This window comes from Halopseudomonas xinjiangensis (assembly GCF_900104945.1).
Classification (GTDB): domain Bacteria; phylum Pseudomonadota; class Gammaproteobacteria; order Pseudomonadales; family Pseudomonadaceae; genus Halopseudomonas; species Halopseudomonas xinjiangensis.
Map to the genome: position 1 here is coordinate 2,924,900 of NZ_LT629736.1, position 110,917 is coordinate 3,035,816.

A 110,917-nucleotide genomic window follows, 5' to 3' on the forward strand; every position below is an offset into this window, starting at 1 on the left:
CCTGGGCGATCTGCATCGCCTGGCGCAGCTTGCGTAACTGACGTGCGATATCCGGGCCGGCAAAGCTGGCTTGCTGTTCGGCGCTGGCAGCCGCGCTATCCTGCTCGGCAATCTGCGGGCTGAACAGCGCATTCTCCGACAGGAGCTTTTCCCCCCGTGCCGAGCGCATGTCGTTCAACAGCGGCAGCAGCACCAGTGGCAGGTCTCGCCGGCCGGATTGCACCCGATCAAGGTAGGCCGGCATCTGCAGGACGGCCTGCATGAGCACTTCCAGCGCTTCGCCTTCGCGGCCAACCGTGCCGTGCATCAGCGCTTGAGCAAGCTTTTCCATTTCTTCGGCGAGCAACGCAGCGCCGTAGAACTCGACCATTTGCAGGGTACCGTGGACCTGATGGATATAGGTCAGACAGAACCGCAGTCGCGTCGAATCCTCGGGGTGTTCGACGAAGGCTTCCAGGGCCTGACGTGCCTGCCCGAGCGTTTCGGAAATCTCGCCTTTTACCCAATCGAGGGCGACATAATCATGCCGATCACCCATAGTCACTCCAGACTCTCGCTGCTGTCCCGGCGCACGTAGGCCTGCACCCGGTCATCGGGTACACGCTCGAGCAAAGGGTTGTTCCAGTCCACAATTTCACCTAGCCCGATGACCAGCATGCCGCCCGGCGCCAACCGCTTGGCAAGCAGACTGAGCAGATCACGACGGCGCCATCGGCGGAAATAGATGAGAAGGTTCTGGCAGAAGATGATATCCAGGTCCCGTAGCGGAGCCTGGGCCAGTTCAAGAATGTTCATTCGGCTGAAGCACACGCGCTCCCGCAGGCTGGGCAGCACTTCGTGATGCCCCTCCTCCAGGTCCGTCAGCCAGGTTTTACGCTCGGCCGGGGACAGACCACCGAGTCGACCTGTCGGGTATCGACCGGTACGACCCTGCTCCAGCGCTTTCAGGCTGATATCGGTTGCCCATATTCCATAGTCGCGCTTGTCGATGCGGAGCTCTCGCAGAGCCTGTTCGACGATGATTGCCAGGGAGTAGGCTTCTTCTCCGCTGGCGCAGCCGACGCTCCACAGTTGTAAAGGAGCGGCCTTGCCCGGACGACTGAGTACATCACGGATATGGCTGGAAACGCAGTCGAAGGACTGCCGGTGGCGCATGAAGCTGGTTTCGCGGACGGTCAGTCGCTCGATCAATGCCGACCACTCTATCGCACCCAGCGGGCCGCGGGTGACGTAGTCGTAGTAGGCTTGATAGTCGTCCATCTGCTGCTCGCGCATACGAGCATGCAGGCTGGTTTGGAGAAACGTCTTGCGCTGGTCGCTGACGCAGACGCCGGTACGCTCTTCAAGCAGGGCCTGCCACTGACGAAACTGGCTGATATCCATGTCCGGCAGCTGCTGCAATGACCAGTTCGGCGTTCTTTGCACAATGTGTCCCTTGCTCGAGCCGGCGATCGGGGTGCCTGGCGGTCACCCCTTTTCCTGAAATGCTCAGCTGTCCTGCTGTGGCAGCGTGAAGCCGTCGACCGACTGACGCATGGTTTCCGCCAGCGTCGCCAGCTCACCGATGCTGCGAGCAGTGGCGGTAGTACCGGTAGACGTCTGTGAGGTGATCTCCTGAATCACGTTCATGGTGTTGGAGATATGGCCCGCAGAGGAAGCCTGTTGCCGCGCTGCGTTGGAGATGTTCTGAATCAACGCCGCGAGGCTGGTCGATACCTTTTCGATCTCCTCCAGCGCCACACCCGCATCCTGCGCCAGGCGCGCACCGCGTACTACTTCCGAAGTGGTCTGCTCCATGGAGATAACCGCTTCGTTGGTATCGGTCTGAATGGTTTTTACCAGCGCCTCGATCTGCTTGGTAGCGCCCGAGGAGCGTTCCGCGAGTCGCTGTACTTCGTCCGCGACCACCGCGAAGCCTCGACCGGCGTCACCGGCCATGGACGCCTGGATCGCGGCGTTCAATGCAAGGATGTTGGTCTGGTCGGCGATGTCGTTGATCAGGCTCACGATGTCACCGATCTCCTGAGACGACTCACCCAGACGCTTGATCCGCTTGGAAGTATCCTGAATCTGTTCGCGAATGGTATCCATGCCAACGATGGTGTTCTGTACCACCTCGTTACCCTTGTTGGCGATGGCTACCGAGCGCTCCGCTACCGCTGACGATTCCGCGGCGTTGGCCGATACCTGGTCAATGGAGACGGCCATCTCGTTAACCGCAGCCGAGGCGCCGGCGATTTCCTGCGCCTGGTGTTCGGATGCTTCGGCCAGGTGCATGGCGGTGTTTTGCGTATCCTGGGCTGCCAGGGCCACCTGGGCGGCAGTATGGTTGATCGTTTCTACCAACTGACGCAGCTGGTCGATCGAGAAGTTGATCGAGTCGGCGATCGCACCGGTGAAGTCTTCGGTTACCGTCGCCTGAGCGGTCAGGTCGCCGTCGGCAAGGTCGGCAATCTCGTCGAGCAGACGAAGAATCGCTTCCTGGTTACGGTTGTTCTTCTCGGCGGTCTCGGCCAGACGGATACGCGTTTCGCGGGTCATCTGCATACCGATCAAGGCGATGCTGCCCAGAGCGATGACGGCAAGAAGTGCGCCGAGCAGGGTATTGATCCAGCGAGCGTCCGCACGCGCTTCGAAGCCCAGGGACAGTGCCGAGGCATTTTCCAGCAATGACTGCGAGTCGGTAAAGATCTCGTTCGCTGCGGAACGTACCTGATACAACTCAGGCGAGGTGAGCAGGATCTCGTCGACCGAGTCGGATACGAACTGGAACAGGTCGGCGATTTCTGTCAGACGCGATACCGCGTCGGGATCCGTCACCTGACTGATACCCATTCCTTCGTCGCCGTTGATCATGCCTTCCAGCACGCGACCGAACAGGCTGGCGTCGCGACCGAAACTGTCAGCTGCCATCACCGAATCAGCGTCACCAGCGAGCACCCGGTTAACCGAGCCAAGGATACGTTCGGCCAGCAGCGACTGACGCTGGGCGATAGCGATCTGTTGCGCCGGTGCGTTGTTGGCGATAAGCATATCCACCACGTCTTCGTACTCGACCTGCAACTGAGGCACGGTATCGGACAAGGTGGCGGCTACTTCATGCAGCGACAGTACGGTGTTCTGACTAGCGAGGATCGCGTCGGCGTTACTGCGCACCCGATCCCAGTCCGCCTGCACCGTGGCAACCTCTTCTTGCAACGACGCCGGCGCGGCTGGCAGGCCGGTCTCTTCGCGGCCGTCTACGATGTAGCCCCAGCGTGTCTGGAAATCATTACGTGCTTTGGCAAGCAGTGCGAAGGCTTCCGGCGTACCGGTCGCGGCTTCGGTCGCCGACTTGGAGATTTCCTGCGACAGAACCCGCAGCTCACCGGCGTGACCGATGTATTCGGTATCGTAGGCACTCTGAACGTTCAGATACAGAAAGTTGACGAAGAGCAGCAACAAGGAAACGATCCGCGCGGCGAACAAGCCGAGGAACTGTCGATTGCTGCGCATGGAGGAAAGCAATTGAGTGTCTAGCTTTTTCATCTGTTGGCCCCTACCTGGCCTACCGCCTATTCGTGTTGTCCCTGTTGCGACACCGGTCCCCGGCGCCGCTCCCGATCAAATCGCCACGTCCAGAAAAGCCTGGTCTCGCGCCAACGCCCGAAAATTGAAAACCAGCGAAACCGGATCCCGCCTATAGGCCCCAACCACATAGGGTCGGAACGCCGCAGGAACGTCGGGCGCGTCGCTGGTGAAGCTGCTAACGGGAAAATGCTGCATACCGAGCACTTCGTCTACCAGTAATCCGACGAACAGCTCGTCACGATCCAGTACAAGTACCCGACGTTGCTTGCGTGGCGCGGAAACACTGGCCCCGAAGAAACGGCTCAAATCGACGATCGGTAGCAGTCGGCCACGCACGTTGGCCACGCCCCGGACCCAGGATTTGACGCGAGGCAGGGCGGTATAGCGCGGCTCATGAAGAATTTCGCTGACTTCGCCCATGGCGGCGACCATCGGCTGGCCTGCCAGGCGGAAGCCGACACCACTCCAGGTTTCGCTGACGACTTCCTGCGCAGGCAGGCCGATAGCCTGCTGCCGGCATTGGTTAACCAGCAGCTGCAGAAGGTCGAATGGATGCGTAGCGTTTGACATGCCGTCCCTGTTCTCGTTGTTGCGGCATTGCCCAGTAGCGATCAGCTACCGAGCACCGACTTCAGTGTCTTGATCAGAGTGGCTTCCTCGACCGGCTTGGTCAGGTAGTCCTTTGCACCCTGACGCTTGCCCCAGACCTTGTCGGTTTCCTGGTCCTTGGTCGTAACGATGATTACCGGGATATGCGCTGTCTCGGCATCCTTGGTCAACTGACGAGTCGCCTGGAAGCCATTGAGACCGGGCATGACGATATCCATGAGAACTGCGTCGGGCTTTTCCTGGCGAGCCAGAGCCACACCATCGGCACCATTTTCGGCTTTCAACACTTCGAAGCCGTGTTTTTCCAGCATGCCCGTGAGCTTGTACAACTCCGTTGGCGAATCATCCACTACAAGAATTCTGGCCATATACTCCCCCGGTCAATTCAATGCGCGTCCGGTTCAGATCCCGGCAGCGCCTGCCATTTTTTTATCGGATTGCGGAACGTGCGCGCGAATCGCGCCCAGCAGCTCTTCCTTGCTGAAGGGTTTGGTCAGGTATTGGTCGGAACCGACGATACGACCCTTGGCCTTGTCGAACAGACCATCCTTGCTCGACAACATGATCACCGGCGTCGATCGGAACGCACTGTTGTTCTTGATCAGCGCGCACGTCTGATACCCGTCCAAACGCGGCATCATGATGTCGACGAAGATGATATCGGGGTGGTTGTCGGCAATCTTGGCCAGCGCATCAAAGCCATCGACGGCCGTGATGACAGTGCAACCGACCTTTTTCAGCAGCGTTTCCGCCGTGCGCCGAATGGTCTTGCTGTCATCAATGACCATGACCTTGAGGCTCTCGAAATTTTCTTCCATAAGACCAGCCCTTGTTATAGATGTGGGTCGTGTTCGCAGGCGGCATGGTGCCAACCCCGAGACCAGCCATTCCCTTTTCCGCGTACTTTTAGCATAGATTCCGAGGCCGTTCCATCGGCTTGCTCTGGTATGCTCCAAAGCATCATTTCAGTCAAACTTTTCAGTGCAGGAACCTGGCGTTACACTGCGGTGACTTTCCTCGTCAGGTCTTCCCTTATGCGCATCTGTATCGGCATCGTCATGGATCCCATTAGCCGGATCTCTTACAAAAAGGACAGCTCGCTGGCGATGCTGTTGGCCGCCCAGGCTCGCGGCTGGGATTTGCACTACATGGAGCCGGCCGACCTGTACATGGAGGACGGTCGTGCGATGGCTCGCATGTCTCCGCTTACCGTGCACGCCGACCCTTCGCACTGGTATGACCTGGGAGAAGCACGATCCGACGGGCTGGACTCGCTTGACGTGGTGCTGATGCGCAAGGATCCGCCCTTCGATAACGAATTCCTCTACGCCACACACATTCTCGAAGCCGCCGAACGCGCCGGGGTGCTGATCGTCAACCGGCCAGCCAGCCTCCGCGATTGCAACGAAAAGCTTTACGCCACGCAATTTCCGCAGTGTACGCCACCGAACGTGGTGTCTCGCCGAGCCGACATTTTGCGCGCTTTCGCACAGAAACACCGTGACGTCATTCTCAAACCGCTCGACGGCATGGGCGGGTCTATGATCTTCCGCATTCGCGAGAACGACCCGAACCTCAGTGTCATCATCGAAACGCTGACCCAGCACGGGGAGCAGCAGATCATGGCTCAGCGGTACCTGCCCGAGATAGCGGATGGCGACAAACGCATACTGATGATCGAAGGCGAGCCGGTGCCCTACTGTCTGGCGCGTATTCCGCAGCTGGGCGAAACGCGCGGCAATCTCGCTGCAGGCGGGCGTGGCGAGGCGCGACCACTCAGCGATCGCGATCGCTGGATCGCTGCCGAAGTGGGGCCCGCGCTACGTGAGCGCGGCTTGATGTTCGTGGGTCTGGACGTGATCGGCGACTATCTGACCGAGATAAACGTGACCAGCCCGACCTGTATTCGCGAGATCGACGCAGCGTACCAGACCGACATAGGCGGCCAACTGATGGACGCCATCGCCAGAAAGCTGGAAGCGAGACCTGGCGCATAGACTTTTGCCAACGGGAGCGGCAGACTGCGCAGCAATCGGCCGCTCGCTAAAGCCTACGGATAGCATGAACACAGCAGCAACAGTCACCGCAGCACCTGCCCCACCTACCGTGAAGCCCCGCGACCGCCTTGGATTCACCCTGTTCCTGGCGGCCGTACTGCATGCGCTGCTGATTCTCGGCGTGACCTTCGATCTGCCTACCCCCAGCGAACTGTCTCGCGCATTGGAAATCACTCTCGCCACGCAGCCTAGCGAGCAGATACCGGAGCAGGCGGACTACCTGGCCCAGGTGAATCAGGAAGGCAGCGGCACCCTGGACGAGAAAGCCGCCCCAAGCACTACCGAAGAAGCGGAGCTGCAGGACAGCGAAATCAACCAGGTAACGCCTGCCCAGCAAGCCAGCGCACCGCCACCCGAGCCGATTCAGCCCAAGCAGGTGGTCACCACCAGCGCCCCGGCACCGGACCGGGTGCGCCACGCTCCGGAAATCCCCGATCCAGTGCAGGCGCCTCGCCCGGCCCAGCGCTTCGACATGTCGCGATTGTCAGAAGAGATTGCCAGCCTTGAGGCCCAGCTGGCTGAGGAGCGCCAGCTCTATGCCAAGCGGCCGCGCGTGCATCGCCTCAACGCCGCCTCGACCATGCAGGACAAGGGCGCATACTATAAGGACGCCTGGCGCCGCAAAGTCGAACGCGTAGGCAACCAGAACTATCCAGCCGAAGCCCGTGACCAGAGAATCTACGGTAGCCTGCGCATGCTGGTAGCGATCAATCGCGACGGCACGCTGCGCGAGGTACGTATTCTGGAAAGCTCCGGCCACACTATCCTGGATAACGCCGCCCTGCGCATCGTGCGCCTGGCTGCGCCCTATGCTCCCTTTACCGGCGACCTGATCGACGTCGACGTGCTGGAGATCATCCGCACCTGGCGCTTCGAGCGAGGTGATCGGGTCTCGAGCTTCTGAGACACGCCGCTCAGCCACGTGGCCGGCTCTCATCCCGCTCTTGCCCTGCCCGCCCTTCGCCCCAATACTATGGGCATGAGCCAAAGCACACCGACCTATCTCACGCACCACTTTCTCATCGCCATGCCGCACATGGCCGATCCGCGTTTCATTCATAGCCTGGTTTACCTGTGCGAGCACAGCGAAGACGGAGCCATGGGCATCGTCGTCAACCAGATCAGCGGGCTCAACCTGTCCGACGTCATCGAGCAGACCGCACCGGATCTGGACGTACCGCCACCGGTTGGGCTGCGCCCCGTCTATAACGGCGGACCGATACAGGCCGAGCGCGGTTTCGTGTTGCACAGCGGTGATGCGGCCTGGGAAGCCAGCTTGGACCTCGGCCCCCTGCGCCTGACCACCTCGCGCGACATTCTCGTTGACATGGCTCGCGGCCTCGGACCCGAGCATTCACTGGTCGCCCTGGGTTACGCGGGATGGGACGCGGGACAGCTTGACCAGGAGTTGAGCGATAACTGCTGGCTGAGCGTACCGGCCGAGAACCATATCCTGTTTCAGGTACCCAGCGATCAACGCCTTGCCGCGGCGGCGCAAAGCCTGGGTATCGATCTCAATCTGCTCACCAGCCAGGCCGGACACGCCTGATGTCACGACCGCAGCGGCTGCTGGGCTTCGATTACGGCACTCGACAGATCGGCGTCGCGGTCGGCCAGACCCTGACCGGTAGCGCGCAGCCGCTCTGCGTCTTGCGCGCACGGGACGGCGTGCCGGACTGGCAGCAGATCGCCGCACTGGTCGGCGAGTGGAAGCCTGACGCCCTGGTGGTGGGATTGCCATTGAACATGGACGGCACGCCCAGCGCCATGAGTGCACGGGCCGAGAAATTTGCACGTCGCCTGGAAGGCCGATACCAGCTGAAAGTCCATTGTGTGGATGAACGGCTGTCGACCTTCGAGGCCAAGCAAAGCCTGCGCGACTCTCGACGCACGCCGAGCAGCTATCGTGACGATCCGGTCGATGCGCTGGCTGCAGCGCTACTGTTACAGACCTGGTTGGGCGAACAACCCATGGAGCAACCATGACCGAACTTCCCAACGTCGAGACTCTGCTCGATGACATGGCGCAGAAGCTGAGCGCACACTTGTCCCGGAACGGCCGCGACGACGCGGCTTTCGTCGGCATCCATACCGGCGGCGCGTGGATAGCCGAGCGGCTGCGCCAGCGCTGTCTGCCCGACGCGCCAATGGGCACACTGGACATCGCGTTCTACAGGGACGACTTCGAGCAACACGGACTGCCGCAGCGCGTGCGTCCGTCGGAACTGCCTTTCAGCGTCGAGGACCGTCATCTGGTCCTGGTCGATGATGTTCTGATGACCGGGCGCACCATCCGCGCGGCCCTCAACGAGCTGTTCGATTACGGCCGGCCGGCCTCGGTTACCCTGGTAACACTGCTCGACATCGAGGCACGCCAGTTACCGATTCGTGCCGACGTGCTTGGCGCCAGCCTGGCCCTCCCGTCCGGACAGCGGATAAAATTGACCGGCCCCGAGCCACTGAAGCTGACTCTGAACCCGACCCAATGAGATTCACATGATCGCCAAGCCCAGCCAGCTGCAACTCAATGCCCAGGGTCAACTCAGGCATTTCCTGTCTATCGAAGGGCTTTCGGGCGAGCTTCTCACCGAGCTCCTCGATACCGCTGACTCGTTTCTGGAGGTCGGCGAGCGGGCTGTAAAGAAGGTTCCGCTGCTACGCGGCAAGACCGTGTGCAACGTATTCTTCGAAAACTCCACCCGCACCCGTACCACCTTCGAACTGGCGGCCAAGCGATTGTCGGCAGACGTGCTCAACCTGAACATCTCGACCTCGTCGACCAGCAAGGGCGAGACGCTGTACGACACCTTGCGCAACCTCGAGGCAATGGCTGCCGACATGTTCATCGTGCGCCATGGCGATTCCGGTGCGGCACATTTTATCGCCGAACGGGTATGCCCTGACGTGGCGATCATCAACGCTGGCGACGGCAACCATGCCCATCCGACCCAGGCGATGCTCGACATGTTGACCATCCGCCGTCATCGCGGTGACTTTACCGGCCTGTCGGTGGCGATCGTCGGTGACATCCTGCATTCGCGGGTGGCTCGCTCGAACATGCTGGCACTGAAGGCCCTGGGTTGCCCGGACATTCGCGTCATCGCTCCGCGTACGCTGTTGCCGGTGGGGATCGAGCAATACGGCGTTACCGTTTACAACGACATGCGCGTGGGCCTTCGCGATGTCGACGTGGTGATCATGCTGCGGCTGCAGAAAGAACGGATGCAAAGCGGGCTGTTACCCAGCGAGGGCGAATTTTACCGCCTCTACGGCTTGACGTCGGAAAGCCTGGCGCTGGCTCGTCCAGATGCTCTGGTCATGCACCCCGGACCAATCAACCGCGGCGTGGAGATTGAGTCGGCCGTGGCAGATGGCCCCCAGTCGGTGATCCTCAACCAGGTAACCTACGGCATCGCGGTGCGCATGGCGGTAATGTCGATGGCGATGACCGGTCAGAACACCCAGCGCCAGCTCAACCAGGAAGCCCAGTAATGCGAGTGACGATCGAAGGCGCACGGGTCATCGACCCAGCCACCCAGCTGGACCAGATCACCGATATTCATATCGACAACGGCCTGGTACACGCCATCGGCCTCGCCCCTGAAGGCTTCGTGGCCCAGCAGGTATTCGACGCCCGTGGTCTGATCGCCGCCCCCGGCCTGGTGGATCTCAATGCCAGCCTCCGCGAGCCTGGCCAGTCGCACAAGGGAACCATCGCCAGTGAAACACGCGCAGCGGCATCCGGCGGGGTGACCACGCTCTGCTGCCCGCCCGATACCCGCCCGGTACTCGATACACCGGCCGTCGCCGAGCTGATCTTCGATAGAACCGAGCGCGCTGGCCAGGTACGTGTGTTCCCGATCGCCGCATTGACTCGGGGCCTGGATGGCGAACATCTGAGTGAACTGGTCGCCCTGCGCGATGCCGGTTGCGTGGCCTTCACCCAGGGGTTGGCGCCGATGAAGAGCAATCGCATCCTGCGCCGAGCGCTGGAGTACGCAGCGGGTTTCAACCTTCCGGTGATCTTTACGCCTCAGGATCCGGATCTGGCCGAAGGCGGCATGGCCCATGAAGGCCCCACCGCGTCGCGCATGGGCCTGGTGGGCATTCCTGAAGCAGCAGAAACAGTTGCTCTGGCCCGTGACCTGCTGCTTATCGAGCAGACCGGGGTGCGGGCCCACTTCAGCGGACTGACCAGTGCCCGCGCGATGGATATGCTCGCCGATGCCCGGGCGCGCGGGTTGCCGGTAACCGCGGATGTCGCCATGTATCAGTTGCTGCTGTGCGACGAGCAGCTCGAAGGCTTCTCCAGCCTGCTGCACGTCCAGCCTCCGCTGCGCAGCGCCAGCGATCGCAGCGCCTTGCGCGAAGCCGTCAAGTTAGGTCTGGTGCAGGCTATCGCCTCGCACCACCGTCCACATGAGCCAGAGGCCAAGCGCGTGCCGTTCGCCGCTTCGGCACCGGGTATCAGTAGCGTGGAGATTTTGCTGCCGCTGGCGATGAATCTCGTCGCCGATGGTGTGCTGGAACTCCCGGCAGTGCTTGCACGGCTCACCTGCGGTCCTGCAGCGGCCCTGGGGCTTCCTGCTGGCCGGCTGGCGCCTGGTGACATCGCCGACATCGTCCTCTTCGACCCGGTACAGACCAGCCTCATCGGCCACAATTGGCTGTCACGGGGCGCCAATTGCCCGTTCCTGCACGAAGGCGCCCCAGGCGTCGTAACCCACACGTTCAGTCAGGGGAAGCTGGTGTACCAGTCGCAACAGGTCGTCTAGAGCAAACGACCTCCGGATCAGGAGATGAGACAGTCCTTGCGGGCGTCCGCTGTTCCACATCGTCTACCATGCTGATATCACGAAGCGGCGGGGCAACCGCTTCGAGCAGCCCAGTTAGATCACAAGACGATCAACGCCGGCGGATGTCGTCGTCCTCTTCCAGCGCGAAACCGCTGTTGGCGTTACCCATCAGATGCTTGCCATCGGTTTCCGACCCCAGCTTGATCATCAGACGCAGGTCGTTCGCCGAATCGGCATGAGCCAATGCATCTTCGTAAGTCACTTCACCCTGGCTGTATAGCTTGTAGAGTGCCTGGTCGAAGGTTTGCATGCCCAGTTCGTTAGAGCGCGCCATCAGCGATTTCAGCTCGTGCACCTCACCCTTGCGGATCAGATCGGCTGCGAGCGGCGTGTTGAGCAACACTTCGATCGCTGCACGGCGCCCCTTGCCGTCCGGCGTCGGGATCAGCTGCTGGGCGACGATGGCTTTCAGGTTGAGCGATAGATCCATCCACACCTGCTGGTGCATCTCGGTGGGGAAGAAATGGATGATCCGGTCCAGCGCCTGGTTGGCGTTGTTGGCGTGCAGAGTGGCGAGACACAGGTGACCCGTTTCGGCGAACGCCACGGCATGGTCCATGGTCTCTCTGGTCCGCACCTCGCCGATGAGGATGACGTCCGGTGCCTGGCGCAGCGTGTTCTTCAGCGCCACCTCGAACGAGTCGGTATCGATCCCGACCTCACGCTGAGTGACAATGCAGTTCTGGTGTTGATGAATGAATTCGATCGGGTCTTCGATGGTGATGATGTGCCCGCTGGAGTTGCGATTGCGGTAGCCGATCATCGAGGCCAGCGAGGTGGATTTGCCGGTGCCGGTGGCGCCGACGAAGATCACCAGACCACGCTTGGTCATGGCCAGCTTCTTCAGCACTTCCGGAAGCCGTAGATCTTCCAGCGTCGGAATGTTGACCTCGATACGACGCAGTACCATGCCCACGAGGTTGCGCTGGTAAAACGCGCTGACACGGAAACGACCGATGCCACGTGCACTGATCGCAAAGTTGCACTCACGCTTGTCGGCAAACTCGCGGCGCTGTGCCTCGGTCATGACGCCGAGGACGGTTTCTCGGGTCTGTTCGGGAGAAAGCGGAGTCTTGGTCACGGGCAGAATCTTGCCGTTGACCTTCATGCTCGGCGCGACGCCAGCGGTGATGAACAGATCGGATGCACCCTTCTCGACCATCAGGCGCAACAGTTTCTCGAACTCCATGCTATCCCTCTGCTTCTGCGTCGGCACAGTCCCGTGCCGACTCAGCTGTGCTGTGTTGAATTACAGGCTATCCGCGCTTTTGGCTTTCTCGCGCGCGGCATCTTTGCTGACCAGCCCCTTGGCCACCAGGCTTTTCAGGCACATGTCGAGGGTCTGCATGCCGATGTTGCCACCGGTCTGGATCGCCGAGTACATCTGCGCGACCTTGTCTTCGCGGATCAGGTTACGGATCGCCGGGGTGCCAATCATGATTTCATGGGCAGCCACACGGCCGCCACCGATCTTCTTCAGCAGCGTCTGCGAGACGACGGCCTGCAATGATTCTGAAAGCATCGAACGAACCATCGACTTTTCGTCGCCAGGGAACACGTCGACAACACGGTCGATGGTCTTGGCGGCCGACGTGGTGTGCAGGGTGCCGAATACCAGGTGACCGGTTTCCGCTGCCGTCAGGGCCAGCCGAATGGTCTCAAGGTCACGCATCTCGCCCACCAGGATGATGTCCGGGTCTTCACGCAGGGCCGAGCGCAGCGCTTCGGCAAAACCAAGAGTATCCTTGTGCACTTCGCGCTGATTGACCAGACACTTCTTCGATTCGTGAACGAACTCGATGGGGTCTTCGATGGTCAGGATATGGTGGTATTTGGTGCTGTTGATATAGTCGAGCATGGCGGCTAGCGTTGTCGACTTGCCGGAGCCGGTGGGGCCCGTTACCAGTACCAGACCGCGCGGCACGTCGGAGATCTTCTTGAACACGTCGCCCATGCCGAGGTCTTCCATGGTCAGGACCTTGGACGGAATGGTACGAAACACGGCGCCAGCGCCACGGTTCTGATTGAACGCGTTGACACGGAAGCGAGCGACACCGGGCACTTCGAAGGAGAAGTCGGTTTCGAGGAACTCTTCGTAATCCTTGCGCTGCTTATCATTCATGATGTCGTAGATCAGCGCATGGACCTGCTTGTGCTCCATCGCCGGCACGTTGATCCGACGCACATCGCCATCCACACGAATCATGGGCGGCAATCCTGCCGAAAGATGCAAGTCCGACGCGCCCTGCTTGGCGCTGAAGGCCAACAACTCGGTAATATCCATTGGGTTCCCCATTGCGCCCTGCGAGCATGTAGAATGCGGGGCAGGTTACATTCGATTGGCAAGGTGTCTAACGACAGTAATGTCCACGATAGCAGAGAATATTGCAAACGTTCGTGAACGGATTCACCGTGCTGTTGTCGCGTCTGACCGGCCAGCTGATTCGGTGACTTTGATGGCCGTCAGCAAGACCCGTCCGGCCAGCGCGATACGCGACGCCTGGGCCTCTGGCGTGCGCGATTTCGGCGAGAATTATCTTCAGGAAGCGCTCGACAAGATAGCTCAGCTCGACGAGCTGCCGCTGACCTGGCATTTCATCGGTCCGATCCAGTCGAACAAGACCAAACCCATCGCCGAACACTTCGACTGGGTGCATAGCGTGGACCGTATAAAGGTGGCCCGGCGTCTTTCGGAGCAGCGCCCTTCGCACCTTCCTCCGCTGAACATATGCCTGCAGGTCAACATCAGCCGCGAGGCGAGCAAGTCAGGCGTGCTTCCCGAGGATGTCGCCGATCTCGCCGGCGAGGTTGCGGCACTACCCAACCTGGCGCTGCGCGGCCTGATGGCAATCCCTGCCCCGGCGCAGGACAGCGACAGCAGACGTGCACCGCTGGCCGTCTTGCGCGAGCTCATGGTCAGCATCGACCTGCCGCTCGACACGCTGTCGATGGGGATGAGCGACGACCTCACCGAAGCCGTACAGGAAGGCGCCACCATCGTGCGGATCGGCACCGCCCTGTTCGGCGAGCGCGACTACCCCACCACCACACACGAGCAAGGATAGTTTCATGAGCGCTCCGACCATCGGTTTCATCGGCGCTGGCAACATGGCCACCAGCCTGATCGGCGGCATGTTGCAGCAGAACTTCAAGGCCTCGCGGATCATGGCCAGCGACCACAGCGTCGAACAGCGCGACAAGCTCGCCCGGCAATTCGGCATTCGCACCAGCGCAGACAACACCGAACTTGCGCGCGAGTGTGATGTGCTGGTCCTCGCGGTCAAGCCGCAGGGCATGCAGGCGGTCTGCCGCGCTCTGCCGAGTGAGCGCAAGGACGGCCAACTGGTCATATCCATCGCCGCCGGCATTTCCTGCCAAAGTCTGGGGCAATGGCTCGGAGAAGGTACCGCGCTGGTCCGTTGCATGCCCAATACGCCATCGCTGCGCCGTCAGGGTGTCTCCGGCCTGTTCGCGACCGAACAGGTCAACGAGGGGCAGAAACAGCTGGCGGAAAGCATCCTTAACGCCGTGGGCATCAGCCTGTGGCTCAGCGAAGAAGCGCAGATCGACGCGGTGACCGCTGTCTCCGGCAGCGGTCCGGCTTATTTCTTCTACCTGATCGAAGCCATGACCGCCGCTGGCGAACAGCTCGGCTTGCCCCGCGAGACCGCGGAGCGGCTGACGCTATTCACCGCGCTCGGCGCAGCCGACATGGCGGTACACAGTGACGTCGATGCGGCAGAACTGCGGCGCCGGGTCAGTTCGCCCGGTGGCACCACCGAACAGGCTATCAACAGTTTTGCCCGGGACGGCTTCCCGGAGATCATCGCCAGGGGCATGCAGGCTGCTGCGTCCCGCGGCGCCGAATTGTCACGGGAACTCGCGTAAGGAGACAACATGAACAATCTGAGCATGGCCGGCGTTTACGTCGTGCAGACACTTGGTAGCCTCTACCTGCTGATCGTACTGCTGCGTTTCATTTTCCAGTTGGTGCGCGCGGACTTCTACAATCCGCTGTCGCAGTTCATCGTACGGGCGACTCAGCCGCTGGTAGTGCCGCTGCGCAAGGTGATTCCTGGCTTCCGCGGCGTCGATTTCGCCTCGCTGGTTCTGGCGATCATCGTGCAGATCGTGTTGATGGCGATCATCGTCAAGCTGATGGGCTATGCCCTGCCCGGCATGCTGCAATTGCTGGTGTGGTCGCTGATTGGCGTAACCGCGCTGTTCCTGAAGATCTTCTTTTTTGCGTTGATCATCAGCGTGATCCTGTCCTGGGTCGCGCCTGCCAGCCAAAACCCGGCAGCGCAGCTGGTGCATCAGCTCTGTGAACCGGTGCTGGCACCGATCCGCAAGATACTACCTTCCCTGGGAGGCCTGGATCTGTCGCCGATCTTCGCTTTCATCGCCCTGCGTCTGATCGACATGCTACTCATCGCCAACCTGGCCCAGGCCACCGGCATGCCGCGCGGCCTGACACTCGCTTTGTGACGGATGCGGCGCTCGCTCGAGCGCCATGTTCATCAGCAGAACTACTCTGATGTTTTATCGCTGGGAAGGCGACGAGCTCGTTCTCGAATGTCATTTGCAACCCGGTGCACGGCAGGAGGGATTCGCCGGCGTGCACGGGGAGCGCCTGAAGATTCGCATCGCCGCGCCGCCGGTGGATGGCAAGGCCAACGACCGCTTGCTGGCTTTTCTGGCGGGCGCATTCGATGTGCCGCGCACGCAGGTAAGACTGCTTCGCGGCGAGCGAAGCCGCCAGAAACGCGTAGCCGTTACCGCACCGGCCACTCTGCCCGTCGAACTGGGGATCAGCCGCCAGGAATATTGCGTCGCCCCGTCTCGCTCTTTAGACTGACGCCTCGATCGTTGGCCGCATTTTCCTGCCCTGATCCTGCCGGCCAACCCAATAAGGAACAGCTTCCCGATGTCCCGATTTCCCGCTGATTCAGTCGGCCTGGTGACGCCGCAGTACCAGACCTTCGCCGAGCCGTTGCGCCTGGCATGTGGCAGGATGCTTGCCGGGTACGATCTGGTCTATGAAACCTACGGCGAATTGAACGCAAGGCGCAGCAACGCTGTGCTGATTTGTCATGCACTGTCGGGTCACCACCATGCCGCAGGCTTTCACAGCGAAGACGAGCGCAAGCCCGGCTGGTGGGACGCCTGCATCGGACCCGGCAAGGCCATCGATACCAACCGGTTCTTCGTCGTCGCCTTGAATAACCTGGGCGGCTGCCACGGCTCCACCGGGCCCTGCAGCACCAACCCTGAAACCGGCAAGAGCTACGGCGCAAGCTTTCCGATACTGACCGTGGAAGACTGGGTGAACAGTCAGGCATGCCTGGCCGACGTGCTTGGAATCGATACATGGGCCGCCGTGGTCGGGGGCAGTCTGGGCGGCATGCAGGCGCTGCAATGGACGATCAGCTACCCGCACCGGGTCCGTCACTGCATCGCCATCGCCACCGCACCCAAGCTGTCCGCCCAGAACATCGCATTCAACGAAGTCGCAAGGCAAGCGATCATCACCGACCCCGACTTTCATAATGGCGATTACGCCGCCTTCGGCGTCATCCCCAAGCGCGGCCTGATGCTTGCGCGCATGGTCGGACATATTACCTACCTGTCGGATGATTCGATGGGAGAGAAATTCGGTCGTGAGCTGCGTACCGACCGGCTCAATTACGACTTCACCAGCGTCGAGTTCCAGGTGGAAAGCTATCTGCGCTATCAGGGCCAGGAGTTTTCGGCGCGTTTCGATGCCAACACCTATCTGTTGATGACCAAGGCGCTGGATTATTTCGACCCGGCCGAGGTCAACGGCGGCAATCTGGCGCAAACCCTGGAGCCGGTGCAGGCCCGCTTCCTGGTGGTGTCCTTCACGACCGACTGGCGCTTCTCGCCGGCGCGCTCGCGCGAGCTGGTCAACGGCTTGCTCGCGGCGCGCAAGGAAGTCAGCTACGTGGAGATAGAGGCGCCGCAGGGACATGACGCCTTTCTGCTGCCGATTCCGCGTTACGTCGCGGCGCTGAGTCGCTACATGAACCAGATCGAGGTGGACCGATGAGTTTGCGTGCCGATCTGCAGATCATCCAGCAGTGGATCCAGCCGGGCAGCCGGGTGCTCGACCTTGGCTGTGGTGAGGGCGAATTGCTGCGCTACCTGCGTGACGAGAAATCCGTGCAGGGCTACGGCCTGGAAATCGACCCTGACAAGATCAATCGCTGCATCGAAACCGGGCTAAGCGTGATCGAACAGAACCTCGATCACAGCCTCGACAACTTCGCGGACGGCAGCTTCGACACCGTGGTCATGACCCAGTCGCTGCAGGCGTTGCATTACCCCGATCGGGTGCTGGAAGAGATGCTGCGCATCGGCCACGAAGGTATCCTCACGTTCCCCAACTTTGCGCACTGGCGCTGTCGCTGGTATCTGGGAACCAAGGGGCGGATGCCGGTATCCGAGTTCATGCCTTATACCTGGTACAACACACCGAACATTCACTTCTGCACCTTTCAGGACTTCGAAGACCTGTGTCGCAGCCGGAACATTCAGATTCTTGATCGCCTGGTGGTCGACCAGACTCATCGCAGCAGCCGGATCACCACGCTGTGGCCGAACCTGCTCGGTGAAGTCGCGATCTACCGGGTCACTCGTTAGAGGGAAAGCGCCATGTTGCAAAAGATGATTTGCTCTCTGCTGTTGCTCGCATCCGCCGCCGCGGTCGGACAGGTGCAAACCCAACCGCAGCGCTTCGGCGATCTGCTGGTGCACTACAATCTGCTCAATAGCAGCTATCTCGATCCGGAGATCGCCGCCAATGCCGGCCTGGCTCGGGGCCCGACCCATGGTGTGCTGACCCTGCTCGTTCAACGGGACACCCCCGAAGGCAAAGTACCGGTCGACGCTCGCGTAAGCGGCACCGTGAGCAACCTGCTGCAGCAGAGCCAACCGATCGAATTCATCCGTATACAGGAAGACGAGGCGATCTACTTCGTTGCTAACTACACTGCCGCTCAGCGCGGCGTGCTGCGATTCGAAGTGAACGTCCAGGCCGAGGAAGGCGCCACCGTCCATACATTGCGCTTCCAGCAGGAGTTTCATCCCGATGAGTGATCCGGTTCTGCCCTTTGACAAGCTGGTTCTGGCGAGCGGCAACGCCGGCAAGCTGGCCGAATTGCAAGCGATGCTCGGCAGTTCGGTCGAGGTGCTTCCGCAAAGCCAGTTCATCAAGGAAGAAGCCGAAGAGACCGGATCGAGCTTTGTCGAGAACGCCCTGATCAAGGCGCGACACGCCGCCCGCGCTTCGGGCCTGCCGGCCCTGGCCGACGATTCCGGACTGGCAGTGGACGCCCTGGACGGCGCCCCGGGCATCCATTCCGCGCGCTACGCCTTTGGAGGCGATGCAGCCAACAACGTGAAGCTCATCGACGAGCTGCGCGGTGTCGAGGATGGCAAGCGCACCGCACGGTTCATCTGCGTGCTCGCGCTGCTTCGCCACGCCGACGACCCGACCCCGATCATCTGCGAGGGCGTCTGGGAAGGCCGCATCCTGCTCGAGCCCCGCGGAACCAATGGCTTTGGTTACGACCCGCTGTTCTGGGTACCGGAGGCCGGCAAAGCCAGCGCCGAACTGACCGCTGCAGAGAAGAACAGCATGAGCCATCGCGCTCGCGCCATGCAATTGCTGCGCGAGCGGCTAGGGCTTCGGTGAAGCGCTCTCCGCCGCCTCTCGCGGCGTATGTGCATATTCCCTGGTGCGTGAAGAAATGTCCCTACTGCGACTTCAATTCACATACCTCGGCCAACGGCCTGCCCGAGACCGAGTATGTCGATGCGCTGATTGCCGACCTTGATCAGGAGCTGGCCAGCGGTGCCGACCAGCCGCTGACCTCCATCTTCTTTGGCGGCGGCACGCCCAGCCTGTTTTCCGCAGCCAGCCTGGAACGCATTCTCCAGGCTATGGAGACGCGTCTGTCGTTTGCCACGGATATCGAGATCACCCTGGAGGCCAACCCGGGGACATTCGAGCAGGCGAAATTTGCCGGGTACCGTGCCGCCGGGATCAACCGGCTTTCAATCGGCATTCAAAGCTTCAACGCGGCGCATCTGAAGGCGCTCGGTCGTATCCATGACGATGCGGAAGCGCTGCGCGCAGTGGACATGGCCCGCCGCGCCGGCTTCGACAACCTCAACCTCGACCTCATGCACGGCCTGCCAGGCCAGACGCTGGAACAGGCACTAGCCGACATAGAACAGGCCATTGAGCTCAGCCCCGAGCACCTGTCGTGGTATCAGCTGACGCTCGAGCCCAACACCGTCTTTTACAGCAAACCGCCGGTACTGCCCGAAGACGATACCCTCTGGGATATCCAGGAAGCCGGGCAAGCGCGACTCGCCGAGGCCGGGTATCGGCAGTACGAGATATCTGCCTATGCGCGTGATGGCCTGCGCGCGCGGCACAATCTCAACTACTGGCAATACGGTGATTTTCTCGGCATAGGCGCTGGCGCGCACGGCAAGCGAACCCATACGGATGGGGTGGTAGAGCGATACTGGAAGACCCGGCTGCCGCGTGACTACCTCGATTCCGACAAGGCATTCCTCGCTGGCAACAAGCAGCTCGGCCCGGACGAACTGGGTTTCGACTTCCTGATGAACGCGCTACGCCTGGTCGACGGTGTGCCCAGTCATCTATACGCCGAGCGCACCGGCCAGCGGATCGATACCATCGCACCGACGCTCGACCACGCGGTGGAGCGAGGCCTGCTTGAACCCTGGCACGAGCGGCTGAAGCCCACCGAACGCGGCCGCCTGTTTCTCAACGACCTGTTGGAAATGTTTCTTTAACCCGTCCCTGCGTTGTGCTGTCAAAACCCGACGGGCGATGTCCAATCATCCATATTCCCGCTGCGAACTTGCAGGGCGCCGCTGGCGGCCCGTACAGTTACGCAAACTGTCTCGACCGAGGAGGTTCTCTTGAACCCGTTCAGCTTTGCTACCACTGCCCAGATCCTCTGCGAATCCGGCTCTGCCGCTCGGCTGGGTGAGCTCTGCCGCGAGCGCGGCGCCCGACGCGTACTGATCGTCACCGATCCCGGCATTACCAAACTGGGGCTACTCGAATCGGTGCTCCCGGGTTTCGCCGCGACAGAGGTCGCGTACGAAATCTTCGACCAGGTCGAGGCTGATCCGCCCGAGGCGGTAGTGATGACTGCGGTCGAGCAGGGCCGCCAGTTGCAGGCTGATCTAATTATCGGGTTCGGGGGCGGCAGCTCAATGGATGTAGCCAAGCTGGTGGCTTTTCTTGCCCACCCGCAGTGCACTCAGCAACTGAGCGACATATATGGCGTCGGCAACGCCAAGGGTCTGCGGCTGCCGCTGATTCAGGTGCCGACCACCGCCGGCACCGGCTCGGAAGTCACGCAGATCGCTATCATCACCACTGGCGAAACCACCAAGATGGGCGTGGTATCTCCGGTTCTGCTGCCTGATCTGGCCGTACTGGATGCCGAGCTCACCGTCGGCTTGCCGCCAGCAGTCACTGCGGCCACCGGAATCGATGCCATGGTGCATGCGATCGAGGCTTACACCAGTAAGGTAAAGAAGAATCCCCTCTCGGACATGCTCGCCCGCGAGGCGCTGCGTCTGCTCGCGGCCAATCTTGACGAGGCGGTGCACAACGGCAGCAACCGTGAGGCGCGCCAAGCCATGCTACTCGGGGCCTTGCTCGCTGGTCAGGCGTTCGCCAACGCGCCCGTCGCGGCAGTGCACGCGCTGGCCTACCCCCTGGGAGGCCATTTCCACATCCCCCATGGCCTGTCCAATTCGCTGGTGCTGCCAGCGGTCATCGAATTCAACGCGTCTCATGCAGCGCCACTCTATGCAGAGCTGGCGCCGCTGGTGGTGCCGGACCTCAAGCCCGGTGACGATCAGAGCCTCACCGCGCAATTGGTGGAAGCGCTATGCCAGTTGAGCCCACGTTCGGGCCTGCCGAACCGTCTGCGCGACGCCGGCGTGCCGGAAGATGCCCTGCCCATGCTAGCGCGCGACGCGATGCTGCAGCAGCGCCTGCTGATCAACAATCCGCGCGAGCTGACCGAAGCCGATGCGCTGGCGATCTACCAGAAAGCCTACTGATACCCTTCCGCGCCGGGCCCTGCGGCCCGGCAGCCTGTTTACCGTACGGAACCGATATGACCGAGACGCAAAAGCCCCGCCGCGAGGACTTCAACTACTTGCATCAAATTCTCACCCGCTGGCACGACAACGACGTGTATGGCCACGTCAACAACGTGACCTACTACGCCTACTTCGACAGCGCGGTGAACGCCTGGTTGATCGAACAGGGCGGGCTGGATATCCATCAGGGCGAGCAGGTGGCGTTCGTCGTCAGCTCGGCCTGCGATTATTTCCAGCCGATTGCCTTCCCGGAGAAGGTCGAAGTTGGCGTGCGCGTTGCGAAGCTGGGTAATAGTTCGGTGCAGTATGAGTTAGGCGTGTTCAAGCAAGGCAGTGACGAGCCCTGCGCCGCCGGACGTTTCGTGCACGTTTTTGTCGAGCGCAAGAGCAATCGACCATGTCCCATTCCGCCGGGCCCCAGGGCCGCTCTGGAACGGCTGGTCCGCGGATAGGATCCGGGAAGTCGAGGAGCCTACAGCACCTGTTTTCGCGCGCATGCCTGGACGGCCCTCTGGCGGAGCGGGCCTGTAACCGCGAAGAAAACAGCTCGGGCTTCGCTTTCGCGCCCAGGTGCGCTCCTACACAAATCAGTGCTCGGGTGCGTCAGCCGAGCACTTCAGGCAAGCGACCCGGCGTGAACAGTTCGATCCAGTAACCATCCGGGTCTCGGATGAAGGCGATGTGTTTCATCTTGCCATCCTGGGGACGCTTGACGAAGGAGACGCCGAGCTTCTCGAAACGCTCGCAGGCCAGATCGAGATCCGGTACGGCAAAACCGATGTGACCGAAGCCCTTCGGCTCATCGTTACCATCGTAGTAGGCAAAGTCGGGGTCGTCCTCGGTGCCCCAGTTGTGCGTGAGCTCGAGCATCGCCGGCCGGCCAAAGGTCTGGACCAGTCGCTTGTCGGGCTCGGGTGACCAATAGCCGAGGTCCTTGTGGTCGATCGCGGCGAGAAAGAACAGGCTGAACTTCATCTCCTCGAAATCCAGTCGCTTGACCAGCGTCATCCCCATCACCCGGGTGTAGAAATCCAGACTGACCTCAGGTGACTTGACGCGCAGCATGGTCTGATTGAACACGAACCCCTCGGTGGAGGGGTCGCGGTTTTCGCACAAACCAGGAGCGGATTCGAAGTGACGGCTCATACACTGTTCCTCTCGTACGGATCAAAATTGGGAGCTTAGCATCGCCCCGGCCACTATTTAGCGGAAGGGGCGCTCCTGCCACCAGGGATAGAAAGGCGGCCGATCCTGGCTGGGACGCAGCTTGAACCGCGGCTGACGCTTTTCCAGGAATGACTGCACGCCCTCCTTTGCATCCTCCGATTCGCCCATGAACGCAATCGCCCGCGAATCGACGATGTGCGCTTCCATCGGGTGGTCGGCACCGAGCATGCGCCACATCATCTGGCGGTTGAGCAGCGCTGACATGGCCGAGGTGTTGTCGGCGATCTCGCGCGCCAATTCACGCGCTGCGGGCAACAACTCGTCCGGCTCGTGCAGGCTGCGAACCAGTCCGCCGCGCAGGGCTTCCTCGGCGTCGAATACACGGCCGGTGTGGACCCACTCGGCCGCCTGCTGGACGCCTACCAGACGCGGCAGGAACCAGCTGGAACAGGCTTCCATGGTGATGCCCCGACGGGCGAATACGAAACCGAAGCGCGCCTTCGTCGAGGCCAAGCGGATGTCCATCGGCAGGGTCATGGTGGCGCCAACGCCGACCGCAGCACCGTTGAAGCCGCCAATCACCGGCTTGGTGCACTCGTAGATACGCAGGGAAACAGTGCCGCCACCGTCGCGCAGCTCGTCGCCTTCCGGCTCGCTCTGGCGCTTGTGACGATTGAAGGTATCACCGCCCTTTTCCAGGTCTGCACCGGCGCAGAAAGCCTTCCCCGCGCCCGTGACGATAATCACCCGGACTGCATCGTCGGCGTCGGCAGCGTCGAACGCGGCGATCAATTCGCGACGCATCGCCCCGTTGAACGCGTTCATGCGATCGGGGCGATTCAGTGTGAGGGTGAGAATGCCTTCTTCGACCTGGTAGTCGAGCGTTTCATAGTCCACGGCTGGCTCCTGTTCTGTCCGAATGAGATCGGATCAGTGTAGGAGCCGATGCCGCACGCGGCCATTACCTTTGCATTTCAATATGCCGCGGCATAGCCCACGTGCATGCGCGGGGCTCACTCGACGCGCGCGAACTTCAGATCCCACACGTCATGGCCCAGCCGCTCGCCGCGACGCTCGAACTTGGTTACTGGCCGCTCCTCCGGTCGCGGCACGTAGGTGCCGTCCTCCGCAAGGTTGCGATAGCCCGGCGCCGCGCTCATGACCTCGAGCATGTGTTCGGCGTAGGGTTGCCAGTCGGTGGCCATGTGAAACACACCGCCGACCTTGAGTTTCTGCCGCAGCGCCTCGGCGAAGGCCAACTGCACGATACGGCGCTTGTTGTGCTTCTTCTTGTGCCAGGGGTCCGGAAAGAACAGCAACACCCTATCCAGGCTGCCGTCGGGGATGCAGCGGTTGAGTACCTCGATGGCGTCGCAATCGAACACACGGATATTGTCGACTCCGGCGTTGAGCACACCATTGAGCAGCGAACCGACGCCGGGGCGATGGACCTCGACGCCGATGAAATCCTGCTCCGGAGCGGCCTGCGCCATCTCCAGCAGCGATTGCCCCATACCGAAGCCGATCTCCAGGGTCCGCGGAGCCTCCCGGCCGAATACGTGGTCGAGATCGAGCATGCCCAAATCAAGCGACAGCCCGAAGCGTGGCCAACCCTGGTCGACCCCACGCTTCTGCGCGTCGGTCATACGACCGGCGCGCATCACGAAGCTACGAATCGCGCGCCGGTGCAGCGCCTCTTCCGGTTGATCGGGCGTGTCGGGTTGGTTCTGCGGGTTATCGGACATCGGTTGCTCGGTCAGAAAAAGGTACCGGCCAGCGGCGAAGACGCGCTGGCGTAGAGTTTGCGCGGCATACGACCGGCGAGGAAGGCGCCACGTCCGGCGAGCACTGCATGCTTCATCGCTTCGGCCATCAACACCGGCTGCTGGGCATGGGCAATCGCAGTGTTCATCAACACGCCGGCGCAGCCCAGCTCCATGGCGATTGCCGCGTCAGAGGCGGTCCCAACGCCGGCATCGACGAGCACCGGGACCGTGGCTTCCTCAAGAATAATCCGCAGGTTGTATGGGTTGCAGATGCCCAGACCCGAACCGATCAGCCCGGCCAGCGGCATCACTGCGACGCAGCCGATCTCGGCCAACTGGCGCGCGATAATGGGGTCGTCACTGGTGTAGACCATGACATCGAAACCGTCCTTGACCAGCACTTCGGCGGCCTTGATGGTTTCCAGCACATTGGGAAACAGCGTCTTCTGATCCGCCAATACTTCCAGCTTGACCAGTTTGTGACCGTCGAGCAGTTCCCGCGCCAGGCGGCAAGTGCGCACCGCATCCTCGGCGGTGTAGCAGCCGGCCGTGTTGGGCAGAATGGTATAGCGGTCCGGTGGGACGACGTCGAGCAGGTTGGGCTCGCCGGGATTCTGGCCAATATTGGTTCGGCGGATCGCTACCGTGACGATCTCGGCGCCGGAGGCTTCGATAGCCTGGCGGGTTTCTTCGAGATCCTTGTACTTGCCGGTGCCGACCAGCAAGCGCGAACGATAGCGTACGCCGGCAATTTCCAGCGCGTCCTGGGTCAGGTCAGTCATGGTGTGCTCCGCTTGGGCTAGCCGCCGCCGATGGCGTGGACGATTTCCACCCGGTCGCCCTCGGCCAGGCGCGTCTCGGCAAACTGGCTGCGCGGCACGATATCGAGATTCAGTTCGATGGCCAGGCGCTTGCCAGTGAGCCCCAGTCGCTCGACCAGATCGGTCAGAGTGGTAGATGGTTCGACAGAATAGGCTTCGCCGTTCAGCTGAATCTGCATGCTGCACTCGAGGACGGATGGGAAAGACGACATGATACCGCTATTCGCCGGCCCTGCCGAGGGCAAGCGCGGCAATGGTTCAGCTCAAGCGCCAGGCACCCGCCCCGAAGCAGATCCAGGCGATCAGAAACAGCACACCCCCAATCGGCGTGACCATACCCAGCTTGCCCAGGCCGCTGAGCGCCAACGTATACAGGCTGCCAGAGAACAGCAGGATGCCCAGTGCAAAGAGAACGCCTGCGGCCTTGAGCAGCGTATTGTCCGGGCTGCGCAACAGCAGCAAGGCAACGCCGATCAGCGCCGCGGTGTGCCACAGCTGGTACTGAACGCCGGTCTGGAAAGCCGTCAGCAGATTGTCCGGCAACCGATTGCGCAATCCGTGCGCGGCGAATGCGCCCAGACCGACCCCAGTGAACCCGCTTAACGAAGCGAGCAAAAGCAATATCTTGGCCACCCTGAAACCCCCCGGTCTATACTGCGGGCCTATCCCGCACCTAGTGAATGCATGATCAAACGTATACTCGCCAAGGCAGCCAAATGGCTGCTCATCGTCATGGCCCTGAGCCTGGTTCCGGTCATCATACTGCGCTGGGTCCCTACGCCGGGCTCCATGCTGATGATCGAACGCTGGGCCGAGGCGCGTGGCAACGGCGGGCTCGACATTCGCCATGACTGGATTGCCTACGACAGGATACCCGACAACATGAAAATGGCGGTGATCGCCGCCGAAGATCAGCGCTTTGCCGAGCATTTCGGCTTCGATCTCAAGGCGATTCGCGCCGCCATCGAACACAATCGCCAGGGCGGCAGTGTCCGTGGTGCCAGCACGCTCACCCAGCAGGTGGCGAAGAATCAGTTCCTCTGGTCGGGCCGCAGCTGGCTGCGCAAGGGTGTAGAGGCCTGGTTCACCCTATGGATAGAGATTCTCTGGCCAAAGCAGCGCATTCTGGAACTGTATCTGAATCTGGCCGAATGGGACGAAGGCGTGTTCGGCGTCGAGGCGGCCGCCCGGCATCACTTCGGCGTCAGCGCCAGCGTGCTCTCGAACCGGCAGGCCGCGCAGCTTGCCGCGGTGCTGCCGAGTCCGCTGCGCTGGAGTGCCAGCCGCCCGCCGGCGCACGTGCAGCAGCGCGTCAACTGGATTCAGCGCCAGTCGCGCCAACTCGGCGGTCGGCATTATCTCGATCAGATGGAGTCAGGCCGCGAGCTGCCTGACTGGATGAGCGTGGCTTACTGGCGTGACCGTATCTGAGCGGTCGATCAGGACTCGTCGCGCAGTCCGAACATGATCGAAAACGCCTCTTCCTCACCCACCGCGACAACCGCGCCGGCCCGAGGGTAGACCCAGGCTTCGCCTTCGCTGACCGGCATGCGCACATCGGGACTACCGAAGGTGCCCTCGATCCTGTTCAGTTCCAGCGGCTCGACCGGAATCATGCTCATCCGCAGAATCTGCCGGTCTCCCAGGGCTTCTCCCACCGCGGGAGATACCGGCTGGTCGCGAATACCCGGCTCCCACGCCTGCGCCTCGACCAGGCTTTCCATTTCCTCGGCACCCAGACCGATCACCGCCTGTGCCTGCCACAGCCGATCGTCGCTTTCCAGGTTGTAGCGGCTGACCAGAGCCGGTTCCCCATCCGCACTGATCATCCACAGGTGACCACGACCGAGCGCCTGATCAGCCTGCAGGAGTGTGAGGCTGCGATCTTGTATCGGCTGCCAGAGTGACTCCCGATAGGTCTCGTACCAGGCTAGCGGCTCGGGCGCGTCACGCCGCGCCAGCCAGTCGCCGAACAGGAAAAACGCCAGGACCACAGCGCTGAAAATGGTGACGAGGCGAACGCCCGTGCGTGGACTCATTGTTATTCTCCGTAGGTGGCGTATCGGCGCAATAAAAAGGGCACCCTGAGGTGCCCTGCATTGACTGCCGCTGATCAGGCCTCGACTTCGACCTCTAGGTTCTTCTTCAGTTTGTTCATGGCGTTCTTTTCCAGCTGGCGGATACGCTCGGCAGATACCTGGTATTTCGCCGCGAGCTCGTGCAGCGTCGCCTTCTCTTCGGCCAGCCAGCGCTGGTAGAGAATGTCGCGACTGCGCTCGTCGAGCTGCTCCAGCCCCTGCTGTAGCAGGTTGACCGAGCTATCGGACCAGTCAGCCGACTCCAGCTGCGTTGCCGGGTCGTAGCGCTTGTCCTCGAGGTAATGCACCGGCGCGTAGGCGGCGCTGTCATCGTCGTCGTCCTGGGCGCCATCGAAGCCCAGATCCTGACCGTACAATCGACTTTCCATCTCACGTACTTCGCGCGCCGCGACGCCAAGATCGCCAGCTACCGCGTTGACCTCGTCATGCGACAGCCAGGTCAGTTTCTTCTTGGCGCTGCGCAGATTGAAGAACAGCTTGCGCTGGGCCTTGGTGGTGGCGATCTTGACGATACGCCAGTTGCGCAGGATGAACTCGTGGATCTCCGCACGGATCCAGTGCACGGCGAACGACACCAGTCGCACGCCCATTTCGGGGTTGAAGCGCTTGACCGCCTTCATCAGGCCGACGTTGCCTTCCTGGACCAGGTCAGACTGTGCCAGACCATAACCCGAGTAGCTGCGGGCAATGTGCACCACGAAACGCAGGTGCGACATGACCAGTTGGCGGGCCGCCTCAAGATCCTGTTGGTAGTACAAACGATCAGCCAGCTCCCGCTCTTCCTCGACACTCAGGACGGGAATGCTGCTTACGGTCTGCACATAGGCTTCCAGGTTCGCACCGGGAACCAGGCTATGTATGGGCTGCAAAGCAGTGCTCATGTTTGAACTCCGAGAGAAGTTGACGGCTCAGTTTATCACCGGCATATAAGACTGTGAATGGCGTCGCAAGTTCAAGCCCAAGCCAGGTTTCATGCGGCTTCGCTGGCAGTTCGGGCTGGCTGGCCGGTCACTGCGGCTCGATATCGCGAATGTGCCGACCGACCGCCAGCCAGGCGCCGACCAGACCCAGCAGCATCGCCCCGCCAACCAGCGTCAGCCCGTCCTCGAGCGGCACACCATCAAGGGCAAAGTCGCTGCGATACAGAGCGGCGACGTCACGTACGGCGATGTTCAGCCAGGCCAGCCCGGCTGCTAACAGCAGCCATGCCAGCAAACCGGCGAGCAGGCCATACATTACGCCCACGTAAAGAAACGGACGACGGACGAAGGCATCGGTTCCCCCGACCAGCTTGATGACCTGAATTTCTTCCCGACGGCTTTCGATCGCCAGACGAATCGTGTTGGCCATCACCAGCAGCAACGCCAGAATCAGCAGCAGAGCCAGGCCACCGGTGAAGCGCTCGATCATACCAAGGATCGCGCTCAGCCGTTCCACCCATTCCAGGTCGATCTGTACCGTATTGACGCCGTCGAAGCCGGCGAGGCGATCGCGCAGAGGAGCGAGCGCGGTCGCACCGCCGTCGATACTGTGCGGGGTAACCAGAATCACCGAGGGCAGCGGATTGTAGGCCAGCTGATCGAGTGCGTCGCCCAGCCCGGAATGCTGCTGGAATTCGGCGAGGGCCAGCTCCTTGTCGAGCAGCTGAGCCTCGGCGACTTCATCGAGCTGAAGAATCTCGTCGCGCAGTTCGCGGCCCTGCGCGGCGACAACATCATCATCGAGATAGACCGAGAGCTGCGCGGCGCGCTGCCAATCGACCCCCAGCCGTTCGACCTGATCGATCAGTACCGCAAGGCCCATCGGCAAGGCAAGCACGATGGTCATGACCAGTACCGTCAGCGCGCTGCTGTAGGGCTGCTGGCGAATACGCGCGAGCGCCTGGCGCGCGCTATCTCGATGACTGCCGAGCCAACCACGAAGCGGCTGCCGCCAGTCCTGACCGGAGCGCGCGGCGCCGGCCGGGCGTGAGCGCTTGTCGGTCGGTTTGCGGTCAGGCTGGCGCGCGCTCATGGCTGATCCCCGTCATGCAGCAGCCGCCCCTCACCGAGGGTCAGCATGCGATGATCGAGCCGAGCGATCAGGGACAGGTCGTGACTGGCGATGAGCACCGTCACACCCACCCGGTTGAAATCCTCGAACAGCTCCATGATCTCCGCCGACAACGCCGGGTCCAGGTTACCGGTAGGCTCGTCGGCCAGCAGTAGCGCGGGCTTGTGCACCACGGCGCGGGCAATACCGACACGCTGCTGCTCCCCACCCGACAGCGCGATGGGGTAGACGTTTTCCTTGCTCAGGAGCCCCACCTTGTCCAGCGCAGCGCGTACCCGCCGGCCGATTTCGTCGCGCGGCGTGCCGTTGATGATCAGCGGCAGCGCGACGTTGTCGAACACCGTGCGGTCGAACAGCAACTGGTGGTTCTGGAATACCACGCCGATCTGTCGGCGCAGGTAAGGGATATCGTCGCTACTGAGCTGGCGCAGATCCTGCCCGCCGACATGCACCTGGCCGGAGCTCGGCCTTTCCATGCACATGATCAGCTTCAGCAACGTACTCTTCCCTGCACCGGAGTGACCGGTGATGAACACCATCTCGCCGGTACGGATATGGAAATTGAGGTTTTCGAGACCCTTGTGGCCGTTGGGGTAGCGCTTGCTGACCTGCTCGAAGCGAATCATCGATCACTCGCGTCCAAACAAGGCCTTCACGAATTCCGGCGCGGTAAACGGGCGCAGGTCATCGATCTTTTCGCCGACGCCGATATAGCGAATCGGCAGTCCGAACTGCTTGGCCAAGGCAAAGATGACGCCACCCTTGGCGGTGCCATCGAGCTTGGTCAGTACCAGACCGGTCAGGTCCACAGCCTCGTTGAACAGGCGCGTCTGGCTGATGGCGTTCTGACCGGTACCGGCATCCAGGACCAGCAGCACTTCATGGGGCGCATCCGGATCGAGCTTGGCCATGACCCGCTTGACCTTCTTCAGCTCGTCCATCAGATGATCCTTGTTGTGCAGACGTCCGGCGGTATCGGCGATCAGCACGTCCATGCCACGCGACTTGGCGGCCTGCAAGGCATCGAAGGTCACCGAGGCCGAGTCGGCACCGGTGTGCTGGGCGACTACCGGGATGCGGTTTCTGTCGCCCCAGACCTGCAACTGTTCCACCGCGGCGGCGCGAAAGGTATCCCCGGCGGCGAGCATGACCTGCTTGCCCTCGCCCTGGAGGCGCTTGGCCAGTTTGCCGATGGTAGTGGTCTTGCCCACTCCGTTGACGCCCACCACGAGAATCACGAACGGCTTCTTGTCCGCCGGGATTTCGAGTGGCTTGGCGACGTCTGCCAACAGCTTCTCCAGCTCTCGCTGCAAAGCCGCATACAGCGCCTTGCGATTGGAAACCTCGCGGCGGCGTACGCTCTGCTGCAACGTTTCCATGATCATGGTGGTGGCTTCGATGCCGACATCCGCCATCAACAGACGTGTTTCCATGTCTTCGAGCAGTTCGTCGTCGATTTCCTTCTCGCCAAGGAACATGTTGGCCATGCCCTCACCCAGATTCGCGCTGGTCTTCGACAGACCGGCGCGCATCCGCGCGAGGAATCCCTTCGGCTCTTGCGCAGGCGCTGGTTCGGGGGCGGGCTCGGCCTGGCCCAGCTCGCCGAACAGCGATTGGGCCACTTCGCGTGCGGCCTGATCGGGTTGAGCGGGGCGTGGTTCGGGCGCAGCGGCCGGCACTGGACCAGTAGGCTCGCTGGGCTGGGGCTGGTTGGGCTGGGGCTGGCTAGTGACAACCGGCGCATCGACCACCTGCTCAGGCTCAACCGCGGGCGTGGGCTGGCGGGCTTCAGGGGCCTCGTCCTGAGCCGGAGCCGTATCGTCCTGGCGCCGGCGGCCCCAGCCGAATAGCCCGCGCTTGGCCGGCTTTTGTTCGTCGTCTGCGCCGCGATTGGATTTGTCTTTGGAACCAAACATGAACAATCACTATCGATTCGGGGCGGCCGCACTTGGCTGCCGCGTTGAAGGTTGGGTTATCCTACCCCACTTCCGCCGCCGGCGGTACGAAGTCGTTTTCAAGGATCCAAGCATGCTGCGGCCTATCTTGACGATTTTCCTGGCTTTTTTGGCACCGGCCGTGATCGGCGCCACTACCGAGCTGGAACAACAACAGCAAACCCATGAATTCACCCTGGACAACGGCCTGAAGGTGATCGTCCGCGAAGACCACCGCGCGCCCGTGGTGGTATCCCAGCTCTGGTACAAGGTCGGCAGCAGTTACGAGCCACCGGGCAAGACCGGGATGTCCCACGCGCTGGAACACATGATGTTCAAAGGCAGCGAGCGACTCGGGCCGGGGCAGGCTTCGCGCATCCTCAACAGTCTGGGCGCGCAGGAGAATGCTTTCACCAGCCGCGACTATACCGCCTACTATCAGGTGCTCAATCGCGATCAGCTGGCTGTGGCGCTGGAGCTTGAGGCCGAGCGCATGCGCAACCTGACCCTGCCGGAAGACGAGGTCATGCGCGAAATGGAGGTGATCAAGGAAGAGCGACGCCTGCGCACCGAGGACAATCCCAACGCCCTGGCCTTCGAACGTTTTCTGACCCAGGCGCATTTCGCAAGTCCGTACGCTCAGCCGGTCATCGGCTGGATGCACGATCTCGATCGACTGACCGTCGCAGACCTGCGGCAGTGGTACGACATCTATTACCAGCCCGGCAATGCGATTCTGGTCATCGTGGGGGACGTCGAAATCGACGAAGTCCGCACGATGGTTCAACGCTATTTCGGGCCGATCCCGGCCGGTACCGCGCCGGAAGCCAAGCGCCCCCTGGAACTCCCCGGCGGTGGTGAACGCGAACTGATCCTCCACCTCGACGTCCGCCTGCCGACCCTGATGATGGGCTTCAACGTGCCGAGCCTGACTACCGTGAGCCAGCCATGGGAGTCGCATGCCTTGCGCCTGCTCGAAGCGGTGCTCGATGGTGGTTTCAGCGCCCGGCTACCGAGCCGGCTGGAACGTGGCGAAGCCGTCGCCACATCGGTCTCCGCCAGCTACGATGCCTTCGCTCGAGGCGACACCCTGTTCATGCTCAGCGGGATTCCCAACCAGGCCAGGGATGTCTCGCTGGAGCAGCTGGAGGCCGCGCTGTGGGAGCAGATCGAACTGATCAAACAAGAGCCTCCTGCCGAGTCCGAACTGGAGCGGGTCCAGGCGCAGCTGATCGCCGAGCTGGTCTATGACCAGGACGGGATCAGCCAGCAAGCCAACCGAATCGGCCAGCTCGAAGCAGTCGGCCTGCCCTGGACCCTGCTGGACGATGACATCGAGACACTGCAGGCGATTACGCCGGAACAGATCAGCGAGGTTGCCCGCCGCTATCTGGTCCGCGAGCGGCTGACCCGCTCGCACGTACTGCCCGTCCCCGCCGAGGAGAGCGACAATGAGTAACACCACGCATCGTTTCCGCTGGCTTTGGGCGATTGCCCTGCTGGTGGTGCTGCTGGCGGTATTGCTGTTCCAGGCGCGGTCCAACCCGGAAGCAACGACAAATCAGCCTGCCGATGCCAGCCAGGTCGCCGAAACCGACAGCGCAGAGCCATCGCCGGAAGCCGACGGCTCGGTCGAAGAGGCTCTGCCGGTGCTCGACTCGCTACCCAGCTGGGATCAGGACAAGCCACCGGCCAGGCGCAACCTCGATCTGCAGCACTGGACCACCGAACAGGGCACCCGGGTCTATTTCATGCCGGCTGCCGAGCTGCCGATGGTCGACGTTCAATTGCTGTTTTCCGCTGGCGCCAGCCGGGACGACGGCCAGCCCGGCCTGGCCACGCTGACCAATGGCATGCTCGGCGAGGGCACCGAAAACCGCGACGCTGGCGAGATTGCGGCGGGCTTCGAGCGTCTCGGCGCGCAGTTCAGCAACAGCTCCCATCGCGACATGGCGTCGGCCAGCCTGCGCAGCCTGGCGGCGCCCGACAAGCTGGACCCGGCAATCAACCTGTTCGCTGAAGTAGTAACCCGCCCCAGCTTCCCTGCCGATGCCTTCGAGCGCTTGCGCAACCAGCTGCTGGCGAGCCTGCAGTTTCGCCTTCAGCAACCGTCGGCCCTGGCCAGCGAAACCTTCTGGAATGGCCTGTATGGCGATCACCCCTATGGTCACCTACCCCAGGGCACGCCGGAAAGCCTCAGCGCGTTGACGCCGCAGGAGTTGGAAGCCTTCCATCAGCGTTTCTACAGCGCCGGCAATGCGGTTGTGTCGATCGTCGGCGCCATCGATCGCAGGCAGGCCGAGCGCATCGCCCAGCGGCTCGCCGATGCGCTGCCACAAGGTCCTGCGGCGGATCCACTCCCGCCGCCGGAACAGGCGCCCGTGGAAACGGGCCGCAAGCATGTCGAGTTCCATGGCCAGCAGGTGCACATTCTCATGGGACAACTTGGCATCAACCGCGGCGACCCTGATTACGCAGCCCTGTATGTCGCCAACGAAATACTCGGAGGCTCCGGCTTCGGCTCGCGCCTGATGGAAGAAATCCGCGAAAGGCGCGGCCTGTCGTATTCAGTCAGCAGCGGCTTTTCGCCTATGCAGGTTGCCGGTCCGTTCATCATCAGGATGCAGACCCGTGCCGACCAGGCAGAGCTGGCGTTGAGCGTGCTGAACGATTCGTTGCGCAGTTTCATCGAGAACGGGCCGACCGAGGCAGAGCTCAAACGCACCAAGCGTCAGTTGATGGGCGCGTTTCCGCTGAGTACGGCGAGCAACGCGGCGATCGTCGGCCAACTGGGCATGATCGGTTTCTACGACTTGCCGCTGAATCATCTGCAGCTGTTCATGGATCAGGTCCAAGCTCTCACAGTCGAGCAGGTGCGCGACGCATTCGCCCGACACATAAGCCTCGATCAGCAACTGATCGTCACCGTTGGGCCGCCACCGGAACCGGAAGCGGAAACGACGGAAGGCGAAGACGCAGCCCAACAGCCCGGCGAGACATCCGAGCCCGAAGCAACCGAAACGGAGCAGCCATGAGCAGGCGCCCCCAGGCGGCACAAAGCCAGTTGCGAATCATCGGCGGACAATGGCGCAGCCGGCGTTTCGGATTTACCGAGCAGCCCGGGCTGAGGCCGACGCCGGACCGGGTGCGCGAGACATTGTTCAACTGGCTTAGCGGTGAACTCGAGGGCGCCCGATGTCTCGATCCGTTCGCTGGTAGCGGCGCGCTGACGCTCGAGGCTCTGTCACGTGGTGCTGCCTATGCCCTGGCCTGCGATAGCAGTCGCGACGTGGTGCAGACGCTGCGAGGTCACCTGACTACGCTAGGCTGCGAGCATGCCGACATACGCCAGCAGGACGCGCTGGGCCTGCTCGCCACCGCGCCGGAACAGCCGTTCGACGTCGTCTTCCTCGACCCACCGTTTCGCCAGGGACTGCTCGAACCGACCTGCCAGGCCCTTGAAGACCACGGTTGGCTGACCCGTTACGCCTGGATCTACACCGAGAGCGAGGCAGCCCCTGCCACTCTCGCGCATCCAGCGAACTGGCAACTCTACCGGGAAAAACGCGCCGGCCAGGTCTGGTACAGCCTGTGGCGCCGCCAGGGCTGATGCCGTTCCGGCCGGCCGCCTGGCTGCCCGGTGGGCATCTGCAAACCCTGTTCAGCCCGTTTTTCCGTGGCGCGCCGAAGCTGCACCGTGAGCGCCAGCGGTTTTCCCTGGCGGACGGTGACTTTATCGACCTCGACTGGTACGGCCCCGATCAGCCGCACGCCCCCTGTGTCATTCTGCTGCATGGGCTGACCGGCAGCTCCGACTCGCTATACGTACTGGGGCAGCAGCAGGCGCTCGCCCGAATCGGTTGGCGCAGCGTGGCAGTCAACTGGCGAGGTTGTTCGGGCGAGCCCAACCACTTGCCCCGGGGTTACCACTCCGGCGCCAGCGATGATCTCGCCGAGGTGGTGAAGCAGGTTCGCGGCATGGCAGGCCCGCAGCGCTCGCTCGCCGCAGTAGGCTATTCGCTGGGTGCGAATGTTCTGCTCAAGTATCTGGGTGAACGCGGCAGCGCCAGCGACCTTTGCGCTGCGGCGGCGGTCTCGGTGCCCTTTCGGCTGGACCAGTGTGCCGATCGCCTGGGGCAAGGATTTTCACGCGTCTACCAGGCGCGATTCATGCGCGAGATGGTCGCCTACGTAGCCAACAAGCAGCTCGCTTTTGCCCGCAGCGCGCGCGAACAGGAGCATGCGCGCCTGGTGGCCCTCGGCTCACTGGAAGGCATGTCGACGTTCTGGGAGTTCGATGAGCGGGTCACTGCTCCGCTGCACGGTTACGCCAGTGCCGCGGATTACTACAAGCGCTGCAGTAGCCGGTACTTTCTGGGCGACATCGTCACGCCGACGCTGATCGTCCAGAGCAGCGACGATCCCTTCGTCTATCCGCACAGCCTACCGGAGCCGGCTGAGCTGTCCAAGGCGGTCACCTTCGAGTTGCATGCCAGGGGCGGTCACGTCGGATTTGTCGAGGGCTCGCCCTGGCGGCCGCGCTTTTATCTCGAGCGACGCTTGCCGCAATGGTTGGCCGAGCAGATCGGCGCGTCGACCGCGCTCAACGCAGCGGTGAATGATAGGCCTTAAGCAACTCGGCAACGGCCGGACGGGCCTCGTCGGATAGCAACGGCCATTCCTGCGCCAGCACCTGATACACGCCACGACGCAACTGTTCCGGCGTAAGCGCCTGCCCGGACTCGAGCACCGAGGTACAGAGGTAGCTCACCCAGCCGGTCATCAGCAGCCAGCTATTGACCGCCAGCACGTCCGGATCGGTCAACTCATGGTGAAGTATCCCGGCGTCGACCAGCCCCTGATAGATCGCCCGCGCGCCATCCACGCAGCGTCTGGAGAAGGCACGGTAACGCTCCGCCAGTTGGTCGTCGCAGTCGAGCAGATGCTCCAGATCACGCAGCAGGAAGCGGTAATCCCACAAACCGTGGAAAGCTGATTCGAGATAGGCGCTTTTATCGGTCAATGTCAGCGCTCGCCCTTCAGGCACCCTCAGATAATCATCGACCTGTGCTTCATAGCGCGCAAACAGTTCGGCGATGATCTGCTGCTTGTTGCGGAAGTGGTAATAGAGATTGCCTGGCGACATGTCCAGGTGGGCGGCGATGTGATTGGTGGTCACGGCCCGCTCGCCCTGTTCATTGAATAACTGAAGGCTGGCTTGGAGAATGCGCTCGCGGGTTTTCATATCGCCTTGGCTTGGAGTCCGTTTGACACTTTAGAGCATTTGCTCTAACAATACCGGCAACAACAAGAGTCGCCACCGACCTGACCGAGGCCCCCATGGTAGCCGATATCGCTTATCTGCAGGATCAGCAAGCATCTCTTTCCAACATGCGGGAGGTTTTCGGTCGCCAGCGCGCCGCCTTTCGTGGCGCGCCCATGCCTGATGCGGACCAACGCATCCGCCAGCTCAAGGCCCTGAAAGCTGCCTTGCTTGCTCATCAATCCCAGCTTATCGAGGCGATCGACACAGACTTCGGTCGTCGCTCGGCCGATGAAACACGACTCGCCGAAATCCTGCCCGCCATCGAAGGCATCAATTATGCGCTGAAGAACCTGCGTAGCTGGATGAAGCCCTCCCGGCGCCGTGTCGGCATGGCTTTTCAGCCAGGCAAGGCGCGGGTGATCTACCAGCCGCTCGGCGTGGTCGGCATTATCGTTCCCTGGAACTATCCGCTGTATCTGGCCATGGGCCCGCTCACCACCGCCCTGGCTGCTGGCAACCGCGCGATGATCAAGATGAGCGAGTCGACGCCGGCCACGGCTGAAGTGTTCGCCAGCATGCTTGCTACCGTCTTCGAGGATGAGCAGGTCGCAGTGATCACCGGCGAGGCGGAAGTTGGCCAGGCGTTTTCACAGCTGCCGTTCGATCATCTGCTGTTCACCGGAGGAACCGGTATCGGCCGACACGTCATGCGCGCGGCGGCCGACAACCTGACACCGGTCACGCTGGAGCTGGGCGGCAAGTCCCCGGCCATCGTCTCGGCTGATGTGCCCATCAAGGACGCCGCCGAGCGCATCGCCTTCGGCAAGGGCCTTAACGCCGGGCAGACCTGCGTGGCGCCGGATTACGTCCTGTGCCCGGCGGCACGCGTCGATGCGCTCGTCGAGGCTTTGCGCCGCCAGTTCAGTAGCTTCTACCCGACCCTTGCGGACAATCGCGACTACACGCAAATCATCAATCCGCGCCAGTACAAGCGGTTGCTCGACTACCTCGGCGACGCCATCAACCGCGGCGCACGGGTCATCGAGATCAACCCGGCCGGCGAAGATCTGACCCAGACGCGCGTTTTGCCGCCGACCCTGCTGCTCAACGTCAACGATGACATGAAAGTGATGCAGGAAGAGATCTTCGGTCCGCTGCTGCCAATCGTGCCCTACAACAGCCTCAGCGAGGCGCTGGATTACATCGCCGATCGTCCGCGACCGCTGGCGCTGTATTATTTTGGCTATGACAAGGCCGAGCAGCAGCGCTTGATGGAACAAACCCACGCTGGCGGCATGTGCATCAATGACACGGTGTTCCATGTGGCGCAGGACGACATGCCCTTTGGTGGCGTCGGCCCGTCCGGCATGGGGCATTACCACGGCCACGAAGGTTTTCTCACCTTCAGCAAGGCCAAGGGCGTATACATCAAGCAGCGGTACAACGGCGCCCGCCCGATCTACCCGCCCTATGGCGGCGCACTGCTGAAGATGATCTACAAGCTGTTCATAAAATAAGCATAAAAAGGCATCAGCATGGCCACTCGTTCCTTCGATCTGTCCCGGCGCGAGCTCCTGAAGCTCGGCGCTGGCGCCAGCCTGGCGCTGACCACCGTCGGCATGACCGCTACGCTGACCGGCTGTTCATCGAGCCAGGCGGCGAGTGACTACGCCGTACTGCGCGAGTCCGACCTGCCGGTGCTAAGGGCGCTGTTTCCCGCAGTCGTCGGCGAGCACCCGGCCCTGCGCGAAGATAGCGCGGCTCTGGAACGGGCCATCCGTCAGCTCGATACCACACTCGACAGCACCTCGCCGGCCGTGCAAAGCGACGTCCTCGACCTGCTGGGCATGCTCAGCCTGCCGCTCACGCGCGGCCCGCTGACCGGCATCTGGGGTAGCTGGGAGAAGGCGTCGCCCGAAGCGCTGCAGAGCTTTCTCGATCGTTGGAAAAACAGCCGCCTGGACATGCTGCGCCAAGGGTACAAGGCGCTCGGCCAGCTGCTGTTGATGAGCTGGTACGCATTACCGCAATCCTGGGCGGACGCGGGCTATCCCGGCCCGCCAACCGTCTGATCGCTTCGAGAGAATCCCATATGCCCGTACCCGATTTATTCATGGAAGGTGTCGCACGCGGCTGGCAGGTACTCGACGCCGGCGAATTCGACAGTGAGCGAACCATTGACGCCGATGTAGCCATCATTGGCACCGGCGCTGGCGGCGGCACGACAGCCGAGATCCTCGCCAATGCCGGGCTGCGCGTGGTGCTGGTCGAAGAAGGCTCGCTGAAGACTTCCAGCGATTTCAAGAATGACGAGGCCAAGGCGTACGCCGAGCTGTATCAGGAAGGGGCTGCCCGCGCCACACGCGACGGTGGCATCGGTATCCTTCAGGGCCGCACCGTTGGCGGCACGACGACGGTGAACTGGACCAGCAGCTTTCGGACCCCGACACCTACGCTGGAGCACTGGGCCGCAGAACATGGCGTCAAGGGGCTCGATGAGACAAGCATGGCTCCGTGGTTTGCGCATATGGAAGAACGGCTGGGCGTGTCGCCCTGGGCAGTGGCCCCGAACGCCAACAACGACGTGCTGCGTGCTGGCTGCGAATCACTTGGCTGGCATTGGGCAGTCATTCCGCGCAACGTTCGCGGCTGCTGGAATCTCGGTTACTGCGGAACCGGCTGCCCGACCAATGCCAAGCAATCAATGCTGGTGACTACCATACCCGCAGCGCTGGAAAAGGGCGCCCTGCTGATTCACCGCGCCCGCGCCGAGGAGCTGGTATTCGAAGGCGACCGGGTCATCGAGGTGCGCTGTCGGGGGATGAATGCACAGCTGACGCGCGCCGATGGCCAACTGGTCCGGCTGCGGGCGCGCCATGTGGTGCTGGCCGGTGGCGGTATCAACAGCCCGGCGTTGTTGCTGCGCTCGAAGGCGCCGGACCCGCATGGCCGCACCGGCAAGCGTACCTCCCTGCATCCGGTCAATTTCACCGTGGCGCAATTCGACGAGCCGATCAACGGGTTCTATGGGGCGCCTCAGTCGATCTACTCCGACCACTTCCAGTGGCAGCACGGCGCAAGCGGACCGATGAGCTTCAAGCTGGAAGTGCCGCCGATGCAGCCAAGCATTACCTCCGCCTTGCTGGGCGGGCACGGCAGCGAGAACCTCCAACGGGTGCGCAAGCTGTCGCACAGCAATGTGATGATTGCGCTGATGCGCGATGGGTTCGACGAGCAGAGCCAGGGCGGCTCGGTGATGTTGCGCGACGATGGCACGCCGGTGCTGGATTATCCGCTTAACGACTATCTGATGGATGGTGCTCGCCGGGCTTTCCTGTCGATGGGTGAAATCCAGTTCGCCGCTGGTGCGCGCGCCGTATCACCCACCCACAGTCACGGCCAGTTCAGCCACAGCTGGAAGGATTTCCGCAGCCAGGTCGAGGCGCTCAGCTATCGCATTCACGACGTCCGCCTGGCCAGCGCTCACGTCATGGGCGGCTGCGCCATGGGCGAAGACCCGCGCCAGTCGGTGGTCGACAGCCGCGGCCGGCATCATCAACTTGGCAACCTCTCGGTGCTGGACGGCTCGCTATTCCCCACCAGCGTCGGAGCCAACCCGCAGCTGTCGATTTACGGCATAGTCGCGCGTCTGGCCACTGACCTGGCCAGCGAACTCGCCTGACCTCACCGGAGCGGTCACGCCGCTCCTGGCTTGGTCCCGCCGGCGCATTGCGCTACCATTCGCTTCCCCACCTCCTGCGCAGGATCATCCGATCGATGAATACGGTTCTCTACCCTGGCACCTTCGACCCCATTACCAAAGGCCATACCGATCTGGTTGAGCGGGCTTCGAAGCTGTTTGACCGGGTGGTTGTGGCGGTGGCCGCGAGCCCGAAGAAGAACCCCGCGTTCCCACTCGAGCAGCGTGTCGAGATGGCCCGCGAAGTCCTCTCGCATCTGCCCAATGTCGAGGTCGTGGGCTTCTCCTCGCTGCTGGCGCATTTCGTCAAGGAAGTGAATGCCAACGTGTTGCTGCGTGGGCTGCGGGCGGTGTCGGACTTCGAATACGAGTTCCAGCTGGCGAACATGAACCGCGTGCTGGCTCCGGATGTCGAAAGCCTGTTCCTGACGCCATCGGAAAAGTATTCCTATATTTCTTCAACGCTGGTGCGGGAGATCGCCGCGTTGAATGGTGATGTCACCAAGTTCGTTCACCCCAAGGTCAACGACGCCCTGATCAAGCGCTTTCGGCCCGATCAGGCGTAAGCGGAGTATCCAGCACCATGTCACTGATCATTACCGATGACTGCATCAACTGCGATGTATGTGAGCCGGAATGCCCAAATGGCGCCATCTCGCAGGGCGAGGAGATCTACGTGATCGACCCCAACCTGTGCACCGAGTGCGTCGGTCACTTCGACGAGCCGCAGTGCCAACAGGTGTGCCCGGTCGACTGCATCCCTCTGGACGCGAACAACGTCGAGAGCAAGGACGAATTGATGGAGAAGTACAAGATCCTTACCGGCGCCGCATGAGTCGCCTGCGCTGTACCCTGCTATCTCTTGGCCTGCTGATCAGCGGTGCGCTCCAGGCCGCCGTCCCCGATCAGCAGGCAGTCGCCACTGCCCATCCTTTCGCTACCGACGCCGCGCATCAGATCCTTGACCAGGGCGGCAATGCCTTTGACGCCGCCATTGCAGCGGCCGCGACGCTGGCTGTGGTCGAACCGCAGGGCTCCGGCCTCGGCGGGGGCGGCTTCTTTCTGCTGCGGCTCCAGCAGGACGATGGCGTGGACTACCGCTTCCTCGATGCGCGCGAAACCGCGCCCCTGGCGGCGCACCGGGACATGTATCGCGACGCCGACGGGAAGGTATCTCGCAGTGCCTCGCTGAATGGCCCCTTGGCTGCCGGCATACCGGGCTTGCCGGCAGCTCTGGTGCATCTGGCTGAACGCTACGGCGAGCTACCGCTTGCGGCCAGCCTGGCGTCCGCCATCGAGGCAGCGGAAAAAGGGTTCCAGGTCAGCGACCGTTACCGCACACTCGGTGGCTTCCGCCTGGACGCGATGCGCGCCGATACCGAGACCGCAAGAATCTACCTTCGCGATGGCGAGTTACCGGCCGAAGGCACGCTGATCAAGCAGCCCGAGCTTGCCGCCACCCTGCGCGCCCTGGCTCAGCATGGCCACGATGGGTTCTATGCCGGCCAGACTGCTCAACGTTTGGTCGAAGCCGTGCGGGGAGCCGGAGGCATCTGGCAACAGGCCGACCTCGACGCGTATCAGGTAGTCGAGCGCGAACCCGTCCGCTGGCACAGCCAGGGCCACCAGATCATCAGTGCGCCGCTGCCCTCCGCAGGCGGAATTGCGCTGGCGGGGATTCTGCAGGGGCTGGAGTCGCTACCGGAAACCGAGCGTGGCTCAGTGCAGCGCACCCACTATCTGGTCGAGCTGATGCGCCGGGTGTACCGCGACCGCACTGCTCTGCTGGGCGACGCCGACCAGGTCGAGGTGCCCGTCGCACGGCTGGTGTCGGCAGATTATGCGAAGACCTTGGCTGATAGCATATCTGCCGATCGCGCTACGCCAAGTAGTGAGCTCGGTGCTCCGCGTGCCTTCAACGAAGGTACCAATACCACGCATTTTTCGTTGATTGACCGCCATGGTAACGCCGTCGCCGCCACGCTGAGCGTCAATCTGCCCTTTGGCGCCGCGTTCACCGTGCCTGGCACTGGCGTGCTGCTGAACAACGAGATGGACGATTTCGCCGCGGACCCGGCCGGCAGCAACGCCTACGGGCTGGCCGGCAGCGAAGCGAATGCGATCGCGCCGGGCAAACGGCCTTTGTCGAGCATGACCCCGACCATGCTCGAGAACGATCAGCAGCTGGCCGTACTGGGCACACCCGGCGGTAGTCGCATCATCAGCATGGTCCTGCTGGGCAGCCTCGAAGCCATCGAGGGGCAACCGGTGGAGCAATGGGTCTCGCGCCCGCGCTTCCACCACCAGTACCTGCCAGACCACATTCAGGTGGAGGACGATGCGTTCTCGCCTGCCGAGCGCGCAGCACTGGAGCGACTAGGGCATCGTATCAAGCCGGTCGGTCGCGATTACGGTGACATGCAGGCGGTGAACTGGGACAAGCGCAACGGTGAGCTGTCCGCTGCCAGCGATCCTCGCGGCGAAGGCAAGGCGCTGGCCAGGCGGGCGCTGAAGGCAGACTGAGCGAAGGTGGCCAGCTCCGGCTTCCAGATGAACACACCAACGAGGGTGAGCAGGGCCGCGCTGAGCCAGCCCGGCCTTGAGAATGCACGCATAGCTAGCGACGAAACGGCGTAGCGACGGCCCGCCGCATCCGCTTCGCCGATCAGGCTATATCAGAGGCTTTCCTGCTGTTGCTTACGACCGTAACCGGTCTTGGTGCAACCGAGGCAGCGCAGGAAGGTTTCGCGACCGGGGCGCACCACTAGCTCCTGTCCGGCTTCGGCAGTGTTGCCAGCCAGCGCAGTGAACGGCAGGCTGACGATGAACGCGGCAGCGCCGACAGCTGTTACGGCAGCGCCGATCGGACGCGCGATGATCAGGTCTCCAACCATGGCGAAGATGCCAGGATTTTCGACGTGTTCTTCGTAACCAAAGGCAGCGGAGTCAGCGGCGTGAATACTGCCGGCGAGCAGCAGGCCGGCCAGAACGGCGGTAGTGTGACGTAACAGGCGCATAATAGGATCCCTGGTGGTGGCCCGGTAGGCAATTATTCTCACGTACGGCGCCCGTCCCGGGTGCCGTTTGGCCATTGTAGGCCCAATCGTGACATTACGGAATCTGACCGCAGAAAATTGCCAACCCGTCCCGTTTACCGGGGTTCAGCGCTGGCAGCGGCGACAGAAAACCGAACTGCGCTGGCCCAGGCGAACCTCGCTCAGCGTGGCTCCACACACCTTGCAGAGCTGCCCGCCACGACCGTAGGCAAACAGCTCCTGCTGGAAGTATCCGGGCTGACCGTCACCGCCGATGAAGTCGCGAAGCGTGGTACCGCCGCGCTCGATGGCGTAGGCCAGTACGCGACGAATCTCCTCGGCGAGTCGGTCGTAGCGAGCGCGGCTGATTCGTCCGGCCTCGCGCCGCGGGTCGATGCCCGCAGCGAACAGTGCCTCGGTCGCGTAGATGTTGCCCACGCCCACCACCACCATGTTATCCATGATGAAGGGCTTGACCGCCATGCTGCGCCCGCGTGACAGGCGAAACAGCCGCTCGCCCACGAAGTCGTCCGACAGCGGCTCGGGACCGAGGCTGGCGAGCAGCGGGTGGTTGAGCGGATCGGTGCTCCAGAGCATGGCACCGAACCGACGCGGATCGGTATAGCGCAGGGTCATACCCGAATCAAGTTCGATATCGACATGCTCGTGCTTGAGCACCGGCGTACCCGCCGGCACCAGCCGCAAATTGCCTGACATGCCCAGATGGCTGATCAGCGTACCGCCGCCGATATCCATCAACAGATACTTGGCGCGACGCTTCACCGACGCGAACGTCTGATCCTCGATCTGGATCGCCAGATCCTCCGGAATCGGCCAGCGCAGACGCCGATCGCGCACGATCAGGCGCGTCACACGACGGCCCTCCACGTGGGGAGCGATGCCGCGGCGGGTAGTCTCGACCTCGGGCAATTCAGGCATGGAACGCTGGACCTCAGCTATGCAACCAGTAGGTGGCGAACAATAACAGCAGCAACAACGGCATGACACTCACGACGAAGCGCCCGTTCCAGCCAAAGGCTACGCGCCAGGGCTTCTCACCACTGTAACGCGCCAGGATCAGAGTCGATGGGCCGAACGGCGAGAAGATCATCGCCAGCGAAAAACCGCACATCAGCCCCACCGCCGGCGTCATGATCGGCACACCAAGATAGCCCAGCTGAGCCAACAGGCCCGCTATCAACGACAGCGAGACGATTGGTGCGACGCCAATCACCGCCAGCGTGATAGTGCTGAACAGACTGGCGATGGCCAGCAACAGGTTGTATTTGGGCTCCTGTGCCAACCAGGTCGCGATCTCTTCGAGCGGGGCGACAGCGCCGAGCACCGCGCCCAGTACCGCGGCGCAACCGAAGATGAACATCTCGTTGTGCATACTGCTCATGTTCTCGGTGACCTCGCTCAGCGCGGCGCGCGGCGAACGATCGCGCCAGAGCAGGAACGACACTACCCCGAAAGGGACCAGCACCATGGCCGATTGCGACGCCGACAAGCCGGAAACCCACGCCAGCAGACCGATCGCCCCCAACCCCAACAGGCTCCCAATCAACAGACTGATCATGCCTTCTGCTTTGCTGCTGTCGCCGATGCTGTCCCGCAGGGCGAGCAGGCCGCCGGTCTCACGGCGCCATCCCACCAGGATCATCATGACCGCCGCGACGACCCCGTAGGGCACCATGCTGGCCCAGGACAGCTCGGGCATTTCACGCGAGATGATCGCAATGGTGACGCTGGTCGGTGCCAGCAGAGGCACCAGCGCGAAGCCGCGCAGGGTCGTCACCATCACACTGCGCAGGCCGGCGCGGCGCTGATCATCAGTGAGCGGGTAGCGCTTGAGATGTTCGGTGAGCGTGCCGCAGAGCAGGTTCATCATGCCGAAGTTGAGAATCGAGCCGATGCTGCCCGCGGCCAGCACATAGCGGGGGTACAACACGACCTTCGACCCGGACAGCAGCGCCTTGTGCATCTCACGCAATTGCGGCAAACGCTTGGCGAGCAGCTGCATCAGCCCCAGGGCACCGAGGAAGCTGGTGTAATACGCAGCTGACGAGGCCAGCCGGGGCCACAGGGCCGCATCGGTGCGGTGGCTGAACAGCGAGGCAATGACGATCGCCAGCGTGACGATCCCCAGCCAGCGTGGGTAGGGATTGAGCCGGTTGAAATGCAACGCGAAATAGGCAAGAAAGACCAGCGCCGCCAACCAGCTCAACGGCTTGAAGGCACTCAGCAGAGCCAGCAACTCCAGGCCGACGCCCAGCGGTAGCAGCGCCGCTTTCATGCCGGGCAGCTCACGGCAGGTCCTTGCGGAACGCGCCCTTCTTGAATACGCCTTCACCGAAGCCGATCAGCTTGTCATTCTCATCGAGCAGATCACAGCTGGCCATGAATACCTTGTGGCCCGCATTGCGGCAGGTCGCGACGGCCCGTACCCGGGTGCCCACCGGGGCCGTCGCGGAGAAATTCACGTTGAGCGACAGCGTGATGGCGACGCGGCGCTCCTCGGCGCTCGGCGCCCAGGTGCCGCACAGGCCCATGGCGATGTCCAACAGGCTGGCAGTGACGCCGCCATGCAGGTTGCTGGCATTGTTCATATGCTTCTGAGTCAGCGTCAGAGCGATAACCGCCCGGTCCTTGCCGTATTCCACCAGCTCCACGCCCAGATCCTGAAAGAAGCCGGTGACCGAGCGCTCGACAGCCTGACGTTGATCCTGATCCACTAGACACCACCTTAATCTACACTTGCGGGACACTACAGCCACCAGCCGGCCCTAGCCAGCCTCGACTGTCCTGATGTGAGACAAGTATGCCACGCCGCCGGGCTAACGGCGCGAGGCCTGCTGGCCGGGCGAACTTGCAACGGCGCAGGCCAGGATTTAATCTCGCATACCTGCAACGAAACCTCATTCCGCTATGCGGAACGACAAGAGTAACGAGGAGTGTACGCATGTTCAACCGGATTGGCGTGATCGGCGCCGGTGCCATGGGCCGCGGCATCGCCCAGCTGTTCGCCTCCAGCGGCCAGCAGGTATTAATGTATGACACGCGCGCCGAAGCGATCGCCGACGCACTCGAGTTCAACCGCAACCTGTTGCAGCGTTCGGTCGCCAAGGGCAAGCTGAGTCAGGACGATTACGACGCCACCGTCGCACGCATGCAGCCGGCATCGAGCCTGGAAGATCTGAAGGACTGCGATCTGATTATTGAGGCCATCGTCGAACTGCTCGAGGTCAAACAGAACCTGTTCCGCGATCTGGAAGCCATCGTTCGCGAGGACTGCCTGCTCGCCACCAACACGTCTTCGCTCTCGGTCACCCGCATCGCTGCCGGCTGCCAGCGCCCCGAGCGCGTAGCCGGCTTCCATTTCTTCAACCCCGTCCCGCTGATGAAGATTGTCGAAGTGGTACGTGGTTCGCGCACCGATGAGCGCTACATCCAGGGCCTGGTTGAACTGGCCGAAAAGGCCGGCCACTTCCCGGCGATCACCCCGGACACCCCCGGCTTCCTGGTCAACCATGCCGGCCGTGCCTTCGGCACCGAAGCGCTGCGCATGCTCAGCGAGGGCGTCGCCACGCCGCAACAGATCGATCGTATCCTGCGTGACGGCCCCGGCTTTCGCATGGGTCCGTTCGAGCTGTTCGACCTGACCGGCCTCGACGTTTCCCACGCGGTGATGGAGTCGGTGTACGAGCAGTTCTATCATGACCCGCGCTACACCCCGTCCTTCATCGCAGCGCAGCGTGTGGCGGCCGGCCTGCTGGGGCGCAAGACCGGGCAGGGCTTCTACCGCTATGAGGACGGCCAGAAGATCGAGGAGCCGGAGCAGGTCCCTGAGACCGTCATGGTCACTCGCCCGTTCTGGCTGCATTGCGACGACGCCGCCGTGCGCAGCGATGTGCATGCTGCCTTGTCTGCTGCCGGCGCGACCCTGGAAACCGGCAACCAGCCAAGCGAAGAAGCCATTTGCCTGGTGACCCCGCTTGGCGAAGATTGCACAACCGCCCTGCTGCACCTGGGCCTGCCCGCCGAGCGTACCGTGGCGATCGATGTTTTCGCCAACTGGGACAAGCGCCGAATCCTGATGCGCAACCCTGCGGTCGCCGCCGACATCGTTGCCCAGGCTCGCCAGGCACTCGGCGCCGATGGGGTTCCGGTAGAGGTCATCAACGACTCGCCCGGCTTCGTCATCCAGCGCCTGATCGCCAGCGTGACCAACCTCGGTTGTGACATCGCGCAAAAAGGCATCGCCACTCCGGAAACATTGGATCGCGCTATCCAGCTTGCACTCGGTTACCCCAAGGGCCCGCTGGCCTTCGGCGAACACTTCGGCAAGCAGCGCGTGTTGACTGTGCTGTGCAATCTACAGGCGGTGTATGGCGAGCCGCGTTACCGGCCCAGCCCCTGGCTGCGCCGTCGCGCCCAACTCGATCTGCCACTGACCACCCCGGACAACCAGGAGTAATCCATGAGCATTGCCTACATTTACGATGGTCTGCGTTCCCCTTTCGGTCGCCACGCCGGTGCTCTGGCCAGCGTGCGGCCGGATGACCTGCTCGCCGAAGTCATGCGTGCGCTGATCGAACGCAACGGCTTTGACACCATGGCCTATGAAGACGTGGTGATGGGCTGTACCAATCAGGCTGGCGAAGATGCCCGTAACCTGGCACGCCATGCAGCCCTGCTGTCCGGGCTGCCGCACAACGTGCCGGGCATAACCGTCAACCGCCTGTGCGGTTCCGGCCTCGCCGCGGTACTCGACGGCCACCGGATGATCCGCGCTGGCGAAGGCGACCTGATCATTGCCGGAGGCGCTGAGAGCATGAGCCGTGCGCCTTTCGTCATCGCCAAGAGCGAGTCGCCCTACTCGCGCGAATTCCGCGCCTTCGACAGCACCATCGGTGCGCGCTTCCCTAATCCCAAGGTCGAACAGGCACATGGCGCCGACACCATGCCGCAGACTGCGGATAACGTCGCCGAAGAGCTGAACATCAGCCGCGAGCAGGCTGATACCTATGCCGCGCGCAGTCAGGAACTGTACGAAAAGGCCCGCGTTGACGGTTTCTTCAAGGACGAGATCCACGGTATCGAAGTGCCGCAGGGTCGCAAAAAGCCGCCGAAGCTGGTTGATCAGGACGAGCATCCACGTCCGGAAAGTAACCTCGAAGCCCTGTCGAAACTGAGACCGCTGTCGGAAGGCGGCGTGGTCACTGCCGGCAACGCTTCTGGCGTGAATGATGGCGCTGCTGCGCTTATCCTCGGCTCGGAGGCGGTGGGCAACAAGTTCGGCATCAAGCCGCGGGCGCGGATTCTGGCCGGTGCGGTAGCCGGCGTGCCGCCGCGCATCATGGGCGTCGGCCCGGTCGAGGCCTGCAAGAAGGCGCTGTCACGCGCCGGTCTGACCCTCAAGGACATGGACGTTATCGAGATCAACGAGGCCTTCGCTTCGCAGGTGCTGGGCTGTGCGAAGCTGTTGGAACTGGACTTCAACGATCCGCGTCTGAACCCCAACGGCGGCGCCATTGCCGTCGGACACCCGCTGGGCGCTTCCGGCGGTCGTCTGGCACTGACTGCCACGCGCCAGCTTGAGCGTACCGGTGGCCGCTATGCCCTGGTCAGCCTGTGCATCGGCCTGGGTCAGGGCGTCGCGGCGGTGATCGAGCGAGTTTAACCCGCCCAAGTAACACGCAAGACCCCATGAAGCCCTGCCGCCCCGCAGGGCTTCATTGTTTCCGGGCTGCACTTCGCAGCAGCTCGCTGGCATGTGCGCCGACCAGCGGTTCTGCTAAGGTATCGCCACTTCGATTTCGCAGGAATAATGACACAAATGAATCCGTTCGAATGGCTCGGAGAAGTACTCGGCTCGATTGTCCGGGTGATCATCGACAGCCTCGCCTGGCTGTTCGATATGCTCAGTGGCGCAAGCGCGGCCTTTATCAATGGCTTCGCCCGTACGCTGGGCGTCAATAGCAGCTGGCTGAGTATCGCCGCGGTGATCGTCGGGCTACTGCTACTCTATGCAGGTGTACGCGCGTTCATGCGTAGACATTTTATTGCCGGCGTCATCTGGTTGCTGCTGGGGCTGTGGTTGCTAAGCGCCCTGGTGCGCTGAGCCGGGAACCACGGCAGGCCGGCGGAGTCGGCAGTCAATACGCTCCGCACTCGACACAACGCATCCAATCCGAGGAGGTTATATGGGTTTCGCACTGTCCACCGAACTGCAACTGACCAGCACCGCTTTCGAGCAGCATGGATCCATTCCCACCAAGCACACCGGTGAAGGCGTTGACGCCTCTCCTGCGCTGAGCTGGTCCAATCCGCCCGCGGGGACTAAATCGTTCGCGATCATCTGTCATGACCCGGATGCGCCGCTGATTTCGCCTAACGGTACCTACGGTTTCGTTCATTGGGTGCTGTACAACATTCCGTCCGAAGTCGAGTCTCTACCCGAAGGTACCAGCGACTTTACGTCCGGCAAGAACAACTTCGGCAAGATCGGCTACAACGGCCCGATGCCGCCTGAAGGCCATGGCCGCCACCATTACTATTACTGGATTCTGGCGCTGGATGCAGACCTGCATCTGCCAGAAGGCATGAACATGTGGGAGCTGCTGGCCAAGGTCGAGCGCCATACACTGGCTATGAACCGTCTGATCGGCACCTACCAGCGCAGCTGATCTGGACCCCGTGTAGGGGCGGACGGGGTCGTCGGGACCTCAGCGCGAGGAGGTGGCTCATGGACCCCCTTCGCGCCCAGGTGCGCTCCTACAGAAACCCAAGCCGGCTCTCCTTGTAGGAGCGGGCATGACCGCGAAAGGGGATGCAACCAGCCACTCCTGCGGCTCGTTACCGATCAGTCTCCCAACGACTGCCCGATCGCCTCACGAAGCGGTGCATTCAGCAACCGCCGCGTTTCCCGGTAGGCCCGACGATCCAGAACCGCCAAGGCCTTTACCTTGCTCCGTGCCCGCTCGATCAACTGATCCGGCGGGCACAGCTCGTCGAGAAACCCAGCCTCCACGGCCTGCGCCGGGTCGAGCATCTCAGCCTGCAACGCGCAGCGGGACAGCCAGGCGGTCGGGATTCGTTCGCGCGCGAGATGCATGGCGACATCAGGCATGGTCATGCCGATCGCGACCTCGTTGAGGCTGATCTTGAATGGTCCGGCCGATCCGAACCGGTAGTCGGCCAACAATAGAAGAAAAGCCGCCTTGGCCATGGCGTGTCCAGTGCTGGCAATCACTAGCGGCGCCGGAAAATCGAGCAGCGCCACGGTCAACCGGTCGCCCGCCTCGCGCATGGCGTCACGTGCGGGCCCGCCTGCATCGATCAGTTTGCGGTCATACCCACCACTGAACATCCCCGGACGACCGTGCAGCAGCACCGCCGCATCGGCCTGCGCAGCCTGCTCGAGCGCATCGAGCAGCGCCTCGATCATGCTCTGCGATAGTGCGTTGGCCTTGCCGTCGTCCAGCCCGATCTCGGCGATGCCATCCGTTATGACGAGGCTGAGCGCGCTCATTGTTCGAACTGCGCGCGGGCTTCGTCACGCAACACGCGGCGCAGCAGCTTGCCGACGGTGGATTTGGGCAAGTCTTCGCGGATTTCGATGTAACTCGGCACTTTGTAACCGGTCAGATGCTCACGGCAGTGCGCGATGATTGCCTGCTCGTCGAGGCTCTGGTCATTCAGGCTGACGAACAACTTGATCGCCTCGCCCTTGCGCTCGTCCGGCACGCCGACCGCGACGCACTCGCGGATGCCCGGATGACGCATGACCGCGTCTTCCACATCATTGGGGTAGACGTTGAAGCCGGACACCAGAATCATGTCCTTCTTGCGATCAACCAGTTTCAGGAAACCCTCGTCGTCGATGATGCCGACGTCACCGGTCTTCAGCCAACCGTCATCGGTGATGACCTCGGCGGTCTCACCGGGGCGCTGCCAGTAGCCTTGCATCACCTGGGGACCGCGAATAAGCAACTCACCCGGCTCGCCGCGCGGCGTCTCGTTACCGTTGTCATCGATGGTCTTCATTTCGGTATCGATCACCGCGCGGCCAATGAAGCCTTCCTTGTACGGTGTGAAAGCGGTCGAAGCCACCACCACCGGCGATGTCTCGGTCAGTCCGTATCCTTCGCGGATCACCGCCCCTGTACGAGCCTGCCAGCGCTTGGCAATCTCCGTGTTGAGCGGTGCGCCACCGGAGTTCACCCACTTCAGTTTGCTGAAATCGATGCTGTCGAATTCGGGATGGTTCATCAGCGAGACGAACAGCGAATTGATGCCGGTCAGCAAGGTGATTGGTTGACGTTTGATATCCGCAATCATGCTGTCGAGGTCGCGGGGATTGCTGATAAGGATACTGTGGAAGCCGGTATACACCGAAGCGATGCAATTCGCCGTGAAAGCGAAGATATGGTACAGCGGCAATGGCGACACCCGCACTTCGTTACCGTATTCGACGTCCCCTTCGCGGATGATGCTCACCGCCTGCAGCACGTTGCTGAGGATGTTTCGGTGAGTGAGCATGGCGCCCTTGGACACGCCCGTTGTTCCGCCGGTGTATTGCAGCAGGGCCAGGTCATCAAGACCTCGCTCGGGCTGGACGTCAGGTAGCGCTTCGCCGCGGCGCAGCGCCTGCATGAAGCGAACCGCTTCCTTTTCATCGGTGTCGTACACCGGATTGCGCAGGTCATCGGCGCCCGTGATGATCAGCAGGTCGATATCGGTAGCGCCCTCGATCTTGCGCACCAGCGGAACCAGCTTGTCGAGGACCACCACGGCCTTGGCGCCGGAGTCGGCGAACTGATGACGGGCTTCAGGCGGCGTGTACTGCGGGTTGGTATTGACGATAACCAGACCGGCCTTCATCGCACCGAAAATGGCGATGGTGTATTGCAGCAGGTTGGGCAGCTGGATGGCCAGGCGATCGCCGGGCTCCAGCCCCGCCTCGTGGCGCAGGTAGCGCGCGAACAGGTCAGCCTTGTCGCGCAGCTCGCTGAAGCTCAGGGTCTCGGGCCCGCAGGAGAAGGCCGGTTTGTCTCCGTAGCGCTGGCAGGCTTGCTCCAGCACGTCGAAAACGTTGCTGTGTCCAAGTTGCGCCAGTTGGGTGGTCACGACCGAATGTGCGGGAGTCGACATCTGAACCTCTTTTTCGGATTGTTATTTTGCAGTGCGAAACTACATACCAAAAAGATGCTATTCTATCCATCCCAAGTGTGCAATCATCGAGACAATCTCGCTACAGTCTCGCTGTGCAGAACGCCTGCATCTGGTATGGTTTCGACTTCCGGAAAACAATCCGGGGTACGTGAAGAACAATAATAGACCGCTGCAGGACGCATCGATAAGGTAACCAGACCACATGAACGAAGAGTTGGAAACCCTCAAGGAGACGTTGCCCGGCAAGGACCGCAAATTCGTCGAGGCGCTTTCACGCGGCCTGGATGTGTTGCGTGCGTTCAGCCAGGGCGCGGTCGTCATGGGCAATCAGGATATCGCCCGGATAACCGGCCTGCCCAAGCCCACCGTCTCGCGGATGACCTACACGCTCACCAAGCTCGGTTATCTCAGTTATTCCCCTCAGTTGGAAAAGTATCAGCTCGATTCGGGCGTCCTCGCCCTCGGCTATGCTTATGTCTCCAATCTGCGTGTCCGTCAGTTGGCGAAACCCTATCTGGATGAGTTCGCCAGAACGACCAACACCTCGGTCGGCCTGACCTGCCGCGATCGGCTATCGATGATCTACGTAGAGAATTGCCGCCCTGCGGAGACCACGTCCTTGCGGATGGACGTCGGTGTGCGCCTGCCACTGGCGACGACCGCCGCCGGACGCGCCTATCTGGCTGCGATGAAAGAAGAAGAGCGTAGCCACGTGATCGCCGCCCTGAAAGATCGTCATCCGGAAAATTGGGACGAGCTTGAGGCCGGCCTGGCGCGCAGTTTCGACGATTACGCCACGCATGGCTTCTGTCTGTCTCTCGGCGACTGGGATCGCAATGTCAACGCTGCCGGCGTGCCCTTGTTTCTTCAGGACGGCACGCTGATGGCGCTAACCTGCGGGGCACCGTCGTATCTGGTCTCCGAAGAGAAAGTGAAGAATCAGCTGGCTCACCAGTTGGCGATGCTCGCGCGGGATGTCGAACGGCTCGGCGTCTGACCGCGCCGGTCAGCCTGGCTGGAACCAAAGCGCCACCGGGCTGCCAAAAACTATCGCCCGCTCTCTCAGCCAGCATGCTGCGAAGCGGGCCATCACCTTGAATGATTCATCCACATTTCGCCTGCGCGGGGCATCGACAAAGGATTTGTTTTTTTGTATTTTGCCTAGCGAAACATGGTTTCATTATTTCGCATAGTGAAACACAGCCCACCCAATTAAACGGAGGTTAAGCATGTCGGACGTGGTTACCCTGGAACGCCAAGGCGACATTGCCGTCGTCACAGTCAACAATCCACCGGTCAACGCATTGGGGATTGCGGTGCGCGAAGGCCTGCAGAACTGCTTCAAGGCCGCCGAAGCCGATCCGGAAGTCAAAGCCATCGTCCTGGTCTGTGAAGGCATGACCTTCATGGCCGGTGCCGACATCAAGGAATTCGGTAAGCCGCCGAAGTCTCCGAGCCTCCCCGAAGTAGTCGCCGGCATCGAAGCCGGTAACAAGCCGAGCGTTGCCGTTATCCATGGCACAGCGCTGGGCGGCGGCCTTGAAGTTGCCGTCAGCTGCCACTACCGCATCGCCCGCAAGGACGCCAAGGTCGGCCTGCCTGAAGTCAAACTGGGTCTGCTGCCCGGCGCTGGCGGTACTCAACGTCTGCCGCGCCTGGTGGGCGTACCCAAGGCTCTGGACATGATTGTTTCCGGCAACCCGATCGGTGCCCCGGAAGCGTTCGAGCTGGGTGTGGTCGACAAGCTGATCGAGGGTGATCTGCTCTCCGAAGGCATTGCCTTTGCCCAGCAATTGTTGATGGACGGAAAGGGCGCGCGCCGCACCGGCGAGCGTACCGACAAGCTCGAAGGCGTGGACAATGCTGGTGCCGTCGCTGCCAAGCGCGCCGAGATCGAGAAGAAGATGCCAGGCCTGTTCTCGCCGCAGCGTTGCGTCTCCGCCGTCGAAGCGTCATTCACCTTGCCGCTGGAAGAAGGCCTCAAGCGCGAGCGCGAGCTGTTCGGCGAATGTCTGACCTCCCCACAGCGCGGCGCTCTGGTTCATGCATTCTTCTCCGAGCGTCAAGCCTCCAAGGTTGACGACCTGCCCAAGGACACCCCGGTTCGCGAGATCAAGTCCGCCGGCGTCATCGGTGGCGGCACCATGGGCGTGGGCATTGCCATCTGCTTCGCTAACGCCGGCATTCCGGTGAAGATCCTTGAAATCAGCAGCGAAGCCCGCGACAAGGCCATCGACCGTGCCCGTGACACCTACGGCATGAGCGTCAAGCGCGGCAGCCTGACTCAGGACGCGCTGGAAAAGCGCATGGGCCTGATCAGCGGCGTTACCGACTACGCTGACCTCGGTGACGTCGATGTGGTCGTCGAAGCGGTATTCGAAGAGATGGGCGTCAAGCAGAAGGTTTTCGAAGCGCTGGATGCCAACTGCAAGCCGGGCGCGATACTGGCGAGCAACACGTCCTCACTGGATCTGAACAAGATCGCCGAATTCACCAAGCGTCCGGAAGATGTCGTCGGTCTGCACTTCTTCAGCCCGGCCAACGTCATGCGCCTGCTGGAAGTGGTGCGCGGCGAAAAGACCAGCAACGAAGTGCTGGCTACCGCCATGGCGATCGGCAAGAAGCTGAAAAAGGTCTCAGTACCAGTTGGGGTCTGCGATGGCTTCGTCGGCAACCGCATGGTCTTCCAGTACGGCCGCGAATCGGAATTCCTGCTCGAAGAAGGCGCCACTCCGGCCCAGGTCGACGGCGTGCTGAAGAAGTTCGGCATGGCCATGGGACCGTTCGCGATGCGCGACCTGTCCGGGCTGGACATCGGCCTGGCTATCCGCACTCGCCAGCGTCAGACCCTGCCAGCCGAATACAAGCTGCCGACGATTCTGGACAAGATGGCTGAAGCCGGCATGCTCGGTCAGAAAACCGGCAAGGGCTTCTATGTATATGAGCCGGGCTCGCGTACCCCGCAGGAGAACCCGGACCTGCCGCCGATCCTCGAAGCCGCTTCAAAAGAGCAGGGTGTCGAGCGTCAGCAACTCTCCGATGAGTACATCATTGAGCGCACCATTTACGCGCTGATCAACGAGGGCGCCAAGATCCTCGAAGAAGGTATTGCCCAGCGCGCCAGCGACATCGATGTGATCTACCTGAACGGTTACGGCTTCCCCGCCCACCAGGGCGGCCCGATGTTCTATGCCGATGCCGTCGGAGTCGATCGCGTGTACGCGAAGATCTGCGAATTCCACGACAAGCTCGGAGCCTGGTGGAAGCCGGCGCCGCTGCTGGAGAAGCTGGCCAAGGAAGGTCGCAAGTTCGCCGATCTCTGATGACCCGGAACCCGCCGGTTCGCCGGCGGGACCGTACCGTATATAACGAGGACTACACATGGAAATCCATTTCTCACCCGAGCAGCTCGCCTTCCGTGACGAAGTGCGTGAGTTTCTGAAGAACAACCTGCCCGAGGACATCGCGGCCAAGGTCAAACTTGGCAAGCACATGGCCAAGGAAGACCACGAGCGCTGGCAGAAGATTCTGTCCAAGCAGGGCTGGTACGCACCGGGCTGGCCGGTCGAGCACGGCGGCACCGATTGGGGTCCGATCGAGAAGCACATCTTCGACGAAGAGTCCGCAGCTGCCGGCGCTCCGCGCCTGGTGCCGTTCGGCGTCAATATGGTCGCCCCGGTAATCATCAAGTTCGGCACCGAAGAGCAGAAGCAGAAGTACCTGCCGCGTATCCTCGACGGCACCGACTGGTGGTGTCAGGGTTACTCCGAGCCGGGCGCCGGTTCCGACCTGGCTTCGCTGAAGACTCGCGCAGTCCGTGACGGCGATCACTACATCGTCAACGGCCAGAAGACCTGGACCACTCTGGGCCAGCACGCCAACTGGATCTTCTGTCTGGTGCGTACCGACCCCGAAGCCCAGCAGCAGCGCGGTATTTCCTTCCTGCTGATCGACATGGCTACCCCGGGTATCACAGTGCGCCCGATCATTACCCTGGACGGCGATCATGAAGTCAACGAAGTCTTCTTCGACGACGTCAAGGTCCCGGTCGAGAACCTGGTCGGCGAAGAGAACAAGGGCTGGACCTGTGCCAAGTACCTGCTGACTCACGAGCGTACCGGTCTGGCCGGCATCGGCGCCTCCAAGGCGGCCATGCGCCACCTCAAGCGCGTTGCCTCCAAGCAGATGAAGAATGGCAAGCCGCTGATCGAAGACACGCTGTTCCGCACGCAGATCGCTGAAGTCGAGATGCAGCTGATGGCTGCCGAGATGAGCACCCTGCGTATCGTTGCCGCGGCCTCCGAAGGTGGCGTACCGGGCGCGGAAAGCTCGATCCTCAAGGTTCAGGGCACCGAGATTCGCCAGGCCATCACCAACCTGCTGCGCAAGGCCCTGGGTGTGTACGCCCTGCCCTTCCTGCCGGAAGAAATGGAATACGGCTACGAAGGTGAAGTACTGGTGGGTGACTACGCGGCATCGCTGGCGTCCTCGTACTTCAACATGCGCAAACTGTCGATCTTCGGCGGATCCAACGAGATCCAGAAGAATATCGTCTCGAAAATGATTCTCGAACTCTAAGGAGACTGCCCGTGGACTTCAAACTGTCTGAAGAGCAACAGATGCTCCAGGAAACCGCGGCCCGTCTGGTTCGCGATACCTACACCTTTGACAAGCGCGAGCACGCCAGCAAGAGCGAAGCCGGCTTCTCGGTCGACTTCTGGAAGCAGATGGGCGAGCTGGGCCTGACCGCCATTCCCTTCCCGGAAGAACTCGGCGGCTTCGGCGGCAGCGGCGTGGAAAACATGCTGATTATGCAGGAGCTCGGTCGTGGAATCTGCCTCGAGCCCTACATGGAGTCGGTCATCTTCGCTGGCGGTCTGATTACCCAGCTGGGTTCCGACGCGCAGAAGGAAGAACTGCTGGCCGGCATCGCCTCGGGCGAGCTGCAGGCCACCGTAGCCCTGGAAGAGCTCAACAGCCACTACGAGCTGAACAACGTTACCACTACCGCTTCGCAGCAGGGTGACGCCTGGGTCCTGAATGGTCGCAAGGGCGTGGTCATCGGTGGTCACACCGCCGGCAAGATCATCGTCTCCGCGCGTACCGCTGGGGAAGCTCGCGACAAGGACGGCATCAGCCTGTTCATCATCGATCCGAGCAGCGAAGGCGTTCGCCGTCGCGACTACGCTACCGTTGACGGGCGCAAGGGTTGCGAGCTGTATCTCGATGGCGCCAAGGGCGAGCTGCTGGGTACCGCAGGCCAGGCCTATAACGCCATCCGCTACCAGTCCGGTCGCGCCATCGCCGCGCTGTGCGCTGAAGCCGTCGGTGCCATGCGCGAGCTGTGCGACATCACCCTGGACTATCTGAAGACCCGCAAGCAGTTCGGCGTGGTCATCGGCAAGTTCCAGGTTCTGCAGCACCGCATGGTCGACATGGTCAGCGAGCTCGAGCGCGCGACCTCCATGGCGACCCTGGCTGCATCGCTGGCCAATGACGAAGACAGCGATCTGCGCAGCGCCAAGCTGTCCGCTGCCAAGTACATGGTCAACCGTGCCGCGCGTTACGTTGCCGAACAGTCGATCCAGTTGCATGGCGGTATCGCCATGACCTGGGAATACGCCGGCGCGCATTACGCCAAGCGTCTGGTCATGATTTCGCACCAGCTCGGCGACGAGGATCATCACCTCGCAGCCTACGCTGATCAGCTGAGCGCCTGAGTCGACAACCAGCCGGAATAATGGCATCACTGCCATGCTTCCGGCTGTATTGTCAGCTTGATGGCCATTTGCACTATCGGGTGCCGGCTGCGGCCGTTATGCTATGCACCCCTTTTAATGTCATGCGCCCGCCGGGCGTCTCATAGACTTGTGGAGGACTAACGTCCATGAAAATCCTCGTCGCCGTTAAGCGCGTGGTCGATTACAACGTCAAGGTTCGCGTCAAAGCGGACAACACCGGTGTCGATCTCGCCAACGTCAAGATGTCGATGAACCCCTTCTGCGAAATCGCCGTGGAAGAGGCCGTGCGCCTGAAAGAAAAAGGCGTGGCGACTGAAATCGTCGCCGTATCGGTTGGCCCGACTGCCGCTCAGGAACAGCTGCGTACCGCGCTGGCTCTGGGTTGCGACCGCGCCATTCTGGTCGAAAGCACCGAAGAACTGAGCTCGCTGGCCGTCGCCAAGCTGCTCAAGGGTGTGGTCGACAAGGAACAGCCCCAGCTGGTCATTCTCGGCAAGCAGGCGATCGACTCTGACAACAACCAGACCGGCCAGATGCTGGCTGCGCTGTCCGGCTACGGCCAGGGTACCTTCGCCTCTGAAGTCAATGTCGATGGCGAGCGCGTCAAGGTCACCCGTGAAATCGACGGCGGCCTGCAGACCGTTGACCTGAAGCTTCCGGCCATCGTCACCACTGACCTGCGCCTGAACGAGCCGCGCTACGCTTCGTTGCCGAACATCATGAAGGCGAAGAAGAAGCCGCTGGAAACCATCAAGCCTGACGACCTGGGCGTAAGCACCAGCTCCACCGTCAAGGTTCTCAAGGTCGAGTCGCCAGCTGCACGCAAGGGCGGCATCAAGGTCAAGAGCGTCGACGAGCTGGTCGACAAACTCAAGAACGAAGCCAAGGTGATCTGAACATGACAACTCTGGTTATTGCAGAACACAACAACGCCGAGCTCATCGCCTCGACTCTGAACACAGTGGCTGCGGCCAAGGCCATCGGCGGTGACATCGAAGTGCTGGTTGCCGGTGAAGGTTGCCAGGCCGTGGCTGACGCCGCTGCCAAGATCGAAGGCGTGTCCAAGGTGCTGCTGGCTGACAACGCGGCCTACGCGCACCAGCTGCCGGAAAACATGGGCCTGCTGATTGCCGAACTCGGCAAGAACTACAGCCACATCCTGGCCAGCGCCAGCACCAACGGCAAGAACTACATGCCGCGCGTTGCTGCCCTGCTGGACGTCGATCAGATCTCCGAGATCTCCGGTGTCGACAGCGCTGATACCTTCACCCGTCCGATCTACGCCGGTAACGCCATTGCCACCGTGCAGTCCAGCGCTTCGGTCAAGGTCATCACCGTACGTTCCACCGGTTTCGACCCGGTCTCCGGCGAAGGCGGCAGCGCCAGCGTCGAGAACGTCTCCAGCGCGCAGGATGCCGGTGTCTCCAGCTTCGTTGGTGAAGAGCTGGCCAAGTCGGATCGTCCCGAGCTGGCGGGTGCCGACATCGTCATCTCCGGCGGTCGTGGCATGCAGAACGGCGAGAACTTCGAGATGCTGTACAAGCTCGCCGACAAGCTCGGCGCTGCGGTCGGTGCCTCGCGCGCCGCGGTTGACGCAGGCTTCGTACCCAACGATATGCAGGTTGGCCAGACCGGCAAAATCGTTGCACCGAACCTGTACGTCGCAGTGGGCATCTCCGGTGCCATCCAGCACCTGGCCGGCATGAAGGACTCCAAGGTGATCGTGGCGATCAACAAGGACGAAGAAGCGCCGATCTTCCAGGTAGCTGACTACGGCCTGGTAGGCGATCTGTTCGAGCTGGTCCCTGAGCTCGAAAGCAAGGTCTAAGCGGTACGTTGCAACAGGAAACCCGGCTTCGGCCGGGTTTTTTGTGCGCGGCGATGGGTAGCGCTATCTCAACACAGAGCTTCGCGCCGCCGACGATGCCGCTTTCGCGCCCAGGTGCGCTCCTACAGAAACCCTCGCATGGCCCAACAGTAGGAGCGTCTTCCTCGGCGCGATGGGGTCTGGCTGGCTAAACCAGCGCTACCGGAGAGACCGGCGACCCCACCGCACCGGGCAAACGCAGCGGGGGAGCGGTTAGCATGAAGCGGTTGCGCCCAGCAACGCGCAGGTGCTGTGCCAGCTCGGTGAGATACCACAGCTCACCTAAGTGGATGCCCAGCTTGAACAGGCAATGCTCGTGCAAAGGCAGCGCTGCGCAGCAGCCGCTTGCCTGGCGCGCCGGATAGGCTTCCACCGCATAATTGTCGGCAATCAGTACGCTCAGCCCGCTGTCGGTCACCCACTGCAATAATGCTGGGTCGCGCCCGTCGAGCACCGCACAGCTGTTTTCCAGCGTGTGCGCGTCAGGCTCTCGATTCATCTCCAGCACCACATCCGCGAAACCGGTATACAAGCACACCATGTCGCCCGGCTCGACCACCACGCCATCGGCTTGCATGATCTGCTTAAGCTGCTCGAAGCCTACCAGCACGCGCTCCCGACCGATGTGCCGCTCCAGGTCGATCAGCACCGCCCGCCCGCTCACCGCAGTCTCGGCCATCTTCTCTATGCCGAGGCGTTCGGCACGGACGCCTTCCAGGGCGTCCTCATGCCCTTCCGGACCGAGGACATCGACGCCGGCGCGCCAGCCGTTGTAGTAGAGCGGCTCAGGCTTGCCGTCGCCGTCAGCATCGAACATGCCGCCGACGTGCGCCAGTGCATCCCACTGCGTCGAGTACTGGGTATACAGCAGCACCGCGTCGTCACAGACCACATCGGTGAAATCCGGATTCACCTGATGCAGCGGAAAGTTGTAATTGACCTTGCCTGCCCGGCCCGAGGTGAAGCGTCTCGGCGGGTGGCGAAAGCGATTCAGCGCGTTTCCGCCGGGAAAGTCGAGCGGCAGGCTCAGGCAGAAACTGCGCCCGTCCCGCACTTCAGCGACGCCCTGCAGGACCTTTTCGGGGGTAAGCAGATTGAGGCGGCCGAGTTCGTCGTCCGGGCCGAAGTCGCCCCAGTTGGACCCATCCGGGCGGTTTTTCCAGCGCATGGTATGTCTCCGCTTGTCGTTATTGTTCAGCCAAAGATGCCATGCCCTGACGCACCGGTCATGTCGATCAATGGCCGTGTTGACCGACCATAGGCATGACTTCGATCAATAAACCCATCGTCCCCGAAGGTTACCCTGCGCGCCTCTTGTCTTGTAAACAGGATGATCAACATGCCTCATACGCCCGAACTGCTGGCTCCTGCCGGCACCCTCAAGGCCATGCGCTATGCCTTCGCCTACGGCGCTGACGCCGTCTACGCCGGCCAGCCGCGCTACAGTCTGCGCGTTCGCGAGAACGATTTTCACGACCCGGAGGTGCTCGCCGAGGGCATCAGAGAAGCGCAGGCGCTGGGCAAGCGCTTCTATCTGGCAAGCAACATTGCTGCACACAACAGCAAGGTGGCCACCTATCTGGGAGATCTCGAGCCGGTGGTGGCGATGGGGCCGGATGCGCTGATCATGTCGGATCCCGGCTTGATCATGATGGTGCGCGAGCGCTGGCCCGACCTTGCGGTACATCTTTCGGTACAGGCCAATGCGGTGAACTGGGCGACGGTGAAGTTCTGGCAGCAACAGGGGCTGGAGCGGGTCATCCTGTCCCGCGAGCTGTCGCTGGACGAAGTCGAAGAGATCCGGCGCCGGTGCCCGGACATCGGCCTGGAGGTGTTCGTGCACGGCGCCCTGTGCATCGCCTATTCCGGACGCTGTCTGTTATCCGGCTACTTCAACCATCGCGACGCCAACCAGGGTGCCTGTACCAACGCGTGCCGCTGGAAATACGACGTGCAGCCTGCCGAACAGACCGCTGAAGGCAATGTTCAGCCCATCGCTCAACCACTGCATGTGATTCGCCAATCCGACAAGCCGGACGAGTACATGGCGATGGAGGAAGACGAGCACGGCACCTACATCATGAATTCCAAGGATCTGCGGGCGGTGCAACATGTCGAGCGGTTCGTGAAGATGGGCATTGACTCGCTGAAGATCGAAGGCCGGACCAAGTCGCATTTCTACGTGGCGCGCACCGTCCAGGTGTATCGCCATGCGATCGACGACGCCGTCGCCGGGTTGCCGTTCGACCTCGGCCTGATGGACGATCTGGAAAGTCTGTCCAACCGCGGTTACACCGAAGGTTTCTACCGCCGACATCCGCCCGGGGTGTGCCAGAACTACGAACACGGCGCATCGCGCATGGAGCGCCATCAATTCGTTGGCGAAGTCATGTACGACGCCGACGGCTGGCTGACCATCGAAGTAAAAAACCGCTTCCAGCGCGGCGATCAGCTTGAGCTGATGACCCCGAGCGGCAACTACAGTTTTGTCCTCGACTCGCTGACCGACCGCCACGGGCAAGCGATCAATGTCGCGCCGGGGACCGGCCATCGCGTGCGCATTCCCCGTCCCGCAGCGGTGCGCACGGAGCTGGGCCTGTTGTTGCGCTATCTGGCCGAGTAGCACCGCTCCGATTCAAACGTTTCGGGCCTGCCTTGGCACCACGCCTTCTTAGAACACCCAATCTCAGGAGGCTTTCGCAACAAATCACGACCATTGCCACCACCATGGAATTTTTCGCGCTGGACACTGCCTTAGTTTGCGGCTCGGCCGGTTCGATCGGCCGCGTTGTCGGACTCGCTCTACGAGACGGGTCATGGTTTACTTGCCGCACTTTTTTACGGAGAAGGCGTTTCTATGGATTGGCTGCAGGTAGTCATTCTTGCCGTAGTGCAAGGACTGACCGAGTTCCTCCCGATTTCCAGCTCTGCGCATCTGATTCTCGTCCCCATTCTAGGCGGCGACCCCGACCAGGGGCTGGCTTTCGATGTGGCATTGCATCTGGGCAGCCTCGCTGCCGTACTGCTGTATTTCCGCACCGACATCGGCAACATGGCCCGCAGCTGGACTCGCTCGCTGACGACCCGGCAGCTCGATGCGGATGCGCGCCTTGCCTGGGGGGTGATTCTCGGAACCATCCCGGTGGGGCTGGTTGGATTACTGCTTCAGGATTTCATCGAGACGGAGCTGCGGTCGCCGATCTGGATCGCCTGGGGCCTGATCATTTTCGGCCTGCTCCTCGGCTGGGTGGACTGGCGCTATCGTGGCCAGCGTAGCGAGCACCAGATCAACTGGAAGGACGTGTTCTGGATCGGCTGCGCCCAGGCGCTGGCTCTGTTTCCCGGCGTCTCCCGCTCGGGAATTACCATGACCGCCGGTCTCATGGTCGGTCTGAACCGTGAGGGCGCTTCGCGCTTCTCCTTCCTGCTGTCGATCCCAGTCACCGTCCTGGCCTGCCTGCTCAAGACCTATGATCTGGTCCGCGCCGATACTCAGGTCGAATGGGCACCCATGGCACTCGGCGTGGTGCTCTCCGCTATCAGCGCCTACCTGTGCATCCACTACTTCCTCGCCTTCATCAAGCGCATCGGCATGCAGCCGTTCGTGATCTACCGGGTGGTGCTGGGCGTCGTGCTGCTCTGGATTTTCCTCTGATCCATCATCTCCCGCCCGATCCGGGGCGGGAATTCAATCGCTCACAAGCATGACTTCGGTCAACATCGACCGGATGATGGCGTGCTCCAATACTGGCTTTTAGATGGAACCCGCTTACCCGGCGGGTCAACCGACAATAACCAGATGACGCCGCCCCTATGCTCTCGTTGCTCGACCTGCTGCGTAATCGTCTCGCCAGCCTGTTACCCAGCGAACTGAAGACGACAGAACTGCACCGCCTGCTTTCCCCGCATCACCATGCCTTGCTGTTGACCCAGCGTCGGGCGACCATGATCGTCAACCGCGTGCGGCTGTTCGCCTTTCTCTTCGCCGTGCTCACGCCAGCGTGGAGCATCGTTGACTGGATGGTGTTCCCTTTCGAGCTATGGCTGCACCTGGCACTGCAGCGCCTACTGGTCTGCCTGGCTTTCGCCGGCGTGTTGCTGTTCTACCGGCCCAGCGGCCAGCTGTTCGATGCCTACCGGGCGATCGGGATTCTGTTCGCCATTCCGACGGTGTTCTACATCACTTCGCATTACCTGCTCGGCAGCTATCAGCTCACCCAGTTTTCCGCTGCGGTTGGCGCTGGCTATGCGTTTCTGCCCTTCGTGCTCATGGCCGGGCTGGCGATCTTTCCACTGACGTTCGTCGAGAACCTGATTCTGGCCCTGGTACTGCTCATGGCGCAGGCGTTGGCCGGTTACCTGAGCTGGACCACACTGAATTGGCCGTCCTTTGCCGGCGCCTTCTGGCTGTTGATGCTCATTGCCGGGGTCACCGGTCTGGCCTGCATGAGCCAACTGGCCTTCATGATCGCTCTGGTGCGACAGGCCATTCGCGACCCCTTGACCGGTGTGTTTTCGCGCGGCAGCGGCGAGGAAATCCTGCGGCTGCAGTGGGATGCATCGGAACGGCACAACAGCGCGTTGTCGGTAGCCTTCATCGATCTGGATCATTTCAAGCGCATCAATGACACGTTCGGCCACGACGCTGGCGACCGTGTACTGGTTCAGGCGAGCCGCAACATGCTCGACAGCCTGCGCAGCTCGGACAGCCTCGTGCGCTGGGGCGGCGAAGAATTCCTCCTGATCATGCCCGACACGGACATGACTCAAGCTCGACGGGCGCTGGAGCGCCTGATGCAGCATGGCTGGGGGAGTCGTCCCGATGGCAGCAGACTGACCGCCAGCATCGGCCTGGCCGAACGCTGTTACGACCGCAGCGCATCGCCCCGCGACCTGCTGGAAGCGGCCGATCGGCGGATGTATCAGGCCAAGCAGGCTGGGCGTGACCGGCTGGGTCTGATCAGCTAACCGGCAGCTGCGCCTGATACCAACAGACGAAGTGCTCGGCTGGCATGGGCCGGGCGAATAGATAGCCCTGGCCGTGATGACATCCTTCGCTCTGCAGGAAGCACCGCTGCGCCGCCGTCTCGATGCCCTCGGCCAGCACCTCCAGCCCCAGGTTGCGTCCCAGGTCGACTACGGTTCGCACCAGCTGGCATTCACCAGTGTCCTCCGGAACGCCGACCAGAAAGCTCTTGTCGATCTTCAGCTTGTCCAGCGGGAATCGGCGTAGATAGGCCAACGAGGAGTAGCCGGTGCCGAAGTCGTCCACGGCAATGCGCACGCCCAGCTGTTTCAAGGCATGCAGTGTATGGCCCGCCTGGTCGATATGACTCATCAGCGCTCCTTCGGTAATCTCCAGCTCCAGTCGCGAGGGGGGCAGGCCTGTCGACTGCAGCGCCCCGGCTACCAGGCGCACGATGTCCTGATGCATGAACTGAATCGGTGAGATATTGACTGCGAGGGTTTGTACATTCATGCCCGCGTCCAGCCACAGCTTTCCCTGGCGACAGGCCTGATGAAGCACCCAGCTACCGATCGGCACGATCAGACCACTGTCCTCGGCCAGCGGAACGAAGGTCCCCGGGGCGACCTGGCCGTGGCGATGGCTATTCCAGCGTAGCAGCGCTTCGGCGCCCAGGCACCGGCCCGTATCCAGCTCCATCAGCGGTTGATAATGCAGACTGAGCTCTTCCATGGCCATCGCCTCGCGCAACGCCCGTTCCAGCTCGAAACGCTCCCGAGCCTTTTCCGTCAGCGCCGGTACGTAGTGGCTGAAGGTGTTGCGACCCTTGGACTTGGCCCGGTACATGGCCGCGTCAGCATTGCGTATCAGCTCGGTGGTGGCCTCGCCGTCGCCGGGATAGATGGCGATACCGATGCTCGCCCCAACATAGACTTCGCGGCTGTCTTCGAGCATCAGCGGACGTTCGAGCAGTGCCAACAGATGGGCAGCAATCTGATCAGCCAGGTCCGCGGACGGAAGCTGCTCGAGAATCAGCAGAAACTCGTCGCCACCCAGGCGGGACAAGGTGTCCTCCTCCCGACAGCGGGCACGCAGACGATCGGCCACCGCGCGCAGAACGGCATCGCCGATGCCGTGGCCATGACTGTCGTTGATGGTCTTGAAGCGATCCAGATCGATGAACAGCACGGCGAGATAACCGCCATGCCGGATGACTCTGCCGCGGGCATGGTCAAGCCGGTCCCGCGCCAGGACTCTGTTCGGCAGGCCGGTCAACACATCGTAATGAGCCATGCGCTGCAACTGTCGCTGGTAATGATCGACGAAACGTATCAGCATCTGCGAGCCGATCAGCACGATCGACATCAACAGAAAAACTGCCATGGCATAGACCGGCGCGCGCTCGGTGAAAATCTGCTGGAAGGTCTTGCCATCGACCAGCACGGCTCTGACTGCCGCTCCGGCCCCCCTGGTCACCCAGGCGCCTATCGGTCGATCGCCGCCGAGCAACGCCGGAGAAGACAGGGGTACCCAGCGCGAATCCGGCCCGGCTGCCTCGAACAGTGTGCGCAACACCTGCTCGCTCTCGCGCTGCTGCAACAGCCGCGGCTGTAGCGGCCCCTCGACCGCAGCGGTATCGCTTTCATGCCACAACTGCAGCATGTTCAAAGCCTGGTCCTGCCGGGTCTGGTTGACGCTCCGTTGTTCCAACAGCATCGCAACCAATACGAGCACCAGAGTACTCAGGAAAGCCACTCCATTGACCGCCCAGAATTTGTAACGCAGGGGCAAACACTGAAGGGCTTGCATCGGCGACTCCGTCAACTGGAAAGGCGGCCATTGTAGCCACCACCCCAGGCGCGATCTTGACCTCGGTCAAGCAAAGCTCAGTCGCTTCGCGGGCACCCATCCGGCCAAAAAAAAAAGACAGGCTGCTGCCTGTCGAGACGAGCTCGATAGCCGCTGCGCTTTGAAGCATCCAGTAGCAATATGCAGCGGCTACGACCATGGTCTCGACTTGCGGTCATGTCCTTGTGGCATCTATTACTACATAATCAATTGTACGGGATTGTCTCCCGCATCTTTTGAGAGGTACTCGAACTCTATGTGGTACAACGGTTTGCTCGATCTCAACGCCTGGCAGATTCTGGCGGTGACGCTTGTTCTGACGCATATCACCATCGTCAGCGTGACGGTATACCTGCACCGGTATTCCGCACACCGCTCGCTGGAGCTACACCCGGCGCTGAAACACTTTTTCCGCTTCTGGCTGTGGCTGACCACGGCGATGAATACCCGTGAGTGGACGGCTATCCACCGCAAGCACCACGCAAAATGCGAGACACCGGAAGATCCCCACAGCCCGGTACACAAGGGTCTGGTGACCGTTCTGCGCCGCGGTGCCGAGCTGTACAAGGAAGAAGCCGAGAACGAGGAAACCCTGCGCATCTACGGCAAGAACTGCCCGGACGACTGGCTCGAGCGCAACGTCTACAGCCGCTATCGTAATGGCGGTGTCATCATCATGCTGGCGGTCGATCTGGCTCTGTTCGGCGTCATCGGTCTGACCGTCTGGGCAGTGCAGATGATGTGGATCCCGGTTACCGCAGCGGGCATCATCAACGGGCTCGGCCACGCCGTCGGCTACCGCAACTTCGAGTGCAAGGACGCGGCAACCAACGTTTCGCCCTGGGGCATCATCATCGGCGGCGAAGAGCTGCACAACAATCATCACACCTACCCGAACTCGGCCAAACTGTCGGTGAAGAAGTGGGAGTTCGACATTGGCTGGATGTATATCCGCCTGTTCAGCATGCTCGGTCTGGCCAAGGTGCGCCGCACCGCGCCAATCGCTCACCGGGTCGATGGCAAGCAGACGCTCGACGTGGACACTGCGATGGCAGTCGTCAACAACCGGTTCCAGATCATGGCCCAGTATCGCAACATGGTGATCAAGCCACTGGTCCGCCAGGAGCTGCAACGTGTCGACGATTCGGTACGTCATGTGTTCCGCCGCGCCAAGCGCCTGCTGAGCCGCGAGCCGAGCCTGCTGGAGCCCAGTCAGAAAGAGGATGTGCAGACCGTGCTCACACACAGCCAGTCACTACGCGTGATTTACGAGAAGCGCCTGGCCCTACAACAGATCTGGGGTCGCACCAGCGCCAACAGCCAGGACATGCTCCAAGCCCTGCGTGACTGGTGTGCCCAGGCCGAAGCCAGTGGCATCAAGGCCCTGCAGGACTTCGCAGCGGTGCTGCGCAGCTATTCCCTCCAGCCGCAAGCGGCGTCCTGACCAAAACCTTTCATCAGCCAGCCACGCGGCCCGTCAGATACTGACGGCGCCGCCGCCCCGGCCTGCGTGGCGGAGTGAACTATACTCTGACGGTACGATCTCCTTGTAAGTACACCCAGAGCGAGCCACGCGGACCCGTGCATCCTCACAGGTCGCCAGATCTGGCTTGCCGCCATGAGGAACCCGCCCGTGACCGCCACAACGCACCATACTTACCGACACGCACCCCACCCGTTGCACGCAATACTGCTTGCCGGAACAGTCCCGCTGTTTTTCGGCGCGCTGTTGAGCGACATCGCCTACTTCCGCACCTACCAGATTCAGTGGAGCAACTTCTCCTCCTGGCTGATCGTTGGTGGGCTGGTTTTTTGCGGTTTCGCGCTGTTATTCGCGCTGGCCAACCTGATCCGGGCACATTACCAAAAAGGCCGAGCCATGGTGTATTTCCTGGTTCTTCTGGCAGCCTGGATACTGGGCTTCATCAACTCTCTGGAGCATGCCAAGGATGCATGGGCAACCATGCCTGTGGGGTTGATCCTGTCGGCTATCGTCTCTGTGCTGGTATTGGTGGCAGCCTGGATTGGGCTTAGCGACCTGGGTGACGGAGGTGACATATGAGATATTCAAAAACAGTATCCGTTCTGGGCGCGGCGCTGCTGCTGAGCGCATGCGGTGAGGACCAGAACCCCGTATCGGACGGACCAAACCCTGCGTTGCCGGAACCGGAGCGCGGATTGCTGCCCAGCATGGAGATTGCCGAGCCCATCCCGTGGGGCGACCAGAAGCCGACCGTACCGGCGAACTACACGGTCACCGCGATAGCCAGAGACCTGAAAATACCGCGCCAGACCATTATCCTGCCCAACGGCGACATCCTCGTGGCCGAAGGTCGGGGCGGCAACGCACCCAAGCTCAAGCCCAAGGACGTCATCGCCGGCTACATCAAGGCAAAGGGCACCACCTCGGTGGAGAGCGGCAACCGCCTGACCCTGCTGCGTGACGAAGACGGTGATGGCAATTACGAAACGCAGACGGTATTCGCCGAGAACCTCAACGCCCCGTACGGCCTGGCTCTGATTGACGACGATCTGTACGTGGCGAACCAGGACGCGCTGGTACGCTTCGATTATCAGGAAGGGCAGACCCAGGCTAGCGGACCGCCGGAGAAGATCATCGATCTGCCCTCGCAGATCAACCATCATTGGACCAAGGCGATGACCGCCAGCGCCGACGGCCGCTATCTCTACATTGGCATCGGCTCCAACAGCAACACTGCCGAGCGCGGGATGGACGCCGAGGTCGACCGTGCCGTGGTCTGGCAGGTCAACACCGAGACCGGTGCCTACAAGCCTTACGCGACCGGCCTGCGCAACCCGACGGCACTCACCATCCATCCGGATACCGAGCAGCTTTGGGCAGTAGTGAACGAGCGCGACGAACTCGGGCCGAATCTGGTTCCGGACTATCTGACGTCGGTACAGGAAGGCGGCTTTTACGGCTGGCCCTATAGCTACTGGGGCCAGAACGTCGACCCGCGGGTACGCCCGCAGGATGAGGAGAAGGTCGCCAGCGCGATCGTTCCGGATTATGCCCTCGGCTCCCACGTGGCTGCCCTCGGTGTCGACTTCTCCGAGCCGGCGATGGGTAACGACTTCGCCGAAGGCGTGTTCGTCGGCGAGCATGGAAGCTGGAATCGTGATGACCCATCGGGTTACAAGGTTGTCTTCGTCCCGTTTCGCGACGGTCGACCTGCCGGCGATCCGATCGACTTCGTCACCGACTTTCGCACAGACGAAGGCACGCGGGGGCGGCCGGTCGGTGTGACGGTAGATCCCCGCGGCGCTCTGATCGTTGCCGACGACCTGGCCAACGTGATCTGGCGAGTAACCCGCACACAGTAACCGGCCAGCGGTAGAAGCCGACAGCCGGCGCTACCGTTCGACCGCAACTGTGCGGTAATGCCTGTGGCGCGGGTCGCTTTAACCCGCGCCACAGTTTATTCTTGGCGCTCATCAACCCTTCACGGTTTGCAACGGATGCGCGCTTTCCTTCTGGCTAGTGCCCTGCTTCTGGCCAGCCCCGCCCTGATAGCTTCGACCATCTACAAGTACACCGACGCCAACGGTGTGGTGACCTATACCGACCGCAAGGTGCTCGGCGCCAAGGTGATCGTGTTTCAGGACGCTATGGTGGAAAATACCGATGCGCAGGTCTACGTCACTACCCGCAAGCATGCCGGTGGTGAGACGCTGATCGTTCACAATGACCTGTACGCCCCGGTCGAGATAGAACTGAAGATCGAAGCCGCGCGCAACATGAGAGGCGTACCAGCCAAGCCGATCCGTTGGGTGCTGTCACCTCGGCAGAACATGCGGCTACTTACCCTGGTACCTGATGGCCAGGGCGACTCCACCTATCGCTACAAACTGCGTTATGCGCTGGGCGATCCGCGCGCACGGCACGCGGCGTCACAGTACCCGCTGCCCTGGCGCGGCGGGCCGTTCCGGATAACCCAGGGTCCCGGCGGAAAGTACAGCCATACCGGTGCCAAGGGCCGCTACGCGATCGATATCGCCATGCCTGTCGGCACGCCGATTCTGGCTTCGCGTCCGGGCGTCGTGGTGAAGACCGAGAACCAGCAGAGCGGCCGCGGCAACAATCCTTCAGGCAATTTCGTGCGCGTCCTGCACGACGACGGCACCATGGGCGTGTATCTGCACCTCAAGCAGGGCTCGGTCGCCGTTCGCGAGGGCCAGCGCGTCGAGGCCGGCAGCATGCTGGCGTTATCCGGCAATACCGGCAACAGTACAGGCCCCCATTTGCATTTCGTTGTGCAGCAGAACGTTGGCCTGGACACCGTATCGATTCCCTTCGAGTTCGCCCAGCCGGTAGACCGTCTTCCTAATTTTGCAGTCGGCGGCGATCGCTGAAACGCGTAGCCCCGCTCAGCGCAGACAATAAAAAACCCGCACAAGGCGGGTTTTTTATTGGGAGCAAGACCTTATTTGATCTTGGCTTCCTTGTACATCACGTGCTTGCGAACAACCGGATCAAATTTCTTGATTTCGATCTTGTCCGGGGTGGTGCGCTTGTTCTTGTCGGTAGTGTAGAAGTGACCAGTACCGGCAGAAGATACCAAACGAATCAATTCACGCATGGTTCTGCTCCTTAAACTTTTTCGCCGCGGGCGCGCAGCTCGGCCAGCACTACTTCGATGCCGCGCTTGTCGATGATGCGCATGCCCTTGGCAGAGGTGCGCAGACGTACGAAGCGCTTTTCCGACTCAACCCAGAAGCGATGGTGCTGCAGGTTAGGCAGAAAACGACGCTTGGTTCTGTTGTTAGCGTGGGAAACATTGTTCCCAGTCACCGGACCCTTGCCGGTCACTTGACATACTCGAGACATGGTTAACCCTCTCCAACCACTTGCCCAACCCGAACTGGTTGGAAGCCATAAAAGAATCTGTTGTCCAGCCGGGGCGATGGAAACAAGCGCTACCTTGCAGCGCCAAAATATGGCGAAGCGGGCGCAGCCCCGAGAAGAGCGGAGCTTTATACCAAAACCCGCCCCGACAGGCAATGCTTTTCCATCACAGCAATCCCCTTTCGGCGAAGGATACCGGCTCGCCGTCTCCAACAACCAGATGATCCAGCACCCGTATATCCACTGTCGCCAGCGATTCACGCAGGCGTCTGGTAAGCATCAGGTCCGCCTGGCTCGGCTCGGCGACGCCCGACGGATGGTTATGCGTGAGGATGAGCGCAGCGGCGTTCAAAGCCAACGCCCGCTTGACCACTTCCCGCGGATACACGCTGGCGCTGTCCAGCGTGCCGCGAAACAACTCTTCAAAAGCGATCACCCGGTGCTGGTTATCCAGGAACAGGCAGGCGAACACCTCGTGCGGCAAGCTCATCAACCGGCTGCGCAGATACGTGCGCACCGCGCCGGGGGACGTCAATGCATCGCCTCGCTGCAGGTCTTCGTATAGATGGCGCCGCGCCATTTCCATCACTGCCTGCAATTGCACGAACTTTGCCGGGCCGAGACCGGCGTGCCGGCAAAACTGAGTGAGGTCGGCCTGCACCAGCGCGCGAAGGCTGCCGAAACCGGCGAGCAGATCCCGCGCCAGATCCACGGCACTGCGCCCGGGCACGCCGGTACGCAGAAAAATCGCCAGCAATTCGGCATCGGACAGAGCGGCGGCGCCCTGCTTCAGGAGTTTTTCACGGGGCCGCTCGGCTAGTGGCCAGTCGGTGATCGGCATGGGCAGAATCCTTGCAAATGCCGGCACGTACTTCCTGTTCGTGCCTGTGTGCGGAGCGCCGAGTATAGGCCGGCGGACCGCTCGGGTCGACCCTCTGAAAGCAGCGCCAGCTGACCGCCCCTATGCTATCTTAGCGAGCATTCGATGGCGCCCGGACGGCATGGCGCCGCACGTTGGGAGCGAAGCATGCAGCGGTTGTTGAACAAGCAGGTGGTGCTGGGCGTGAGCGGCGGAATCGCTGCCTACAAGAGCGCGGAACTGGTCCGGCGCCTGCGCGACGCAGGCGCTCAGGTTCGGGTGGTGATGACCCAGGCTGCCCGCGAATTCATCACCCCGCTTACGCTGCAGGCTCTGTCGGGACATCCGGTGCACGGCGATCTGCTCGACCCCGCCGCGGAAGCCGCGATGGGACACATCGAACTGGCTCGCTGGGCAGACCTGGTACTGATTGCCCCGGCTACCGCCGACCTGATGGCGCGTCTGGCGCAGGGACGCGGGGATGACCTGCTGACCACTCTGGTGCTGGCCACCGATGCGCAGGTGGCGATTGCACCAGCGATGAACCAGGCCATGTGGCGCGACCCCGCTACCCAAGCCAACCTTTCCCTGTTACTCCAGCGCGATGTGAAAGTCTTTGGCCCGGCTGCCGGGCAACAAGCCTGTGGCGACGTCGGTCCGGGCCGAATGCTCGAACCTGCCGAGATTGCCGCCCGCTCGGCCGAATGCTTCGAGCGCGGCCTGCTTGCAGGGCGGCACGTGCTGATCAATGCCGGTCCGACCCGCGAGGCGATCGACCCAGTACGCTACATATCCAATCACAGCTCCGGGAAGATGGGCTTTGCGCTGGCCGAGGCGGCCGCCGAAGCCGGTGCTCGCGTGACGCTGGTAGCCGGTCCGGTCAATCTGCCGACACCGCCGCGCGTCGAGCGCGTCGATGTCATCACCGCCGTCGAGATGCTTGCTGCCTGCGAAGCCGCGCTGCCGGCAGACCTTTTCATCGGCTCGGCGGCCGTGGCCGATTACCGGCCTGTCACCTGTGCCGAGAGCAAGCTGAAAAAGGAGCCCGGTTCCGATGCCGGCATGACGCTGGAGCTGGTGCGCAACCCCGACATACTCGCCACGCTCGCCAATCACCCGCAGCGGCCCTGGTGCGTAGGCTTCGCCGCGGAGACCCACGACGTGCTGGGCTACGCGACGGACAAGTTGCAGCGCAAGAATCTGGAACTGATAATCGCCAATGATGTCAGTTCGACATCAATCGGATTCAACAGCGACGATAACGCGGTCACGCTGATCGATCGCAGCCTGAAACCCCAGGCGCTGCCGCAGGCGAGCAAACAGAAGCTGGCCAGGCAGATCGTCGCTTTTATTGCCGACAAGCTGAACGCATAACAACAAGGACTGCCATGCACGCTCTCAGAGCCCGCATTCTCGATGCCCGTCTGGGCGACCAGTGGCCGCTGCCGGCCTATGCCACGCAGGGCTCGGCCGGCCTGGACCTGCGCGCCATGCTCGAGCAACCACTGACGCTGGAGCCCGGACAGACGCAACTGCTACCGACGGGCCTGGCTATTCACATTGCCGATCCCGGCCTGGCTGCATTGATCCTGCCACGGTCGGGACTGGGTCACAAACACGGCATCGTCCTCGGCAATCTGGTCGGACTGATCGACTCGGACTACCAGGGCGAGCTGATGGTTTCCTGCTGGAATCGCGGGCAGACGGCATTCACCATCGAGCCCGGCGAACGCATCGCTCAATTGGTACTGGTGCCGGTTCTGCAGGCACGTATCGATATTGTCGACTCGTTCGACGACAGCACGCGCGGGGCCGGCGGATTCGGTCATACTGGCAGTCACTGAACAATAATTCGAAGCAGGGAGGCGTTACGGAAATGAAGCTCAAGAGATCTTCCGAGGATTCAGGGTCATCATCCGCCCTGCCCAGCACCCTCTTGCCGCTGTTGCTCGCCCTTGCCGGAATCGCCGCCGCCGCGGCACTGATCTGGGCGGCGCTGTTCGGGCCAAGCAACCAGCGTTACGAGCGCGACATGGCTCAGGCCTACGCCAGCCAACAGGCAGGCGCACTGAACCAGGCGGTGGCGCAGATCGAAGCGGATATCGAGACCGCCGCAGCCAATCCGCAATTGCAAGTCACCCTGCAACAGGGCACCAGCCCGACGCTCCAGCGCCTGATGCGCTACATGTATGCCGACAGCCTGGCGGTCTATGCGCACCTGCCCGGCCAGGCGCAGCCCGTCGAGGATAGCCAGGCGCCGCTCAGCTTCGCCGCACTGGACATGATCCGCCGCGCCGAACGTGGCATGCCCGTGCCGCTCGAGGCGCATCAGGTCAATGGTGAGTGGAAGGTCTACGCCGCGCGCCCGCTTCGTGCCACACCGAACGCCAGCATCGGCGGGACCCTGATGGTGGTGTTCGATATCGAGCGATTGGCCTCTGCACTACCGCCGCTCCCGCCAGAAGCCGGCGCAGTGACGCTCATTCAACAGTTCCCCGCTGCGCCCGAACAGCGCCTGATCCAGCGTGGCAGCGGCTCCGGCGAAGCCATTCGCCTCCCGACCGACAACCCCGCCTGGTTCATCGAATTCACCCCAGGAAGCGCGCTGGTATCCGGCCTGATCAATCCGCTGTGGCTCGCCGGGGCTGCGTTGCTGGCTCTGGCCGGCGCGCTGGCCAGCCTGCTCTGGCTGCAGCGCGAATGGACGCGCACCTTGCAGGCCGACGCTGGCACGCTCAATCAGCTTACGCTCGGACACAAGGCCGCGGGACTCAAGCTCGGGCCGCTTGAACCGGTCGGCCAGAGCATCATGCGTCTGGCCAGCCGTAGCGGTCAGAAGCTCGGGCCCAACCCGGAAGTCGTCCGCGAGCCGGCTGCCGCCGCCGCCAGCGCGAAGCCCGCCGCTCGCCCCGTATCGAACGAACCGGAAATACTCGATATCGACATCCTCGATGGCGAGGATCCGTTCGACATGGCCGGCAATCAGCCCGCCGCGCCGAGCATTCCCCAGCTGCCGGCGGAAATCTTCCGCGCCTACGACATCCGCGGCGTGGTCGGTCGTACACTCACCGAAGACTTCCTGTACTGGCTCGGACGCAGCATCGGCAGCGAAACCATCGCTGCAGGGCAACCGCGGATCGCTGTGGGACGCGACGGGCGACTGTCCGGCCCCGTCCTCGGCGAACAATTGATCCGCGGCTTGATGGAATCAGGCTGCGAGGTGGTCGATCTGGGAATGGTTCCCACGCCCGTCGTCTACTTCGCCACGGCAACCACGGACGCCACCTCGGGCGTGATGCTCACCGGCAGTCACAACCCGGCCGACTACAACGGGTTGAAGGTGGTCATTGCCGGTCAGACGCTGGCTGACGAGCGCATCCAGGCGCTGCACACCCGCCTCAGGCAAAACGACCTGACTGCCGGAGCAGGAAGCCGCGAACAGCTGGACCTGCTGCCCGCCTATGTACAGCGTATCGTCGACGACGTGGCACTGGCTCGGCCGCTCAAGGTGGTCATCGACTGCGGCAATGGCGTCGCCGGCGTCGTCGCTCAGGCACTTTTCGAGGAGCTCGGCTGCACCGTCATCGCGCTGTATTGCGATGTGGACGGTACTTTCCCCAATCATCATCCGGACCCGGGCAAGGCAGAGAACCTGGCAGAACTCATTGCCCAGGTCCGCCAGCATGAAGCGGACATTGGCCTGGCTTTCGATGGCGATGCCGACCGTCTGGGTGTGGTCACCAGCGACGGCGAGATCATCGACTCCGATCGACTGCTGATGCTGCTCGCCGAGGACGTGCTGACCCGTCAGCCGGGTGCCGATATCGTCTTCGACATCAAGTGCAGCCGTCGCCTGCCGGCGCTGATCAGCCGCGTCGGTGGACGTCCGGTGATGTGGAAGTCCGGCCATTCGATGATCAAGGCCAAGATGCAGGAAACCGGGGCACCGCTCGGTGGAGAGATGAGCGGCCATATTTTCTTCAAGGAGCGCTGGTACGGTTTCGATGACGGGCTGTACAGCGCTTGCCGCGTTCTCGAAATTCTCTCGGTTCAGCCGCAGGGCGTTTCCAGCGCCGAGCTGATGGCAGAATATCGGTCCGGGCTGACCACGCCGGAGATCAATGTCACCGTGGGCGAAGCGCGCAAGTTCGAGCTGATCGAAGCGTTGCGCAAGAACGCCGACTGGGGACAGGGCAAGCTGACAGGCATCGACGGCATACGCGTCGACTATCCGTCGAGCTGGGGTCTGGTTCGCGCCTCGAACACCACGCCGATGCTGGTGCTGCGATTCGAAGCGGATAAACCTCAGGAGCTGGAGGCTGTCCAACAATTATTCCGCGATCAGTTGGCCGCCGTTGCCCCTGATCTTGAACTGACTTTCTGACCGCCAGGAGATATTCCTACATGTTGAGCCGCGAAGCCGCCGCCCAGGTATCCAGAGTCCTGACCGAGGCGCTGCCCTACATCCAACGCTTCACCGGCAAGACCATCGTCATCAAGTACGGCGGAAACGCCATGGAAAGCGAAGAGCTGAAAAACAGCTTCGCGCGCGATATCGTGCTGATGAAAACGGTCGGCATCAACCCGGTGGTGGTGCACGGCGGCGGGCCGCAGATCGGCGACCTGCTCAAGCGGCTGAACATCCAGAGCGAGTTCATCGAAGGCATGCGCGTGACCGACGCGAAAACCATGGACGTTGTGGAAATGGTGCTCGGCGGTTCGGTGAACAAGGACATCGTCAACCTGATCAACCAGGCCGGCGGCAGCGCCATCGGTCTGACCGGCAAGGATGCGGGCCTGATCAAGGCGCGGCGCCTCAAGGTCAGTCGGCGCACGCCCGGCATGGACAAGCCGGAAATCATCGACATTGGCCAGGTAGGCGAAGTGGAATCGGTCAACATCAAGCTGATCAACGCCCTGGTCTCCGATGACTACATCCCTGTCATCGCGCCGATTGGCGTCGGCTCGGATGGTGCCTCGTACAATATCAACGCCGATCTGGTAGCAGGCAAGGTGGCGGAGGCCCTGAAGGCCGAAAAACTGATGCTGCTGACCAACATCGCCGGGCTGATGGACAAGGAAGGCAAGGTTCTGACCGGCCTGACCACGTCCCAGGTCGATGCGCTGATCGAGGACGGCACCATCTACGGCGGTATGCTGCCGAAGATCCGTTGTGCGCTGGACGCAGTACAGGGCGGTGTCGGCAGTGCGATCATCGTCGACGGGCGCGTACCCAATGCAGTGCTGCTGGAAGTTTTCACCAATGCCGGGGTCGGCACTCTGATCACCAATCAGCAACCGGAGTGACTATGCAGCGCGAAGATTTCAGTCTCTGCCACCAGTTGCGCGTGCGCTGGTCGGAAGTCGACATGCAGGGCATCGTCTTCAATGGTCACTACCTGACCTATGCGGACATTGGCATCACCGAATACTTCCGTGCGCTGACTGCAAGCGGCGGTGGCGATACCGGCGCCAAGGGCGGTGACTTCTTCGCTGTGCGTACCCTTCTCGAATACCGCTCGCCTGCGGAAAATGACGACCTGCTGGATGTGCATGTGCGCATCGCTCGCCTGGGCAACTCGAGCATGCTGTTCGTCATCGGCATCTATCGCGACGACACACTCTTGCTGACCGGGGAAATTACTTACGTATACGCCGATCAGCAGACTCGCCGACCGAAGCCGATTCCGGCGACATTCCGTGAGGCAGTGAAAGGCTATGAGCGGACCGCGCCGGAGGATGCGGCGAAGTAGCCGCTCGGCGCATCCGGCTACTGAGGCTGAAGGTCGCCGATCAGCGCGACCAGCCGATCCCGTTGACGGGCAAAGGCCTGATTGACGTCGATAATCTCATCGCGCTTGCTGGCGATCATCCGCTGCAGACGCAGCACTTCAGCGTCCACACCGCTCAATTCACTGATCAGCTGCGGATCGACCTGGCGGCCCGCACGCTCTTGGGCAGCGGCACGCGCCTGCAGCTCGTCACGCTGATCGCGCAATGCGGCGATGTTGCCTTCAGTCGTGGTGATGAGGTTTTCGATCTGGGTGATCTGCCGCTGGTGCGCTCGATCAAGATCGGTCGGGCTACTGTAGAGGCGCAGCAAGGTGGCATCGGAAGCGCGCTGACGTTCCTGATCGGCCCGAGCCCGACGAGTCGCTTCTCGCTCTTCGCGGGTCGGCGCGGCGGGGATCACCTGCTTCACTCGGCCCTGGGCGTCGAGCACTTCGTAGCCGCGACTGACGAATTCAGCCGGCACGCGGCTATCGAGAACGGTTGTCCCTCGGTCGTCGACGTAGCGATAGAGCTCCGCCTGCGCCAGAGCGGGCAGACTGCCCAACAGACCGAGACCTACCCAGCACAGCAGCTTGCGCATAATCCGGATACCCCATCCTGGAGCCTGACGCTCATGGTCTAATTCAAATTCCGTACTGCGCCCGATACGCCTGCACGGCAGGCAAGTGGTGACGCAGCTCGGCATCCTCTTCGAGGAACGACAGGACCTGGGTAAGCGACACGATGCTGATCACCGGAATACCGAAATCACGTTCGACTTCCTGGATGGCCGACAGCTGACCCTGGCCACGCTCTTCTCGATTCAACGCGATCATCACAGCGGCCGGAGTAGCTCCGGCGGCGCGGATGATTTCCATCACTTCACGTACCGCAGTGCCTGCGGTGATCACGTCATCGATGATCAACACCCGACCCTGCAGCGGAGCGCCTACCAGCGATCCGCCTTCGCCATGATCCTTGGCTTCCTTGCGGTTGAAACAATACGGCAGATTGCGATCGAAGCTTTCCGCCAGTGCTACCGAAGTAACGGCTGCAAGCGGAATTCCTTTATAGGCCGGTCCGAAAATAACGTCCACTTCGTCCAGTTCGCTATGGATGAAAGCCTGCGCGTAGTAACGCGCCAACCGTCCAAGCGAGGTACCGTCATTGAACAGCCCCGCATTGAAAAAGTACGGACTTTTGCGGCCGGATTTGAGGGTGAACTCGCCGAAGCGCAGGACGTCCCGATCAAGCGCAAAACGAATGAACTCTCGTTGATATTCTTGCATCCCACCCTCGTCTAACAAAAAACCCGCAAGCTCGGTTATCATACACGCTCGATTTCAGGGGAGCCATGCATGCGAATAATCAGTCTGAATCTCAATGGCGTCGAGGCCGCTTCGGCCCGGGGTCTGTTCGACTGGCTACGCACGCAGGATGCCGATGTCATCTGCCTGCAGGACATTCGCGTTACCGCCCCCGAATTGGAGCAGGACCCGTACTGGATCGACGGTTACTGGCAGTACTGCTTCGAGGCGGAAGTGCCCAGCCAGGGTGGCGTTGCCATCTACACCAAGATTCAGCCGAAGGCGATCATCATGGGGCTCGGCTTCGAGCTGGCCGACCGTTACGGGCGCTTCATCCAGGCCGACTTCGACAAGGTCAGTATCGGCTGCCTGCTGCTGCCTTCCGGACGCAACGGCGATGCCGACCTGAACCAGAAATTCAAGTTCATGAACGAGTTCACCGGCTATCTGAACAAGCAGCGCCGCAAGCGCCGTGAATTCATCTACTGCGGCTCGCTGCATGTGGCGCATCTGAAACTGGATGTGAAGAACTGGCGGGACTGTCAGCATCAGCCGGGGTTCATGGCGCCGGAACGGGCCTGGATGGACGAGATATTCGGCAACATGGGTTATGTCGATGCGCTGCGCGAGGTCACCCGCGAGTCGGATCTATACAGCTGGTGGCCGGACAGCGAGCAAGCCCAGGATCTCAATCTCGGGCTGCGCTTCGACTACCAGTTCCTTACCCCGGGCCTGCGACGCTTCGTGAAGAATGCACAGATTCCGCGCAAGGTCCGCTTCTCCGAACACGCGCCAGTCATCATCGACTATGACTGGACGCTGAGCATCTAACACAAACGGCAAACGTAACGAGCCTCGCCGCGTTTCCAGGCCAGGCATGCCGCTCGCTGACGACGATCGTGGCAAGACTGCCTCCCGCAGGGGCAGCTTGCCCGCTGGTAGCTCGTAGCTTGTCGCCCGGGTTTACTTGATGATCCGCCAGCAGAACGGGTAGCGGTACGCCTGCCCCTCGTTGGCCTTGATCGCCGCAATGATCATCAGCACCACCGCACCGATGGCCACGACCCAGATCAGCAGCAAGCCGATGACGATCAGCATCAGGAGCAGACAGATCAACGCGGCGATGGTGACCGTGATCTGGAAGTTGAGCGCTTCCTTGCCCTGGTCATCGATGAACGGATGCTGATCCTTCTTCAGTTGCCAGACCAGCAACGGCCCGATCAGATTGCCCATCGGAATCAGGCAACCGAGAAAGCCGCTGAGATGGGCGAACAACGCCCACTTGCGCGCTTCGGGATCGGGGGTGATAAGCGGGGATTGCTCCAGTTCGTCTGTCATATGCGCTCTGTCCTTCGGTAGGCTTTCGTTATGAGGCCGGCCCGGAAGCATCCCCTCGGTGCGCCTAGTCTTCCAGCGCAGCCGCCTGCATGGCGAACAGCTGCTCGATTCCCTGCCTGGCCAGCGCCAGCATAGCATTGAGTTCATCGGCGCTGAACGGGGCTGCTTCGGCAGTGCCCTGAACTTCGATGAAGCCGCCCTTGTCGGTCATGACCACGTTGAGGTCGGTGTCGGCTGCCGAATCTTCCAGATAATCCAGATCCAGCACCGGCTCGCCCTGGTAGATGCCGACCGACACCGCGGCGATCATCTGCACGGCTGGCACCTTCTTGATCGACCCACGCTTTTTCAGCACGCGCAGCGCATCGACCAGCGCCACGCAGGCACCGGTGATGGAAGCGGTACGGGTACCACCGTCGGCCTGGATGACATCGCAATCCAGGTGGATGGTGTTCTCTCCGATGCTGCGCAGATCGACCGCTGCGCGCAAGGAACGGCCGATGAGTCGCTGAATCTCCAGCGTACGCCCGCCCTGCTTGCCCTTGCTCGCTTCACGCTGCATGCGCTCACCCGTGGCGCGCGGCAGCATGCCGTACTCGGCGGTGATCCAGCCCTGGCCCGACCCCCGCAGGAAGCGTGGCACGCCCGCCTCGACGCTGGCGGTGCAGATGACCTTGGTGTCGCCGAACTCCACCAGCACCGAACCCTCGGCATGCTTGGTGTAGCCGCGGGTGATGGTCACCTGGCGCATCTGGTCGGCTTCGCGGCCGCTGGGTCGTTTGCTCATCATGAATCCTTGTGTACTGCGTGTATGTGGCCGCCAGTATACGCGACCAGACCCGACCCGGCTGTACCCGCTTCAAGCCGCAGGAGTACAATGCCGCCACATGGAACAGGACGATGAGGCCAATGATGGTGTACAGCATGACCGCTTTCTCTCGCTGCGAACTCAGCACGGACCGGGGCAACCTGGCGTGGGAGATGCGCTCGGTCAACCATCGTTATCTCGAGCCTAGCCTGCGCCTGCCGGAGGCGTTCCGCGAACTGGAAGGCCCGCTGCGGGAGCGGCTGCGCAAGCAGCTCGGCCGGGGCAAGGTCGAATGTACGCTGCGTTTCAATCCCACCGCCGCGGGCGGTGCCCGACTCGACCTCAATCAGCCTCTGGTGGACCAGCTTATCGCTGCCGCGCAGCAGCTGAGCCTCAATATGGTCAATCCGGCGCGGGTCAATCCGCTGGAGCTGCTTGCCTGGCCGGGTGTACTGACCAGCTCCGAGCCGGATGACAACGGGCTCATCCAGCAGGCTCGCAAGCTCTTCGATCGCGCATTGCAGGAGTTGATCGAGCAGCGCGCGCGTGAAGGCGCCGAGATGCGCAAGCTGCTCGAGGAAAGGCTGGACGCCATCGCCGAGCGCGTGGCAACCCTGCGCGAAATGATGCCGCAGCTGCTGGTCGCGCACCGGCAGAAACTCCTCGATCGCATCGCCGAGACCGGGCTGGACGTGGACAGTCAGCGCATCGAGCAGGAAGTCGTCCTGCTGGCGCAAAAGATCGACGTGGCCGAAGAACTTGATCGCCTCGATACGCACGTCGCCGAAACTCGCAGGATTCTCGCCGGTGGCGAGGCGATGGGACGCCGGCTGGACTTCCTCATGCAGGAATTCAATCGCGAGGCCAATACGCTCGGCTCGAAGGCCATCGATACGCGCAGCACCCAGGCGGCAGTCGATCTCAAGGTGTATATCGAACAGATGCGCGAGCAGGTTCAGAATATCGAATGATCCCCGCGGCGCCGGACGCCCGCTGAGCTCCGGCCGTCTCGCCCCCCTTTCCTGCCGCCCTGCCCTGCGGAACGCCTGAGGCGTCATCTCGTCCAACGTGGCAACGGCGCTCCCGCCGATCCGTCATCGACATGCAGGTGAACCAACATGCGCGATACCCGACGCCTCGAACGCTACGACAGCTCGGTCAACCAATACACCCTGGCAATCATTACCGACGAGGATCACGCCTCTCAGGTCGAGCTGGACGATGGTCAGGTGGCCTGGAGCTCCACGCTGCGCTACGACCGCCTGTTTCGCCATGCGCCGGACGCCTCTGGCCAGGCACGCTTCGGATTCGAGGAGATCCCCGCCGAACAGGGGGGCGAGCACCAGCTGATCAGCCTGGTGTCCGAAGGCGGGCGCGGCGCAGAATTTTCCGAGCTGGTGCTGTTCGGCAGCCGCTTGGTTACATTCGACGATCGCACCGGGCTGGTCTGCGAGATCCGCGACGAGAACAAGCTGATACCCAGGCAGATCCTCATGACCGGCAGCGGCGACGAGCGCTTCAAGGGCTTCAAGAGCGAATGGGCGACGCTCTACGGCGATCAGCTGGTGATTGGTAGTCACGGGAAGAAGCCCGAGGAAGAATGGGTGAAGATACTCGAAGGGGACTACGGGCTGGCCAGCGTCGACTGGAGCGAGCGCTATCAGCGGATGCGCGAGGCGCTGGGTGTCGGCGATCACGGCTATGTGATTCACGAAGCTGCGGAATGGCACCCGTACCGCCGTGAATGGCTGTTCTTCCCGCGCAAGGTGTCGAGCCAACCCTTCGATGAGGCCATCGACGAGACCGAGTGCGGCTCGAACCTGCTGGTGATCGCCAACGAAGATTTCAGCGACATACGAACCCTGACCGTGGGCACCTGCTATCCGGACCGCGGCGTTTCGTCCTTCAAGATTCTGCCCGGGCATCCAAACGAATGCGTGGCGCTGAAAAGCGTCGAAGTCGGCGAGCGCACCGAGAGCTACCTGTTCTGCTTCAACCTCGACGGCGAGGTGCTGCAAGAGGACCTGTTCATCGGCGACTACAAGTGCGAGGGCGTGGAGATTCTCTGAGGCCGGAGCAGCCGACAAACGAGTCAGGTAGCGAACTCGCCCAGGATGCCCATGGCCTTCTCCACGCTGGCCGCCAGCTGCTCGGCGCTCGCCTGGCTTTCACTGGCATGCGCCTGTGTCGAGCCGGCCAGGGCGCGAATCGTTTCGATGTTGCCGTTGATGTCGGCTGCGGCGCGGCGCTGTTGCTCGGCGGCCGCGGCGATCTGCAGATTCATCGTGGTCATGGTGCGGAACGCTTCGGTGATGCAGTCCAGCTCCGCGCCGGATGCCCTGGCGCTGTCGACGCTATGCAGTCTGTTCCGTTCAGCCTGCTCCATCGCACTGACCGTTTCGCGAGTAGCCTCCTGTAGCGCGATGATGGTGAGTTCGACCTGCTCGGTCGCCCGCCGGGTCCGCGCCGCCAGGGCACGAACTTCCTCGGCTACTACCGAAAACCCACGCCCCTGCTCTCCTGCCCTGGCGGCCTCGATGGCCGCGTTCAACGCCAGCAGATTGGTCTGGTCGGACACGCTCTGGATCACGTCGATCACCGCGCCGATATCACGGCTATAGGTTCCCAGCCGCTCGACCACGCCGTGCACTGCACTGAAGCTGGACGACAACTCGGAAATCGACGCCACGGTCTGATCCACGACCTGCTTGCCCAGCTTGGCCCGTTGCTCCGATTCCAGGGCCGTGGCGGAACCCGATTCAGCGCTGGCCGCGACGCTGCCCGCGGCATCGCTCATCTCAGCCATGGCGCGGGCCAGCTGTTCCACCTCGGCCAGTTGCTCGTCCATGTGCTCCGACGCCCGCGCGCTGGCCGCCTTCGATTGACGGGACTGCTCCGAGACCGCGCCGACCTGCTGCTCAAGCACCACGAAACTGCCATGCAGCTTCTCGATGATGCGGTTGAACGATCGCGCCAGCGCGGCAAGCTCGTCATTGCCACGCACCGGCAGCGCCGCCTTCAGGTCACCGCTGCCCTGGGCGATGGCGCTCAGCCCGACGACGACCTGGTTGATGCGCCTGGTCAGGCTGCGACCCAGCGCGAAGCTGATCAGCACGACCAGGGCGACGATGGCAACCGCAGCCATGATCAACTGGCTGACGGTTCGATCAGCCTGCGCGATCAGCTGCGCCTGCTGAGTCATCAACATGGCGTTCACCGCCTCTTCGAGCCTGGCGATACTCTTCAGCGCCAGGTCGAAGTTCAGCGCGAACGCGGCAGGATTGGTTTCGCTTGCCAGGAGCTGTTCTTTATCAGCGGCAATGCTCGCGGTCAGCGCCTGCAGGTCGGTCAGCACGGTTTGCTGCTCGGCCGACAGCTCTGCCAGCCCGGTGCTGCCAGCCTCGACGTGCTTCAGGCCCTTGCGCAAGCTGTAACGTGAATCGCTCATCGCGACCAGCACGGCGCCTTCCACCAGGCGCCCATAGTTCGCCGCAAGTTCGGCGAGAGGAAGCGTATCCACCAGCGCGCCGCCGAGGGCAGGTAAGGAAGCCGACAGGCTCGCTTGCAGCGGCAACCGCTGTACGCTCAGGTCACGCATGACCTGATAGATGCCTTCCGCTCCTTGTGCGTTGACGCGGATCTGCTGCAGCAGGTCGCCCATCGTTTGTTCCTGCTCGCCTTCCTGCCCCGGCTTGACATCGAGGAACGCAGAGAGCGGAAGGGTCTTGAACGCCGCCCAGCGCGGCGCATCGAGCGCGTCCAGGCGCTCGCCAAGTAGCAGGAACTGCGCCTCGGTACGAGCGATGAAATTCTGCAGATCGGCCTCGGTGCGTGCGCTGGTCAGCTGATACCCGAGCAGGCTCACCTCACGTAGCGACTCGCCCGCCTTGACGGTCGCCTTGTAGAAGTCGACCGAGGCGGTGTACTCGGACTCCAGCGTGCGCGTCAGCGAACGCATATTGTGCAGGGTGAGCAGGACCTGGAAACTCAGGCCGAGAACGCAGACAGCGATGATAAGAGTCAGGACACGCTTCATGACGGGGCTCGCAGCGACGGCCGGCAGCGCAGCTCGCTTACCGGCGAAAAATCCGTGTCTCGCTCGCCTCCGGATAATCTCGGCAAGGGACGGTCAAAGCGTATCGCCGCAATGTTGCAGTGCCATTACCGAAAAGTGACACCCCGACTCAGCAGAGACTTAGAGTCCGCTCCGCGAGCTGTCTAACCCGAGCCTTGTCCTCGTCGAGCTGCAATGCCCGCTCGGCTCGCAGCAGGGCCAGCCGGGTATGCCGCTGGGCATTGCTGCGGTAGGCACTGCCGTATTGCGCCAGCATGCGCAGGGCCTCGTGCAGTTTTACCTGCACTTCCATTGTCCCCGCACCGTCGCGGGCGATGGGCGTGAACATTTCGTCGAACAGATCGCCCAGTTCGGTAGGCGGAACGTGTACCCGGCGGCGCTGCATCGTACCGAGCGGACCAAGCTCCTCGCCTTCGGACCAGTAGGTCAGCACCCGCACCACGCGTCCGAGCACGTCGATCGCGGTACCCTGATCGTTGACGCCGGGAGACAGCGCGCGCGAGGCGATATCCGACATCACCGCCATTCCGTAGCGAGGGTCCTGATCGAACGACCGCTCCTTCCCCAGGGTGAAGCACTGACAGACATCTTTCGACACCTCCTCACATGGCGGCATGATCCAGGCCAGCGGCTCCGGCCGGTGCACAAAGCTTCCCGGCGGACTGGTGATGTAAACCTGCCCCTGATTCTCGCAGGCCCATTCATCCAGCCCCTGAATATCGATATGCATCACGTAGCCCACCTGGTCCGGGTAGACCGGCGTCGCTTCGGGAGGGATTTCCGTGTGCGGATCGAACAGTATGCTGGTACCCGCCGAGGGATGATCCACACGGCTGCAAATCGCCCTGACAATGGCGGCTTCGACTCGCTCAGTGGTGTCTGCCATCTGACCGAAGCTGGAAAGATGCTCGATCCAGCGCAGCATGGTGATGGCGATGAGCGCGACGACCAGCAGGCTGAAGAGAAACAGGACCAGTCGCCCGCGGGTGCCGTAGACCTCGGTATGCAGGGCGATGATGCCCACCAGCGAGAACAGGAAAGATCCAAGGAAAGTGCCGAGCACGTTCTGCGTGGTGGTGTCCTGCATGAGCAGACGGGTGGCACGCGGCGCGATGTTTGCTGTAGCGGAACCGTACGCCGACACCATTACCGTCAAGGAAAACGTGGTAACCGCCAGCATGCTGGTCGCGAGGATATCGAGAATGTCATTGACGGCCTCGGCCCCGAGATCCATCGGCGCCTCGCCCGGATAGAGTCGCTCCGCGGCAATCGCCAGCAGTGCCGCTCCGACGCCTAGCAGGGCGAACAACGAAGCCCGTATCCACAATGTGCGGCCGATCTGTGCCAACAACCACTGCCATTTCGAAATCATTTCGCCTTCCCGGTCCCGGTTCAGCTCAATAGACCGGCGAAATGCCGCCAGTGTCCATGACGAGCCTGACGATTGACTTTATACTGCGTCCTTTTCACCGCAGGCCGCCCCGCGAGAGCCACCCGAAATGACCCAAGCCACCGGCACGCTGTACATCATTTCCGCCCCTTCCGGCGCAGGCAAGACCAGCCTGGTCAAGGCGTTGCTCGATCAGATCGAGACCGTACGCGTGTCGGTTTCCCACACCACCCGGTCGATGCGCCCCGGCGAAATAGACGGTGTGAATTATCACTTCACCAGCCGGGAGACCTTTCTCGAGCTGGTCGGCCACGGCGATTTCCTCGAGCACGCCGAAGTCTTCGGCAATCTCTATGGCACCTCGCAGAGCACCGTCGAAAAGACGCTCGCCGAGGGCCACGATCTGATCCTGGAGATCGACTGGCAGGGCGCCGAGCAGGTTCGCCGCGCCTTACCGCAGGCGCGCTCGATCTTCATTCTGCCTCCCAGTCAGAAGGATCTTCGCGAGCGGCTGACCAATCGCGGGCAGGACGATTCCAGCGTCATCGACCGGCGCATGGCCGAGGCGGTCAGCGAAATGAGCCACTGCGTCGAATACGATTTCCTGGTCATCAACGACTGCTTCCAGACCGCATTGGAGGACCTCAAGGCGATCCTCCGCGCCGGCCGGCTCAGCTTCGCCCGCCAGCAGGACCGTCATCGGACACTGCTGGACGCACTCTTGTCAGAACGCGTGGCCAGCCAGTAGACTGTCAGGTCCCGCGCTCCGGTTGGAGCGCACCCGATTCTCAAGTAAGTTCCGGAGTACACCCATGGCTCGCGTCACCGTTGAAGACTGCCTGGATAACGTAGAAAACCGTTTCGAGCTGGTCATGCTGGCCACCAAGCGTTCGCGTCAGATCGCCACTGGCGGGAAGGACCCGAAGGTCGCCTGGGAAAATGACAAGCCCACCGTGGTCGCCCTGCGCGAAATCGCCGCCGGCCTGGTCACCAACGAGATTCTCGCCGAGGAAGCCATTCAGGATCAGCAGGAGCCGCTGTACTCGCTGGAATCCGATCTGGCGGAGTAAGGGCTTGCGCAGGACGTGCGTGCCGCAGGTGATGGCCCGTTCCGCCGGGCTCAGGAGCCTTGCATGTCTGCAATAGAAGTGTTTGCCGAGCGACTCGGCGACTATCTCGAACCGGATCAGGTCAACCTGGTCCGGCGCGCCTATTTCTACGCCGAGCAGGCCCATGATGGCCAGACCCGGCGTAGTGGCGAACCCTACGTTACCCACCCGCTAGCCGTAGCCGGCATTCTCGCCGGCATGCACATGGATCATCAGAGCCTGATGGCGGCCATGCTGCACGATGTCATCGAAGACACCGGCATCCCCAAAGACGCGCTTATCTCGCAGTTTGGCGACACGGTTGCCGAGCTGGTTGATGGTGTCAGCAAGCTGACCCAGATGACCTTCGAGACTAAGGCCGAGGCGCAGGCGGAAAACTTCCAGAAGATGGCCCTCGCCATGGCGCGGGACATCCGCGTCATCCTGGTGAAGCTGGCCGACCGGCTACACAACATGCGCACCCTGGGTGCCCTGTCTGGCGAGAAGCGCCGACGCATCGCCAAAGAAACGCTGGAGATCTACGCACCGATTGCCAACCGCCTGGGCATGCACAGCCTGAGCACCGAGTTCGAAGACCTCGGCTTCAAGGCCATGTACCCGATGCGCGCGCAGTTGATCGACCGCGCAGTGCGCAGCGCCCGGGGCAATCGCAAGGAACTGCTGAGCAAAATCCTCGACACGCTGCAAACCTGCCTGGAGCGCGAAGGGATCCCAGGCCGCGTGATCGGTCGCGAGAAGCATCTGTTCGGCATCTATCAAAAGATGCGCGGCAAGCGAAAGTCGTTCAACGAGATCATGGACGTGTACGCGTTCCGCATCATCGTCGACAAGGCCGACACCTGCTATCGCGCGCTCGGTGCAGTACATAACCTCTACAAGCCGTTCCCGGGACGCTTCAAGGATTACATCGCGATTCCCAAGGCGAACGGCTATCAGTCGCTGCACACCACGCTGTTCGGCATGCATGGCGTGCCCATCGAAATCCAGATCCGCACCGAGGAGATGGAAGAGCTGGCCAACAACGGCATTGCCGCGCACTGGGTGTATAAATCCAAGGAAGACGTGATCAACGGCAATCACGCGCGCACCCGCCAGTGGCTGAAGAGCGTACTGGAGCTGCAACAGCGCGCGGGTAACTCGCTGGAGTTCATCGAGAACGTCAAGATCGACCTGTTCCCGGACGAAGTCTACATTTTCACGCCCAAGGGGCGGATCATGGAGCTTCCGAAGGGCTCGACCCCGGTCGACTTCGCCTACGCCGTGCATACCGATGTAGGCAATAGCTGCATCGCCTGCCGCGTCAACCGGCGCCTGGCACCCCTTTCCGAACCGCTACAGAGCGGGCAGACCGTCGAGATCATCACCGCGCCCGGTGCGCGGCCGAACCCAGCCTGGCTGAGCTTCGTCATCACCGGCAAGGCGCGCAGCAACATCCGTCACTTCCTCAAGCACCAGCGCCATTCCGAATCCATCGCACTGGGCGAGCGGCTGCTGGAGAAGGTACTGGTCAGCTTCGACACTACCCTCAGCGACATACCGCAGCCTCGCGTGCACCAGGTGCTGGAAGATTGCGGCATGGACAGCCTGGAAGAACTGCTCGCCGACATCGGGCTGGGCAATCGCATGGCCTACGTGGTCGCGCGTCGCCTGCTGGCCAGCGAAAGCAGCGGCGAGATCGAGGCGGCGAAGGTCGCCGAGCCGGACGATGCGCAGATTCGCGAGATGCCGCTGGCGATCCGCGGCACCGAGGGCCTGGTGGTCAGCTTCGCGCGCTGCTGCAACCCGATCCCGGGGGATCCGATCGTCGGCTACCTCTCCTCCGGCAAGGGTATGGTGATTCACCAGGAAAACTGCAAGAACCTCGCAGACAACCGTCATAGCGACGAGAACATACTGCATCTCACCTGGGACAAGGACGTGACCGGCGAATTTACTGTTGAGCTTCGCGTCGAGCTGGAGCACGAGCGCGGCATCATCGCGCAGCTGGCCACCGGTATCACCATGGCCGACGCAAGTATCGACAAGATCAGCGTCGACGAGCGCGACGGCCGCACCAGCGTCGTTCAGCTGGTGGTGCGCGTACGCGACCGCCTGCACCTTTCCCAACTGATCAAGCGTATCCGTGTGTTGAGCGGCGTGCTGCGCATCACCCGACTGAAAAACTGATCCGATCCGGAGCAAACATGAACAAGCAAGTCATCACCAGCGACCAGGCACCGGCCGCTATCGGCACCTATTCACAGGCCATCAAGGTCGGCAACACCGTATACCTGTCCGGGCAGATCCCGCTGGACCCGGCCACGATGGAAGTCGTCGAAGGCATGGAGCAGCAGATCTGTCGCGTATTCGACAACCTGCAGGCAGTGGCCGAAGCGGCCGGCGGCTCGCTGCAGCATATCGTCAAGCTGAACATCTTCCTGACTGATCTGAGTCACTTCGGTCTGGTCAACGAAGTCATGGCGCGCTATTTCAAGCAGCCCTACCCGGCGCGCGCCGCCATCGGCGTCGCGTCCTTGCCCAAGGGCGTGCCGGTCGAGATGGACGGCGTGATGGTCGTTGGCTAATCGCCACCCAGCAAAAAGGCGCCATTCGGCGCCTTTTTTTGTACCCTTTCGTACCCGCCGCCTCTCACTGCGAGAGGTAGGCTTCCATGGTGATCTCGGCATTCAGCAACTTCGACACCGGGCATCCCGCCTTGGCCTTGTTGGCTATTTCGGTGAATTTATTTTCTTCGATCTCCGGGATGTGTGCCTGGACATCGAGATGCACTGCGGTGATGGCGAAACCGTCGGCCTGCTTCTCCAGCGATACCTCGGCGGTCGTGGCAATCTTTGTCGGCGTGTAGCCTTCCTGACCGAGCAGCATGGAGAATGCCATGGAAAAGCATCCGGCATGCGCCGCACCGATCAGTTCCTCGGGGTTGGTGCCCGGCCCGTCTTCGAACCGGGTGTTGAAACCATAGGGTGAACTGTCCAACACACCGCTTTCGGTGGTGATGGTACCCGAGCCTTCCTTGACGCTACCTTCCCACTCAGCTGAACCTGTCTTTTTCATGGTGATGCCCTCCGCGTTTAGAGTCCGGTGGACAACGCTCGCCGCCGAAGATTACCCAGCGACGCTCAGACCGCGTTCAGCATCGCCGCGTAGCCTTCCCGGTAACTTGGGTAGACTGGCTCCCAGCCGCTTTCCCGAGCAAGCTCGTTACTGCACCGCTTGCTGCCTACCCGGCCGATTTCGCGCCCGTCAGGCTGCAGCGACGTGCCGAGTTGCTCGGCGAGCCAACTGCATACCGCGTGCAGCGGCGCCGGCTCGTCATCCACACCCAGATAACAGGGCGCGAGCAGTTCGCCGTTCTCTGCTTCGAGCAGAAGGTGCTCGAGCAGGCCAGCGGCGTCGTCACGATGAATGCGGTTGGAGTATTGTGGCGGCTCGGCCGGTACCGACACCCCCGCGCGCACCTGGTCGATCAATCGGTTGCGTCCCGGACCGTAGATCCCCGCCAGTCTCACCACCGAAGCCGGCATGCCGCTGCGCAGCGCCACGTCTTCAGCTTCGATCAGCACCCGGGCCGTTTCCGACCCGGCCAGGGCGGGGCTATTCTCGGTCACCCACTCGCCCTGAGTTTGTCCGTAAACGCCAGTGCTGGACACTTGCAGCAGATGCCGCGCCTGTTGCCGGCGCTCCCGCATCCAGCCGACCAGGTTACGCAAGCCGGCGACATACAGCTGCTGGTACAACTCGGCGTCGCGCTTGCCCGCGGCAGGACAATAGACCAGGTAATCGACCTTCCGCGGCCAGGCTTCGGGGCACTCGGCTCGGGTAAGGTCGCCGGCGACCGGCAACACACCCTCGGGCAACCGGGATACATCCCGACGCAACCCATGGACCGCCCAGCCCCGAGCCATCAGTCGCTCGGCCAGAGCGCTACCCAGGTCGCCGCAACCGGCAATCACTACCTGTCTCATTCGATTGTTTTCCTCTATCGGCCAACCCGCTATGCTTGGCTTGAATACATTGTGGAATCAGTATAAGCCATGACCCTCACTGAACTGCGCTACATCGTCACCCTGGCCCAGGAACAGCACTTCGGCCACGCCGCCGAACGCTGTCACGTGTCGCAGCCGACGCTCAGCGTGGGCGTCAAGAAGCTCGAGGACGAGCTGGGCATCATGATCTTCGAACGCAGCAAGAGCGCCGTGCGGGTGACGCCGATTGGCGAGCGCATCGTTGCGCAGGCGCAGAAGGTGCTGGAAGAGGCCTTGGCCATTCGTGAACTGGCCACTGCCGGCAAGAATCAGCTGTCCGCGCCGCTGAAAGTGGGTGCTATCTATACGATCGGCCCGTATCTGTTCCCGCATCTGGTACCGCAGCTGCATCGCGTCGCGCCGGAGATGCCGCTGTACATCGAAGAAAACTTCACGCATGTGCTGCGTGACAAGCTGCGTAACGGCGAGCTTGACGCGATCATCGTCGCGTTACCGTTCAACGAGCCGGACGTGCTGACCAAGCCGCTGTATGACGAGCCTTTCAGTCTGCTGGTGCCGGCCAACCATGCCTGGGCGAACCGCGATACGGTCACCCTTGATGAACTGGATGACAGCAAGCTGCTGCTGCTGGGTGAAGGCCATTGCTTCCGCGACCAGGTGCTTGAAGCCTGCCCGAGCATCCGCAAGGGCGAGGAGCAACACAAGCACACCACGGTGGAATCCAGTTCGCTGGAGACCATTCGCCACATGGTGGCTTCCGGCATCGGCATGACAGTACTGCCGATGTCCGCTGCCGATGATCGTTATTACAGCTCGGAACTGCTGGTGACCAAGCAGTTCCGCTCGCCGGTGCCCTACCGCACCGTGGCCATCGCCTGGCGCGCCAGCTTCCCGCGGCCCAAGGCCGTCGAGATGCTCAGTGACTCGATTCGCCTGTGCTCGATCAGCCAGCCCCCGCAAGCCGCCAAGTAAAGATGTCGCCACGCTCCGAGCGCACCGGCCTGACGGTGATCAAGGGTGTCGGGCCGGCGCTGGCGGAGAAGCTCGAACGTCTCGGGCTGCGCAGCGTCGAGGACGTGTTGTTTCATTTACCGCTGCGCTACCAGGATCGAACGCGCGTCACACCGATCGGCGCGCTGCGGCCGGGGATGGATGCGGTGGTCGAGGGCGTGGTGCAGGCCGCCGACGTGGTCATGGGCCGTCGCCGCAGTCTGCTTTGCAGGCTGCAGGACGGCACCGGCACCCTGAGCCTGCGCTTCTATCACTTTTCCGCGGCACTGAAGACCAGCCTGCAGCGCGGCACCCATCTGCGCTGCTATGGCGAGGTGCGCCCCGGCGCGTCCGGCCTGGAGATCTACCATCCGGAAATGCAGAACCTGGAAAGCCGGGAGGCTGCCCCGGTCGCCGAAACCCTGACCCCGATCTACCCGGCCACCGAAGGGCTGTCTCAGTTGCGCCTGCGCAGCCTCAGCGAGGCCGCACTGCAGTGGCTTGAATCGGGCAACAGCCTGAGCGAACTGCTGCCAGCCGCTATCGCCGCCGACTACGAGCTGGCTCCTCTGCGCGAGGCAATCCGCACGCTGCATCGGCCGCCGCCGGACGTTGACCTGGAAGCACTGCAGGACGGTCGCCACTGGGCTCAGCACCGGCTGGCTTTCGAGGAGCTGATGGCCCATCAGTTGGCCATGTTGCGTTTGCGGGCGCAAATCCGCTCGCGCCGTGCACCGGTGATGAGCGCCAGCGGCGAACTGGCCGGCCAGTATGTCAGGCAACTCGGTTTTCCTCTGACCGGTGCGCAGCGCCGGGTTGCCGAAGAGGTCGTGCGTGATCTGCAGCAGCCTCGCCCGATGTTGCGACTGGTGCAGGGCGACGTCGGCGCCGGCAAGACGGTGGTCGCCGCGCTGGCCGCGCTGCAAGCCCTGGAAGCCGGCTGGCAGGTCGCGTTGATGGCGCCGACCGAAATCCTCGCCGAACAGCATTTCATCAACTTCCAACGCTGGTTCGCGCCGCTAGGCATCTCCGTCGCCTGGATGGCCGGCAAACTCAAGGGCAAGGCCCGCACCAACCAGCTGCAACTGATTGCTACTGGCGATGCAGCCATGGTCGTCGGCACCCACGCCCTGTTTCAGGAAGAGGTGCGCTTTCACAATCTGGGGCTGGCGATCATCGACGAGCAGCATCGCTTCGGCGTGCAGCAACGCCTGGCCCTGCGTGACAAAGGCGCTGCCGGGCAGTTCTCGCCACACCAGTTGATCATGACCGCGACGCCGATCCCGCGTACGTTGGCGATGAGCGCCTACGCCGATCTGGACACCTCGGTACTCGACGAATTACCGCCGGGGCGCACGCCGATCAACACGGTTCTGATCTCCGACAGCCGCCGCGAGGAAGTGGTCGAGCGTGTCCGCGCGGGGTGTTCGGAAGGCCGGCAGGCATACTGGGTCTGCACCTTGATCGAGGAATCCGAGCAGCTCCAGGCGCAGGCTGCCGAAGTCAGCTGGGCAGAGCTCTGCGAAATCCTCCCGGAGCTGTCCATCGGGTTGATCCACGGACGCATGAAGCCTGCGGAAAAAGCCGAGATTATGGCGGCCTTCAAGGCCGGCGACCTGCATCTTCTGGTCGCCACCACGGTGATCGAAGTCGGCGTGGATGTACCCAACGCCAGCCTGATGATCATCGAGAACCCTGAGCGGCTGGGGCTGGCCCAGCTGCATCAGTTACGCGGCCGGGTCGGCCGGGGCAGCACCGCGAGCCACTGCGTCCTCCTGTATCACGCGCCGTTGTCGGCGCTGGGTCGCGAACGCCTGGGCATCATGCGTGAAAGCTCCGATGGCTTTGTCATTGCTGAAAAGGACCTGGAGCTGCGTGGCCCCGGGGAAGTGCTCGGCACCCGGCAGACCGGTCTGGTGCAGTTTCGCGTGGCCGATCTGGTGCGCGATGCAGATTTGCTACCAGCTGTGCAGGAAGCGTCCAAACGGCTTGCTCGCGAGTATCCCGACTGCGTGCAACCGCTTATCGACCGGTGGTTGGCTCAGGGGCAGCAATTCGCGCAAGTCTGACCCGTCCGGCCACGGTTGCCATGCTAAGATCAGCGAAAAAGCCTGAAGAGGCCTCCGGCCCGACCAAAAGGAACTCGCCTGATGAACACGCTCGCCGTCACCGATGCAGGCCACACCAGCCTGCCAGATTCGATCGAGAAGCTGCTGCAACAGCAGGGAATTGGCTATCACCTGCGCCAGGCGGACCAGCTCGGGCCGCTGGCACAACAGGTCCAGGCTTGCCTGCTAGGCGATAGCGTCGGCATGTTGCTGGCATTGTTCCCGCGTGACCGCCTGATCGATCTCAAGCGCATCGGCGAACTGCTCGGGCGTGAGCTGGAGCCGGTGCGTATGGCGCAGGCCGAGCGCATCCTCGCCAAGCATGGGATCAGCACCGTTCCCGGTCTGCCGATGATCTTCGGCTCTCCCTGCGTATTCGAACAACAGCTGGTCGAGCACAACCGACTGTGGATCGACAGCGGTCTGCCGGGCCTGTATCTGGAGATCGAAAGCGACGATATCGGCTCGCTGATATCCAAGGCCAGTTCCGGCCGCTTCTCAGTGCCCCTGAGCAGCCTGGAACCCTTGCCCAGCGACCCCGAGCAGGACCGCAACAACATCAGCGATGCGGTGAAGAATTTCACGGCTTTGCGCATGCGCCAGCGGCTGGAAGAAACCATTGAGATTCCACCGCTACCGGAAACCGCGCAGAAAGTCATGAAGCTGCGGGTGGACCCGGATGCGACCATCGAACAACTGGCAGACGTGGTAGAAACCGACCCCAGCCTGGCCGCCCAGGTGGTCAGCTGGGCTTCATCTCCCTACTACGCCGCCCCAGGCAAGATCCGCTCGGTGGAAGACGCGATCGGTCGGGTGCTGGGCTTCGATCTGGTGATCAACCTGGCGGTGGGGCTAGCACTGGGCAAGACGTTCAGCCTGCCCAAGGACACCGCCGAAGGCAGCACCCAGTACTGGGAGCAGGCGATCTACAGCGCAGCGATAATCGAAGGTCTGGCCAAGGCCATGCCGCGCAACAAACGGCCCGAGCTGGGGCTGAATTACCTGGCCGGTCTGCTGCACAACTTTGGCTATCTGGTATTGGCCTATATCTTCCCGCCATACTTCAAGCTGATATGCCGGCATGTGGAGGCCAACCCGCATGTGCCGTCTCACCTGATCGAACAGCACCTGCTAGGCGTCACCCGCGATCAGATCGGTAGCTGGCTGATGCGTTACTGGGACATGCCCGCGGAAGTCTCCACGGCGATTCGCTATCAGCACGACGCGAACTATGACGGCGACCTGCACGTGTACGCCAACCTGGTGTACCTGACGCTGGCGTTGCTCCGTGAGCGTGACATCGGCAGCGGACCGCAGATGCCGATCCCCGATGCGCTGCTGGAGCGGCTGAACCTGTCGCGCGACGATGCGGCAAAGGCGGCTGACAAGGTATTGGATGCGCGCGATGCCCTACGCGTGCTGGTGCACGAGTTCAAGCACGGCTGGAAATGATGGTAGTCGCACCGGAGGCCTGAAACGGCCTCCGGCCGGCGGGCTCAATTAACCGAGTCGCGCAGACTCTTGCCCGGTTTGAAGGAAACGGTGTTGCTGGCCTTGATCTGGACCGGATCACCGGTCTGAGGGTTCTTCCCTGTGCGGGCTCCGCGATGACGCTGCAGGAACGTGCCGAACCCAACCAGGGTCACGGTATCCTTGCGGCTCAGAGCCTGGGTGATTTCATCGAGAACCGCGTTCAGAACACGGTTGGCCTGGTCCTTGCTCAGGTCGGCCTTGTCGGCAATCGCCGCGGCGAGATCCGGTTTACGCATATTGAAGCCTCATTGTCTGTTGTTTTTGTTTTTCCTGCCGCGTCCTCGCGACAGCGCAAGGCGACCAGTACCCGGCGGCCTGGCATGTCCCAGCCAAGCCAGCATGGCATGAGTCGTGGCGTTGCGCCAGAGCTCAGGGCGACAGAGCCGGACAGAACATCGTCGTTTGCTGACAAAAGGCAGGCGAAACCCGCCAGACGGCCTATCTCAAGGCATCCATGGCGGTAATTGACGGTTCAGCTGAAGCTTTTCACTGACCAGCGCCCCTGTCAGTGCATAGCCGTGCAACTGACCGCTTTCATCTTTGAACAGGGCGCGGCGATCAGCGCCTTCGCCAGTGATGGTCCAGCTCCCCGAGGTTGCCGTCAGCGGGGGTGAGACGACCAGCGGGCAGGCCGGCGTTTTCACCGTGATCGGCATTGGTCCGTAACTCAGCTCAGCGTCACCACCCGCCAGATTCTGCGCCAGCACCCGGGCTGCGGCCATCAACGGCATCACGTACATCAGGCTCAGCGACCCGACTTCGGCGCAATCGCCCAGAGCGAAAATGTGTTCGGCGGAGGTACGCAGACGTCGATCCACCTTGATGCCGTGCGCCACATCGATTCCGGCCTGTTCAGCCAGCGCCCGCCCCGGCACCAGACCGATTGCCGACAGACCCTGCTGGCCCTCGACCAGCGTACCGTCCTCGAGCGTCACGCGGATGCCTGCACCGCCGGGCTGGATGTCCCGAACGCCCTGTCCGAAATGGAACCGCACACCCAGGGCCTCGAGGCCGGCCCGCACCGCTTCGGCAATTTCCGGCGGCAGCAGACCGGCCATGACCTGGGTGTCCGGCGCCACGATCCGCACGGAAAAGCCAGCTGCGGCGAGATCATTGGCATACTCGCAACCGATCAGGCCGGCACCGATGATGACCACATCCGATTTGCCGGCGACCGCCGCGCGAAACCGGGCGTAATCGCCCAGATCGTTGATCGACAGCAGCCGCTCGCCTAGCACCTCGGCCCATGGCAGGCGACGCGCCTCGGCGCCACTGGCCAGCACCAGATCGCTGTAGGCCAGCTGGCCCTGCGTGGTCAGCACGCGACGGGTGGCCGGATCGAGCCCGGTGACCCGGGTCTGGGTAAGGATCTCGGCGTTCAGCTGCTCGGCCATCGCCTCGGCCGATTGCATGGCCAGCTCGTCGGCCTCCTTGCCCTTGGCGAAGCCGGTCGAAATCATCGGCTTGGAATAGAACCGCCCGTCATCGGCGGTGACCAGGCACAGCGGTCGTTCGGTATCGAGCTTGCGAAACTCACGGGCCAGGTTGTAACCGGCCAGGCCGGTACCCAGGATCAACAGCGGAGCAGAATCAGACACGAGATATTTCCTGAACAGATGAATCAGCCGATCTCGATCATCTCGAAATCTTCCTTGCCCACGCCGCAATCCGGACACATCCAGTCGGCGGGCACGTCTTCCCAGCGGGTGCCCGGCGCAATGCCGTCATCCGGCCAGCCTTCGGCCTCGTCATAGATCAGACCACACACTACACACTGCCACTTCTTCATGAATATCGTCCCGAACCGTCTGTAGAAAAACTGCAGCGACACTACCGTAATCGACCACCAGCGCCAAGCGCGCGGGGCGGCGTAGACGCGGGCAATCGTGCTAACCTTGCGCCTTCGCTTACCACCGAAGACCGTATTCTCCCCGTGACCGTTCCCGAGTGGCTCCCTGCACAACAGCACCCGCACCCTCCTGCCGATCCGCTATTCGACTGGCTCTGCGGCGAGGGGTCGTTGACCCGCCGTTTGATCGAAGCGGGACATGACGATTTTCGAGTGGAAGTGCTGCAACAGTCTGTGCAGCCTGCCCGGCATGACGAAGCCCTGGCGTTGAACATCGAGCCGGGCGAGAACGTCTGGTGCCGCGAAGTCTTGCTGCACACCGCCGGCGCACCGCGAGTGTTCGCTCGCAGCGTGGCCCCGCTCGCCTCGCTGGCCGATTCGGGTCTGGATCTCGACACGCTGGGCCCGCGCAGTCTTGGTGAAGTGCTGTTCGCCGATGCGCGCATCGAACGCAGCGTCATCGAAATAAGCCGTTATCCCGCCGCATGGCTGCCTTCAAGCTGCAGTCATACCGGCCTCTGGGGTAGGCGGTCACAGTTTTCCCACGCCAGCTTGCGGCTGCTGGTCTGTGAAGTATTCTTGGACGGTTGGCCGCCGGCTGACTGAACTGCCCTTTCGAGCGGAGAACAGCCTTGCTTGGCTTGCTGATCAAACCGTTGCGCCGCGTCCATCCGCGTGCCGACGACTTCATCCAACTGATGCGCCTGGACCGGCCCATCGGCACCTATCTATTGCTGTGGCCGACGCTCTGGGCGCTATGGCTTGCAGCCGAAGGCGTCCCGGACCTAAAAAATCTGGTGATCTTCGTGCTCGGGGTGATCTGCATGCGCGCGGCCGGCTGCGTGATCAACGACTATGCCGACCGGAACTTTGACGGTCATGTCTCGCGCACCCGGCAGCGTCCCCTGGCGACCGGCCGGGTGACACCCCGCGAGGCACTGATCCTGTTCGCGATTCTGGTCGCGATCAGTGCCGTGCTGGTTCTGTTCACCAATGCTCTGACTATCAAGCTGGCGTTTGGCGGCATCGCCCTGGCGACGCTCTATCCGTTCTGCAAACGCTTTACCTTTTATCCGCAGGTGGTGCTCGGGGCTGCCTTCTCGTGGGCGATTCCGATGGCCTTCACGGCCCAGGCCGAAGCGCTGCCCGCGGCGATGTGGCTGGTGTTTCTGGCCAATCTTATCTGGACCGTCGCCTACGACACCGAGTACGCCATGTGCGATCGCGAGGACGACCTGCGCATCGGCATCAAGTCCACGGCAATCCTGTTCGGCGAGGCGGACCGGGCGATCATCGCGCTGCTGCAGGGCCTGACCCTGGTCTGTCTGGTGCTGGTCGGCCAGCGCTTCGATCTCGGGCCGTTCTTCTATGTCGGGCTGGGCACCATGCTGCTCAGCTTCGCCTGGCAGCACTGGCTGATCCGCGAACGTGAACCGCATGCCTGCTTCAATGCGTTCCTGTCCAACCACTGGAGCGGCTTGCTGGTCTTCATTGGCCTGGCCCTGGACTACTGGATTCGCTGAGCCTTCACCGAATCGCAAGCGATACGTCATACAACTGCAACAAATCTGTTATCTAATCGGCGCATGTCAGGAATCTGCAACGAGACGGTAAACCATGGCAGGCAAGAGCATATTGATCGTTGATGACGAAGCGCCGATCCGTGAAATGATTGCGGTGGCCCTAGAAATGGCCGGCTACGAATGCCTGGAAGCGGAGACCACGCAGCAGGCCCACGCCAGCATCATAGACAGCAAGCCCGACCTGATCCTGCTCGACTGGATGCTCCCGGGCACCACCGGCATCGAGCTGGCCCGTCGTCTCAAGCGCGACGACATGACCTCGGATATTCCGATCATCATGCTCACCGCCAAAGGCGAGGAAGACAACAAGATCCAGGGTCTTGAAGTCGGTGCCGACGATTACATCACCAAGCCTTTTTCGCCTCGCGAGCTGGTCGCTCGGCTCAAGGCCGTCCTGCGTCGCACCGGGCCGGTGGACAGCGAGGCGCCGATCGAAGTGAACGGGCTGCATCTGGATCCGGTCAGCCACCGCGTCACCATCGACGACAGCCCTGCCGAAATGGGCCCGACCGAATATCGCCTGTTGCAGTTCTTCATGACCCATCAGGAGCGCGCGTATACTCGCGGGCAGTTGCTCGATCAGGTCTGGGGTGGCAATGTCTACGTCGAAGAGCGCACCGTCGACGTACATATCCGCCGCTTGCGCAAGGCGCTGGGCAGCAACTACGAGTACCTGGTCCAGACAGTACGCGGGACCGGCTACCGCTTTTCCACACGAACCTGAGCGTTCGGCCAGCATCAGCTGAAACACCGTTACAGTGACAAGGGAGTGATGCGTGACGATCAACTGGCTCCGTGCGGTCCTCTATCGTCTCGCCCTGCTCCTGATTGCCTGCGCCATTCTCGGTTTGCTGATCGACCAGCTTGCCTGGTGCCTCGTCGCCGGCCTGGCACTCCACGTCCTCTGGACGCTCCGCCAGTTGCTGCGCTTTCAGAACTGGTTGAAGAACCATCCTAACGAAGCCCCGCCGGACGCGCGCGGCGTCTGGCACGACATCTTCGACACCATCTACCAGATGCAGCGCCGCGACGCCCGACATCGCCAGCGCCTGCAGGCTGTCATCGAGCGTATCCAGTCGTCCACCGCCGCGCTCAAGGACGCCGTAGTGATGATCGACCGCGATGGGCATCTGGAATGGTGGAATCATGCTGCCGAACGCCTGCTGGGTCTGCGTGCGCCCTCCGACAGCGGGCAGACGGTCACCAATCTGATTCGCGATCCTCGCTTCGTTGCCTTCTTCGAAAAGGGCGGCGACTACAAGGACGCGCTGGATATCCATTCGCCCATCGATGCCAGGGTCTGGCTGCAGTACACCATCACCCGCTACGGTGATGGCGAAAGGCTGATGGTGGTGAGGGACGTCACCCGGGTCCACAACCTGGAACAGATGCGCAAGGATTTCGTCGCCAACGTCTCCCACGAGCTGCGCACGCCTCTGACGGTTGTGGTCGGCTACCTGGAAACCCTTGCCGACAACGCCGACGAGATCAACCCCCGCTGGAAACGCGCGCTAATGCAGATGCAGCAGCAGGCGCGGCGCATGCAGAGCCTGCTCAATGATCTGTTGTTGCTGGCGCGACTGGAGACCTCGGATACCGCCGCAGAAACCAAGCCCATCGCGGTCGAGCGGATGCTGCTCACCATTCGCCAGGATGCGCAGGCGCTATCCGGCGAGCACAACCATCGCATCACACTCGAAGCCCTGTCCGACCGGCGTCTGCTGGGCGTCGAAGGCGAACTGCGCAGCGCGTTCTCCAACCTGGTATTCAACGCAGTGAAGTACACCCCTGACGGCGGCGATATTCATGTTCGCTGGTGGGTCGACGACAACGGCGCGCACATGAGCGTGCGCGATAACGGGGTGGGTATAGCGCCGCAACACATCTCACGGCTGACCGAACGCTTCTATCGGGTGGACTCGAGCCGCAACAGCAACACCGGCGGCACTGGCCTGGGGTTGGCCATCGTCAAGCATGTGCTGATTCGCCACGATGGCGAGCTGAAGATCAACAGTGTAGTCGGACAGGGCAGCAGTTTTACCTGTCACTTCCCGCTCAAACGCCTGGTCTGAACGGGCCGCGACGATCCGGCGTTCTCAGGCGCTGGGAGAATAATGCTGCTGTGCCGTACCGGAGGCGATCAGCCGCGAGAGATAGTCGAGCTTCTCCGGGTCCTGATCGACGAATCTAAGCGTCACCTTGACCCATTCGCAGTCCATGGTCGTTTCCATCGACGCGACGGCGTGAACGTAAGCGTTGATTCGCGCCACCGATCGATCGGAGTCCTGCTCCAGATCCAGCACACCGCTTTCAAACACCTGCGGCAGCTGCTCGCTACGGCGCACCACAACCAGCGCATCACGCAGACTCAGCGTCTTGATCACGCAGGCGAACTGCTGCCCCGGCAGGCGCAGCTGGGCCTGGCCACGCACGGATTGTGCGGCTGGGGTGTCTTCGGCGGCGGCACTCGTCGGCTTCTCCGCAGGCGCAACCGGCCGCGGCTTTGCCGGCTGAGGCGTGAGCGGCGGATCGGCCCGGCGATTACCAGTCAAAGCAGCGATGGTGTCCTGCCCGGTGCCACTGCCCGACTTGGGTGCGGCGCCTTGCAGCAGCGCGAGCCGGCCAGAGCGATGCAGGGCCTTCTTGACCTTGGCAATCAACTGCTCATTGCTGAACGGCTTGCCTATGTAATCACTCACGCCGGACTGAATGGCTTCGACGACATTCTCCTTGTCGCCACGGCTGGTGACCATGACGAACGGCGTATTGCCGGTACCAGGCTGCCCGCGAAACCATCGGAGCAACTCCAGACCGTTCATTTCGGGCATTTCCCAATCGCACAGGATCAGATCGAATTCAGCCCGGCTAAGCACCTGCTGAGCCTTGCGGCCGTTGATCGCCTCTTCAATCTGCAGACCGGGAAAATGACTGCGCAGGGCCTTCTTCACCAGGTCTCGAATGAACGGGGCATCGTCCACGACCAGGACGGATACTTTCGCCATGTGATATCTCTCATCAGCTTCGTGCGTAGCTTACCGCAGACCCAAGGCCAAACCGCAAGACTTTGCAGCGAAACGCCATCACCATCCGCCGTACGGCCATTGGAAGGGCTCAAACCAGCGGCTGCATGACCACCTGCGACAATTTGCACGTTGATCCGAGGGGAGAAAACCTGCTAGTTATGGGGTCAATAGTTTGCGCGTCCCGAATCACAAAGAACGAGGCAGCCATGAGCTGCCCCCAACGATAGCCTGAGGACACCCCATGAAAAAGTTGCTGTTGCCTTTGATCGCTGCCGGCGCCCTGCTCTCTACGCATGCGGCCATGGCCCAGGACGGCGAAGCGCTGTTCAAGAGCAAGCCGTGCGCGGCCTGCCACCAGATGGATACCAAGGTCGTCGGCCCAGGTCTGAAGCAGGTGGCAGAGAAGTATGAAGATAACGAAGAAAATATCGCCATGCTCGCCGACCACATCAAGAACGGCCATGTCGGCACCTGGGGACAGATCCCGATGCCGGCCAACCCGGTGACCGAGGAAGAAGCCAAGACCCTGGCTCAGTGGATCCTCAGTCTCAACGAGTGATCGACCGATCATGAAAAAGCCCGCCAATTGGCGGGCTTTTTCATGGCGTAGGATCGCGACAGATCAGTGACCGACGATCTTCTCGCGCTCGGCCATGGGCGTGTGCCGCACGTCCTCGCCTTCGACCATGAAGATCACCTGCTCTGCGATGTTGCAGGCGTGGTCGCCCACCCGCTCGAGCGAGCGGAACACCCACATGATCGACAGGCAGCTGCTGATATTGCGCGGGTCTTCCATCATGAAGGTCACCAGCGTACGCGTAGCGGTCTTGTATTCCTCGTCGACGCGCTTGTCTTCCTTCATCACTTTCAGAGCCAGTGCCGTGTCGAAGCGGGCGAAAGCATCCAGCGCGTCGCGAACCATCTCGCTGACGTGATTGCTGATGTGCCGTGCCTCGAGCAACCCGCGCGGGCCGTGGACGTTGGAATCGTTTTCGCTCAGGCTGATGGCGAACTTGGAAATTTTCTTCGCCTCGTCACCGATACGCTCGAGGTCGGCGACCATCTTTACCACTGACATCACCAGGCGCAGGTCGCTGGCGGTAGGCTGACGCTTGGCGATGACCCGGTAGGCTTCCTCGTCGACCAGACGTTCCATCTGGTCGACTTCCTTGTCGGCGCTGCGGGTCTTTTCCGCCAGGTCGGTGTTCTGGTTGACCAGCGCCTCGATGGCCTGGCTGACCTGATCCTGAACCATCCCGCCCATTTTCAGAAAATCGGTACGCAGCTGGCCGAGCTCGGTATTGAACTGCTGCGAAATGTGCTGAAGATGACCATTTTTGTTGGGCATAATTGCTCCTTAGACCGTACGGGCCTGGACCCGTCGCGGAATCAACCGAACCGACCAGTGATGTAATCCTCGGTGCGCTGGCACTTCGGACGCGTGAACAGCTCGTGCGTGTCGTTGTATTCGACCAGCTTGCCGAGATACATGTAGGCGCTGTAATGCGAGACGCGAGCCGCCTGCTGCATGTTGTGCGTGACGATCAGAATAGTCACTTTTCCGTTCAGCTGGTCGATCAGATCCTCCACCTTGGCGGTGGCTATCGGGTCGAGTGCCGAGGTCGGCTCGTCGAGCAACAGTACTTCCGGCTGCACGGCCAAAGCGCGGGCGATGCACAGGCGCTGCTGCTGGCCGCCGGACAGACTGAACGCCGACTGGTGTAACCGGTCCTTGACCTCATCCCACAGCGCCGCCTGCTGCAGCGACGTCTCGACGATCTCGTCGAGCTGGGTGCGGTTGCGGATGCCACGAATCTTCAAGCCCGCCGCAACGTTGTCGTAGATCGACTTGGGGAACGGGTTCGGCTTCTGGAACACCATACCGATGCGCATGCGCACCACGCTGGGGTCGAGTTCGATCAGGTTTTCGTTTTCCGGATACAGGTTGATTGCGCCGGAGTAGCGCACACCCTTGTACAGATCATGCATGCGGTTGAAGCAGCGCAGCAGGGTACTCTTGCCGCAGCCGGACGGGCCGATCAGCGAAGTGACTTTCTTGTCCACCAACGGCAGATTGATGTCGTCAATCGCCTGGGTGCCGTCGCCGTACCAGAACTTCAGATTGTCGACACGAGCGCGCAACGGTGCATCGGGTTGGAGATACCAACGATCCTGCGTTTTTTCGGCATTGGTCTGGGTCATGACTGCTTGGCTCATATCGGGGGAAACCTTTGCGTTCATAAGAGAACTGCCTTGATCGTTCATTCGCGGACGCGGTCCGCACTCAGCCTTTACGGGCGCGATAGCGGATGTAGATCGCCAGCGCGTTCATCATAAACGTCATCACGATCAGCACTACCCCTGCCGCAGCGGCGGTGAGGTGGAAGTCCGCCTGCGGGCGGGAAATCCAGCTGAACATCTGGATCGGCATGACCGTGAAGGGACTGAACAGCCACTCGAAGCTGATGAACGGGAAATCGCTCTGCACCGGTGCCGGCGGCAGGAAGGCGATGAACGTCAGCGCGCCGATGGTAATGATGGGGGCGGTCTCGCCAATGGCGCGGGACAGGCCGACGATCGCACCCGTGATGATACCCGGCTTGGCGGCCGGCAGAATGTACAGCGACATGGTCTGCCACTGGTCCGCGCCGAGGCCGTAGGAGGCCTCGCGAAGCTCCTTCGGAATCGAGCGAATCGCCTCACGGGTGGCGACGATGATGATCGGCAGGATCAGCAGGGCCAGTACCATACCGGCGACCAGCACGGTCTCGCTCATGCCGAAGGTATAGATGAACAGACCCAGCGCCAGCAGACCATAAACGATCGAGGGTACACCGGCCAGGTTCGATACATTGATCTCGATGATATCGGTCAGCCAGTTGCTGCTCGCATATTCTTCGAGATACAAACCGGCGCCGACACCCAGCGGCACGGCCAGCACGGCGGTCACGATCATCACCAGAATGGTACCGACCCAGGCCGAGAGAATACCCGCCTGGAGCGGCTTGCGTGACGGGAACTCGGTATAGAAGTCCGGATCGACCAGACGCGGGTAGCCGGTCATGACCAGGTCGATGAACAAAGCCAGCAGGGTGGTGATGGCGATGAACAGAATGAAGATCCCGACCCCTGCCAGCACCATGTCCGTGGAACGGTTCTTCCGGGAAATCGAGGCGTAGTTGACGCCGGACTGCACGTTATCAGATAGCGTTTTCATGGGTAGCAGTCCTCAGTACGCCTGGCGGTAACGACGGCGCAGGTAGAAGCCGATAAGGTTGAACACCAGCGTCAGCAGGAACAGCACCAGTCCCGCTGCGAAGATCGATTGATAGGCGATCGATCCGTGGCGGACGTCACCCAGGGTGACCTGGACGATGAAGGTGGTAATGGTTGCCGCGCCTTCCATGGGGTTGAAGGTGAAGTGCGGCATCTGGCCTGCGGCAATCGCCACCACCATGGTTTCACCAACGGCACGTGACATGGCCAGCACGAACGAGGCGGTGATGCCGGAAATCGCTGCCGGGATGACCACGTTGAACGCGGTATGGAAGCGGGAATAACCCAGTGCGAAGCCGCCCTCGCGCAAGCCGTTCGGTACGGCGCGCATGGCGTCTTCGCTCAATGAGGTGACGTAGGGGAGAATCATGATCCCCAGCACCAGACCCGGCGCCAGCATGTTGAAGCCAGGCAACTCGGGGAAAATCTGCTGCAGCATGGGCGTGACCAGCAGCAGCGCAAAATAGCCGTATACAACGGTTGGAACGCCTTCGAGCAACTCGAGAATCGGCTTGACCACTTCCCGTACCCGGTTTGGTGCGTACTCGCTCAGATAGACCGCCAGCAACAGACCGAACGGGATGGCAATCGACAGGGCGATACCGGATACCGTCAGGGTGCCGGAGAGCAGCGGCCAGATGCCGAACTCAGGATTGGCGAATACCGGCGTCCAAGTGGTGGACGACACGAATTCCCATAGCGAAACGTGTTCGAAGAAAGCCAGCGATTCGCTGACCAGAACATAAACGATACCCGCGGTGACCAGCACTGAAAGCGCTGCGGAGGCCCACAATATCGCTCTGGCTAGCTCGTTGATGAATGCACGCCGGCGCATGAAGTGAGGCGAAACGGTGAAGCTGCGCTCGTGCCCCTGGTTGGCGGTAACGGTCTCGGTCATCGATCAGGCTCGTTTCGAAATCTGCTGGATGTGGATGCGAGAAAGCGGAGGCCATGGCCCCCGCTTTCTCAGCGGTAGTGCTTAGTAGTGCTTCTTGCGGTTCAGAGTCTCGACCACGTCGACGCCAACTTCTGCGCCTTCGTAGGCAGTACCGACTTCCCGCTCTTTCAGGACGCGCTGGGCAGCCTGATACACCTTGTCGCCCATCGGAACGTAGCCAGCTTCCTGGACCAGTTCAGTGTTTTCCTGCGACAGCAGGAACTCGGCGAACTTCTCTACGTGCGGCTTGTTTTCCAGGGAAGACTTGCTCGCGTAGTAGTACAGCGGGCGGGTCAGCGGCTGGTAGCTGCCGTCACCAGCGGTTTCCAGGCTCGGCTCAACCGGATCCTTGCCCTTGTAGGCGATCGGCACGGCCTTCAGCTTGTTCTTGTTTTCTTCGTAGTAAGCCAGACCGAAGAAACCCAGAGCATTGCGGTCGTTGGAAACGCCCTGCACCAGAACGTTGTCGTCTTCGCTCGCGGTGTAATCGCCACGGCTGGAGTGCGACTTGCCGACAACGGCGGTGGTGAAGTAGTCATAGGTACCCGAATCGACGCCAGGGCCGAACAGGGTCAGCTTGCGGTCAGGGAAGCTTTCGCGAATCTGATTCCAGTTGTTGACCTTGCCTTGTGCTTCCGGCTCCCACATGGTCTTGAGCTCTTCCACGGTCAGGTGGTTGACCCAGTCATTCTGCGGGTTGACGACAACGGTCAGGGCGTCCATGGCAACAGGGAGTTCGATGAACTCGACGTTGTTTTCCTTGCACAGCTTCACTTCTTCCGGGCTGATCGGGCGGGAAGCGCCGGTCATGTCAGTTTCGCCACGGCAGAACTTCTTGAAGCCGCCGCCAGTACCGGAAACGCCGACGGTAACGCGGATGTTGCCCTTCTGTTCCGACTGGAACTCTTCAGCCATCGCTTCGGAGATCGGGAAAACTGTGCTGGAACCGTCGATTTGAACGGTTTCGGCCGCGTAAACGGCTTGTGCCAACAGGCTGCTCGCCAGAACAGCGGTAACCACCAGACCCTTCTTCATGCTTTTTCTCCAGTTTTACATTGTCATCGGTACTAACGACCAAGGCACTTGTATCAACGCTCGAATCTCGTCCTGAGACGCTCCATAGCAAGCACTGGAGCAAACGTTATGGGAGGAACGTGACAATCGTATTCCGGAAATATGACAGTTATGTGAACACTGGAAAGCAGCGGGAACTTTTTGAAGTGCTACCTACGGATCATTGAGGGTGTGTCGCCAATCCCTTAAGATACGCGTTCTTGACGGCTGTCAACAGACCTCCGCCAGGCGTTTTCTGCCCAGAACAACTACAAAGACTCAACGAGAATTCCATGCACGATGTAGACAAGGATCCGGTCCCGAAAGGAGATCTGGCGCTCAAGGTCACCGCGCTTCCGCGCGACTGCAACAGCTTCGGCGACATATATGGCGGCTGGCTGGTATCGCAGATGGACGTGGCCGGCACCGGCACCGCTTCGCGCATCGCTCGCGGGCGCGTCGCCACGGTAGCGATCGATCGCATGGGCTTCATGGTGCCGGTCCCGGTTGGCGCACAGCTGGCTTTTCATTGCCACGTGCTGGACATCGGCCGCAGCTCGATCAAGATCTGTGTTGAAGTCTGGAGCGAAGACCTCGCCCACGATGACAGCCGCAAGGTGACCGAGGCCGTGTTCGTCTTCGTCGCTATCGACGACCGGGGTCGCACGCGCATCATTCCGTCCTGACGGCTGCACCGGTCGGCGATCGGCTCGCCTTCCCTTACCGGCTTGTCCGGCTCGGCAGACCCGCGCGCAGCGTTTATCGATGACAGGAAACAGGGCAAAAACCGCATGCCGCGCAATTCAGCTCCAACCAGTCCCAATCAACCCATGCCCATGGGTATATTCGAACGCCATCTGACCTGGTGGGCCCTGTTGTGCATCGTCGCCGGCACACTGCTCGGACTGTTCGCGCCGGACGCGGCCCAGACCATCGGGCGGCTGGAAGTCGCCCAGGTCAACATTCCGGTCGGCATCCTCATTTGGGTGATGATCATCCCCATGCTGATGAAAATCGATTTCACCGCACTGCGCGAGGTGTACCAGCACCGCGCCGGCATGGGCGTCACCCTTACGGTGAACTGGCTGATCAAGCCTTTCACCATGGCCGCCCTGGCCTGGCTGTTCATCGACCAGCTGTTCAGGGCCTGGCTCCCCGCCGGGGAGATCGATAGCTATATTGCAGGATTGATCCTGCTGGGCGCTGCGCCGTGCACCGCCATGGTCTTCGTCTGGTCCAACCTCTGTCACGGCAACGCCAACTTCACCCTGACGCAGGTCGCCGTCAATGACGCGATCATGATCGTTGCCTTTGCGCCGATCGTCGCGCTTCTGCTCGGTGTGTCGGCGATTCCGGTGCCGTGGGACACGCTGCTGTTGTCGGTTGCCATGTACATCGTCGTGCCGCTGATCATTGCCCAGTTACTTCGCGCACGGCTGATGCGCCGGGGCGACGCAGCCTATCAGGCGGCGCTCAGGCGTATCGGTCCGTTCGCCATGGCCGCGCTGCTACTTACACTGGTGCTGTTGTTCTCGTTCCAGGGCCTGACGCTCATCGCCCAGCCGCTGATCATCGCCCTCCTGGCCGTGCCGATCCTGCTGCAAACGCTGTTGATCGCCGCGCTGGGCTACTGGCTCTGCCGACAGTTGAAGGTGCGGTACGATGTCGCCGGTCCGGCAGCCATGATCGGCGCCTCCAACTTTTTCGAGCTGGCCGTTGCCGTAGCAATCGCCTTGTATGGCTTCAACTCCGGCGCCGCGCTGGCCACCGTGGTCGGCGTGCTGATCGAAGTGCCGGTCATGCTCTGGCTGGTACGCATGATCCGCCGGAGCCGTGGCTGGTACGAAGCCCGTGCCCTTCGCTAACCCTCTTTTGGAACGCACCTGATGAGCGGCCGACTCGCCTCGTATGCCCTGCGCCTTTCCCGCCTGATCGATTCGGCCAATGCCCTGCTCGGCCGGAGCGTCGCCTGGCTGTCAGTGCTGCTGGTGTCGCTGACCTGTGCCGTGGTGGTGCTGCGCTATGCCTTCGGTATCGGCGCCACCGCCACTCAGGAACTGGTCATGTACGCCCACGCCCTGGTGTTCATGGGCGCAGCGGCCTGGGCGGTGCAGCGCGATGCGCATGTCAGGGTGGATATCTTCTTTCGCAGGCAGAATCCTCGGCGCCAGGCGCTGACCGATCTGCTCGGCACGCTGCTGCTGATGCTGCCGATGTGCCTGTTCCTCGCCTGGACCTGCTGGGACTACGTCGCCGTATCCTGGGCGCGCGGTGAGCGTTCGGCCGATGCCGGCGGCCTGCCCTTCGTCTATCTACAAAAGAGCATCATTTTGCTGCT

At 61.9% G+C, this 110,917-nt stretch carries 117 protein-coding genes (2 of these 117 cut by a window edge); 69 read left to right on the plus strand and 48 right to left on the minus strand.

Features of this window, described 5'->3' with window-relative positions; translation table 11 throughout:
- From BLT85_RS13665 to pilG, 6 genes are all read right to left on the minus strand, one after another.
- Positions 1–538: the 5' end (the start) of an Hpt domain-containing protein gene (locus BLT85_RS13665; protein WP_093395776.1), read on the minus strand. 6,116 nt of this gene lie to the left of the window's left edge; 538 of the gene's 6,654 nt are visible here — the first part of the coding sequence; the start codon lies at positions 536–538; its stop codon lies off the left edge, out of view.
- Positions 539–540: 2 nt separating this feature from the next.
- On the minus strand, positions 541–1,425 hold the full coding sequence (locus BLT85_RS13670; protein WP_093395778.1) for a CheR family methyltransferase: 885 nt from the start codon (positions 1,423–1,425) through the stop codon (positions 541–543).
- Positions 1,426–1,488: 63 nt separating this feature from the next.
- Positions 1,489–3,528: a methyl-accepting chemotaxis protein gene (locus BLT85_RS13675; protein WP_093395781.1), complete on the minus strand. Its 2,040-nt coding sequence runs from the start codon at positions 3,526–3,528 to the stop codon at positions 1,489–1,491.
- Positions 3,529–3,603: 75 nt separating this feature from the next.
- A complete protein-coding gene (locus tag BLT85_RS13680) occupies positions 3,604–4,140 on the minus strand; it encodes a chemotaxis protein CheW (protein ID WP_093395784.1) in 537 nt (178 codons plus the stop codon).
- Positions 4,141–4,181: 41 nt separating this feature from the next.
- Positions 4,182–4,547: a twitching motility response regulator PilH gene (gene pilH, locus BLT85_RS13685; protein ID WP_093395787.1), complete on the minus strand. Its 366-nt coding sequence runs from the start codon at positions 4,545–4,547 to the stop codon at positions 4,182–4,184.
- Between the two features lie 33 nt (positions 4,548–4,580).
- Positions 4,581–4,997 (minus strand): twitching motility response regulator PilG, encoded by a 417-nt coding sequence (gene pilG, locus BLT85_RS13690; protein WP_093395790.1) that lies wholly within the window; start codon positions 4,995–4,997, stop codon positions 4,581–4,583.
- Between the two features lie 216 nt (positions 4,998–5,213).
- Between pilG and gshB the strand changes: the two genes are divergently transcribed.
- The 7 genes from gshB (at position 5,214) to BLT85_RS13725 (ending at position 11,011) form a co-directional block, all read left to right on the plus strand.
- Entirely contained in the window at positions 5,214–6,176 is a 963-nt protein-coding gene (gshB, locus tag BLT85_RS13695; protein WP_093395793.1) for a glutathione synthase, read from the plus strand.
- 64 nt (positions 6,177–6,240) lie between these two features.
- Positions 6,241–7,140 carry an energy transducer TonB gene (locus tag BLT85_RS13700; RefSeq protein WP_093395795.1) on the plus strand — a complete coding sequence of 300 codons (900 nt, stop codon included), beginning with the start codon at positions 6,241–6,243 and terminating at the stop codon, positions 7,138–7,140.
- A gap of 75 nt (positions 7,141–7,215) precedes the next feature.
- On the plus strand, positions 7,216–7,785 hold the full coding sequence (locus tag BLT85_RS13705) for a YqgE/AlgH family protein (protein WP_093397779.1): 570 nt from the start codon (positions 7,216–7,218) through the stop codon (positions 7,783–7,785).
- The gene (ruvX, locus tag BLT85_RS13710; RefSeq protein ID WP_093395798.1) at positions 7,785–8,222 is read left to right on the plus strand and encodes a Holliday junction resolvase RuvX; all 438 of its coding nucleotides are present in this window, start codon (positions 7,785–7,787) and stop codon (positions 8,220–8,222) included. Before BLT85_RS13705 ends, ruvX begins: the two co-directional genes overlap by 1 nt.
- Complete coding sequence (pyrR, locus tag BLT85_RS13715) at positions 8,219–8,725, plus strand: bifunctional pyr operon transcriptional regulator/uracil phosphoribosyltransferase PyrR (RefSeq protein ID WP_093395800.1); 507 nt, start codon at positions 8,219–8,221, stop codon at positions 8,723–8,725. The genes ruvX and pyrR overlap by 4 nt, the downstream gene beginning before the upstream one ends.
- Positions 8,726–8,732: 7 nt before the next feature.
- Positions 8,733–9,728: an aspartate carbamoyltransferase catalytic subunit gene (locus BLT85_RS13720; RefSeq protein ID WP_093395803.1), complete on the plus strand. Its 996-nt coding sequence runs from the start codon at positions 8,733–8,735 to the stop codon at positions 9,726–9,728.
- Positions 9,728–11,011, plus strand: a complete 1,284-nt coding sequence (locus tag BLT85_RS13725) for a dihydroorotase (RefSeq protein ID WP_093395806.1) — start codon at positions 9,728–9,730, stop codon at positions 11,009–11,011. Before BLT85_RS13720 ends, BLT85_RS13725 begins: the two co-directional genes overlap by 1 nt.
- Before the next feature lie 130 nt (positions 11,012–11,141).
- Here the strand turns inward: BLT85_RS13725 and BLT85_RS13730 are convergent, their stop codons facing one another.
- Both BLT85_RS13730 and BLT85_RS13735 read right to left on the minus strand, forming a co-directional pair.
- Positions 11,142–12,281, minus strand: coding sequence for a PilT/PilU family type 4a pilus ATPase (locus BLT85_RS13730; RefSeq protein WP_093395809.1), 1,140 nt, complete (start codon positions 12,279–12,281; stop codon positions 11,142–11,144).
- 60 nt (positions 12,282–12,341) lie between these two features.
- Positions 12,342–13,376 carry a type IV pilus twitching motility protein PilT gene (locus BLT85_RS13735; protein WP_093395811.1) on the minus strand — a complete coding sequence of 345 codons (1,035 nt, stop codon included), beginning with the start codon at positions 13,374–13,376 and terminating at the stop codon, positions 12,342–12,344.
- Positions 13,377–13,455: 79 nt separating this feature from the next.
- On the opposite strand from BLT85_RS13735, the gene BLT85_RS13740 reads away from it, so the two are divergent.
- From BLT85_RS13740 to BLT85_RS13790, 11 genes are all read left to right on the plus strand, one after another.
- On the plus strand, positions 13,456–14,157 hold the full coding sequence (locus BLT85_RS13740; RefSeq protein ID WP_093395814.1) for a YggS family pyridoxal phosphate-dependent enzyme: 702 nt from the start codon (positions 13,456–13,458) through the stop codon (positions 14,155–14,157).
- A 4-nt stretch (positions 14,158–14,161) separates the two neighbouring features.
- Positions 14,162–14,980, plus strand: coding sequence for a pyrroline-5-carboxylate reductase (gene proC, locus BLT85_RS13745; RefSeq protein WP_093395816.1), 819 nt, complete (start codon positions 14,162–14,164; stop codon positions 14,978–14,980).
- 9 nt (positions 14,981–14,989) lie between these two features.
- Positions 14,990–15,580: a YggT family protein gene (locus tag BLT85_RS13750; protein ID WP_093395819.1), complete on the plus strand. Its 591-nt coding sequence runs from the start codon at positions 14,990–14,992 to the stop codon at positions 15,578–15,580.
- Positions 15,581–15,626: 46 nt separating this feature from the next.
- Positions 15,627–15,950, plus strand: a complete 324-nt coding sequence (locus tag BLT85_RS13755) for a DUF167 family protein (protein ID WP_093397781.1) — start codon at positions 15,627–15,629, stop codon at positions 15,948–15,950.
- Between the two features lie 69 nt (positions 15,951–16,019).
- The gene (gene metX / locus BLT85_RS13760; RefSeq protein ID WP_093395822.1) at positions 16,020–17,162 is read left to right on the plus strand and encodes a homoserine O-succinyltransferase MetX; all 1,143 of its coding nucleotides are present in this window, start codon (positions 16,020–16,022) and stop codon (positions 17,160–17,162) included.
- Positions 17,163–17,164: 2 nt separating this feature from the next.
- A complete protein-coding gene (metW, locus tag BLT85_RS13765; RefSeq protein ID WP_093397784.1) occupies positions 17,165–17,755 on the plus strand; it encodes a methionine biosynthesis protein MetW in 591 nt (196 codons plus the stop codon).
- Between the two features lie 12 nt (positions 17,756–17,767).
- A complete protein-coding gene (locus BLT85_RS13770; RefSeq protein ID WP_093395825.1) occupies positions 17,768–18,211 on the plus strand; it encodes a DUF4426 domain-containing protein in 444 nt (147 codons plus the stop codon).
- Positions 18,204–18,809, plus strand: coding sequence for an RdgB/HAM1 family non-canonical purine NTP pyrophosphatase (gene rdgB / locus BLT85_RS13775; protein ID WP_093395828.1), 606 nt, complete (start codon positions 18,204–18,206; stop codon positions 18,807–18,809). The genes BLT85_RS13770 and rdgB overlap by 8 nt, the downstream gene beginning before the upstream one ends.
- Entirely contained in the window at positions 18,806–19,945 is a 1,140-nt protein-coding gene (hemW, locus tag BLT85_RS13780; protein WP_231701485.1) for a radical SAM family heme chaperone HemW, read from the plus strand. Before rdgB ends, hemW begins: the two co-directional genes overlap by 4 nt.
- A gap of 129 nt (positions 19,946–20,074) precedes the next feature.
- Positions 20,075–21,235: an iron-containing alcohol dehydrogenase gene (locus BLT85_RS13785; protein WP_093395833.1), complete on the plus strand. Its 1,161-nt coding sequence runs from the start codon at positions 20,075–20,077 to the stop codon at positions 21,233–21,235.
- Positions 21,236–21,291: 56 nt separating this feature from the next.
- Positions 21,292–21,729, plus strand: a complete 438-nt coding sequence (locus tag BLT85_RS13790) for an acyl-CoA thioesterase (RefSeq protein ID WP_093395836.1) — start codon at positions 21,292–21,294, stop codon at positions 21,727–21,729.
- 151 nt (positions 21,730–21,880) lie between these two features.
- Here BLT85_RS13790 and gloA read toward each other — a convergent pair whose 3' ends face one another.
- From gloA to BLT85_RS13820, 6 genes are all read right to left on the minus strand, one after another.
- Positions 21,881–22,423: a lactoylglutathione lyase gene (gene gloA, locus BLT85_RS13795; RefSeq protein ID WP_093395839.1), complete on the minus strand. Its 543-nt coding sequence runs from the start codon at positions 22,421–22,423 to the stop codon at positions 21,881–21,883.
- A 57-nt stretch (positions 22,424–22,480) separates the two neighbouring features.
- Positions 22,481–23,341 carry a crotonase/enoyl-CoA hydratase family protein gene (locus tag BLT85_RS13800; protein ID WP_093395842.1) on the minus strand — a complete coding sequence of 287 codons (861 nt, stop codon included), beginning with the start codon at positions 23,339–23,341 and terminating at the stop codon, positions 22,481–22,483.
- A 116-nt stretch (positions 23,342–23,457) separates the two neighbouring features.
- A complete protein-coding gene (gene trmB / locus BLT85_RS13805) occupies positions 23,458–24,189 on the minus strand; it encodes a tRNA (guanosine(46)-N7)-methyltransferase TrmB (RefSeq protein WP_093395845.1) in 732 nt (243 codons plus the stop codon).
- Between the two features lie 11 nt (positions 24,190–24,200).
- On the minus strand, positions 24,201–24,992 hold the full coding sequence (locus BLT85_RS13810) for a thiazole synthase (RefSeq protein WP_093395848.1): 792 nt from the start codon (positions 24,990–24,992) through the stop codon (positions 24,201–24,203).
- A gap of 17 nt (positions 24,993–25,009) precedes the next feature.
- Positions 25,010–25,210 carry a sulfur carrier protein ThiS gene (gene thiS, locus BLT85_RS13815; RefSeq protein ID WP_093395851.1) on the minus strand — a complete coding sequence of 67 codons (201 nt, stop codon included), beginning with the start codon at positions 25,208–25,210 and terminating at the stop codon, positions 25,010–25,012.
- A gap of 79 nt (positions 25,211–25,289) precedes the next feature.
- A complete protein-coding gene (locus tag BLT85_RS13820) occupies positions 25,290–25,664 on the minus strand; it encodes a DUF423 domain-containing protein (RefSeq protein WP_093395854.1) in 375 nt (124 codons plus the stop codon).
- Between the two features lie 51 nt (positions 25,665–25,715).
- Here BLT85_RS13820 and mtgA point away from each other — a divergent pair, with 51 nt between their 5' ends.
- Positions 25,716–26,462: a monofunctional biosynthetic peptidoglycan transglycosylase gene (gene mtgA, locus BLT85_RS13825; protein ID WP_093395857.1), complete on the plus strand. Its 747-nt coding sequence runs from the start codon at positions 25,716–25,718 to the stop codon at positions 26,460–26,462.
- 8 nt (positions 26,463–26,470) lie between these two features.
- Here mtgA and BLT85_RS13830 read toward each other — a convergent pair whose 3' ends face one another.
- The 5 genes from BLT85_RS13830 to ftsY all read right to left on the minus strand — a co-directional run bounded on the left by BLT85_RS13830 (position 26,471) and on the right by ftsY (position 31,098).
- Positions 26,471–27,070 (minus strand): hypothetical protein, encoded by a 600-nt coding sequence (locus BLT85_RS13830; RefSeq protein WP_093395860.1) that lies wholly within the window; start codon positions 27,068–27,070, stop codon positions 26,471–26,473.
- 74 nt (positions 27,071–27,144) lie between these two features.
- Complete coding sequence (gene rpoH, locus BLT85_RS13835) at positions 27,145–28,011, minus strand: RNA polymerase sigma factor RpoH (protein ID WP_093395863.1); 867 nt, start codon at positions 28,009–28,011, stop codon at positions 27,145–27,147.
- A 127-nt stretch (positions 28,012–28,138) separates the two neighbouring features.
- On the minus strand, positions 28,139–29,143 hold the full coding sequence (gene ftsX / locus BLT85_RS13840) for a permease-like cell division protein FtsX (RefSeq protein WP_093395867.1): 1,005 nt from the start codon (positions 29,141–29,143) through the stop codon (positions 28,139–28,141).
- Positions 29,140–29,808 (minus strand): cell division ATP-binding protein FtsE, encoded by a 669-nt coding sequence (ftsE, locus tag BLT85_RS13845; RefSeq protein ID WP_093395869.1) that lies wholly within the window; start codon positions 29,806–29,808, stop codon positions 29,140–29,142. Before ftsE ends, ftsX begins: the two co-directional genes overlap by 4 nt.
- Before the next feature lie 3 nt (positions 29,809–29,811).
- Positions 29,812–31,098 (minus strand): signal recognition particle-docking protein FtsY, encoded by a 1,287-nt coding sequence (gene ftsY / locus BLT85_RS13850; RefSeq protein WP_093395871.1) that lies wholly within the window; start codon positions 31,096–31,098, stop codon positions 29,812–29,814.
- A gap of 112 nt (positions 31,099–31,210) precedes the next feature.
- Here ftsY and BLT85_RS13855 point away from each other — a divergent pair, with 112 nt between their 5' ends.
- The 4 genes from BLT85_RS13855 to BLT85_RS13870 are packed head-to-tail and all read left to right on the plus strand — an operon-like array spanning position 31,211 to position 35,748.
- Positions 31,211–32,575: a M16 family metallopeptidase gene (locus BLT85_RS13855; protein ID WP_093395874.1), complete on the plus strand. Its 1,365-nt coding sequence runs from the start codon at positions 31,211–31,213 to the stop codon at positions 32,573–32,575.
- On the plus strand, positions 32,568–34,151 hold the full coding sequence (locus BLT85_RS13860; RefSeq protein WP_093395877.1) for a M16 family metallopeptidase: 1,584 nt from the start codon (positions 32,568–32,570) through the stop codon (positions 34,149–34,151). Before BLT85_RS13855 ends, BLT85_RS13860 begins: the two co-directional genes overlap by 8 nt.
- The gene (gene rsmD / locus BLT85_RS13865) at positions 34,148–34,726 is read left to right on the plus strand and encodes a 16S rRNA (guanine(966)-N(2))-methyltransferase RsmD (RefSeq protein WP_093395880.1); all 579 of its coding nucleotides are present in this window, start codon (positions 34,148–34,150) and stop codon (positions 34,724–34,726) included. The genes BLT85_RS13860 and rsmD overlap by 4 nt, the downstream gene beginning before the upstream one ends.
- On the plus strand, positions 34,726–35,748 hold the full coding sequence (locus BLT85_RS13870; RefSeq protein WP_093397788.1) for a hydrolase: 1,023 nt from the start codon (positions 34,726–34,728) through the stop codon (positions 35,746–35,748). The genes rsmD and BLT85_RS13870 overlap by 1 nt, the downstream gene beginning before the upstream one ends.
- Here BLT85_RS13870 and BLT85_RS13875 read toward each other — a convergent pair.
- Positions 35,720–36,361, minus strand: a complete 642-nt coding sequence (locus tag BLT85_RS13875; RefSeq protein WP_093395883.1) for a TetR/AcrR family transcriptional regulator — start codon at positions 36,359–36,361, stop codon at positions 35,720–35,722. The two genes, BLT85_RS13870 and BLT85_RS13875, sit on opposite strands and share 29 nt — an antisense overlap.
- Before the next feature lie 95 nt (positions 36,362–36,456).
- Here BLT85_RS13875 and BLT85_RS13880 point away from each other — a divergent pair, with 95 nt between their 5' ends.
- The 6 genes from BLT85_RS13880 to ggt all read left to right on the plus strand — a co-directional run bounded on the left by BLT85_RS13880 (position 36,457) and on the right by ggt (position 42,605).
- Positions 36,457–37,899 carry a coniferyl aldehyde dehydrogenase gene (locus BLT85_RS13880; RefSeq protein WP_093395885.1) on the plus strand — a complete coding sequence of 481 codons (1,443 nt, stop codon included), beginning with the start codon at positions 36,457–36,459 and terminating at the stop codon, positions 37,897–37,899.
- A gap of 18 nt (positions 37,900–37,917) precedes the next feature.
- Positions 37,918–38,454 carry a hypothetical protein gene (locus tag BLT85_RS13885; RefSeq protein ID WP_093395888.1) on the plus strand — a complete coding sequence of 179 codons (537 nt, stop codon included), beginning with the start codon at positions 37,918–37,920 and terminating at the stop codon, positions 38,452–38,454.
- Between the two features lie 41 nt (positions 38,455–38,495).
- Complete coding sequence (locus BLT85_RS13890) at positions 38,496–40,064, plus strand: GMC family oxidoreductase (RefSeq protein WP_407920178.1); 1,569 nt, start codon at positions 38,496–38,498, stop codon at positions 40,062–40,064.
- Positions 40,065–40,159: 95 nt separating this feature from the next.
- The gene (gene coaD, locus BLT85_RS13895) at positions 40,160–40,648 is read left to right on the plus strand and encodes a pantetheine-phosphate adenylyltransferase (protein WP_093395894.1); all 489 of its coding nucleotides are present in this window, start codon (positions 40,160–40,162) and stop codon (positions 40,646–40,648) included.
- A gap of 17 nt (positions 40,649–40,665) precedes the next feature.
- Positions 40,666–40,917 (plus strand): YfhL family 4Fe-4S dicluster ferredoxin, encoded by a 252-nt coding sequence (locus BLT85_RS16790; RefSeq protein WP_093395897.1) that lies wholly within the window; start codon positions 40,666–40,668, stop codon positions 40,915–40,917.
- Positions 40,914–42,605 (plus strand): gamma-glutamyltransferase, encoded by a 1,692-nt coding sequence (gene ggt / locus BLT85_RS13905; protein ID WP_093395900.1) that lies wholly within the window; start codon positions 40,914–40,916, stop codon positions 42,603–42,605. The genes BLT85_RS16790 and ggt overlap by 4 nt, the downstream gene beginning before the upstream one ends.
- Before the next feature lie 152 nt (positions 42,606–42,757).
- Here ggt and BLT85_RS13910 read toward each other — a convergent pair whose 3' ends face one another.
- The 4 genes from BLT85_RS13910 to BLT85_RS13925 all read right to left on the minus strand — a co-directional run bounded on the left by BLT85_RS13910 (position 42,758) and on the right by BLT85_RS13925 (position 45,852).
- Positions 42,758–43,099, minus strand: coding sequence for a hypothetical protein (locus tag BLT85_RS13910; protein ID WP_093395902.1), 342 nt, complete (start codon positions 43,097–43,099; stop codon positions 42,758–42,760).
- Positions 43,100–43,243: 144 nt separating this feature from the next.
- Positions 43,244–44,056, minus strand: a complete 813-nt coding sequence (gene mutM / locus BLT85_RS13915) for a bifunctional DNA-formamidopyrimidine glycosylase/DNA-(apurinic or apyrimidinic site) lyase (RefSeq protein WP_093395905.1) — start codon at positions 44,054–44,056, stop codon at positions 43,244–43,246.
- Positions 44,057–44,069: 13 nt separating this feature from the next.
- Complete coding sequence (locus tag BLT85_RS13920; protein ID WP_093395908.1) at positions 44,070–45,413, minus strand: hypothetical protein; 1,344 nt, start codon at positions 45,411–45,413, stop codon at positions 44,070–44,072.
- A 10-nt stretch (positions 45,414–45,423) separates the two neighbouring features.
- A complete protein-coding gene (locus BLT85_RS13925; RefSeq protein ID WP_093395911.1) occupies positions 45,424–45,852 on the minus strand; it encodes a PaaI family thioesterase in 429 nt (142 codons plus the stop codon).
- 227 nt (positions 45,853–46,079) lie between these two features.
- On the opposite strand from BLT85_RS13925, the gene BLT85_RS13930 reads away from it, so the two are divergent.
- From BLT85_RS13930 to BLT85_RS13945, 4 genes are all read left to right on the plus strand, one after another.
- On the plus strand, positions 46,080–47,594 hold the full coding sequence (locus BLT85_RS13930) for a 3-hydroxyacyl-CoA dehydrogenase (RefSeq protein ID WP_093395914.1): 1,515 nt from the start codon (positions 46,080–46,082) through the stop codon (positions 47,592–47,594).
- A gap of 3 nt (positions 47,595–47,597) precedes the next feature.
- On the plus strand, positions 47,598–48,800 hold the full coding sequence (locus BLT85_RS13935) for a 3-oxoadipyl-CoA thiolase (protein WP_093395917.1): 1,203 nt from the start codon (positions 47,598–47,600) through the stop codon (positions 48,798–48,800).
- 156 nt (positions 48,801–48,956) lie between these two features.
- Positions 48,957–49,241 carry a hypothetical protein gene (locus BLT85_RS13940; protein ID WP_407920148.1) on the plus strand — a complete coding sequence of 95 codons (285 nt, stop codon included), beginning with the start codon at positions 48,957–48,959 and terminating at the stop codon, positions 49,239–49,241.
- 82 nt (positions 49,242–49,323) lie between these two features.
- Positions 49,324–49,806: a YbhB/YbcL family Raf kinase inhibitor-like protein gene (locus BLT85_RS13945; RefSeq protein WP_093395924.1), complete on the plus strand. Its 483-nt coding sequence runs from the start codon at positions 49,324–49,326 to the stop codon at positions 49,804–49,806.
- Positions 49,807–49,982: 176 nt separating this feature from the next.
- Here BLT85_RS13945 and BLT85_RS13950 read toward each other — a convergent pair whose 3' ends face one another.
- Positions 49,983–50,651: a crotonase/enoyl-CoA hydratase family protein gene (locus tag BLT85_RS13950; RefSeq protein WP_093395927.1), complete on the minus strand. Its 669-nt coding sequence runs from the start codon at positions 50,649–50,651 to the stop codon at positions 49,983–49,985.
- A complete protein-coding gene (locus BLT85_RS13955) occupies positions 50,648–52,273 on the minus strand; it encodes an AMP-binding protein (protein ID WP_093395930.1) in 1,626 nt (541 codons plus the stop codon). Before BLT85_RS13955 ends, BLT85_RS13950 begins: the two co-directional genes overlap by 4 nt.
- 223 nt (positions 52,274–52,496) lie before the next feature.
- On the opposite strand from BLT85_RS13955, the gene BLT85_RS13960 reads away from it, so the two are divergent.
- The 6 genes from BLT85_RS13960 (at position 52,497) to BLT85_RS13985 (ending at position 59,863) form a co-directional block, all read left to right on the plus strand.
- Positions 52,497–53,291, plus strand: coding sequence for an IclR family transcriptional regulator (locus BLT85_RS13960; protein WP_093395933.1), 795 nt, complete (start codon positions 52,497–52,499; stop codon positions 53,289–53,291).
- 232 nt (positions 53,292–53,523) lie between these two features.
- A complete protein-coding gene (locus BLT85_RS13965) occupies positions 53,524–55,617 on the plus strand; it encodes a 3-hydroxyacyl-CoA dehydrogenase NAD-binding domain-containing protein (RefSeq protein WP_093395936.1) in 2,094 nt (697 codons plus the stop codon).
- Positions 55,618–55,675: 58 nt separating this feature from the next.
- Complete coding sequence (locus tag BLT85_RS13970) at positions 55,676–56,872, plus strand: acyl-CoA dehydrogenase family protein (protein ID WP_093395939.1); 1,197 nt, start codon at positions 55,676–55,678, stop codon at positions 56,870–56,872.
- 11 nt (positions 56,873–56,883) lie between these two features.
- A complete protein-coding gene (locus BLT85_RS13975; protein WP_093395942.1) occupies positions 56,884–58,014 on the plus strand; it encodes an acyl-CoA dehydrogenase family protein in 1,131 nt (376 codons plus the stop codon).
- A 167-nt stretch (positions 58,015–58,181) separates the two neighbouring features.
- On the plus strand, positions 58,182–58,931 hold the full coding sequence (locus BLT85_RS13980; RefSeq protein WP_093395945.1) for an electron transfer flavoprotein subunit beta/FixA family protein: 750 nt from the start codon (positions 58,182–58,184) through the stop codon (positions 58,929–58,931).
- Positions 58,932–58,933: 2 nt separating this feature from the next.
- The gene (locus BLT85_RS13985) at positions 58,934–59,863 is read left to right on the plus strand and encodes an electron transfer flavoprotein subunit alpha/FixB family protein (RefSeq protein ID WP_093392282.1); all 930 of its coding nucleotides are present in this window, start codon (positions 58,934–58,936) and stop codon (positions 59,861–59,863) included.
- A 187-nt stretch (positions 59,864–60,050) separates the two neighbouring features.
- On the opposite strand, the gene BLT85_RS13990 is transcribed toward BLT85_RS13985, so the two are convergent.
- Entirely contained in the window at positions 60,051–61,070 is a 1,020-nt protein-coding gene (locus tag BLT85_RS13990) for a cyclase family protein (protein ID WP_093395948.1), read from the minus strand.
- Between the two features lie 171 nt (positions 61,071–61,241).
- Between BLT85_RS13990 and trhP the strand changes: the two genes are divergently transcribed.
- The 3 genes from trhP (at position 61,242) to BLT85_RS14005 (ending at position 64,870) form a co-directional block, all read left to right on the plus strand.
- Positions 61,242–62,525: a prephenate-dependent tRNA uridine(34) hydroxylase TrhP gene (trhP, locus tag BLT85_RS13995; RefSeq protein WP_197673850.1), complete on the plus strand. Its 1,284-nt coding sequence runs from the start codon at positions 61,242–61,244 to the stop codon at positions 62,523–62,525.
- 234 nt (positions 62,526–62,759) lie between these two features.
- The gene (locus tag BLT85_RS14000; protein ID WP_093395954.1) at positions 62,760–63,557 is read left to right on the plus strand and encodes an undecaprenyl-diphosphate phosphatase; all 798 of its coding nucleotides are present in this window, start codon (positions 62,760–62,762) and stop codon (positions 63,555–63,557) included.
- Between the two features lie 158 nt (positions 63,558–63,715).
- Positions 63,716–64,870, plus strand: coding sequence for a diguanylate cyclase (locus BLT85_RS14005; RefSeq protein WP_093395957.1), 1,155 nt, complete (start codon positions 63,716–63,718; stop codon positions 64,868–64,870).
- Here BLT85_RS14005 and BLT85_RS14010 read toward each other — a convergent pair.
- Positions 64,863–66,677 (minus strand): putative bifunctional diguanylate cyclase/phosphodiesterase, encoded by a 1,815-nt coding sequence (locus BLT85_RS14010; RefSeq protein WP_093395960.1) that lies wholly within the window; start codon positions 66,675–66,677, stop codon positions 64,863–64,865. The two genes, BLT85_RS14005 and BLT85_RS14010, sit on opposite strands and share 8 nt — an antisense overlap.
- A gap of 295 nt (positions 66,678–66,972) precedes the next feature.
- Here BLT85_RS14010 and desA point away from each other — a divergent pair, with 295 nt between their 5' ends.
- The 4 genes from desA (at position 66,973) to BLT85_RS14030 (ending at position 71,090) form a co-directional block, all read left to right on the plus strand.
- Positions 66,973–68,160, plus strand: a complete 1,188-nt coding sequence (desA, locus tag BLT85_RS14015) for a delta-9 fatty acid desaturase DesA (protein WP_093395963.1) — start codon at positions 66,973–66,975, stop codon at positions 68,158–68,160.
- Positions 68,161–68,334: 174 nt separating this feature from the next.
- Positions 68,335–68,778, plus strand: coding sequence for a DUF2231 domain-containing protein (locus BLT85_RS14020; RefSeq protein ID WP_093395966.1), 444 nt, complete (start codon positions 68,335–68,337; stop codon positions 68,776–68,778).
- On the plus strand, positions 68,775–70,061 hold the full coding sequence (locus BLT85_RS14025) for a PQQ-dependent sugar dehydrogenase (protein ID WP_093395969.1): 1,287 nt from the start codon (positions 68,775–68,777) through the stop codon (positions 70,059–70,061). Before BLT85_RS14020 ends, BLT85_RS14025 begins: the two co-directional genes overlap by 4 nt.
- Positions 70,062–70,196: 135 nt before the next feature.
- Complete coding sequence (locus tag BLT85_RS14030) at positions 70,197–71,090, plus strand: peptidoglycan DD-metalloendopeptidase family protein (RefSeq protein WP_093395972.1); 894 nt, start codon at positions 70,197–70,199, stop codon at positions 71,088–71,090.
- 71 nt (positions 71,091–71,161) lie between these two features.
- On the opposite strand, the gene rpmG is transcribed toward BLT85_RS14030, so the two are convergent.
- From rpmG to radC, 3 genes are all read right to left on the minus strand, one after another.
- A complete protein-coding gene (rpmG, locus tag BLT85_RS14035; protein WP_003464575.1) occupies positions 71,162–71,317 on the minus strand; it encodes a 50S ribosomal protein L33 in 156 nt (51 codons plus the stop codon).
- A gap of 11 nt (positions 71,318–71,328) precedes the next feature.
- The gene (rpmB, locus tag BLT85_RS14040) at positions 71,329–71,565 is read right to left on the minus strand and encodes a 50S ribosomal protein L28 (protein ID WP_093395975.1); all 237 of its coding nucleotides are present in this window, start codon (positions 71,563–71,565) and stop codon (positions 71,329–71,331) included.
- 184 nt (positions 71,566–71,749) lie between these two features.
- Positions 71,750–72,424: a RadC family protein gene (gene radC, locus BLT85_RS14045; RefSeq protein ID WP_093395978.1), complete on the minus strand. Its 675-nt coding sequence runs from the start codon at positions 72,422–72,424 to the stop codon at positions 71,750–71,752.
- Between the two features lie 186 nt (positions 72,425–72,610).
- Between radC and coaBC the strand changes: the two genes are divergently transcribed.
- Genes coaBC through BLT85_RS14070 form a run of 5 tightly spaced genes read left to right on the plus strand, consistent with a single transcriptional unit; the run spans position 72,611 to position 78,195 of the window.
- On the plus strand, positions 72,611–73,816 hold the full coding sequence (gene coaBC, locus BLT85_RS14050) for a bifunctional phosphopantothenoylcysteine decarboxylase/phosphopantothenate--cysteine ligase CoaBC (RefSeq protein WP_093395980.1): 1,206 nt from the start codon (positions 72,611–72,613) through the stop codon (positions 73,814–73,816).
- Between the two features lie 14 nt (positions 73,817–73,830).
- Complete coding sequence (gene dut, locus BLT85_RS14055; RefSeq protein WP_093395983.1) at positions 73,831–74,286, plus strand: dUTP diphosphatase; 456 nt, start codon at positions 73,831–73,833, stop codon at positions 74,284–74,286.
- A 32-nt stretch (positions 74,287–74,318) separates the two neighbouring features.
- The gene (locus BLT85_RS16965; protein WP_093395986.1) at positions 74,319–76,826 is read left to right on the plus strand and encodes a phosphomannomutase/phosphoglucomutase; all 2,508 of its coding nucleotides are present in this window, start codon (positions 74,319–74,321) and stop codon (positions 76,824–76,826) included.
- Positions 76,827–76,846: 20 nt separating this feature from the next.
- Entirely contained in the window at positions 76,847–77,749 is a 903-nt protein-coding gene (gene argB / locus BLT85_RS14065; RefSeq protein WP_093395989.1) for an acetylglutamate kinase, read from the plus strand.
- A 2-nt stretch (positions 77,750–77,751) separates the two neighbouring features.
- Positions 77,752–78,195, plus strand: coding sequence for an acyl-CoA thioesterase (locus BLT85_RS14070; RefSeq protein WP_093395992.1), 444 nt, complete (start codon positions 77,752–77,754; stop codon positions 78,193–78,195).
- Between the two features lie 17 nt (positions 78,196–78,212).
- Here BLT85_RS14070 and BLT85_RS14075 read toward each other — a convergent pair whose 3' ends face one another.
- A complete protein-coding gene (locus BLT85_RS14075; RefSeq protein WP_093395995.1) occupies positions 78,213–78,815 on the minus strand; it encodes a DUF4124 domain-containing protein in 603 nt (200 codons plus the stop codon).
- Between the two features lie 43 nt (positions 78,816–78,858).
- On the minus strand, positions 78,859–79,503 hold the full coding sequence (gene pyrE, locus BLT85_RS14080) for an orotate phosphoribosyltransferase (protein ID WP_093395999.1): 645 nt from the start codon (positions 79,501–79,503) through the stop codon (positions 78,859–78,861).
- A gap of 69 nt (positions 79,504–79,572) precedes the next feature.
- Here pyrE and BLT85_RS14085 point away from each other — a divergent pair, with 69 nt between their 5' ends.
- Entirely contained in the window at positions 79,573–80,352 is a 780-nt protein-coding gene (locus tag BLT85_RS14085; protein WP_093396002.1) for an exodeoxyribonuclease III, read from the plus strand.
- Between the two features lie 132 nt (positions 80,353–80,484).
- Here BLT85_RS14085 and BLT85_RS14090 read toward each other — a convergent pair whose 3' ends face one another.
- Positions 80,485–80,859, minus strand: coding sequence for a DUF4870 domain-containing protein (locus BLT85_RS14090; RefSeq protein ID WP_093396005.1), 375 nt, complete (start codon positions 80,857–80,859; stop codon positions 80,485–80,487).
- A 64-nt stretch (positions 80,860–80,923) separates the two neighbouring features.
- The gene (rph, locus tag BLT85_RS14095; RefSeq protein ID WP_093396008.1) at positions 80,924–81,646 is read right to left on the minus strand and encodes a ribonuclease PH; all 723 of its coding nucleotides are present in this window, start codon (positions 81,644–81,646) and stop codon (positions 80,924–80,926) included.
- Positions 81,647–81,771: 125 nt separating this feature from the next.
- Between rph and BLT85_RS14100 the strand changes: the two genes are divergently transcribed.
- Entirely contained in the window at positions 81,772–82,638 is an 867-nt protein-coding gene (locus BLT85_RS14100) for a YicC/YloC family endoribonuclease (protein ID WP_093397791.1), read from the plus strand.
- A 147-nt stretch (positions 82,639–82,785) separates the two neighbouring features.
- Complete coding sequence (locus BLT85_RS14105; protein ID WP_093396011.1) at positions 82,786–83,736, plus strand: hypothetical protein; 951 nt, start codon at positions 82,786–82,788, stop codon at positions 83,734–83,736.
- Positions 83,737–83,759: 23 nt separating this feature from the next.
- Here the strand turns inward: BLT85_RS14105 and BLT85_RS14110 are convergent, their stop codons facing one another.
- Positions 83,760–85,703 carry a methyl-accepting chemotaxis protein gene (locus BLT85_RS14110; RefSeq protein WP_093396014.1) on the minus strand — a complete coding sequence of 648 codons (1,944 nt, stop codon included), beginning with the start codon at positions 85,701–85,703 and terminating at the stop codon, positions 83,760–83,762.
- 148 nt (positions 85,704–85,851) lie between these two features.
- Entirely contained in the window at positions 85,852–87,114 is a 1,263-nt protein-coding gene (locus BLT85_RS14115) for a DUF2254 domain-containing protein (RefSeq protein WP_093396017.1), read from the minus strand.
- Positions 87,115–87,241: 127 nt separating this feature from the next.
- Between BLT85_RS14115 and gmk the strand changes: the two genes are divergently transcribed.
- The 4 genes from gmk (at position 87,242) to BLT85_RS14135 (ending at position 90,805) form a co-directional block, all read left to right on the plus strand.
- Entirely contained in the window at positions 87,242–87,880 is a 639-nt protein-coding gene (gmk, locus tag BLT85_RS14120; RefSeq protein WP_093396020.1) for a guanylate kinase, read from the plus strand.
- Between the two features lie 64 nt (positions 87,881–87,944).
- Positions 87,945–88,202 carry a DNA-directed RNA polymerase subunit omega gene (gene rpoZ / locus BLT85_RS14125; protein ID WP_093396023.1) on the plus strand — a complete coding sequence of 86 codons (258 nt, stop codon included), beginning with the start codon at positions 87,945–87,947 and terminating at the stop codon, positions 88,200–88,202.
- 63 nt (positions 88,203–88,265) lie between these two features.
- The gene (spoT, locus tag BLT85_RS14130) at positions 88,266–90,407 is read left to right on the plus strand and encodes a bifunctional GTP diphosphokinase/guanosine-3',5'-bis pyrophosphate 3'-pyrophosphohydrolase (RefSeq protein WP_093396026.1); all 2,142 of its coding nucleotides are present in this window, start codon (positions 88,266–88,268) and stop codon (positions 90,405–90,407) included.
- Positions 90,408–90,424: 17 nt separating this feature from the next.
- On the plus strand, positions 90,425–90,805 hold the full coding sequence (locus BLT85_RS14135; protein ID WP_093396029.1) for a RidA family protein: 381 nt from the start codon (positions 90,425–90,427) through the stop codon (positions 90,803–90,805).
- Positions 90,806–90,869: 64 nt separating this feature from the next.
- Here the strand turns inward: BLT85_RS14135 and BLT85_RS14140 are convergent, their stop codons facing one another.
- Both BLT85_RS14140 and BLT85_RS14145 read right to left on the minus strand, forming a co-directional pair.
- A complete protein-coding gene (locus BLT85_RS14140) occupies positions 90,870–91,295 on the minus strand; it encodes an OsmC family protein (protein WP_093396031.1) in 426 nt (141 codons plus the stop codon).
- A gap of 65 nt (positions 91,296–91,360) precedes the next feature.
- Entirely contained in the window at positions 91,361–92,206 is an 846-nt protein-coding gene (locus tag BLT85_RS14145) for an NAD-dependent epimerase/dehydratase family protein (protein WP_093396034.1), read from the minus strand.
- Between the two features lie 69 nt (positions 92,207–92,275).
- Between BLT85_RS14145 and BLT85_RS14150 the strand changes: the two genes are divergently transcribed.
- From BLT85_RS14150 to BLT85_RS14160, 3 genes are all read left to right on the plus strand, one after another.
- Complete coding sequence (locus BLT85_RS14150) at positions 92,276–93,199, plus strand: hydrogen peroxide-inducible genes activator (RefSeq protein ID WP_093396037.1); 924 nt, start codon at positions 92,276–92,278, stop codon at positions 93,197–93,199.
- Positions 93,200–93,201: 2 nt separating this feature from the next.
- Entirely contained in the window at positions 93,202–95,286 is a 2,085-nt protein-coding gene (gene recG / locus BLT85_RS14155; RefSeq protein WP_093396040.1) for an ATP-dependent DNA helicase RecG, read from the plus strand.
- Positions 95,287–95,367: 81 nt separating this feature from the next.
- Positions 95,368–96,777 (plus strand): aminoacyl-tRNA deacylase and HDOD domain-containing protein, encoded by a 1,410-nt coding sequence (locus BLT85_RS14160; RefSeq protein ID WP_093396043.1) that lies wholly within the window; start codon positions 95,368–95,370, stop codon positions 96,775–96,777.
- Between the two features lie 44 nt (positions 96,778–96,821).
- Here the strand turns inward: BLT85_RS14160 and BLT85_RS14165 are convergent, their stop codons facing one another.
- From BLT85_RS14165 to BLT85_RS14175, 3 genes are all read right to left on the minus strand, one after another.
- Positions 96,822–97,094 carry an HU family DNA-binding protein gene (locus BLT85_RS14165; protein WP_093396045.1) on the minus strand — a complete coding sequence of 91 codons (273 nt, stop codon included), beginning with the start codon at positions 97,092–97,094 and terminating at the stop codon, positions 96,822–96,824.
- A 207-nt stretch (positions 97,095–97,301) separates the two neighbouring features.
- Positions 97,302–98,456 carry an NAD(P)/FAD-dependent oxidoreductase gene (locus tag BLT85_RS14170; protein WP_093396048.1) on the minus strand — a complete coding sequence of 385 codons (1,155 nt, stop codon included), beginning with the start codon at positions 98,454–98,456 and terminating at the stop codon, positions 97,302–97,304.
- 23 nt (positions 98,457–98,479) lie between these two features.
- Positions 98,480–98,647 carry a rubredoxin gene (locus BLT85_RS14175; RefSeq protein WP_093396051.1) on the minus strand — a complete coding sequence of 56 codons (168 nt, stop codon included), beginning with the start codon at positions 98,645–98,647 and terminating at the stop codon, positions 98,480–98,482.
- Between the two features lie 144 nt (positions 98,648–98,791).
- On the opposite strand from BLT85_RS14175, the gene BLT85_RS14180 reads away from it, so the two are divergent.
- From BLT85_RS14180 to phoR, 4 genes are all read left to right on the plus strand, one after another.
- On the plus strand, positions 98,792–99,313 hold the full coding sequence (locus tag BLT85_RS14180) for a chorismate--pyruvate lyase family protein (RefSeq protein ID WP_093396054.1): 522 nt from the start codon (positions 98,792–98,794) through the stop codon (positions 99,311–99,313).
- Positions 99,314–99,339: 26 nt separating this feature from the next.
- Positions 99,340–100,230 carry a 4-hydroxybenzoate octaprenyltransferase gene (gene ubiA / locus BLT85_RS14185; RefSeq protein WP_093396057.1) on the plus strand — a complete coding sequence of 297 codons (891 nt, stop codon included), beginning with the start codon at positions 99,340–99,342 and terminating at the stop codon, positions 100,228–100,230.
- Between the two features lie 94 nt (positions 100,231–100,324).
- Positions 100,325–101,014 (plus strand): phosphate regulon transcriptional regulator PhoB, encoded by a 690-nt coding sequence (gene phoB / locus BLT85_RS14190; RefSeq protein WP_093396059.1) that lies wholly within the window; start codon positions 100,325–100,327, stop codon positions 101,012–101,014.
- A gap of 52 nt (positions 101,015–101,066) precedes the next feature.
- Complete coding sequence (phoR, locus tag BLT85_RS14195) at positions 101,067–102,362, plus strand: phosphate regulon sensor histidine kinase PhoR (RefSeq protein WP_093396062.1); 1,296 nt, start codon at positions 101,067–101,069, stop codon at positions 102,360–102,362.
- Between the two features lie 24 nt (positions 102,363–102,386).
- On the opposite strand, the gene BLT85_RS14200 is transcribed toward phoR, so the two are convergent.
- Positions 102,387–103,292: a response regulator gene (locus BLT85_RS14200; RefSeq protein WP_093396065.1), complete on the minus strand. Its 906-nt coding sequence runs from the start codon at positions 103,290–103,292 to the stop codon at positions 102,387–102,389.
- Between the two features lie 262 nt (positions 103,293–103,554).
- Between BLT85_RS14200 and BLT85_RS14205 the strand changes: the two genes are divergently transcribed.
- Positions 103,555–103,872 (plus strand): c-type cytochrome, encoded by a 318-nt coding sequence (locus BLT85_RS14205; protein WP_093396066.1) that lies wholly within the window; start codon positions 103,555–103,557, stop codon positions 103,870–103,872.
- 63 nt (positions 103,873–103,935) lie between these two features.
- Here the strand turns inward: BLT85_RS14205 and phoU are convergent, their stop codons facing one another.
- The 5 genes from phoU to BLT85_RS14230 all read right to left on the minus strand — a co-directional run bounded on the left by phoU (position 103,936) and on the right by BLT85_RS14230 (position 108,561).
- On the minus strand, positions 103,936–104,661 hold the full coding sequence (phoU, locus tag BLT85_RS14210; RefSeq protein ID WP_093396069.1) for a phosphate signaling complex protein PhoU: 726 nt from the start codon (positions 104,659–104,661) through the stop codon (positions 103,936–103,938).
- 41 nt (positions 104,662–104,702) lie between these two features.
- Entirely contained in the window at positions 104,703–105,530 is an 828-nt protein-coding gene (gene pstB / locus BLT85_RS14215; RefSeq protein ID WP_407920149.1) for a phosphate ABC transporter ATP-binding protein PstB, read from the minus strand.
- A gap of 67 nt (positions 105,531–105,597) precedes the next feature.
- Positions 105,598–106,530, minus strand: a complete 933-nt coding sequence (gene pstA / locus BLT85_RS14220) for a phosphate ABC transporter permease PstA (protein WP_093396075.1) — start codon at positions 106,528–106,530, stop codon at positions 105,598–105,600.
- 12 nt (positions 106,531–106,542) lie between these two features.
- A complete protein-coding gene (pstC, locus tag BLT85_RS14225) occupies positions 106,543–107,487 on the minus strand; it encodes a phosphate ABC transporter permease subunit PstC (protein WP_172829837.1) in 945 nt (314 codons plus the stop codon).
- Between the two features lie 81 nt (positions 107,488–107,568).
- Positions 107,569–108,561: a PstS family phosphate ABC transporter substrate-binding protein gene (locus BLT85_RS14230; RefSeq protein WP_093396078.1), complete on the minus strand. Its 993-nt coding sequence runs from the start codon at positions 108,559–108,561 to the stop codon at positions 107,569–107,571.
- 311 nt (positions 108,562–108,872) lie between these two features.
- Between BLT85_RS14230 and BLT85_RS14235 the strand changes: the two genes are divergently transcribed.
- The 3 genes from BLT85_RS14235 to BLT85_RS14245 form a co-directional block, all read left to right on the plus strand.
- A complete protein-coding gene (locus BLT85_RS14235; protein ID WP_093396081.1) occupies positions 108,873–109,265 on the plus strand; it encodes an acyl-CoA thioesterase in 393 nt (130 codons plus the stop codon).
- A gap of 105 nt (positions 109,266–109,370) precedes the next feature.
- Entirely contained in the window at positions 109,371–110,444 is a 1,074-nt protein-coding gene (gene arsB, locus BLT85_RS14240) for an ACR3 family arsenite efflux transporter (RefSeq protein ID WP_093396084.1), read from the plus strand.
- 21 nt (positions 110,445–110,465) lie between these two features.
- Positions 110,466–110,917 carry the 5' portion of a TRAP transporter small permease subunit gene (locus BLT85_RS14245; RefSeq protein WP_093396087.1) on the plus strand. 109 nt of this gene lie beyond the right edge of the window, so only the first 452 of its 561 coding nucleotides appear in the window; it begins with the start codon at positions 110,466–110,468; the stop codon falls past the right edge of the window.

What these genes read in the sequence shown, in the direction of transcription:
- rpoH (WP_093395863.1), bottom strand. Translation starts at nt 28,011, where the DNA reads ATGAGCACTGCTTTGCAGCCCATACATAGCCTGGTTCCCGGTGCGAAC.
- BLT85_RS13890 (WP_407920178.1), top strand. Translation starts at nt 38,496, where the DNA reads ATGGAAGGTGTCGCACGCGGCTGGCAGGTACTCGACGCCGGCGAATTC.
- BLT85_RS16965 (WP_093395986.1), top strand. Translation starts at nt 74,319, where the DNA reads ATGAAGCTCAAGAGATCTTCCGAGGATTCAGGGTCATCATCCGCCCTG.
- BLT85_RS14025 (WP_093395969.1), top strand. Translation starts at nt 68,775, where the DNA reads ATGAGATATTCAAAAACAGTATCCGTTCTGGGCGCGGCGCTGCTGCTG.
- coaBC (WP_093395980.1), top strand. Translation starts at nt 72,611, where the DNA reads ATGCAGCGGTTGTTGAACAAGCAGGTGGTGCTGGGCGTGAGCGGCGGA.
- BLT85_RS14150 (WP_093396037.1), top strand. Translation starts at nt 92,276, where the DNA reads ATGACCCTCACTGAACTGCGCTACATCGTCACCCTGGCCCAGGAACAG.
- BLT85_RS13830 (WP_093395860.1), bottom strand. Translation starts at nt 27,070, where the DNA reads ATGAGTCCACGCACGGGCGTTCGCCTCGTCACCATTTTCAGCGCTGTG.
- BLT85_RS14235 (WP_093396081.1), top strand. Translation starts at nt 108,873, where the DNA reads ATGCACGATGTAGACAAGGATCCGGTCCCGAAAGGAGATCTGGCGCTC.
- BLT85_RS13720 (WP_093395803.1), top strand. Translation starts at nt 8,733, where the DNA reads ATGATCGCCAAGCCCAGCCAGCTGCAACTCAATGCCCAGGGTCAACTC.
- BLT85_RS14200 (WP_093396065.1), bottom strand. Translation starts at nt 103,292, where the DNA reads ATGGCGAAAGTATCCGTCCTGGTCGTGGACGATGCCCCGTTCATTCGA.
- ftsE (WP_093395869.1), bottom strand. Translation starts at nt 29,808, where the DNA reads ATGATTCGCTTCGAGCAGGTCAGCAAGCGCTACCCCAACGGCCACAAG.
- spoT (WP_093396026.1), top strand. Translation starts at nt 88,266, where the DNA reads ATGTCTGCAATAGAAGTGTTTGCCGAGCGACTCGGCGACTATCTCGAA.
- BLT85_RS13990 (WP_093395948.1), bottom strand. Translation starts at nt 61,070, where the DNA reads ATGCGCTGGAAAAACCGCCCGGATGGGTCCAACTGGGGCGACTTCGGC.
- BLT85_RS14110 (WP_093396014.1), bottom strand. Translation starts at nt 85,703, where the DNA reads ATGAAGCGTGTCCTGACTCTTATCATCGCTGTCTGCGTTCTCGGCCTG.
- thiS (WP_093395851.1), bottom strand. Translation starts at nt 25,210, where the DNA reads ATGCAGATTCAGCTGAACGGCGAAGCCTATTCTGTCGAACCATCTACC.
- BLT85_RS14160 (WP_093396043.1), top strand. Translation starts at nt 95,368, where the DNA reads ATGAACACGCTCGCCGTCACCGATGCAGGCCACACCAGCCTGCCAGAT.
- BLT85_RS13855 (WP_093395874.1), top strand. Translation starts at nt 31,211, where the DNA reads ATGCTGCGGCCTATCTTGACGATTTTCCTGGCTTTTTTGGCACCGGCC.
- rdgB (WP_093395828.1), top strand. Translation starts at nt 18,204, where the DNA reads ATGAGTGATCCGGTTCTGCCCTTTGACAAGCTGGTTCTGGCGAGCGGC.
- BLT85_RS13740 (WP_093395814.1), top strand. Translation starts at nt 13,456, where the DNA reads ATGTCCACGATAGCAGAGAATATTGCAAACGTTCGTGAACGGATTCAC.
- BLT85_RS13870 (WP_093397788.1), top strand. Translation starts at nt 34,726, where the DNA reads ATGCCGTTCCGGCCGGCCGCCTGGCTGCCCGGTGGGCATCTGCAAACC.
- coaD (WP_093395894.1), top strand. Translation starts at nt 40,160, where the DNA reads ATGAATACGGTTCTCTACCCTGGCACCTTCGACCCCATTACCAAAGGC.
- metX (WP_093395822.1), top strand. Translation starts at nt 16,020, where the DNA reads ATGTCCCGATTTCCCGCTGATTCAGTCGGCCTGGTGACGCCGCAGTAC.
- BLT85_RS13970 (WP_093395939.1), top strand. Translation starts at nt 55,676, where the DNA reads ATGGAAATCCATTTCTCACCCGAGCAGCTCGCCTTCCGTGACGAAGTG.
- BLT85_RS13960 (WP_093395933.1), top strand. Translation starts at nt 52,497, where the DNA reads ATGAACGAAGAGTTGGAAACCCTCAAGGAGACGTTGCCCGGCAAGGAC.
- BLT85_RS14165 (WP_093396045.1), bottom strand. Translation starts at nt 97,094, where the DNA reads ATGCGTAAACCGGATCTCGCCGCGGCGATTGCCGACAAGGCCGACCTG.
- BLT85_RS13730 (WP_093395809.1), bottom strand. Translation starts at nt 12,281, where the DNA reads ATGGAGTTCGAGAAACTGTTGCGCCTGATGGTCGAGAAGGGTGCATCC.
- BLT85_RS13930 (WP_093395914.1), top strand. Translation starts at nt 46,080, where the DNA reads ATGTTCAACCGGATTGGCGTGATCGGCGCCGGTGCCATGGGCCGCGGC.
- recG (WP_093396040.1), top strand. Translation starts at nt 93,202, where the DNA reads ATGTCGCCACGCTCCGAGCGCACCGGCCTGACGGTGATCAAGGGTGTC.
- rsmD (WP_093395880.1), top strand. Translation starts at nt 34,148, where the DNA reads ATGAGCAGGCGCCCCCAGGCGGCACAAAGCCAGTTGCGAATCATCGGC.
- BLT85_RS13725 (WP_093395806.1), top strand. Translation starts at nt 9,728, where the DNA reads ATGCGAGTGACGATCGAAGGCGCACGGGTCATCGACCCAGCCACCCAG.
- BLT85_RS13675 (WP_093395781.1), bottom strand. Translation starts at nt 3,528, where the DNA reads ATGAAAAAGCTAGACACTCAATTGCTTTCCTCCATGCGCAGCAATCGA.
- BLT85_RS13875 (WP_093395883.1), bottom strand. Translation starts at nt 36,361, where the DNA reads ATGAAAACCCGCGAGCGCATTCTCCAAGCCAGCCTTCAGTTATTCAAT.
- gmk (WP_093396020.1), top strand. Translation starts at nt 87,242, where the DNA reads ATGACCCAAGCCACCGGCACGCTGTACATCATTTCCGCCCCTTCCGGC.
- BLT85_RS14090 (WP_093396005.1), bottom strand. Translation starts at nt 80,859, where the DNA reads ATGACAGACGAACTGGAGCAATCCCCGCTTATCACCCCCGATCCCGAA.
- trmB (WP_093395845.1), bottom strand. Translation starts at nt 24,189, where the DNA reads ATGTCCGATAACCCGCAGAACCAACCCGACACGCCCGATCAACCGGAA.
- BLT85_RS16790 (WP_093395897.1), top strand. Translation starts at nt 40,666, where the DNA reads ATGTCACTGATCATTACCGATGACTGCATCAACTGCGATGTATGTGAG.
- BLT85_RS14205 (WP_093396066.1), top strand. Translation starts at nt 103,555, where the DNA reads ATGAAAAAGTTGCTGTTGCCTTTGATCGCTGCCGGCGCCCTGCTCTCT.
- BLT85_RS13935 (WP_093395917.1), top strand. Translation starts at nt 47,598, where the DNA reads ATGAGCATTGCCTACATTTACGATGGTCTGCGTTCCCCTTTCGGTCGC.
- BLT85_RS14175 (WP_093396051.1), bottom strand. Translation starts at nt 98,647, where the DNA reads ATGAAGAAGTGGCAGTGTGTAGTGTGTGGTCTGATCTATGACGAGGCC.
- desA (WP_093395963.1), top strand. Translation starts at nt 66,973, where the DNA reads ATGTGGTACAACGGTTTGCTCGATCTCAACGCCTGGCAGATTCTGGCG.
- mutM (WP_093395905.1), bottom strand. Translation starts at nt 44,056, where the DNA reads ATGCCTGAATTGCCCGAGGTCGAGACTACCCGCCGCGGCATCGCTCCC.
- BLT85_RS14075 (WP_093395995.1), bottom strand. Translation starts at nt 78,815, where the DNA reads ATGCGCAAGCTGCTGTGCTGGGTAGGTCTCGGTCTGTTGGGCAGTCTG.
- pstC (WP_172829837.1), bottom strand. Translation starts at nt 107,487, where the DNA reads ATGACCGAGACCGTTACCGCCAACCAGGGGCACGAGCGCAGCTTCACC.
- pilH (WP_093395787.1), bottom strand. Translation starts at nt 4,547, where the DNA reads ATGGCCAGAATTCTTGTAGTGGATGATTCGCCAACGGAGTTGTACAAG.
- dut (WP_093395983.1), top strand. Translation starts at nt 73,831, where the DNA reads ATGCACGCTCTCAGAGCCCGCATTCTCGATGCCCGTCTGGGCGACCAG.
- gshB (WP_093395793.1), top strand. Translation starts at nt 5,214, where the DNA reads ATGCGCATCTGTATCGGCATCGTCATGGATCCCATTAGCCGGATCTCT.
- BLT85_RS13680 (WP_093395784.1), bottom strand. Translation starts at nt 4,140, where the DNA reads ATGTCAAACGCTACGCATCCATTCGACCTTCTGCAGCTGCTGGTTAAC.
- BLT85_RS13700 (WP_093395795.1), top strand. Translation starts at nt 6,241, where the DNA reads ATGAACACAGCAGCAACAGTCACCGCAGCACCTGCCCCACCTACCGTG.
- BLT85_RS13810 (WP_093395848.1), bottom strand. Translation starts at nt 24,992, where the DNA reads ATGACTGACCTGACCCAGGACGCGCTGGAAATTGCCGGCGTACGCTAT.
- BLT85_RS14145 (WP_093396034.1), bottom strand. Translation starts at nt 92,206, where the DNA reads ATGAGACAGGTAGTGATTGCCGGTTGCGGCGACCTGGGTAGCGCTCTG.
- BLT85_RS13955 (WP_093395930.1), bottom strand. Translation starts at nt 52,273, where the DNA reads ATGTCGACTCCCGCACATTCGGTCGTGACCACCCAACTGGCGCAACTT.
- mtgA (WP_093395857.1), top strand. Translation starts at nt 25,716, where the DNA reads ATGATCAAACGTATACTCGCCAAGGCAGCCAAATGGCTGCTCATCGTC.
- BLT85_RS14010 (WP_093395960.1), bottom strand. Translation starts at nt 66,677, where the DNA reads ATGCAAGCCCTTCAGTGTTTGCCCCTGCGTTACAAATTCTGGGCGGTC.
- rpmG (WP_003464575.1), bottom strand. Translation starts at nt 71,317, where the DNA reads ATGCGTGAATTGATTCGTTTGGTATCTTCTGCCGGTACTGGTCACTTC.
- BLT85_RS14100 (WP_093397791.1), top strand. Translation starts at nt 81,772, where the DNA reads ATGGTGTACAGCATGACCGCTTTCTCTCGCTGCGAACTCAGCACGGAC.
- BLT85_RS13705 (WP_093397779.1), top strand. Translation starts at nt 7,216, where the DNA reads ATGAGCCAAAGCACACCGACCTATCTCACGCACCACTTTCTCATCGCC.
- BLT85_RS14140 (WP_093396031.1), bottom strand. Translation starts at nt 91,295, where the DNA reads ATGAAAAAGACAGGTTCAGCTGAGTGGGAAGGTAGCGTCAAGGAAGGC.
- BLT85_RS13770 (WP_093395825.1), top strand. Translation starts at nt 17,768, where the DNA reads ATGTTGCAAAAGATGATTTGCTCTCTGCTGTTGCTCGCATCCGCCGCC.
- BLT85_RS14085 (WP_093396002.1), top strand. Translation starts at nt 79,573, where the DNA reads ATGCGAATAATCAGTCTGAATCTCAATGGCGTCGAGGCCGCTTCGGCC.
- BLT85_RS13950 (WP_093395927.1), bottom strand. Translation starts at nt 50,651, where the DNA reads ATGAGCGCGCTCAGCCTCGTCATAACGGATGGCATCGCCGAGATCGGG.
- trhP (WP_197673850.1), top strand. Translation starts at nt 61,242, where the DNA reads ATGCCTCATACGCCCGAACTGCTGGCTCCTGCCGGCACCCTCAAGGCC.
- BLT85_RS14230 (WP_093396078.1), bottom strand. Translation starts at nt 108,561, where the DNA reads ATGAAGAAGGGTCTGGTGGTTACCGCTGTTCTGGCGAGCAGCCTGTTG.
- BLT85_RS14105 (WP_093396011.1), top strand. Translation starts at nt 82,786, where the DNA reads ATGCGCGATACCCGACGCCTCGAACGCTACGACAGCTCGGTCAACCAA.
- argB (WP_093395989.1), top strand. Translation starts at nt 76,847, where the DNA reads ATGTTGAGCCGCGAAGCCGCCGCCCAGGTATCCAGAGTCCTGACCGAG.
- radC (WP_093395978.1), bottom strand. Translation starts at nt 72,424, where the DNA reads ATGCCGATCACCGACTGGCCACTAGCCGAGCGGCCCCGTGAAAAACTC.
- BLT85_RS13910 (WP_093395902.1), bottom strand. Translation starts at nt 43,099, where the DNA reads ATGCGCCTGTTACGTCACACTACCGCCGTTCTGGCCGGCCTGCTGCTC.
- BLT85_RS13750 (WP_093395819.1), top strand. Translation starts at nt 14,990, where the DNA reads ATGAACAATCTGAGCATGGCCGGCGTTTACGTCGTGCAGACACTTGGT.
- BLT85_RS13920 (WP_093395908.1), bottom strand. Translation starts at nt 45,413, where the DNA reads ATGAAAGCGGCGCTGCTACCGCTGGGCGTCGGCCTGGAGTTGCTGGCT.
- BLT85_RS13945 (WP_093395924.1), top strand. Translation starts at nt 49,324, where the DNA reads ATGGGTTTCGCACTGTCCACCGAACTGCAACTGACCAGCACCGCTTTC.
- BLT85_RS13790 (WP_093395836.1), top strand. Translation starts at nt 21,292, where the DNA reads ATGACCGAGACGCAAAAGCCCCGCCGCGAGGACTTCAACTACTTGCAT.
- ruvX (WP_093395798.1), top strand. Translation starts at nt 7,785, where the DNA reads ATGTCACGACCGCAGCGGCTGCTGGGCTTCGATTACGGCACTCGACAG.
- phoB (WP_093396059.1), top strand. Translation starts at nt 100,325, where the DNA reads ATGGCAGGCAAGAGCATATTGATCGTTGATGACGAAGCGCCGATCCGT.
- gloA (WP_093395839.1), bottom strand. Translation starts at nt 22,423, where the DNA reads ATGAGCCGTCACTTCGAATCCGCTCCTGGTTTGTGCGAAAACCGCGAC.
- ggt (WP_093395900.1), top strand. Translation starts at nt 40,914, where the DNA reads ATGAGTCGCCTGCGCTGTACCCTGCTATCTCTTGGCCTGCTGATCAGC.
- rph (WP_093396008.1), bottom strand. Translation starts at nt 81,646, where the DNA reads ATGAGCAAACGACCCAGCGGCCGCGAAGCCGACCAGATGCGCCAGGTG.
- BLT85_RS13880 (WP_093395885.1), top strand. Translation starts at nt 36,457, where the DNA reads ATGGTAGCCGATATCGCTTATCTGCAGGATCAGCAAGCATCTCTTTCC.
- BLT85_RS14030 (WP_093395972.1), top strand. Translation starts at nt 70,197, where the DNA reads ATGCGCGCTTTCCTTCTGGCTAGTGCCCTGCTTCTGGCCAGCCCCGCC.
- ftsY (WP_093395871.1), bottom strand. Translation starts at nt 31,098, where the DNA reads ATGTTTGGTTCCAAAGACAAATCCAATCGCGGCGCAGACGACGAACAA.
- pstB (WP_407920149.1), bottom strand. Translation starts at nt 105,530, where the DNA reads ATGAGCCAAGCAGTCATGACCCAGACCAATGCCGAAAAAACGCAGGAT.
- BLT85_RS14000 (WP_093395954.1), top strand. Translation starts at nt 62,760, where the DNA reads ATGGATTGGCTGCAGGTAGTCATTCTTGCCGTAGTGCAAGGACTGACC.
- pyrR (WP_093395800.1), top strand. Translation starts at nt 8,219, where the DNA reads ATGACCGAACTTCCCAACGTCGAGACTCTGCTCGATGACATGGCGCAG.
- BLT85_RS14115 (WP_093396017.1), bottom strand. Translation starts at nt 87,114, where the DNA reads ATGATTTCGAAATGGCAGTGGTTGTTGGCACAGATCGGCCGCACATTG.
- BLT85_RS14020 (WP_093395966.1), top strand. Translation starts at nt 68,335, where the DNA reads ATGAGGAACCCGCCCGTGACCGCCACAACGCACCATACTTACCGACAC.
- pilG (WP_093395790.1), bottom strand. Translation starts at nt 4,997, where the DNA reads ATGGAAGAAAATTTCGAGAGCCTCAAGGTCATGGTCATTGATGACAGC.
- pstA (WP_093396075.1), bottom strand. Translation starts at nt 106,530, where the DNA reads ATGAAAACGCTATCTGATAACGTGCAGTCCGGCGTCAACTACGCCTCG.
- BLT85_RS13965 (WP_093395936.1), top strand. Translation starts at nt 53,524, where the DNA reads ATGTCGGACGTGGTTACCCTGGAACGCCAAGGCGACATTGCCGTCGTC.
- rpoZ (WP_093396023.1), top strand. Translation starts at nt 87,945, where the DNA reads ATGGCTCGCGTCACCGTTGAAGACTGCCTGGATAACGTAGAAAACCGT.
- ftsX (WP_093395867.1), bottom strand. Translation starts at nt 29,143, where the DNA reads ATGAGCGCGCGCCAGCCTGACCGCAAACCGACCGACAAGCGCTCACGC.
- arsB (WP_093396084.1), top strand. Translation starts at nt 109,371, where the DNA reads ATGCCGCGCAATTCAGCTCCAACCAGTCCCAATCAACCCATGCCCATG.
- BLT85_RS13735 (WP_093395811.1), bottom strand. Translation starts at nt 13,376, where the DNA reads ATGGATATTACCGAGTTGTTGGCCTTCAGCGCCAAGCAGGGCGCGTCG.
- BLT85_RS13980 (WP_093395945.1), top strand. Translation starts at nt 58,182, where the DNA reads ATGAAAATCCTCGTCGCCGTTAAGCGCGTGGTCGATTACAACGTCAAG.
- BLT85_RS13885 (WP_093395888.1), top strand. Translation starts at nt 37,918, where the DNA reads ATGGCCACTCGTTCCTTCGATCTGTCCCGGCGCGAGCTCCTGAAGCTC.
- BLT85_RS14135 (WP_093396029.1), top strand. Translation starts at nt 90,425, where the DNA reads ATGAACAAGCAAGTCATCACCAGCGACCAGGCACCGGCCGCTATCGGC.
- rpmB (WP_093395975.1), bottom strand. Translation starts at nt 71,565, where the DNA reads ATGTCTCGAGTATGTCAAGTGACCGGCAAGGGTCCGGTGACTGGGAAC.
- BLT85_RS14070 (WP_093395992.1), top strand. Translation starts at nt 77,752, where the DNA reads ATGCAGCGCGAAGATTTCAGTCTCTGCCACCAGTTGCGCGTGCGCTGG.
- pyrE (WP_093395999.1), bottom strand. Translation starts at nt 79,503, where the DNA reads ATGCAAGAATATCAACGAGAGTTCATTCGTTTTGCGCTTGATCGGGAC.
- BLT85_RS13860 (WP_093395877.1), top strand. Translation starts at nt 32,568, where the DNA reads ATGAGTAACACCACGCATCGTTTCCGCTGGCTTTGGGCGATTGCCCTG.
- phoU (WP_093396069.1), bottom strand. Translation starts at nt 104,661, where the DNA reads ATGCCCAACAAAAATGGTCATCTTCAGCACATTTCGCAGCAGTTCAAT.
- proC (WP_093395816.1), top strand. Translation starts at nt 14,162, where the DNA reads ATGAGCGCTCCGACCATCGGTTTCATCGGCGCTGGCAACATGGCCACC.
- BLT85_RS13985 (WP_093392282.1), top strand. Translation starts at nt 58,934, where the DNA reads ATGACAACTCTGGTTATTGCAGAACACAACAACGCCGAGCTCATCGCC.
- BLT85_RS14005 (WP_093395957.1), top strand. Translation starts at nt 63,716, where the DNA reads ATGCTCTCGTTGCTCGACCTGCTGCGTAATCGTCTCGCCAGCCTGTTA.
- BLT85_RS13940 (WP_407920148.1), top strand. Translation starts at nt 48,957, where the DNA reads ATGAATCCGTTCGAATGGCTCGGAGAAGTACTCGGCTCGATTGTCCGG.